This is a genomic window from Pseudomonas sp. FR229a (assembly GCF_030209115.1).
In the GTDB taxonomy this organism is placed as follows: Bacteria; Pseudomonadota; Gammaproteobacteria; order Pseudomonadales; family Pseudomonadaceae; genus Aquipseudomonas; species Aquipseudomonas moraviensis_A.
Genome location: NZ_JARVSP010000002.1, coordinates 112599 through 227233 on the forward strand (window position 1 = coordinate 112599; position 114635 = coordinate 227233).

General features: G+C 59.5%; 104 protein-coding genes and 5 tRNA genes (2 of these 109 cut by a window edge). 52 read left to right on the forward strand and 57 right to left on the reverse strand.

Annotation, left to right across the window (positions count from 1 at the left end):
• Both QRN33_RS01880 and QRN33_RS01885 read left to right on the forward strand, forming a co-directional pair.
• Positions 1-1098, forward strand: partial view of a TDT family transporter gene (locus tag QRN33_RS01880; protein WP_285406507.1) — the 3' portion only. 54 nt of this gene lie to the left of the window's left edge; the window shows 1098 of its 1152 coding nt (coding positions 55-1152); the start codon falls outside the window, past its left edge; its stop codon occupies positions 1096-1098.
• 96 nt (positions 1099-1194) lie between these two features.
• Positions 1195-3066, forward strand: a complete 1872-nt coding sequence (locus QRN33_RS01885; RefSeq protein ID WP_285406508.1) for an MFS transporter — start codon at positions 1195-1197, stop codon at positions 3064-3066.
• A 114-nt stretch (positions 3067-3180) separates the two neighbouring features.
• Here the strand turns inward: QRN33_RS01885 and sugE are convergent, their stop codons facing one another.
• From sugE to rdgC, 3 genes are all read right to left on the reverse strand, one after another.
• Entirely contained in the window at positions 3181-3495 is a 315-nt protein-coding gene (gene sugE, locus QRN33_RS01890) for a quaternary ammonium compound efflux SMR transporter SugE (RefSeq protein WP_041479526.1), read from the reverse strand.
• A gap of 116 nt (positions 3496-3611) precedes the next feature.
• Positions 3612-4577 carry a bile acid:sodium symporter family protein gene (locus QRN33_RS01895; protein ID WP_083353265.1) on the reverse strand — a complete coding sequence of 322 codons (966 nt, stop codon included), beginning with the start codon at positions 4575-4577 and terminating at the stop codon, positions 3612-3614.
• Positions 4578-4726: 149 nt separating this feature from the next.
• Positions 4727-5647, reverse strand: a complete 921-nt coding sequence (rdgC, locus tag QRN33_RS01900; protein ID WP_042607627.1) for a recombination-associated protein RdgC — start codon at positions 5645-5647, stop codon at positions 4727-4729.
• A gap of 159 nt (positions 5648-5806) precedes the next feature.
• On the opposite strand from rdgC, the gene QRN33_RS01905 reads away from it, so the two are divergent.
• From QRN33_RS01905 to QRN33_RS01920, 4 genes are all read left to right on the forward strand, one after another.
• Positions 5807-5882 (forward strand) — tRNA-Val (locus tag QRN33_RS01905).
• 19 nt (positions 5883-5901) lie between these two features.
• Positions 5902-5978, forward strand: a tRNA-Asp gene (locus QRN33_RS01910).
• Between the two features lie 190 nt (positions 5979-6168).
• Positions 6169-6244 (forward strand) — tRNA-Val (locus QRN33_RS01915).
• 19 nt (positions 6245-6263) lie between these two features.
• Positions 6264-6340: transfer RNA gene (locus QRN33_RS01920), tRNA-Asp, on the forward strand.
• An 89-nt stretch (positions 6341-6429) separates the two neighbouring features.
• Here QRN33_RS01920 and QRN33_RS01925 read toward each other — a convergent pair.
• Complete coding sequence (locus QRN33_RS01925; RefSeq protein WP_258640905.1) at positions 6430-7599, reverse strand: catalase family protein; 1170 nt, start codon at positions 7597-7599, stop codon at positions 6430-6432.
• Positions 7596-9407 (reverse strand): di-heme-cytochrome C peroxidase, encoded by a 1812-nt coding sequence (locus QRN33_RS01930; protein WP_285406513.1) that lies wholly within the window; start codon positions 9405-9407, stop codon positions 7596-7598. Before QRN33_RS01930 ends, QRN33_RS01925 begins: the two co-directional genes overlap by 4 nt.
• 269 nt (positions 9408-9676) lie before the next feature.
• Between QRN33_RS01930 and bamJ the strand changes: the two genes are divergently transcribed.
• The 7 genes from bamJ to QRN33_RS01965 all read left to right on the forward strand — a co-directional run bounded on the left by bamJ (position 9677) and on the right by QRN33_RS01965 (position 17766).
• Entirely contained in the window at positions 9677-10393 is a 717-nt protein-coding gene (gene bamJ, locus QRN33_RS01935; protein WP_016773732.1) for a BamJ family beta-barrel-assembly machinery protein, read from the forward strand.
• Between the two features lie 293 nt (positions 10394-10686).
• Positions 10687-11142, forward strand: a complete 456-nt coding sequence (locus QRN33_RS01940; RefSeq protein WP_064365408.1) for a YkvA family protein — start codon at positions 10687-10689, stop codon at positions 11140-11142.
• Between the two features lie 112 nt (positions 11143-11254).
• Positions 11255-11596, forward strand: a complete 342-nt coding sequence (locus QRN33_RS01945; RefSeq protein ID WP_285406516.1) for a helix-turn-helix domain-containing protein — start codon at positions 11255-11257, stop codon at positions 11594-11596.
• Positions 11593-11964, forward strand: coding sequence for a hypothetical protein (locus QRN33_RS01950; protein WP_003223109.1), 372 nt, complete (start codon positions 11593-11595; stop codon positions 11962-11964). The genes QRN33_RS01945 and QRN33_RS01950 overlap by 4 nt, the downstream gene beginning before the upstream one ends.
• The gene (locus QRN33_RS01955) at positions 11965-12372 is read left to right on the forward strand and encodes an SEL1-like repeat protein (RefSeq protein ID WP_285406518.1); all 408 of its coding nucleotides are present in this window, start codon (positions 11965-11967) and stop codon (positions 12370-12372) included.
• A 238-nt stretch (positions 12373-12610) separates the two neighbouring features.
• On the forward strand, positions 12611-17338 hold the full coding sequence (locus QRN33_RS01960) for an RHS repeat-associated core domain-containing protein (RefSeq protein ID WP_285406520.1): 4728 nt from the start codon (positions 12611-12613) through the stop codon (positions 17336-17338).
• A gap of 11 nt (positions 17339-17349) precedes the next feature.
• Positions 17350-17766 carry a hypothetical protein gene (locus QRN33_RS01965; protein ID WP_281923781.1) on the forward strand — a complete coding sequence of 139 codons (417 nt, stop codon included), beginning with the start codon at positions 17350-17352 and terminating at the stop codon, positions 17764-17766.
• Positions 17767-17852: 86 nt separating this feature from the next.
• Here the strand turns inward: QRN33_RS01965 and QRN33_RS01970 are convergent, their stop codons facing one another.
• The gene (locus tag QRN33_RS01970; protein ID WP_285406524.1) at positions 17853-19637 is read right to left on the reverse strand and encodes a bifunctional diguanylate cyclase/phosphodiesterase; all 1785 of its coding nucleotides are present in this window, start codon (positions 19635-19637) and stop codon (positions 17853-17855) included.
• A gap of 118 nt (positions 19638-19755) precedes the next feature.
• A complete protein-coding gene (locus tag QRN33_RS01975; protein ID WP_162276424.1) occupies positions 19756-21840 on the reverse strand; it encodes a carboxy terminal-processing peptidase in 2085 nt (694 codons plus the stop codon).
• A gap of 138 nt (positions 21841-21978) precedes the next feature.
• Between QRN33_RS01975 and QRN33_RS01980 the strand changes: the two genes are divergently transcribed.
• Positions 21979-22941, forward strand: coding sequence for a zinc-binding dehydrogenase (locus QRN33_RS01980; protein ID WP_285406527.1), 963 nt, complete (start codon positions 21979-21981; stop codon positions 22939-22941).
• Between the two features lie 169 nt (positions 22942-23110).
• Here the strand turns inward: QRN33_RS01980 and QRN33_RS01985 are convergent, their stop codons facing one another.
• From QRN33_RS01985 to QRN33_RS02010, 6 genes are all read right to left on the reverse strand, one after another.
• Entirely contained in the window at positions 23111-23764 is a 654-nt protein-coding gene (locus tag QRN33_RS01985; protein ID WP_064364638.1) for an HAD family hydrolase, read from the reverse strand.
• Positions 23765-23876: 112 nt separating this feature from the next.
• Positions 23877-24866, reverse strand: coding sequence for an ABC transporter ATP-binding protein (locus QRN33_RS01990; RefSeq protein WP_285406530.1), 990 nt, complete (start codon positions 24864-24866; stop codon positions 23877-23879).
• A complete protein-coding gene (locus tag QRN33_RS01995; RefSeq protein WP_042608520.1) occupies positions 24863-25663 on the reverse strand; it encodes an ABC transporter permease in 801 nt (266 codons plus the stop codon). The genes QRN33_RS01990 and QRN33_RS01995 overlap by 4 nt, the downstream gene beginning before the upstream one ends.
• Complete coding sequence (locus QRN33_RS02000; RefSeq protein ID WP_161806100.1) at positions 25650-26486, reverse strand: ABC transporter permease; 837 nt, start codon at positions 26484-26486, stop codon at positions 25650-25652. Before QRN33_RS02000 ends, QRN33_RS01995 begins: the two co-directional genes overlap by 14 nt.
• A 5-nt stretch (positions 26487-26491) precedes the next feature.
• Positions 26492-27298, reverse strand: a complete 807-nt coding sequence (locus tag QRN33_RS02005; protein ID WP_064364636.1) for an alkaline phosphatase family protein — start codon at positions 27296-27298, stop codon at positions 26492-26494.
• 178 nt (positions 27299-27476) lie between these two features.
• The gene (locus tag QRN33_RS02010) at positions 27477-28544 is read right to left on the reverse strand and encodes an ABC transporter substrate-binding protein (protein WP_285406537.1); all 1068 of its coding nucleotides are present in this window, start codon (positions 28542-28544) and stop codon (positions 27477-27479) included.
• Between the two features lie 349 nt (positions 28545-28893).
• On the opposite strand from QRN33_RS02010, the gene phnR reads away from it, so the two are divergent.
• Positions 28894-29607: a phosphonate utilization transcriptional regulator PhnR gene (gene phnR, locus QRN33_RS02015; RefSeq protein ID WP_042608516.1), complete on the forward strand. Its 714-nt coding sequence runs from the start codon at positions 28894-28896 to the stop codon at positions 29605-29607.
• A gap of 609 nt (positions 29608-30216) precedes the next feature.
• Here the strand turns inward: phnR and QRN33_RS02020 are convergent.
• Entirely contained in the window at positions 30217-31551 is a 1335-nt protein-coding gene (locus QRN33_RS02020; protein ID WP_285406540.1) for an amidohydrolase, read from the reverse strand.
• Positions 31552-31863: 312 nt separating this feature from the next.
• Here QRN33_RS02020 and QRN33_RS02025 point away from each other — a divergent pair, with 312 nt between their 5' ends.
• Both QRN33_RS02025 and QRN33_RS02030 read left to right on the forward strand, forming a co-directional pair.
• Positions 31864-33774, forward strand: a complete 1911-nt coding sequence (locus QRN33_RS02025) for a pyocin-S2/colicin E7-DNase domain-containing protein (RefSeq protein ID WP_285406542.1) — start codon at positions 31864-31866, stop codon at positions 33772-33774.
• A complete protein-coding gene (locus tag QRN33_RS02030) occupies positions 33774-34028 on the forward strand; it encodes a bacteriocin immunity protein (protein WP_083353254.1) in 255 nt (84 codons plus the stop codon). The genes QRN33_RS02025 and QRN33_RS02030 overlap by 1 nt, the downstream gene beginning before the upstream one ends.
• Positions 34029-34076: 48 nt before the next feature.
• Here the strand turns inward: QRN33_RS02030 and QRN33_RS02035 are convergent, their stop codons facing one another.
• The 7 genes from QRN33_RS02035 to minC form a co-directional block, all read right to left on the reverse strand.
• Positions 34077-36233 (reverse strand): mechanosensitive ion channel family protein, encoded by a 2157-nt coding sequence (locus tag QRN33_RS02035; RefSeq protein ID WP_285406545.1) that lies wholly within the window; start codon positions 36231-36233, stop codon positions 34077-34079.
• Between the two features lie 74 nt (positions 36234-36307).
• Complete coding sequence (locus tag QRN33_RS02040; protein ID WP_165839208.1) at positions 36308-36484, reverse strand: hypothetical protein; 177 nt, start codon at positions 36482-36484, stop codon at positions 36308-36310.
• A 193-nt stretch (positions 36485-36677) separates the two neighbouring features.
• Positions 36678-37967, reverse strand: coding sequence for a M18 family aminopeptidase (locus QRN33_RS02045; RefSeq protein ID WP_064364632.1), 1290 nt, complete (start codon positions 37965-37967; stop codon positions 36678-36680).
• A 177-nt stretch (positions 37968-38144) separates the two neighbouring features.
• A complete protein-coding gene (locus tag QRN33_RS02050) occupies positions 38145-38780 on the reverse strand; it encodes an RluA family pseudouridine synthase (RefSeq protein WP_285406551.1) in 636 nt (211 codons plus the stop codon).
• Between the two features lie 91 nt (positions 38781-38871).
• Positions 38872-39126, reverse strand: a complete 255-nt coding sequence (gene minE / locus QRN33_RS02055) for a cell division topological specificity factor MinE (RefSeq protein WP_003223146.1) — start codon at positions 39124-39126, stop codon at positions 38872-38874.
• Positions 39126-39938 (reverse strand): septum site-determining protein MinD, encoded by an 813-nt coding sequence (gene minD / locus QRN33_RS02060; RefSeq protein WP_007913953.1) that lies wholly within the window; start codon positions 39936-39938, stop codon positions 39126-39128. The genes minE and minD overlap by 1 nt, the downstream gene beginning before the upstream one ends.
• A gap of 169 nt (positions 39939-40107) precedes the next feature.
• Positions 40108-40845, reverse strand: coding sequence for a septum site-determining protein MinC (gene minC, locus QRN33_RS02065; protein WP_038861964.1), 738 nt, complete (start codon positions 40843-40845; stop codon positions 40108-40110).
• Positions 40846-40962: 117 nt separating this feature from the next.
• Between minC and QRN33_RS02070 the strand changes: the two genes are divergently transcribed.
• Both QRN33_RS02070 and QRN33_RS02075 read left to right on the forward strand, forming a co-directional pair.
• Positions 40963-41895, forward strand: coding sequence for a lipid A biosynthesis lauroyl acyltransferase (locus tag QRN33_RS02070; RefSeq protein WP_042608512.1), 933 nt, complete (start codon positions 40963-40965; stop codon positions 41893-41895).
• Positions 41896-41930: 35 nt separating this feature from the next.
• On the forward strand, positions 41931-43103 hold the full coding sequence (locus QRN33_RS02075) for a patatin-like phospholipase family protein (RefSeq protein ID WP_065615154.1): 1173 nt from the start codon (positions 41931-41933) through the stop codon (positions 43101-43103).
• Positions 43104-43193: 90 nt separating this feature from the next.
• On the opposite strand, the gene QRN33_RS02080 is transcribed toward QRN33_RS02075, so the two are convergent.
• The 8 genes from QRN33_RS02080 to puuE all read right to left on the reverse strand — a co-directional run bounded on the left by QRN33_RS02080 (position 43194) and on the right by puuE (position 51399).
• Complete coding sequence (locus QRN33_RS02080; RefSeq protein WP_042608510.1) at positions 43194-43979, reverse strand: outer membrane protein OmpK; 786 nt, start codon at positions 43977-43979, stop codon at positions 43194-43196.
• Between the two features lie 372 nt (positions 43980-44351).
• A complete protein-coding gene (locus tag QRN33_RS02085) occupies positions 44352-45137 on the reverse strand; it encodes an outer membrane protein OmpK (RefSeq protein WP_285406561.1) in 786 nt (261 codons plus the stop codon).
• A gap of 159 nt (positions 45138-45296) precedes the next feature.
• Complete coding sequence (locus QRN33_RS02090; protein WP_042608508.1) at positions 45297-46649, reverse strand: nucleobase:cation symporter-2 family protein; 1353 nt, start codon at positions 46647-46649, stop codon at positions 45297-45299.
• A gap of 211 nt (positions 46650-46860) precedes the next feature.
• Positions 46861-48174 (reverse strand): urate hydroxylase PuuD, encoded by a 1314-nt coding sequence (locus tag QRN33_RS02095; RefSeq protein WP_065615155.1) that lies wholly within the window; start codon positions 48172-48174, stop codon positions 46861-46863.
• Between the two features lie 51 nt (positions 48175-48225).
• Entirely contained in the window at positions 48226-48729 is a 504-nt protein-coding gene (locus tag QRN33_RS02100; protein ID WP_039763801.1) for an ureidoglycolate lyase, read from the reverse strand.
• A 149-nt stretch (positions 48730-48878) separates the two neighbouring features.
• Positions 48879-49874 carry an allantoicase gene (alc, locus tag QRN33_RS02105; protein ID WP_042608506.1) on the reverse strand — a complete coding sequence of 332 codons (996 nt, stop codon included), beginning with the start codon at positions 49872-49874 and terminating at the stop codon, positions 48879-48881.
• An 86-nt stretch (positions 49875-49960) separates the two neighbouring features.
• The gene (gene uraD, locus QRN33_RS02110) at positions 49961-50476 is read right to left on the reverse strand and encodes a 2-oxo-4-hydroxy-4-carboxy-5-ureidoimidazoline decarboxylase (protein ID WP_285406571.1); all 516 of its coding nucleotides are present in this window, start codon (positions 50474-50476) and stop codon (positions 49961-49963) included.
• Positions 50473-51399: an allantoinase PuuE gene (gene puuE / locus QRN33_RS02115; protein ID WP_285406572.1), complete on the reverse strand. Its 927-nt coding sequence runs from the start codon at positions 51397-51399 to the stop codon at positions 50473-50475. Before puuE ends, uraD begins: the two co-directional genes overlap by 4 nt.
• Positions 51400-51818: 419 nt before the next feature.
• Here puuE and uraH point away from each other — a divergent pair, with 419 nt between their 5' ends.
• Positions 51819-52172, forward strand: coding sequence for a hydroxyisourate hydrolase (gene uraH / locus QRN33_RS02120; protein ID WP_041479332.1), 354 nt, complete (start codon positions 51819-51821; stop codon positions 52170-52172).
• A 127-nt stretch (positions 52173-52299) separates the two neighbouring features.
• Here uraH and QRN33_RS02125 read toward each other — a convergent pair whose 3' ends face one another.
• The 5 genes from QRN33_RS02125 to QRN33_RS02145 all read right to left on the reverse strand — a co-directional run bounded on the left by QRN33_RS02125 (position 52300) and on the right by QRN33_RS02145 (position 60756).
• Positions 52300-54147 carry a hypothetical protein gene (locus tag QRN33_RS02125; protein WP_285406576.1) on the reverse strand — a complete coding sequence of 616 codons (1848 nt, stop codon included), beginning with the start codon at positions 54145-54147 and terminating at the stop codon, positions 52300-52302.
• 90 nt (positions 54148-54237) lie between these two features.
• The gene (locus QRN33_RS02130) at positions 54238-57762 is read right to left on the reverse strand and encodes a calcium-binding protein (RefSeq protein WP_285406578.1); all 3525 of its coding nucleotides are present in this window, start codon (positions 57760-57762) and stop codon (positions 54238-54240) included.
• Between the two features lie 194 nt (positions 57763-57956).
• The gene (locus tag QRN33_RS02135; protein ID WP_285406580.1) at positions 57957-58586 is read right to left on the reverse strand and encodes a LysE family translocator; all 630 of its coding nucleotides are present in this window, start codon (positions 58584-58586) and stop codon (positions 57957-57959) included.
• A gap of 85 nt (positions 58587-58671) precedes the next feature.
• The gene (locus QRN33_RS02140) at positions 58672-60021 is read right to left on the reverse strand and encodes an NCS2 family permease (protein WP_024012217.1); all 1350 of its coding nucleotides are present in this window, start codon (positions 60019-60021) and stop codon (positions 58672-58674) included.
• A 288-nt stretch (positions 60022-60309) separates the two neighbouring features.
• Complete coding sequence (locus QRN33_RS02145; protein ID WP_064364566.1) at positions 60310-60756, reverse strand: MarR family winged helix-turn-helix transcriptional regulator; 447 nt, start codon at positions 60754-60756, stop codon at positions 60310-60312.
• A gap of 81 nt (positions 60757-60837) precedes the next feature.
• Here QRN33_RS02145 and QRN33_RS02150 point away from each other — a divergent pair, with 81 nt between their 5' ends.
• Positions 60838-62004: an aminotransferase-like domain-containing protein gene (locus tag QRN33_RS02150; RefSeq protein WP_042608499.1), complete on the forward strand. Its 1167-nt coding sequence runs from the start codon at positions 60838-60840 to the stop codon at positions 62002-62004.
• Between the two features lie 155 nt (positions 62005-62159).
• On the opposite strand, the gene QRN33_RS02155 is transcribed toward QRN33_RS02150, so the two are convergent.
• The 5 genes from QRN33_RS02155 to QRN33_RS02175 all read right to left on the reverse strand — a co-directional run bounded on the left by QRN33_RS02155 (position 62160) and on the right by QRN33_RS02175 (position 64931).
• Positions 62160-62531, reverse strand: a complete 372-nt coding sequence (locus tag QRN33_RS02155; RefSeq protein WP_065615161.1) for a glutathione S-transferase N-terminal domain-containing protein — start codon at positions 62529-62531, stop codon at positions 62160-62162.
• A gap of 103 nt (positions 62532-62634) precedes the next feature.
• The gene (folE, locus tag QRN33_RS02160; protein ID WP_016773769.1) at positions 62635-63180 is read right to left on the reverse strand and encodes a GTP cyclohydrolase I FolE; all 546 of its coding nucleotides are present in this window, start codon (positions 63178-63180) and stop codon (positions 62635-62637) included.
• A gap of 77 nt (positions 63181-63257) precedes the next feature.
• Entirely contained in the window at positions 63258-63815 is a 558-nt protein-coding gene (locus QRN33_RS02165; protein WP_042608498.1) for a Smr/MutS family protein, read from the reverse strand.
• A gap of 73 nt (positions 63816-63888) precedes the next feature.
• A complete protein-coding gene (locus tag QRN33_RS02170) occupies positions 63889-64209 on the reverse strand; it encodes a hypothetical protein (RefSeq protein ID WP_016773771.1) in 321 nt (106 codons plus the stop codon).
• A gap of 131 nt (positions 64210-64340) precedes the next feature.
• Entirely contained in the window at positions 64341-64931 is a 591-nt protein-coding gene (locus tag QRN33_RS02175; protein WP_042608497.1) for a cysteine hydrolase family protein, read from the reverse strand.
• A gap of 239 nt (positions 64932-65170) precedes the next feature.
• Here QRN33_RS02175 and prmB point away from each other — a divergent pair, with 239 nt between their 5' ends.
• Positions 65171-66079 (forward strand): 50S ribosomal protein L3 N(5)-glutamine methyltransferase, encoded by a 909-nt coding sequence (gene prmB / locus QRN33_RS02180; protein WP_042608496.1) that lies wholly within the window; start codon positions 65171-65173, stop codon positions 66077-66079.
• A gap of 100 nt (positions 66080-66179) precedes the next feature.
• On the opposite strand, the gene QRN33_RS02185 is transcribed toward prmB, so the two are convergent.
• Complete coding sequence (locus QRN33_RS02185) at positions 66180-66971, reverse strand: hypothetical protein (protein WP_123418727.1); 792 nt, start codon at positions 66969-66971, stop codon at positions 66180-66182.
• Between the two features lie 99 nt (positions 66972-67070).
• Complete coding sequence (locus QRN33_RS02190; RefSeq protein WP_064364628.1) at positions 67071-68024, reverse strand: alpha/beta hydrolase; 954 nt, start codon at positions 68022-68024, stop codon at positions 67071-67073.
• A 130-nt stretch (positions 68025-68154) separates the two neighbouring features.
• On the opposite strand from QRN33_RS02190, the gene aroC reads away from it, so the two are divergent.
• From aroC to mtnC, 5 genes are all read left to right on the forward strand, one after another.
• Positions 68155-69246 carry a chorismate synthase gene (gene aroC, locus QRN33_RS02195; RefSeq protein WP_042608494.1) on the forward strand — a complete coding sequence of 364 codons (1092 nt, stop codon included), beginning with the start codon at positions 68155-68157 and terminating at the stop codon, positions 69244-69246.
• Between the two features lie 34 nt (positions 69247-69280).
• The gene (locus QRN33_RS02200; RefSeq protein ID WP_064364609.1) at positions 69281-70426 is read left to right on the forward strand and encodes an MFS transporter; all 1146 of its coding nucleotides are present in this window, start codon (positions 69281-69283) and stop codon (positions 70424-70426) included.
• Complete coding sequence (locus tag QRN33_RS02205) at positions 70423-71049, forward strand: methylthioribulose 1-phosphate dehydratase (RefSeq protein ID WP_064364610.1); 627 nt, start codon at positions 70423-70425, stop codon at positions 71047-71049. Before QRN33_RS02200 ends, QRN33_RS02205 begins: the two co-directional genes overlap by 4 nt.
• 92 nt (positions 71050-71141) lie before the next feature.
• Positions 71142-71687, forward strand: a complete 546-nt coding sequence (locus QRN33_RS02210; RefSeq protein ID WP_064364629.1) for a 1,2-dihydroxy-3-keto-5-methylthiopentene dioxygenase — start codon at positions 71142-71144, stop codon at positions 71685-71687.
• A 4-nt stretch (positions 71688-71691) separates the two neighbouring features.
• Positions 71692-72375 (forward strand): acireductone synthase, encoded by a 684-nt coding sequence (mtnC, locus tag QRN33_RS02215; RefSeq protein ID WP_285406598.1) that lies wholly within the window; start codon positions 71692-71694, stop codon positions 72373-72375.
• A gap of 178 nt (positions 72376-72553) precedes the next feature.
• Here mtnC and QRN33_RS02220 read toward each other — a convergent pair whose 3' ends face one another.
• Positions 72554-72832 (reverse strand): DUF3509 domain-containing protein, encoded by a 279-nt coding sequence (locus QRN33_RS02220; protein ID WP_016773780.1) that lies wholly within the window; start codon positions 72830-72832, stop codon positions 72554-72556.
• 385 nt (positions 72833-73217) lie between these two features.
• On the opposite strand from QRN33_RS02220, the gene QRN33_RS02225 reads away from it, so the two are divergent.
• From QRN33_RS02225 to QRN33_RS02270, 10 genes are all read left to right on the forward strand, one after another.
• The gene (locus QRN33_RS02225; RefSeq protein ID WP_285406600.1) at positions 73218-75056 is read left to right on the forward strand and encodes a long-chain-acyl-CoA synthetase; all 1839 of its coding nucleotides are present in this window, start codon (positions 73218-73220) and stop codon (positions 75054-75056) included.
• 95 nt (positions 75057-75151) lie between these two features.
• The gene (locus QRN33_RS02230; RefSeq protein WP_042608489.1) at positions 75152-75673 is read left to right on the forward strand and encodes an ankyrin repeat domain-containing protein; all 522 of its coding nucleotides are present in this window, start codon (positions 75152-75154) and stop codon (positions 75671-75673) included.
• A gap of 130 nt (positions 75674-75803) precedes the next feature.
• On the forward strand, positions 75804-76334 hold the full coding sequence (locus QRN33_RS02235) for a hypothetical protein (RefSeq protein ID WP_042608488.1): 531 nt from the start codon (positions 75804-75806) through the stop codon (positions 76332-76334).
• Between the two features lie 71 nt (positions 76335-76405).
• Positions 76406-76597, forward strand: a complete 192-nt coding sequence (locus tag QRN33_RS02240; protein WP_016773784.1) for a PLDc N-terminal domain-containing protein — start codon at positions 76406-76408, stop codon at positions 76595-76597.
• 241 nt (positions 76598-76838) lie between these two features.
• Positions 76839-77714, forward strand: a complete 876-nt coding sequence (gene speE / locus QRN33_RS02245) for a polyamine aminopropyltransferase (RefSeq protein ID WP_016773785.1) — start codon at positions 76839-76841, stop codon at positions 77712-77714.
• 207 nt (positions 77715-77921) lie between these two features.
• Positions 77922-78155, forward strand: a complete 234-nt coding sequence (locus QRN33_RS02250; RefSeq protein WP_042608487.1) for a hypothetical protein — start codon at positions 77922-77924, stop codon at positions 78153-78155.
• 209 nt (positions 78156-78364) lie between these two features.
• Complete coding sequence (locus QRN33_RS02255) at positions 78365-78712, forward strand: ribonuclease E inhibitor RraB (RefSeq protein WP_003223226.1); 348 nt, start codon at positions 78365-78367, stop codon at positions 78710-78712.
• A 533-nt stretch (positions 78713-79245) separates the two neighbouring features.
• Positions 79246-80655 (forward strand): circularly permuted type 2 ATP-grasp protein, encoded by a 1410-nt coding sequence (locus QRN33_RS02260; RefSeq protein ID WP_042608486.1) that lies wholly within the window; start codon positions 79246-79248, stop codon positions 80653-80655.
• A gap of 12 nt (positions 80656-80667) precedes the next feature.
• On the forward strand, positions 80668-81618 hold the full coding sequence (locus tag QRN33_RS02265; RefSeq protein WP_042608485.1) for an alpha-E domain-containing protein: 951 nt from the start codon (positions 80668-80670) through the stop codon (positions 81616-81618).
• Positions 81615-82418, forward strand: coding sequence for a transglutaminase family protein (locus tag QRN33_RS02270; RefSeq protein ID WP_042608484.1), 804 nt, complete (start codon positions 81615-81617; stop codon positions 82416-82418). Before QRN33_RS02265 ends, QRN33_RS02270 begins: the two co-directional genes overlap by 4 nt.
• 117 nt (positions 82419-82535) lie before the next feature.
• On the opposite strand, the gene QRN33_RS02275 is transcribed toward QRN33_RS02270, so the two are convergent.
• The gene (locus QRN33_RS02275) at positions 82536-83357 is read right to left on the reverse strand and encodes a c-type cytochrome (protein WP_258640934.1); all 822 of its coding nucleotides are present in this window, start codon (positions 83355-83357) and stop codon (positions 82536-82538) included.
• A 577-nt stretch (positions 83358-83934) separates the two neighbouring features.
• On the opposite strand from QRN33_RS02275, the gene QRN33_RS02280 reads away from it, so the two are divergent.
• From QRN33_RS02280 to QRN33_RS02290, 3 genes are all read left to right on the forward strand, one after another.
• Positions 83935-85140 (forward strand): acetyl-CoA C-acetyltransferase, encoded by a 1206-nt coding sequence (locus QRN33_RS02280; RefSeq protein ID WP_042608482.1) that lies wholly within the window; start codon positions 83935-83937, stop codon positions 85138-85140.
• Positions 85141-85164: 24 nt separating this feature from the next.
• A complete protein-coding gene (locus QRN33_RS02285) occupies positions 85165-87309 on the forward strand; it encodes a 3-hydroxyacyl-CoA dehydrogenase NAD-binding domain-containing protein (RefSeq protein ID WP_285406611.1) in 2145 nt (714 codons plus the stop codon).
• 92 nt (positions 87310-87401) lie between these two features.
• Positions 87402-88130 (forward strand): amidotransferase, encoded by a 729-nt coding sequence (locus QRN33_RS02290; RefSeq protein ID WP_042608480.1) that lies wholly within the window; start codon positions 87402-87404, stop codon positions 88128-88130.
• A 69-nt stretch (positions 88131-88199) separates the two neighbouring features.
• Here QRN33_RS02290 and QRN33_RS02295 read toward each other — a convergent pair whose 3' ends face one another.
• The 3 genes from QRN33_RS02295 to QRN33_RS02305 all read right to left on the reverse strand — a co-directional run bounded on the left by QRN33_RS02295 (position 88200) and on the right by QRN33_RS02305 (position 90936).
• Positions 88200-89171, reverse strand: coding sequence for a magnesium and cobalt transport protein CorA (locus QRN33_RS02295; protein ID WP_042608479.1), 972 nt, complete (start codon positions 89169-89171; stop codon positions 88200-88202).
• Between the two features lie 133 nt (positions 89172-89304).
• Positions 89305-90027: a 1-acylglycerol-3-phosphate O-acyltransferase gene (locus QRN33_RS02300; RefSeq protein ID WP_064364622.1), complete on the reverse strand. Its 723-nt coding sequence runs from the start codon at positions 90025-90027 to the stop codon at positions 89305-89307.
• A gap of 219 nt (positions 90028-90246) precedes the next feature.
• On the reverse strand, positions 90247-90936 hold the full coding sequence (locus tag QRN33_RS02305; RefSeq protein WP_065615173.1) for a crotonase/enoyl-CoA hydratase family protein: 690 nt from the start codon (positions 90934-90936) through the stop codon (positions 90247-90249).
• 295 nt (positions 90937-91231) lie between these two features.
• Here QRN33_RS02305 and QRN33_RS02310 point away from each other — a divergent pair.
• From QRN33_RS02310 to QRN33_RS02340, 7 genes are all read left to right on the forward strand, one after another.
• A tRNA-Ser gene (locus QRN33_RS02310) sits at positions 91232-91321 on the forward strand.
• Between the two features lie 265 nt (positions 91322-91586).
• Positions 91587-93062, forward strand: coding sequence for a YncE family protein (locus QRN33_RS02315; RefSeq protein ID WP_285406616.1), 1476 nt, complete (start codon positions 91587-91589; stop codon positions 93060-93062).
• A gap of 37 nt (positions 93063-93099) precedes the next feature.
• On the forward strand, positions 93100-93744 hold the full coding sequence (gene cysC, locus QRN33_RS02320; RefSeq protein ID WP_285406618.1) for an adenylyl-sulfate kinase: 645 nt from the start codon (positions 93100-93102) through the stop codon (positions 93742-93744).
• A gap of 145 nt (positions 93745-93889) precedes the next feature.
• Positions 93890-94078 carry a hypothetical protein gene (locus tag QRN33_RS02325; protein WP_285406619.1) on the forward strand — a complete coding sequence of 63 codons (189 nt, stop codon included), beginning with the start codon at positions 93890-93892 and terminating at the stop codon, positions 94076-94078.
• Between the two features lie 311 nt (positions 94079-94389).
• Positions 94390-94761: a hypothetical protein gene (locus tag QRN33_RS02330; RefSeq protein ID WP_016773803.1), complete on the forward strand. Its 372-nt coding sequence runs from the start codon at positions 94390-94392 to the stop codon at positions 94759-94761.
• A 135-nt stretch (positions 94762-94896) separates the two neighbouring features.
• On the forward strand, positions 94897-95316 hold the full coding sequence (locus QRN33_RS02335) for a glycine zipper domain-containing protein (protein ID WP_042608469.1): 420 nt from the start codon (positions 94897-94899) through the stop codon (positions 95314-95316).
• Positions 95317-95434: 118 nt separating this feature from the next.
• Complete coding sequence (locus QRN33_RS02340) at positions 95435-95602, forward strand: hypothetical protein (protein WP_185053985.1); 168 nt, start codon at positions 95435-95437, stop codon at positions 95600-95602.
• Between the two features lie 222 nt (positions 95603-95824).
• On the opposite strand, the gene QRN33_RS26670 is transcribed toward QRN33_RS02340, so the two are convergent.
• From QRN33_RS26670 to QRN33_RS26590, 3 genes are all read right to left on the reverse strand, one after another.
• Positions 95825-96085 carry a DUF6896 domain-containing protein gene (locus tag QRN33_RS26670; protein ID WP_502944970.1) on the reverse strand — a complete coding sequence of 87 codons (261 nt, stop codon included), beginning with the start codon at positions 96083-96085 and terminating at the stop codon, positions 95825-95827.
• 111 nt (positions 96086-96196) lie between these two features.
• Positions 96197-96592: an Imm50 family immunity protein gene (locus tag QRN33_RS02345; RefSeq protein ID WP_083353235.1), complete on the reverse strand. Its 396-nt coding sequence runs from the start codon at positions 96590-96592 to the stop codon at positions 96197-96199.
• Entirely contained in the window at positions 96589-101382 is a 4794-nt protein-coding gene (locus QRN33_RS26590) for an RHS repeat-associated core domain-containing protein (protein WP_350310274.1), read from the reverse strand. Before QRN33_RS26590 ends, QRN33_RS02345 begins: the two co-directional genes overlap by 4 nt.
• Before the next feature lie 240 nt (positions 101383-101622).
• Here QRN33_RS26590 and QRN33_RS02365 point away from each other — a divergent pair, with 240 nt between their 5' ends.
• Entirely contained in the window at positions 101623-102318 is a 696-nt protein-coding gene (locus QRN33_RS02365; RefSeq protein WP_285406623.1) for an HAD-IA family hydrolase, read from the forward strand.
• A 63-nt stretch (positions 102319-102381) separates the two neighbouring features.
• On the opposite strand, the gene QRN33_RS02370 is transcribed toward QRN33_RS02365, so the two are convergent.
• Entirely contained in the window at positions 102382-103128 is a 747-nt protein-coding gene (locus QRN33_RS02370; RefSeq protein ID WP_064362882.1) for a 3-oxoacyl-ACP reductase family protein, read from the reverse strand.
• Between the two features lie 125 nt (positions 103129-103253).
• On the opposite strand from QRN33_RS02370, the gene QRN33_RS02375 reads away from it, so the two are divergent.
• A complete protein-coding gene (locus QRN33_RS02375; protein WP_123418800.1) occupies positions 103254-104177 on the forward strand; it encodes a LysR family transcriptional regulator in 924 nt (307 codons plus the stop codon).
• Positions 104178-104283: 106 nt separating this feature from the next.
• On the opposite strand, the gene QRN33_RS02380 is transcribed toward QRN33_RS02375, so the two are convergent.
• The 3 genes from QRN33_RS02380 to QRN33_RS02390 all read right to left on the reverse strand — a co-directional run bounded on the left by QRN33_RS02380 (position 104284) and on the right by QRN33_RS02390 (position 107921).
• Positions 104284-105012, reverse strand: a complete 729-nt coding sequence (locus QRN33_RS02380) for an aspartate/glutamate racemase family protein (protein WP_285406628.1) — start codon at positions 105010-105012, stop codon at positions 104284-104286.
• A 54-nt stretch (positions 105013-105066) separates the two neighbouring features.
• On the reverse strand, positions 105067-106605 hold the full coding sequence (locus QRN33_RS02385) for an NCS1 family nucleobase:cation symporter-1 (RefSeq protein WP_285406630.1): 1539 nt from the start codon (positions 106603-106605) through the stop codon (positions 105067-105069).
• A 575-nt stretch (positions 106606-107180) separates the two neighbouring features.
• Positions 107181-107921 carry a phosphoadenylyl-sulfate reductase gene (locus QRN33_RS02390; protein WP_073473953.1) on the reverse strand — a complete coding sequence of 247 codons (741 nt, stop codon included), beginning with the start codon at positions 107919-107921 and terminating at the stop codon, positions 107181-107183.
• A gap of 164 nt (positions 107922-108085) precedes the next feature.
• Here QRN33_RS02390 and thrH point away from each other — a divergent pair, with 164 nt between their 5' ends.
• On the forward strand, positions 108086-108703 hold the full coding sequence (gene thrH / locus QRN33_RS02395; protein ID WP_285406632.1) for a bifunctional phosphoserine phosphatase/homoserine phosphotransferase ThrH: 618 nt from the start codon (positions 108086-108088) through the stop codon (positions 108701-108703).
• A gap of 94 nt (positions 108704-108797) precedes the next feature.
• Here thrH and pabB read toward each other — a convergent pair whose 3' ends face one another.
• The 4 genes from pabB to rloA form a co-directional block, all read right to left on the reverse strand.
• Positions 108798-110141 (reverse strand): aminodeoxychorismate synthase component I, encoded by a 1344-nt coding sequence (gene pabB / locus QRN33_RS02400; RefSeq protein WP_285406634.1) that lies wholly within the window; start codon positions 110139-110141, stop codon positions 108798-108800.
• A 313-nt stretch (positions 110142-110454) separates the two neighbouring features.
• Positions 110455-111441, reverse strand: a complete 987-nt coding sequence (locus tag QRN33_RS02405) for an alpha-L-glutamate ligase-like protein (RefSeq protein WP_285406636.1) — start codon at positions 111439-111441, stop codon at positions 110455-110457.
• Positions 111441-112976, reverse strand: a complete 1536-nt coding sequence (gene rloB, locus QRN33_RS02410; protein ID WP_064362871.1) for an osmotic stress tolerance membrane protein RloB — start codon at positions 112974-112976, stop codon at positions 111441-111443. The genes QRN33_RS02405 and rloB overlap by 1 nt, the downstream gene beginning before the upstream one ends.
• Before the next feature lie 5 nt (positions 112977-112981).
• Entirely contained in the window at positions 112982-113518 is a 537-nt protein-coding gene (rloA, locus tag QRN33_RS02415) for a retropepsin-like aspartic peptidase RloA (RefSeq protein ID WP_039762988.1), read from the reverse strand.
• A 357-nt stretch (positions 113519-113875) separates the two neighbouring features.
• Here rloA and QRN33_RS02420 point away from each other — a divergent pair, with 357 nt between their 5' ends.
• Both QRN33_RS02420 and prpB read left to right on the forward strand, forming a co-directional pair.
• A complete protein-coding gene (locus tag QRN33_RS02420; protein WP_172667900.1) occupies positions 113876-114598 on the forward strand; it encodes a GntR family transcriptional regulator in 723 nt (240 codons plus the stop codon).
• On the forward strand, positions 114595-114635 hold the 5' end (the start) of the coding sequence (prpB, locus tag QRN33_RS02425; RefSeq protein WP_042608455.1) for a methylisocitrate lyase. It continues 850 nt past the right edge of the window; 41 of the gene's 891 nt are visible here — the first part of the coding sequence; the start codon lies at positions 114595-114597; its stop codon lies beyond the right edge, outside the window. Before QRN33_RS02420 ends, prpB begins: the two co-directional genes overlap by 4 nt.

Genomic DNA, 114635 nt, shown 5'->3' on the forward strand with positions numbered 1-114635 from the left:
CATCCCCGCGAAGTGATTCGTCAATTCACGCCAAACTGGTTTGCCGCGACCATGGGCACCGGTGTGCTGGCATTGGCGCTGGCGCAATTGCCGCTGGCCATTCCCGGATTGCGCGCCGTGGCTGAAGGGCTGTGGCTGTTCAACATTGTCTTGTTCACGCTGTTTAGTGCTGCCTATGCCGCCCGGTGGATGTTGTTCTTCGATGAAGCACGACGGATTTTCGGCCATTCAACCGTGTCGATGTTCTTCGGCACCATTCCCATGGGCCTGGCGACGATCATCAACGGTTTTCTGCTGTTCGGCGTGCCGCGCTGGGGTGACGGAGTAATCCAACTGGTTGAAGCGTTGTGGTGGATCGATGTGGCGATGTCGCTGGCCTGCGGCGTGCTGATTCCCTACATGATGTTTACTCGTCAGGAGCACAGCATCGATCAGATGACCGCGGTGTGGTTGCTGCCGGTAGTGGCGGCGGAAGTGGCTGCGGCCAGCGGCGGCTTGCTCGCCCCGCATCTGACGGACGCCCATGCGCAACTCATCGTACTGACCAGCAGCTACGTGCTCTGGGCCTTTTCCCTGCCGGTAGCGTTCAGCATTCTGACCATCCTGTTGTTGCGCATGGCCTTGCACAAACTGCCCCATGAAAACATGGCCGCGTCGAGCTGGCTGGCCCTCGGGCCGATCGGCACCGGTGCGTTGGGCATGTTGCTGCTGGGCGGTGAGGCCCCAGCGATTTTTGCCGCGAATGGTCTGCCCGGTGTCGGCGAAATCGCCTCGGGTCTGGGCCTGGTGGCGGGAGTGACGTTGTGGGGTTTTGGTCTGTGGTGGAAGTTGATGGCGCTGCTGATCACCGTGCGTTATCTGCGTGACGGCATTCCGTTCAACCTCGGCTGGTGGGGCTTCACCTTCCCGCTGGGCGTGTATTCCCTGGCGACGCTGAAGCTGGCGAGCATCCTCAGCCTGACGTTTTTCAGCGTGTTCGGTACGGCGCTGGTGATTTTGTTGGCGGCGATGTGGCTGATCGTCGGCAAGCGCACCGTGCAGGGCGCGTGGCGTGGCGAGCTATTTGTCTCGCCGTGTATCGCAGGTTTGAAGAAATAAACTGAAAAGTTTAGGTAAGGTGTGGCCTGGATCGTGGTGCGGCATTCCAATAACAAGCACCCAGGCCTCTCTACCCAACATCAGGAAACACGGAAGATGAGTCACCCCTCACAGTTCAACCTGTTGCGTACCCGGCGCTTTTTGCCCTTCTTTATTACCCAGTCGCTCGGCGCGTTTAACGACAACGTATTTAAACAGTCGTTGATCCTCGCCATCCTCTATCGGCTGACCATCGAGGGTGACCGCTCGATCTGGGTCAACCTTTGCGCGCTGCTGTTTATCCTGCCGTTTTTCCTGTTCTCGGCACTGGCCGGGCAATTCGGGGAAAAATTCGCCAAGGACGCGCTGATCCGCCTGATCAAGCTCGCAGAAATCGCCATCATGGCCGTAGGATCGATCGGCTTTCTCTTCGATCATCTGTCACTGATGCTGGTCGCGCTGTTCGCCATGGGCACGCATTCGGCATTGTTCGGCCCGGTGAAGTATTCGATCCTGCCGCAGGCCTTGCGCGATGACGAACTGGTCGGCGGCAACGGTCTGGTGGAAATGGGCACGTTTCTGGCGATTCTCGCCGGCACCATCGGCGCCGGGATCATGATGTCGACCGAGCACTACGCGCCGGTGGTCTCCGCAGCGATCGTCGGCATTGCCGTGCTGGGTTACCTGGCCAGCCGCAGCATTCCGCGTGCGGCGGCATCGTCGCCGGAAATGCGCCTGAACTGGAACATCTTCAGCCAGTCCTGGGCGACGCTGAAACTCGGCCTGGGCCAGACGCCAGCGGTGTCGCGCTCGATTGTCGGCAACTCGTGGTTCTGGTTCGTCGGGGCGATCTACCTGACGCAGATCCCGGCCTACGCCAAGGAGTGGATGCACGGCGACGAAACAGTGGTGACGCTTATTCTGACGGTGTTCTCGGTGGGGATCGCGCTGGGTTCGATGCTCTGCGAAAAGCTCTCCGGGCGCAAAGTCGAGATCGGTCTGGTGCCGTTCGGCTCGTTCGGCCTGACCGTGTTTGGCCTGTTGCTGTGGTGGCATTCCGGGGGAATCCCGGACAGCGTCACCGGCCATAGCTGGATTGCCGTATTGGGCTTCGTTCACACCTGGGCGGTGTTGATCGATATTCTTGGTCTGGGCATTTTTGGCGGCTTCTATATTGTGCCGCTGTACGCGCTGATCCAGTCGCGCACGGCTGAAAACGAACGGGCGCGGGTGATTGCTGCCAACAATATTCTCAACGCGCTGTTTATGGTGGTGTCGGCGATTGTTTCGATCGTTTTGTTGAGCGTCGCCAAGCTGTCGATCCCGCAACTGTTCCTGGTGGTGTCGCTGCTGAACATCGGCGTCAACGCCTACATCTTCAAGATCGTCCCCGAATTCAGCATGCGCTTCATGATCTGGCTGCTCAGCCATTCCATGTACCGCGTCGAGCATCGCAACCTTGAAGCGATCCCGGACGAGGGGGCGGCGCTGCTGGTGTGCAATCACGTGTCATTCGTTGACGCCTTGCTGATCGGTGGCGCAGTGCGTAGGCCGATTCGCTTTGTCATGTACTACAAGATCTACAACCTGCCGGTGCTGAACTTTATCTTCCGCACGGCGGGCGCGATTCCTATCGCCGGACGCCAGGAAGACATCCAGATCTACGAAAAAGCCTTCACGCGCATTGCTCAGTATCTGAAGGAAGGCGAGCTGGTGTGCATTTTCCCGGAAGGAAAGTTGACCGCTGATGGCGAGATCAATGAATTCCGAGGTGGGGTGACGCGCATTCTCGAGGAGACGCCGGTGCCGGTGATTCCGCTGGCGTTGCAAGGATTGTGGGGGAGTTTCTTCAGTCGCGATCCGAACAAGGGCTTGTTCCACCGCTTGTGGTCGCGGGTGACGCTGGTGGCGGGGCCGGCGATTACCGAAGGGGCGGAACCGGCGAAGTTGCAAGGGTTGGTGGGGGAGTTGCGCGGATCCGTCAGATAGTCGGTGCATCAAAAGGCCCCTTCGCGAGCAGGCTCGCTCCCACAGGTGACCGTGTTCCAATGACGGAATGCGGTTGAATGTGGGAGCGAGCCTGCTCGCGAAGACGGTAGTGGCTTAAGCGCTCACTTTAAGGCCTATCAAACCCGTGACGATCAACGCCACACTGGCCAGCCTGATCAGCGCCATCGATTCACCAAACAGAATGATCCCGGCGATCACCGTACCCACGGCACCGACGCCGGTCCAGATCGCATAAGCCGTACCCAATGGCAATTCCTTCATCGCCAGGCCCAGTAGGCCGAGGCTGATAGCCATGGCGGCAACGGTCAGGGCGGTGGGGAGCGGGCGGGTGAAGCCGTCGGTGTATTTCAGCCCGACGGCCCAGCCGACTTCGAACAGGCCGGCGCAAAACAGAATGATCCAGGACATGCAGGACCTCCATCGATTGACGGGGTCGTCCCCAGGTTAATGACTCGATCGAGCCGCAGGGTCGTCCCCGCGTTGCGCAATAGTGACGAGCATTAACCCGAGGATCAAGTTTCAGGTCAGTCGGCGGCCCGTTGCGCAAGATTGTCGCGATCTTCCTTTTCACTCATGCGCCGGAAGTACGTCGACAGCAGCGCCCCGGAAATATTGTGCCAGACGCTGAACAACGCGCTCGGCACCGCCGCCAGCGGCGAGAAATGCGCACTGGCCAGCGCCGCACCGAGGCCCGAGTTCTGCATGCCGACTTCCAGTGCCAGCGATTTGCGCTGAGCCAGAGGCAAACCGAACAAGCGCCCGGTGAAGTAGCCGAGCAGATAACCGAAGCTGTTGTGCAGCATCACCACGGCCATGATCAACAGCCCGGACTCGGCGATTTTCGCCTGACTCGCCGCCACAACAGCGGTGACGATAATCACGATGCTGACCACCGACACCAGCGGCAACACATCCACCGCATGCCGCACCTTGTCACCAAGCAGACGTTGCGCAACTACGCCGAGAATGATCGGCAGCAGCACCACTTGCAGGATCGACCAGAACAGCTCCATGAACGACACCGGCAGCCATGCTGAGGCCAGCAGCCAGATCAGCGCCGGAGTCAGCAACGGGGCGAGGAGGGTGGTGACCGCGGCGATCGCCACGGAAAGCGCCAGATCACCGCGCGCCAGCCAGGTCATCACGTTCGACGAGGTGCCGCTCGGGCAGCAGCCGACCAGAATCACCCCGACGGCGATTTCCGGCGGCAGGTGGAACACCTGGCAAAGCAACCACGCCACACCGGGCATGATCACGAAATGCGCAACCACGCCCAGCGCCACTCGCCACGGATGGCGAGCGACGGCGGCGAAGTCGTCGAGTTTGAGGGTCAGGCCCATGCCGAACATCACCAGACCCAGCAGCGGTACGATCGCGCTTTTCAGGCCGATGAACCACGCCGGTTGCAGGAACGCCACGACGGCGAATATCAGAACCCAGTAAGCGAAGGTATTGCCGACAAAGCGGCTGAGTGCAGCCAGTGCGCGCATGGCTTGATCCTTATTATTAAAAGAACAGCACAAAACAAATGTAGGAGTGAGCCTGCTCGCGATAGCGGTCTATCAGTCAACATATTCGTTGAATGTCAGTCCCTCATCGCGAGCAGGCTCGCTCCCACAGTTTTGGACCTCGCAGGGCTTTAGATCCCCTGCGGCATCTCTTCCCCGCCCAACGCTTCAACCAGCGCCGGCAGGAAGTCGCCGAAGGTCAGCATCATCAAGGTGAAGCTGGCATCCAGTTGACCCAACGCTTCATCGCCACCGTCCTGTTCCGCCTGATCCTGCAGCAGATCCTCGAACTTCAGGCGCTTGACGGTCATCTTGTCGTCGAGCATGAACGACAGTTTGTCCTGCCAGGCCAGCGACAGCTGAGTGACGACTTTGCCGGTGCTCAGGTGCAGCTGGATTTCTTCGCTGGTCAGGTCCTGACGCTTGCAACGGACAATGCCACCGTCTTCATGGGTGTCGCGCAGTTCGCACTCGTCCAGCACATAGAAATCGTCGGCGGCTTTCTGTGTGGTGACCCAATCGGTCATCACCGCAGTCGGCGCCATTTTCACGGTCAGCGGACGGACGGGCAGGGTGCCGATCACTTCGCGCAGGGTCGACAGCAAGTCCTCGGCGCGTTTCGGGCTGGCCGAGTTGACCAGGATCAGGCCCTGTTTCGGCGCGATGGCAGCGAAGGTCGACGAACGACGAATGAACGCGCGCGGCAGGAAGGCCTGGATGATTTCATCCTTGATCTGATCGCGTTCCTTTTTATAGACCTTGCGCATCTGCTCGGCTTCGATCTCTTCGACCTTTTCCTTGACCGCGTCACGCACAACGCTGCCCGGAAGAATACGTTCTTCTTTACGAGCAGAGATCAGCAGGAAATCCCCGCTGACATGCACCAGCGGCGCATCTTCGCCCTTGCCGAACGGTGCGACGAAACCGTAAGTGGTCAGCTCCTGGCTTGCACACGGCCGCGCCAGTTTGGTCGCCAGTGCAGTCTCCAGCGCCTCGGCATCGACAGGCAGGTCTTGGGTCAGGCGATAGATCAGCAGGTTCTTGAACCACATGGGGTGAGTCACTCCTTTATACAAAGGGGGGCATTATTGTCTTCGCCGGGGCATAGGCCAACCCTTCTCTAAGCCTTTGGAAGGCCTCGGAAAATTATTTAAAAAAGTGCTTGCCAGAGGTTGGGGTGCTCCGTAGAATGCGCGCCACACCGAAGCGAAGGGTGATTAGCTCAGCTGGGAGAGCGTCTGCCTTACAAGCAGAATGTCGGCGGTTCGATCCCGTCATCACCCACCATTCGTTTCAAGTGTTTAGCGCAGCGGTAGTTCAGTCGGTTAGAATACCGGCCTGTCACGCCGGGGGTCGCGGGTTCGAGTCCCGTCCGCTGCGCCATATTCGGTAACCTGGACCACTGAACGCCAGGTCACCACGGAAAAACCCGCTGAGGCGGGTTTTTTTCTGTCTCAAGGTTGTACCCGCGGGACGTGTCGTTTCACCGGTTTTCAGATTTTTTTGAAAAATATTCAATTAAATCAACACTTTACGAAAACTTGTGGCATAATGCGCCCCGTAACGAAGCGAAGGGTGATTAGCTCAGCTGGGAGAGCGTCTGCCTTACAAGCAGAATGTCGGCGGTTCGATCCCGTCATCACCCACCATTCGTTTCAAGCGTTTAGCGCAGCGGTAGTTCAGTCGGTTAGAATACCGGCCTGTCACGCCGGGGGTCGCGGGTTCGAGTCCCGTCCGCTGCGCCATATTCGGTATCTGGAGCTGAACGCCAGACACCACGGAAAGCCCGCCTTGTGCGGGCTTTTTGCTGTCTGCGATTTATAAAATCGCCGCGCTACTGCGCCGCATTGCGGGCATGCCGATAATCGCTCACCGCCTCGTACACCGCCTTGCGCAGGCGATTGATCCCGCCGATCGGCCGATGCGCCTCGATGCCGAACCACGGATTGAATGACAGGTTGTCACATTGCAGATTCAGCGCCGGCGTGTCGAAGTCCTGCGCGGGCAAAGTGATCCGCGCCACCGTTTCGAACGGTGCATCCTGCTCACGCCACTCGATACTGGTGTCTTCGATCGGCATGTACTTGTGCGCGTCCTGGCGCTGGATCTGCAGGACGAAACACGCCGGCACCCGATCCGTCGACAACTGCTGATTAAGTGCGCTGCGCAGGAAATTCGGCAGGTCGTGATTCTGTTTGGGCAGGGTATACGCCGGGCAACTGTCCGGATCCGGCGCGACGCGGAATTTCGCATTGGCCTCACCAAATTTGTAAGGCGATACCGAGAAGTATGTCGTCGCGGTCGGGCTGTCCGGCGGCGCTGACAGCGTAGCCAGCGCGATGAATAGATGGCGGACCTGCCAGGTACGCGGATCCCATGTCGGAAAAAACGCCATGACCTTCTTGCCGTCAGCCTGCGCCGCCACATTCTGACGGTACTCGGCGACATCGCTGACAAAGAAGTTCGGGTGGCTGAACATCACGAAATCCTGTTCATGCCGGTCACCGCTATCGCTGAGCAATTGCTTGCCCGGTACGTCGAGAAGCTTGATCGCCATTCCTCGAGCGTCGCGGATGCTGTCGAATTGCGGATACGCATTGCCGTTGGACAGCCGGATCAGAGCCTGCCAGGTCTTGCCCGGCTCGCTGAACACACCTTGCCGAAGCGACTGCTCCAATTCGGGTAGCACCTGGAGTTGCGCCTTCACGCAGCCATGCGCCTTGGCGTGGGCATCACGCAAATAACGCGTGCTTTCGCGGTGTTGGTCGACGATGCGCACTGCGGTTTGAATGATGTCCTGCGTCATCGCCGCTTCGCCGGTAGGAATCTGTTCCTGGGCCGATACCGGCCCGCGGTGCTGCCAGGCGAACCACGCGGTGGCGATGGCCCAGCCGAGCAGGGCGATGACCAGCACGATCAGCAGCGTCTTGCCGAGCAAACGCCCCAGCCATAGCCAGAAGCGCGCCAGTGGCGGCAGTTGTTTTTTGAATGTCGGCATGATCATGGCAACTGCGCCTCCAGTGGTCCGCCCAGTACTTTCAGGTATTCGAGCAACGCCCAGCGCTCCTCGGGTTGCAGGAGGCGGCCGATCACCCCGTTGTCGCGTGCGCCGGCGCGGAATTCGTGGCCGCTGTTGTGATTGCCGCTGATGCGCGTGTCGAACAGGAACGCGTTGGTGAAGCCTTCGGTGCGATAGCCGAGGTGGCGCGGGTCATATTCGAGCGTGCCTTTATAGAAGGTCGTTGCGCGCTCATCCTGCGGCGACAGCAACTGATAGAGGCTCGGCACTGAACCGTTGTGCAGAAACGGCGCAGTCGCCCACACGCCAGCCAGCGGTCGGGCCTTGTATGCGACTTTCTCGCGCACGCCGATCGGCAGGCCGAAGCCATCCATTCGCGGCTTTTCCTCCGGCGTGATCTTCGCTTCGCGATAGGCGCGGTTTTCCACGAACGCGGTGACGTAAGCCAGGCCCTTGGCCACCGATAGTTGGCTCGGATCAAGCGACTCTTTGGGTTCGGGGTGCAGTTTGACGTCCATCTTTTCCAGCTCTTTGACATCCCATTGCAGTGCGCTCAGGTCGAAACGGTGGCTGGCAATGTTGTTGGCCGCGTTCGGATCCGTGCCGATGACATTCACCGGAATCATGTGCAAGTGCTGCACCCAGCGTTCGCCTTCCCGGGATTGACGCGGGACATGACAGCCGGCGCAGTTTTCGGCGAACAGCGCACGGCCCTTGGTGGCCAGCGGCTTGTCGATCGCACCGAACAGATCCTCGGGCCAGGTTGGCGGCTTCAGTTGTTGCAAGGTTTCTTCGATGGCGTGCAGATCGCGCACGCGTACGCTGGAGGGGTAGCGCTCAGCGCCTTGCAGCGGTTGGCCGTTGGCGTCAAAGAAATTCAGTGTGGCGCCGACACCGAGCGCTTCGCCGATATTGCGCGCCATCGGCTGCTGTGCCGAGCCGTTCCACTGCACCCAATCGAACGTCCACATGTCCCACAGTTGCGGGTAATCCACCGGCGCATCGGCCACGCGGTAGTTGGCAGGAGAAATCGCATCGCCAAACGTCGCGTTGGCAATCCGGCCGAACGCGTCGGTGCGCCCCGGGCCTTCCTCGGTCGGGTAGAGGCCACGATGGGTATCGTTCCAGGCCACTTTGAGGAAAGTGTTGAGCGAGGTTTTGAAGTCTTTGCGCAATTGCTCGTGGCGCGCGTCGTAATCGGCACCGAGGACCTGGCGGGCGAAGCGTTCGAATTTCCACGGGTTGTAGTAGGTCGAGGCCAGACTTGCGACCAGGGCCTGGCCGAAACTGCCGCCGCGCAATGTAGGAACGCTGGAAGGCAACACATGTTGCGCGGTGCCGCCGTCGATGCGCACGGCCTGACCTTTGAAGCGCAACTCGCCGGTGTGGCAAGCGGCGCAGGTGATGTCCAGATAGTGCTCGGAAGCGTTGCCGGGATTCTGGTGCCGGGCGAAACCGACTGGCAGGTTGCCCGGGTTGCTGGCGCTCGCTTTCTGCTGCGGATCGACCAGGAAACCGAAACGGGCGAGGTACTCGGGGGAGGCGAAGCGCTGTTCTGAGAAGGGCAGTTCCAGCGCCTGGAACCACTCGTAACGCAGGCCTTTGACTTGCGTACCTTGCGGCGTGAAGTAGTAGGTCTGCCGTTGCTCTGCGCTCCATTGATCCAGGTACCGCACCTGTTGGGGCGGGGTGTAGAAGGGCAATTTCGGATTGGCGACGTAATAGACAATCACCGCAACGGCGATTACCGCCAGTACGATCACCAGAGTGAGAACGCGGAATAGGAGGCGCAAGTTAAACATCCTTGTCGAATTGTTGCGCTGTTATGCCTGAGCCGTGACTGCTGGGCAAGTGGCCATTACGCCAGAGGCTGTGGCAAGTGCCGACGACCCTTGTCGTCCGCGGATGACAGAAGCTTCATCCACACGTTGCGCAAATGCGTTTTAATCCCTGAACTTATCAGAAGATTCCTGCTCTCATGCCGGTAGCCATTGGTCGTGGCGGCCTGATAAGCTCGCGGCTTTACTCGATTGCCCATTCGGCGCATGAACAAGGAAATAGCATGAAACAGCATCGGTTGGCGGCGGCGGTAGCCCTGGTTAGCCTGGTACTCGCGGGTTGTGACTCGCAGACCAGCGTAGAGCTGAAAACCCCGGCGCAAAAAGCTTCCTACGGCATCGGCCTGAACATGGGCAAAAGCCTTGCCCAGGAAGGCATGGATGATCTGGACTCCAAAGCGGTAGCCCAGGGCATCGAAGATGCCGTTGGCAAGAAAGAACAGAAGCTGAAAGATGAAGAACTGGTCGAAGCCTTCGCGTCGCTGCAAAAGCGTGCTGAAGAGCGTATGGCCAAGATGAGCGAAGAGTCGGCAGCCGCCGGCAAGAAATTCCTCGAAGAAAACGGCAAGAAAGCCGGTGTAACCACCACCGCTTCGGGCCTGCAGTACGAAGTGGTGAAGAAAGCCGATGGCCCACAGCCCAAGCCGACCGACGTCGTCACTGTGCACTACACCGGCAAGCTGACCAACGGCACCGTGTTCGACAGCTCCGTCGAGCGCGGCAGCCCGATCGATCTGCCAGTCAGTGGCGTGATCCCGGGTTGGGTAGAAGGTCTGCAACTGATGCACGTTGGCGAGAAGTACAAACTGTACATCCCTAGCGATCTGGCTTACGGCGCTCAGTCGCCAAGCCCGGCAATCCCGGCCAACTCGGTTCTGGTTTTCGACCTGGAACTGCTGGCCATCAAGGATCCAGCCAAAGAAGACGCCGCTGCCAAGTAACAGGCAACGGCATCAACAACAACGCCTCGCTTATGCGGGGCGTTGTTGCATCTGAAGGCTGGCAAAGGTAAACAGAGCGAACTGACGCCCGTCGACACAGTCATAGCTTTGAGGCTGCTCGCGCTAGCCGCCCTGAGCCGCCAAGTCAATGAAATATTGGGCTTTTTTATGTGAGTAAAAAACGCCCGATCTGAGCGCAGCCCTTATGAAACGGGGCTCTCAGCGCTGAAATGCAGCTCTGTTCACAAGGTTATCCACAATTTGTGTGGATAACATTTCAACGGGAAGAATAGATGAAAGCTCCATGGAATTTTGCTCGATTCCTGCCCTTGGCCGGTCGCCTGCTGGCCCGTGGACGTCTGCCAACCCTATTGTTCGCCGTGGCCAGCAAGGGTGCCGCGCAAGGCAATCGTCTCGGCAAACTCAAGGATGATCTGCGCTTGCTGCAGTCGCTGTGCCTGGCCTACTGGAGGGGTGAATACCGGGCGATCAGTGCCAAGTCGCTGATCTCGGTGGTCGCGGGCCTGATGTATTTTCTCAGCCCTGTCGATGCGATCCCGGATTTCATTCCCATGTTCGGCATGCTCGATGACATTGCCGTTCTCGCCTGGCTGATGAAAACCCTCGATGACGAGCTCAATGCCTTCCGCCTGTGGCGCAGGCGCCAGCAACCGGAGAAGCTGGCGGTGGTCGAACGCCTGCCCGACACCCCTGAGCAATTGCAACTGCAAGGCCCGAAAAAGCCCTGACTGACAAAGTCTGCCTGTAGATAGATACCCCCCGCGACCTTGGCCGCTGTTAGGATTACACTTCTAGGGAAAAGTGCCGACTCGCTAAGTGTTGTTGTCCTACGGGGTAGTCATGGATATTCAGATAATTGCACGCGATGGCGAACCCGAATACGCGGTTCTGCCGTGGGCTCAATATCAGGCTCTACTGAAAGCAGCAGGGATCAACGCAAAACCGGCGCAGCAGCCCGCAGTGCCGCTCGCCACTTCACCAGAGCCGATTCTTCCGGGTCTGGATCAACTACGCAGTTTGCGCGAAGGGAAGGGCATCGCCATCGAGGCGCTGGCCCGCACGGTAGGCATCAGCCCGTCTTATCTGGCCATGATCGAAAGTGGTGAGCGTCAACCCGACGCCGCGATTCGCCGCAGCCTGGCCTGGGAACTGACGGTGCCAGGTTGGAGGGATGAATCGTGAGCGTACGCATCAGCCGTCAACATTGGGACGGATTGCTGGGGGAACTGGATCAGGCGCGCCGCCAGCGCCATCTTCTGACTTATCGAGCCTTGCTTGAGCGTTTGCAGCTGCCGACTCCGGCGATGCAGACGCTGACGGCGGCGCTTGAGCATCTGGCCGCACTGGATGCCAAAGCCGAGCAGCCGTTGCGCAGTTCGCTGGTCATCAGTCAGGGTGCGAGTCGTTTGCCGCGTACCGGTTTTTTTGAATGCGTCGAGCGTCTGGGGCGTTTTTCCGGGCCGTCGGATGGCGTGGCGGCGGCGTCCTGGCATGCGTCAGAAGTGGTGCGCGTCTTCGAATACGAGTACCCGGAATCGGCGGAGGCCTGAGTGTTTCTGCGCCTCAAGGCGCGGGCCGGATACTGGCTGGCCCGCAGGCTGTTTCATTGGTCGTGGTTCGTTCGCCAGCCGCGCGGCTGGCGCTGGCTTGAAGGCCAGTTTGCGCGCATGGCCAACCTCGGCGATGTCGGCGCGCAAAGCTTTTACGGGCACATTCTGACCTTTCGTGGCGTCGGTCTGGGCGCGCGTGAAGAAGGCGTGCGCTTACTGCGTCTGGCGGCGTTGGCCGGCGACGCTAAAGCGGCCTATCAAGTCGGCGTGATCAGCCTCGCCGGTACCCCGAGCAAAGCACCGGATCACGCTGAAGCCGTTCGTTGGTGGAGCATGGCCGCCAAGGCCGGGCATCCGTTGGCCGAGCTGAAGCTGCAACAGCTGAAAGCTGGGGATTCAACGCTGTAATTCCAGGTATGTCTTTCAAATAAACGCGGCGTGAGGTTTTCCTCACGCCGCGTTTTGCGTTTTTGCCTGCGCGTTTTGCGAGATGCGGGATTGCAGATTAGTCCTACATCCTTTGCCTACTCGCCTGACTTCTTTCCTTTCTGATCCCCCGCACAGTTCCCGCGACTAATTTTTTGCGCGAGGGACCGCTCATGCTTCAGCCCGTTTTTCAGCCCACCTTGTCTGCCTGCGTGTGTTGATGGAAGCCATCGCTCGCATCGAGCAGGAACTCGACAGCTTCCCGCAAACGCTCAACCTCTATCGCAAACAGCTCGATCACTGGCTCAGTCGCAGCGCGGACCAGATCAGCGAGGCCGCGGACCTGCCGTCGCTGGTGGGCATGGAGCGGATCATTCGCTTCGGTGATCGCAGCACGGCGGTCAGCAGCAGCGACGAGGCGTTTTCCTCCAGCGTCGTCCAGTGCCCGCAGGGCGGGCTGATGCAGATCGAGAGCAAGTTCGAATCGGTTTACGACATCCCGCTGGGCAACATCACCGTCGATGTGATCGACGTGGGGGGCGGCAAGATCACCCCGATCACCCTTGATCAGCACGGCAAGGGTGAGTTCAGAGGCGGCGAGGGCAAGTTCTACCGCGTTCTCGTGCACAGCGCTGTCACCTCCAAGCAAGTCGCCGAGCTGTTCAAATCCTATGACGGTTTGACCGGCGAACTGGACAGTTGGCTGCGCAGCGAGTGGCAGGGCTTCAAGCCACAGTGGTCACAGTCGGCGGCCACAGCGGCCAGCAACGGCATGCTCGCCGGCAGTTGGGCGGCTATAGAAGGCGTGTGGGACAGCCTCGGTCTGCTCTCGGAAATTCTTCAGGATCCCGGCAAGTTTGCCGAGCGTTTGGGCAGCGGCGCAGCTGAACTGATCGAGCTGGCGCAGACCGCACCTGAGCTCATGGAAAAGCTGCAACTGCTGGTCAGTGACGAGGCGGCGATGTGCTTGTTGCTGCGGTCGTCGAGCCTGTGGCTGGACATGCTGCCGCCCAGCGAGATTGCCGGCAAGTCCGCTGAAATGGCGTCGATGATGATCGTGCAACTGATCATCGATGTCCTGATCAGCGTGGTGCTGACCTTTGTCGGAGCGGGGGCGGGGATCGCTTATCTGACGCTGCGTCTGGCCGACCGTGCAGCCCAGTTGTTCAACGTGGCCAAGCGTCTGGTCAAAGCGCTGTTCAGCATCATCAACGCCTTCATTGGATACGTCGACCGCTACAAAGCCGTCGCCGCACGCGGCATCGCAGCCGGGGTGAAAAAGGGTCGGATGCAATTGCGCTGGGACGCCAAGCGCAACGCCATGTTGCAGAAAGACGAGCCTCACGACGACGCCCCCGACCAGGCGAAAAACCCCAACGGTCATGCCGCCGACTGCGTGCCCAACACCTGCACCAACGGCTGTCCGGTGTCGATGGTCACCGGCGAAGAACTGCTGACCCTGACCGACGCGGTGCTCGATGGCGTACTGCCGTTCGAGTTCACCCGCTTGTACCGCAGCAGCGCCGTCGAGATCGACATCGGCCTGGGTTTCGGCTGGAGCCATACCCTGGCCCATCGCCTGGCCTTCGACGGCGATGACGTGATCTGGATCGACCACGAGAACCGCCGCACCCGCTTTCCCCTGCCCAATGTCGCGCGCCCGGCGATTCACAACAGCCTGTCACGGGCGGCGATTTTTTTGGGTGATGAACCGGAGGAACTGCTCCTCGCCATGGCCGGCGACAGCGCGCGGTTCTATCACTTTCGCGCCGGCCGGCTGACCGCGATCAGCGACGTCTACGGCAATCGTCTGACGCTGCAACGCGATCGCTCCGACCGCATTCAGCGTCTGGACAACGGCGCCGGCCACTCGCTGCTGTTGCGTTATGACCGGGCGCAACTGGTGGCGGTCGATTATCAGGTGTTCGTGCAGGGCGAGTGGAGCACCGAGCAAAACCTCGCCACCTACCGCTTCGATGCCCGGCAACGGCTGCTGACCGCGACCAACGCGGTTGGCGACAGCGAGCGCTACGACTACGACGACCACCACGTCATTCTCCAGCGCCAGCTGACCGGCGGCGCAAGCTTTTTCTGGGAGTGGCAACGCGAGGGCAAGGCGGCGCGTTGCGTGCGCCATTGGGCCTCGTTCTCGCAGATGAACACCCGCTACGTCTGGAACGATGACGACGCCAGCGTGACCGTGCATTACGTCGACGGCACCGAAGAAGTCTACGTCCACGACGAGCGCGCACGGCTGGTGCGTCAGGTCGCGGCCGATGGTGGCGAGCAGCTCAAGGCCTATGACGAGCAGGGCCGGTTGGTCGCCGAGCAGGATGCTCTGGGCGCGGTCACCGAATACCGCTACGACGAGGTCGGACGGCTGATCGCGCTGATTCCGCCGGACGAGGCGCCAACGTCCTACGAGTACCGCAACGGTTTTCTCTACAAGCGTTGCCGAGGCGACGCGGTGTGGATCTATCGGCGCAACGCCGAAGGTGCGGTCACCGAAGCGGTCGATCCTGACGGTCAGGTCACCCATTACTACTACAACCTGCGCGGCCAGTTGTTGTCGCTGCGCTACCCCGACAGCAGCCGTCATCGCTGGGTGTGGAACGAGCTCGGCCAGCTCATCGAGGAAACCCTGCCGGACGGCGGCGTGCGGCGTTTTTCCTACGATGCGCTGGGCCGGCGGATTACCACCCAGGACGAATTTGGTGTCGTCAGCCGTCAGCAGTGGGACGCCGCCGGCCGACTGATCCTGACGACTTCTCCGACGGGCAGCACCCGCGCCTACAGCTACGGCGCCTACGGCCAGATCACCGCCGAGCGCGATGAACTGGGGCGCATCACCCGCTACGAATATGACGACGACCTGCACCTGGTCTCGAGGCGCATCAACCCCGACGGCACCCGCGTGCAGTATCGCTATGACCATGCGCGGTTGCTGCTGACCGAGATCGAAAACGAGTCGGGGGAAAAATACCGCCTGGATTACACGCCGACCGGATTGATTCGACAGGAGACCGGTTTTGATGGACGGCGTACCGCATACGCCTACGACCTCAACGGTCATCTGCTGGAAAAGACCGAGTTTGGTGATTTCGGCCCCAATCTGGTCACCCACTATGAGCGCGACGAGGCCGGGCGCTTGCTGGTCAAAACCCTGCCCGATGGGCTCAAAGTTCGCTACGACTACGACCGCCTCGGCCGCTTGGTTGCCGTCGATGACGGGCAGAACCATCCGCTGGCCTTCGAGTATGACCGTCAGGATCGGCTGATCACCGAGCATCAGGGCTGGGGCACCTTGCGCTACGCCTATGACGCGTGCGGTCAGCTCAAACGCCTGCGCCTGCCGGACAACAGCAAGCTCGATTATCACTACGCCAAGGGCGGTGCGCTGAGTGCCATTGACCTCAACGGCACGCCGCTCACGCGCCACGTCTACCAGTCCGGTCGCGAGCAGCAACGTCAGCAAGGTCTGCTGCTCAGCGAATATGCCTACGACGATCAGGGCCGACTACTTGCTCACGCCGTAGGCCATCGCGGCGCCTCGCTGTACCGCCGCGATTATGCCTACAGCGCCAACGGCAATCTCGAGCACATTGCCGACAGTCGCCACGGCCAGCGCACCTACGGCTACGACGCCCTCGACCGATTGATTCGCGTACGCCATTCGCGCGACGAACTGCCCGAATCCTTCGCCCACGACCCGGCCGGCAACCTGCTGATGCAGGATCGCCCCGGCCCCGCGCAGATCAAGGGCAATCGCCTGCTGATGCAGGGCGATCGCCACTACGACTACGACGCCTTCGGCAACCTGATCCGCGAACGCCGAGGCCACGGCCAGACCCTCGTCACCGAATACCGCTACGACTGCCAGCACCGCCTCATCGGCCTGACCCGCCCCGACGGCCAGACCGCCACTTACCAATACGACGCCTTCGGCCGGCGCATCCGCAAAACCATCGACGGAGCCGTCACCGAGTTCTTCTGGCAAGGCGAGCACCTCGTCGCCGAAAGCAGCGCGACGCAATACCGCAGCTTCCTCTACGAACCCGGCACCTTTCGCCCACTGGCGCTGCTCGACGGCAAAGGCCCGAAAAAAGCCTGCCCGTTCTACTACCAACTCGACCACCTCGGCACCCCGCAGGAACTCACCGACTACAGCGGCGAAATCGTCTGGTCCGCGCAATACGACGCCTACGGCAAAGTCGCCGCCGTCACCCTCGCCGGCGAAGACTACCTCGACCAGCCGCTGCGTTTTCAGGGGCAGTACTTCGATGTTGAAAGCGGCCTGCATTACAACCGCCATCGGTATTACGACCCGAGGTTGGGGCGGTACCTGACGCCGGATCCGGTGAAGCTCGCGGGCGGGTTGAATCAGTACCAGTACGTGCCGAATCCGACGGGGTGGGTGGATCCGTTGGGGTTGACGTCCAATTGCCCGCCGCCTAACAAGAATAATAAGAATTGCCAGTTACCTACCGTCGATAAAGGCGCTCCGATTCTTCCTAGGCCGCTGCCTGAGGCAGATGCTAAGCGTGAAGTTCTGGCATGGGAAAGGCGATACCGTATGCACTCAGTAGAAAAGCATGGGCCAGAAATCCCCGATGCGGCGCTTAAGCAGCGTTCTATTGATGGATCTCATCCAACTAAAAAGGGTAGAAGAGAAGCGATAAATGCGAGCTCACAATTCACAAGCTGGACCTTACAACATCAAGCTATCGCTTATGCTCTCTCCAAGATGAACAAGGCTGTGCCGGAGCCTACCGGACATGATGCTGCAGGTAATCCCTACGTTCAAGTGCAAATTCCCGGCGTGGGGCGAGGTTATAAACCGAATAGCAAAGATCCTGCTAATCCGAAATATATTGAAGTGATGAATGAGGCGGAAATAAGATTTCGTAAAAACGATGTCAAACGCCCATTTACGGCCTTCACTAGATAGGGAGTATTTGCATGAAGTCACCGTTTGAAAATGTAGCTCTGCCTTGGGAGCCAAAAATTTCCTATTTTCTGGGAGCGCTCGAAATCTACGATAGAGAAGAAGAGGGTGAAGTATATTTGCGATACGATCCTAACGTGCCTAGCGAGCGTAAGGAGGTAATTGAAAAGTTTTTGATCCCTGATCTGGAATATCTTGGTTACAGGCATAAGTACGCCTTGCTCGAAGTGTTGAAAGATGCTCTTCAGGACCAAAGCCATGATTTTTCTGTGCAGTTTGAGAATGATTATGACGAATGCATAACTATGGTGTGGAGTAACGACGAAGTTGAAAATGCCCGTCTTTTTTTTCAGGATATCTACCGAGTGGCTAGTGAAGTGTGGAGGGAGGATTTACACCGCGCCAGTCTTGAGGACCGATTAAGTTGGTAATGCGAAATGTTGAGACGCTGATCCATTCTTAAAAATCGAATTGGCCAGACCGCCTGCTAGCAAACCTTCTCAGAAGATACCACCGTTTAGCTAGTCAACATTGAGATCTGAGGGGAAGGAGCGCTGCCAACCTCTAACAAATAAACACTAAACCCCACAACCCCCTTCGCATGATGCTTCGCCTGCGAAGCCATCTCCGCAAGCTGGCTGGCATCAAGCGTTGCGCAAGCTTCAGGTCGCAAATGCACCACCCCGATCGATAACGACAACAGCGCAAACTCCTGCCGCACGCCTTGGCGATTGGGTGCAACGAAGCAGCCGGCTTCCAGATGTTCGGGGCGGTAGAAGCGGCGGCATTGGCTTTGGAAGTCGTCGAGGAGTTGGTTGAGGCGTTTGCGCCAGTCTTCGGGGCCGAGGACGAGGAGGAAGTCGTCGCCGCCGATGTGGCCGACGAAGTCGCGGGTGGGGTCGATGCGTTCGTTGAGGCATTGGGCGAGGCAGAGCAGAACTTCGTCGCCGCGGCCGTAGCCGTAGATGTCGTTGAAGGGTTTGAAGCTGTCGATGTCCACGTAGCAGATGATCGACTCGCGGGCCTGTTGCAGCAGGCGGGTGAGGCATTGCTGGATCGGTACGTTGCCCGGCAGCAGGGTGAGTGGATTGGCGTAGCGCGCCTGTTGGATTTTCAGTTCGGTGATCAGTTTCAGCACGTCGATCACCCGGCCGAGGCCCAGGTAGCCGCCGTTGAGAGTGATGATGAAGTCTTCTTCGATGCGTTGGCGGGCGCGGCTGGTGATCAGGCGACTGACTTGTTGCAGTGACTGGCTCATTTCCACGGCGAGAAAATCATCGTTCATCAGGCGGCTGATCGGTTTGCGCGCAAACAGGTCGGTGGCAAACGGTTTGAGCAGGGCGTCGGAAAGCGAATGGCGATGGACGATGCCGCAGGGCTGGCCTTGTTCGTCGAGCACGGCGAGTGAATTGAGGTTGGCTTGGCGACGGAAGGCTTCCAGCACGGTGGCGGTCGGCGTATCACGCTGCACGGCGGGCTGGTCGTTGAGCAGGGCGCTCAGGTCGCTGCCTTCGTCGGTCAGCGCGACGGCGCTGCTGTCGTGTTTGGGCATCATGGCGCGGGCGTCGCGGGATGGATGTTCCTGCGGACGGCCGAGCAGGTAACCCTGCACCAGATCGACGCCCATTTCAGTCAGCACCGCGAGTTCTTCCGGTAGCTCGATACCCTCGGCAATGACTTGCGCGCGGGACGCCTTGGCTATCTGCAGAATTGAACCGACAAACTCTCTTTTCAACGCATCCTGATGAATGCCATCGATAAAGTGCCGGTCGATCTTCACATAATCCGGACGCAACTCCGACCACAGGCGCAGGCTTGAATACCCCGCACCCAAATCATCCAGCGCGATGGAGAATCCCATCGCCCGGTAGTGGTGCAGAGCGGTTTGCAGCAAATGGAAGTCATCGATTGGCGTCTGCTCGGTGAGCTCGATCACCACTTGGCTTGGCGCGATGCCCAAGTCCTGCAGCAGTTGCAGGGTGCGCCCCGGTTGGTGCGCGGCTTCGAGCAGGGACTCCGGGGAAACGTTGAGGAACAGTTTGCCCGGCAACTGCTGCTCGTTGAAGCGGCGGCAGGCGCTTTGTCGGCAGGCGATTTCCAGTTCGCTCAAGCGACCAGCCTGCCGGGCTACGGCGAACAGGGCAATTGGCGAGTGAAGAGGGCTGTTGGACGGGCCACGGGTGAGGGCTTCGTAGCCGAGAATGCGGCGTTCGGAGAGGCAGATGATCGGCTGGAACAGACTGTGTAAACCGCTTTGAGTCAGAATCGAGCTCAAGGCGCTCAGCTGTTCGGTCGTGGTCATGGCAGTCTCTGGCGATAAAAAAAGGACCGGGAGCGATTGCTCCCGGTCCTTTATTGCACGACAGAATGATGACTGTTTGATGACGATCCGAGGATCGTCAGCACTAAATTGCCATCACTTACTTCTTGGCCACCTGATTGCTCAGTTTCAGGTAATCCAGAAGTACGCGCCCGGTTTCGCTCAGGTAGGCATCGTCTTCCGGTTTGACCTTGTCCGGCTCGGCAGCGGCCAATGCGTCTTCGTCTTCTTTCTTCAACTCTTTGAGCGGCTCTTCGCCTTTGGCCTTGCGACGGATGTTCTCCATTGCCAGCTGCTTGGCGTCGATGTCGGCGTGCTGGGCACGACGATCGGCTTCGTTGAGGCTGACGGTTTTTTCTTCCATCAGTTTCTGCGCCAGGGCCAGCTTGTCGCGAATGAACACGAACTCGGCATCCTTGTTGGTGCGTGCGTCATGCTCGGACTTCAGCTGGGCGAGGAACGGCTTGAACGGATCGGCGGCCGGTTTGATCGCCGCGCGGATGGTGTCCCACGGCATCGCCTCTGGCAGGGCGCTTTCGCCGATTTCCTTGGTGTCGATCAGCGACGGATAGTCGATGTCCGGCAGCACGCCCTGATGCTGGGTGCTCTGCCCGGAGACGCGGTAGAACTTGGCCAGGGTCAGTTTCAGTTCGCCATGGTTCAGCGGCTGAATGGTCTGCACGGTGCCTTTGCCGAAGGTCTGGCCACCGATGATCAATGCACGATGGTAGTCCTGCATGGCGCCGGCGAAGATCTCCGAAGCCGAGGCGGACAGGCGGTTGACCAGCAGTGCCATCGGGCCTTTGTAGAACGCACCCGGGTTTTCGTCTTCAAGCACGTCGACGCGGCCATCGGCGTTACGCACGAGTACGGTCGGGCCTTTGTCGATGAACAGGCTGGTCAGCTCGGTGGCTTCCTGCAGGGAGCCGCCGCCGTTGTTGCGCAGGTCGATGACCACGCCGTCGACTTTGTCTTTCTGCAACTCGGTGAGCAGCTTCTTGACGTCGCGAGTGGTGCTCTTGTAATCCGGATCGCCGGCACGGAACGCCTTGAAGTCGAGGTAGAAAGCCGGGATCTCGATCACGCCGAGTTTGTAATCCTTGCCGTCCTGTTTCAGGCTGAGGATCGACTTTTTCACGGCCTGGTCTTCGAGCTTCACCGCTTCACGGGTGATCGGCACGATCTTGGTGGTCTGGTCATTCGGCGCATTGCTCGCCGGGATGACTTCCAGACGCACCACGGTGCCTTTCGGACCGCGAATCAATTTGACCACTTCGTCCAGACGCCAGCCGACCACGTCGACCATTTCCTTGTTGCCCTGGGCAACGCCGATGATCTTGTCTGCCGGAGCGACCTGCTTGGTCTTGTCCGCCGGGCCTGCCGGTACCAGACGTACGACTTTCACTTGATCGTTGTCGCTCTGCAACACGGCACCGATGCCCTCGAGGGACAGGCTCATGTTGATGTCGAAGTTTTCCGCGTTATCCGGCGATAGATAGTTGGTGTGCGGATCGTAGGACATGGCGAAGGTGTTGATGTACGCCTGGAAGATGTCCTCGGCACGGGTCTGGTCGAGGCGCGCCAACTGATTCTTGTAGCGCTTGGTCAGGGTTTCCTGGATCTGCTTCGGCTCTTTGCCGGCGATCTTCTGGCGCAGCACTTCATCCTTGACGCGTTTGCGCCACAGGTCGTCGAGTTCTGCGGTGGACTTGAGCCAAGGCGCGTCCTTGCGATCGATCAGCAAGGTCTCCTTGGTATTGAAGTCGATCTTGTCGACGCCCTTGTTCAGCTCGGCAAGGGCGAAGTCCAGACGCGCCTTGACGCGGTCCAGGTAGCGCTTGTAGATGGTGAACCCGGCATTGAGGTCGCCGCTTTTGAGGAAATCGTCGAACTGGGTTTTCCACTTGTCGAATTCGGCAATGTCGCTGGCCATGAAATAGCTGCGGGACGGGTCGAGCAGCTTGATGTAGCTGTCGTAGATGATCACCGAGCGCGCATCATCGAGCGGCGGCTTGCTGTAGTGGTGACGCTTGAGCAACTCGACGACGTTCAGGCTGGCGATGACTTCATCGCGATCAGGCTGCAACTTGTCCCAGCTGTTGGCTGCGAATGTGGTGCCCGACACCGGCAACAGACCGATACCGATGAAAAGAGCGAGGGCGGTGCTGGGGAGCAGATGCTTCATGCTGATTCGACGCGGGGACAATTGATAACGCATATTAGGCCGTCTTTGAAGTCGCCGGTTCTTTGAGAGCCGGTCGCATAATGCAAAAAGCCCGGCGCTACAGCTTCGGGCTCAGTCCAGACTCACTATGGAGGCACTGTGAAGGCATTGCAAGGCGTTGAAGGTCAAGTGGCATGGGTTGAAGAGCCGAGTCCTACATGCGATGTAGGACAAGTCCGCATCCGTGTGGCGGCAGCCGGCCTCAATCGCGCCGATTTATTACAGAAGGCAGGGCTTTATCCGCCGCCGCCCGGGGCCAGCCAAGTGCTCGGTCTTGAATGCTCGGGCGTGATCAGCGAGGTCGGCGCGGGCTCGGCCTGGCAGGTCGGCGATCGGGTCTGCGCCTTGCTGGCCGGGGGCGGCATGGCCGAAGAAGTGGTCGTCGACGGACGGCATGTGTTGCCGGTCCCTGAAGGTGTTTCGCTGATCGAGGCAGCGGCATTGCCCGAGGTTTACGCCACCGTCTGGCTGAATGTGTTTCAACTTGCAGCGCTGAAACCCGGTGAGAAAATTCTCCTGCACGCCGGCGCAAGTGGAATCGGTTCAGCGGCCATTCAGCTGTGCAAGGCGTTTGGTAACCCGTGCTGGGTCAGCGTCGGTACCGCCGAACGCCTGGCTTACTGCGAAGCACTGGGGGCTCAGGGCGGTGTGGTGCGCACCGATGATATCGAGAGCCTGCGCGACTTCGGGCCATTCGACGTGATTCTCGATCCGGTGGGCGGCAATTATTCGGCGTTGAACCTCAAACTGATAGCGCTGGACGGACGTTGGGTGTTGATCGGCTTGATGGGCGGCCGCGAGGCAAAACTGGATCTGGCCCAGGTGCTGGGCAAGCGCGTGCAACTGCTCGGCTCGACGTTGCGCAGCCGTGACGATCAGTTCAAGGCCGATCTGCTCAGTGATCTGGGCCAGCATGTATGGCCGCTGTTTGCCGAGGGTCGCTTGCGTGCGCAATTGGCCAAAGCGTTTGCGGTGAAGGATGCCGAAGCGGCGTTCGCCGAGCTGGCGAGCAATACGGTGGCGGGCAAGTTGGTGTTGGTGATTAACGACAGTCTCACCTGACATCACCAAGCCTTGTGGCGAGGGAGCTTGCTCCCGCTGGGTCGCGAAGCGGCCCCAATCATTCAATGCGCTGGGTCAGTTCATACCGGTTGCATCGATTTGCGACTGCTGCGCAGCCGAGCGGGAGCAAGCTCCCTCGCCACAGGTAGCGTGCACACTGGATCTTCGGTTATTTCCAGTGATGGATCGGCCAGCCGGCCTTTTCTGCGTGCTCCAGCAGCACCGGATCCGGGTTGACCACGTGCGGGAAATCCACCTTCAGCAGCAGCGGCAGATCATTGCGTGAGTCGGAATAGAAACTCGCGCCTTCGAGGTTTTCCTCTTCGGCATCGAGCCATTCCAGCAAGCGGGTGATCTTGCCTTCGCGGTACGTCAGGGTGCCGACGGTGTTGCCGCTGTACACGCCATGGGCGACTTCAAGTTCGATGGCCAGTATCTCGTCGATGCCCAGTCGATCAGCGATCGGACGAACCAGGTGCGTACCGGACGCCGAGATCACCAGAATCCGATCGCCGGCCTTGCGATGGGCGGCGATGGTTCTGGTCGCGTCGCTGAAAATGATCGGCTCGATGAAGTCTTCAACCCAAGGCCCCACGAGGTGCTCGACCTCTTCCGGGGTACGCCCGATCAGCGGTTCGAGGCTGAAGTCCATGTACTCTTCCATGCGCAATTTGCCATGGCTGTAGGCGTCCATCAGCTCATTGTTGCGACGCATGAACGACTCGGGATCGACCCAGCCCAGGCGCCCCATCTGCTCGCTCCAGAGGGTGGCGCAGTCGCCGTGGATCAGCGTTTCGTCCAGATCAAAAATTGCCAAAGCCATCGGGTTCTCTCCGAGAACAGCTGCAAGCTACAAGCCTCGAGCTGCAAGAATTAAAATCAGGTGGACCGAAGTCTACAGCTTGAAGCTTGTAGCTCGAAGCTTGCAGCTGTTTTTAAGCTACTTCGCACAAGGCCGTCGGATCGATGGAAAGTGCCAGGCGCTGTCCGTCGGGATGCAGATCGGCGGCCGAACGGTTGAGCACATCGACCACCAATTCCACACCGCGCGCTTCGACGCGATAACGAATGACGTTGCCGAGCAGGCTGTGGCTGCGGATCTGTGCGTCCAGTTCGCCGACGAGGCTCAGCTCGATGGCTTCCGGGCGGATGGCGATGCGGTGGTTGACCGGCCGTTGCAACAGCTTGGAGGCGGCATCGGCGTCGAGCAGGTTGTAGTTGCCGATGAAGCCGGCGGCGAATACATCCACCGGCGCGGTATAGAGGGTTTCGGCGTCGCCGCTCTGGACGATCTTCCCCTGGTTCATCAGGAAAATGCGATCGGACATGGTCAGCGCTTCTTCCTGATCGTGGGTGACAAAGATCGTGGTCAGGCCGAGCTCCCGCTGGATCTGGCGGATCTGCTCGCGCAGGTGCTTGCGAATCCGTGCGTCGAGTGCTGACAGCGGCTCATCCAGCAGCAACAAACGCGGGCGGGTCACTAGCGAACGGGCGAGGGCAACCCGTTGGCATTGGCCACCGGACAGTTGATGCGGATAGCGGCTGGCGAAGTCATGCAGCTCAACCAGTTTCAGCACTTCAGCGACGCGCTTGTGACTGTCATCGGCATTGACCTTTTGCATGCGCAAGCCGAAAGCGACGTTCTGCTCGACGGTCATGTTGGGGAACAGCGCGTAACTCTGAAAGACCATGCCGATGCCGCGTTTTTGCGGGCTCAACGGCACGATATCGACGCCGTCGAGGAGGATCTGGCCGCCATCCACCGGGGTCAGCCCGGCAATGCAACGCAACAGGGTGGATTTGCCGCACCCGGACGGGCCGAGCAGGGTGACGAACTCGCCCTTGTGGATTTCGCAATCGATATCGCTGAACACCGTGGTGCCGGCATAACTTTTCTGCAGGTGTTGGACGCTGACATAGCTCATTCGCTTTTGTCCTTGTTCAAGATGTTGGCGATCCAGGTCAGGACCAGCACGAAGAAGAAATACGAGATGACCAGCGCACTGGTGAAGTGACCGCTGCTGTTGCGCATGTTGTTCAGATACACCTGCAGGGTTTCGTAGCGCGTGCCGACGAGAATATTGGCGAACACGAACTCGCCGAAAAGGAATGAGAACGACAGCAGCAACGCCACCATCAGACCCTTGCGCAAATTCGGCAGCACCACCAGGAACGCCGCTTGAAAGGTGCTGGCGCCGAGCAGTTGCGCGGCGTCCATCAGGTCGCGCAGGTTGATCGCTTGCAGGTTGTTGGTGATCGCCCGGTACATGAAGGGCAGCGCCACGGTGAAGTAGCAGCCGATCAGAATCCACGGCGTGCCGACCATCGCCATCGGCCCGGAACCGTAGAGCTGCAACAACCCCACCGAGGACACCACTGGCGGCACCGCGAAGGGCAGCAGGATGAGGATGTTCATCAGCGCATCGAGCCTGGGAAAGTAGTAATGCACGACAAACAGCAGCGGCAGGATCAGCACCACCGAGAGCACCAGGGCACCGACGCAGACGATCAGTGACTGGCCGAAGGCGTGCAGAAAGCGCGGATCGCTCCACAGCTGGATGTACCACTTGAAGGTGAAGCCGCTGGGCAGGATGGTCGCCGACCAACTGCTGGCGATCGAGTAGACCAGTGTGCCAGCCAGCGGCAACAACAGGATGGCGAACAGCAGGTAGACCACGACGCGGTGGTAGAGGCCGGCCGGGCCGGATTCAGCGCGAGACATGGTAGCTCCTCTTCAGCAGCAGTTGATGCACGACGGTGACGATGGTCATCAGCGCCACGAGCACCACGGCCAGTGCACTGGCCAGGTTCGGATCGAGGGAAATGTCCCCGGACACCATCGCTGCGATACGGATCGGCAGAACGTTGAAGTTGCCGGTGGTCAGCGCATAAACCGTGGCGTACGCGCCAAGGGCGTTGGCCAGCAGGATGACGAAAGTGCCGAGCAGTGCCGGGGTCAGCACCGGCAGACCGATGTGCCGCCAGAACTGCCAGCCGTTGGCGCCGAGCAACGCAGCGGACTCGCGCCAGTCTTCACGCAAGGCGTCGAAGGCCGGGTAGAGCAGCAGCACGCCGAGGGGAATCTGGAAGTAGGTGTAGAGAATGATCAGGCCGGTTTTCGAATAAAGGTTGAAGTCCTGAATGATCCCCGACTGCTTGAGCATGATGGTGATGCTGCCGTTGAAACCGAGCAGGATGATGAACGCGAACGCCAGCGGCACGCCGGCGAAGTTGCTGGTCATGTTGGCGAAGGCATTCACGAAGTTGCGCAGCTTCGAATCGACTCGGCGCAATGAATATGCGCCGAGCACGGCGATGATGATGCCGAATAAGCTCGACCAGAAACTGATCTCGAGGCTGTACTGGATCGCCTGCCGATAGAATTTCGATCCGAAGACCTTGCTGAAATTGGCCAGGCCCCAACCGGACTCTTCCGATTGCAGGCTGTTGATCATCACCCAGACCAGCGGGGCGATTTCGAAAACGATGAAGAACAGCGCGAAGGGCACCAGACACAGCGCCGCGAGCCATTTGCCGCGAGTCATGGAGTTCACTTGAGCAGCTCCCGGCACACAGGTTTGTCGTGGGGCACGCCGAGCAGTTCGCAGACTGTGCCGCAGAGCTCGGTCTGTTTCGGTGTGGCGTCAGGGTTGAGGCTGAACGCATCGCCGAGGACGAACAGCGGCACCTGACGTTCTTCCACCAGCAGGCCGTTGTGCGAGCGATCGTTGTTCATGCCGTGGTCGGCGGTCACCAATACCTGATAACCAGCGTCGAGCCAGGTCTGCAGATAGTCGGCGAGGATGATGTCCGCGGAGCGGGCGCTGTTGCGGTATTGCGAGCTGTCGAGGCCGTGCTTGTGCCCGGCATCGTCGATGTTCATCGGATGGATCAGCAGAAAGTTCGGCGCGTGACGCAGGCGCAGGTTTTCCGCGTCGGCGAACAGGTGCGAATCCGGATAATGATCGTTCCAGTAGAAATGGCCGTGCTGGATCGGCAACGTCGGATCGTCGGTGTGGCGGTCGCGCGCCGCCACGAACGGTGAGCGGTTATACAACTCGCTGACCCAGTGGTACGCCGCAGCGGCGGTTTTCAGTCCGGCATCGCGGGCGTAGTGATAGATGCTGCGCTGGCTGGACAGGCGCGAGACGTTGTTGTGGACGATGCCGCTGTCGATCGGCGGCACGCCGGTGAGAATGCATTCATAGAGCGGCCGGGACAGGGCGGGCAGTTCGCACTCCAGTTGATAGAGCGCCGCGCGTCCTGCGCCGACATAAGCCTGCAGATGCCCCATAGCGTGACGCGCAACCTCGTAATTGAGGCCGTCGAGCACGACAAGGATGACGTTGTGCTTCATAGGGGCAAGAACTCCGCGAAACAGGAAAATTCAGATCCAACCGAGATCCCCTGTAGGAGTGAGCCTGCTCGCGATGGCAGTGGTTCAGCCAACATCGTCGTTGAATGTTCGACCGCTATCGCGAGCAGGCTCACTCCTACATGGGGATTTGTTTCAGGTCACATAGTGGTGATCAGGTTTATTTCATCTCTACGATGACTTCCTCGTTCCACTGCTGCGGCAGGGCTTTGGAGGTCTTTTCCCACGCGTCGGCATCCTTGACCGGCGTGACCTTCTTGTACTGCTCGTTCGGCAGCAGTTTGGCTTTCACGTCTTCCGGCAGTTGCAGGTGTTCGGCGCGGATCGGACGGGCGTTGCCGCGGGCGAGGTTGGTCTGGCCGGCGTCGCTGAAGATGTATTCGCGGGTCAGCTTGGCGGCGTTGGGGTTTTTCGCGTATTTGTTGATGATCGTGGTGTAGCCGGAAATCACCGAACCATCGGACGGGATCAGCACCACGTAATCATCCGGGTTGGCCATCTTGGCTTTGTAGCTGAGGCCGTTGAAATCCCAGACCACACCGACTTCGATCTCGCCTTTTTCCATGGTGGCGATGGTCGGGTTGGCCATCGACAGGCGACCCTGTTTGGCGAGGTCGGCGAACAGCAGCAGGGCTGGCTTGATGTTCTTCTCGTCACCACCGTTGGCCAAAGCCGCGGCGAGCACGCCGTTGGCGGCCTGGGCGGCGGTGCTGACGTCGCCGATGGAGACCTTGTACTTGCCGGTTTTCAGATCCGCCCATTTGGTCGGCACGTCGGAGCCATGCAGCAGCTTCTTGTTGACGATAAAGGCGATGGTGCCGGTGTAGGCCAGCGCCCAGTTGCCGTCCTTGTCCTTGGCCCAGTCCGGAACCTGGTCCCAGGTGCTCGGCTTGTACGGTTGCACCACACCTTGCTTGACCGCGATCGGGCCGAAGGCGGCACCGACGTCGCCAATGTCGGCAGTAGCATTGTCTTTTTCGGCGGCGAACTTGGCGATTTCCTGGGCCGAACTCATGTCGGTGTCGATGTGTTTCAGGCCGTATTTGTTGGCCAGGTCTTCCCAGGTGCCTTTCCAGTTGGCCCAGTCATCGGGCATCCCGACGCTGTTGACGGCGCCTTCCGCCTTCGCAGCGGCTTCGAGGGTTTTCAGATCGGTGTCGGCCGCCATCGCGGCGGTGCACATTGCAATGGTCGAGCCTAACAGTGTTGCCAGGAAAAGCTGTTTCATTCCGAAGCTCCTTGGTCGTGTTCAACGCTGCGATTGCGGTTGTGTTGGTCTAGGTCAGCAATACCTGAGCCAATTTAGGCAGGCTGGATGACACTTTGATGTCGATGGCCTTGTGGCAGGTCGTTTGCCTGCCCGGGATCGGTGGCTGCCAAATAAGCGTAGACCATGGCGCAGGCCCGGCGGGCAGGGGACTTGGCCGATGTATTGCAAGCCGTGAACGCGACCGTTCGGCAGTTTTGTCATCTGTCGGTCATCTGCACTGCCTAGGCTTGCAATCTACGCAAGCGCTTTGATCGGCGGTCAGTTACGCCCCGAAACAGTGCTGGTCTAGTCCAGATAGGTAACGTTGATGCGCGACGAGGCAACGAAAGCGGTGACAACCATTGGCCAAGTGCTGCAGGAGCAGATTGATCATGGTTTGCTGGCGGCCGGGAGCAAGTTGCCGGCCGAGCGCAAGCTGAGCGAGTTGTTCGGGACCACGCGGATCACCGTGCGTGAGGCGTTGCTGCAACTGGAGGCGCAGGGGCAGATTTATCGCGAGGAGCGGCGCGGCTGGTTCGTGTCGCCGCCGCGTCTGGCTTACAACCTGATGCAGCGCAGTCACTTTCACGCGATGGTCAGTGCGCAGGGGCGCGAGCCTTCGACCGAGGTGATTTCGGCGCGCTTGCAGCCGGCTTCGGCGGCGGTGTGTGCGTGGTTGCAGTTGCCGGCGTTGTCGAGCGTGATTCAGATTTGCCGCTCGCGGCGCATCGATGGGCGGTTGGTGTTGTATGTGGAACACTATTTGAATCCGCAGTTTTTTCCGGGGATTCTTGATTTTGATTTGAATCAGTCGATTACCGAGCTGTATGCCGGGCATTACGATTTGCACTATGGGCGGGTGCGCTTCGAGATTGTGCCTACGTCTTTATCTGTCGATGCGGCGGCGGCTTTGCGGGTGTCGGTGGGGAGTCCGGGGTTGCGCATTGCGCGGGTCAATTATGATCAGCATGGGCGGTTGATTGATTGTGATCTGGAGTTTTGGCGGCACGATGCGATTCACGTTGGGGTTGATGTGGTTTGACCTTTTTTGACCTTGGCGGCCTCTGGGCCGACCAGGTTTTGGGGTTTTTGGGTGTATATCCGTTGCTGCGGTAACGGCTTCTTATGGTTCCGCCCTTACGGCGGGTCACCTTTTTCAAACGCCAAAAAGGTAACCGAAAAGGCTGCGCCCTGACGTTCGGCCCCTCGCTGGGGCTCGGGGTTCCTTCGCTGCGGGATCGATCCTGGCGCAGCGGCTCCGGTTTGCTTCGCTGCACCTACACTCGCTGTGTCCGACTGCGTCGTACGGTCGCTGCGCTCCCACGCCCCGATCAATCCCTCCGCTCAGCCTGCCGACGGGCTCCAAGATCAAGATCAAGAGCTACTCGAGCTTGCGCTCATTGTTTTGAGTGGTGAAAAGCATGCGGTGTCTGGCTTTGGTTTTGTGCTGGATTCGCCCCTCATCGGAACGCCGCCCGCCCAGCCCTCTCCCGAGGGAGAGGGAGCCGATTTGTGAGTTGTTCAAAATCTGCATTCAACTCGGTATCTCAGGTTGGCATACCTCATTCGAACAACCCGGTCAGTCCCCTCTCCCTCTGGGAGAGGGCTAGGGTGAGGGGCTTTTGAGCTTCAGGATTCCAGCCATCTCGGTTTACTTGCCCAACCCCGCATTCCCATACAGATAATCCGTTGCCAACGAAGCCAATGTCCTGACCCCAACCACTAGCGCCGATTCATCCACGAAGAACCCCGGATTATGATTCGGCGCGGCTTTGCTCATGTCCTGATCCCGGGGCGTCACTCCGAGAAACACGAACAACCCTGGCGCCTCTTTGGCAAAGAACGAGAAATCCTCCGCACCACCCACCAGAGGACCCTGCACCACATCATCCTTGGCGGCCCACTTCAGGGTCGGCAGCATCTTTTCCGTCAGTGCCGGGTTGTTGATCGTCGGGTCGTACTTTTCGATGATGGTGACGTCGGCTTTGGCGCCGCCGCTTTCGGCGATTTTCTCGATCGTCTGGCGTACGTCGGCATGCAGTTTCTGGCGGATGCCGTAGTCGTAGGAGCGGATCGTGCCGGTCATGTCGAGTGATTCGGGGATGATGTTGTAGCGGGTGCCGCCGTTGATGGTGCCGATGCTGACTACCGAGGGGTAAGAGGAAATGTCGGTGCGACGGCTGACCACGGTTTGCAGGCCGACGATGGTTTGCGCGCCGACGGTGATCGGGTCGATGCCGTCCCACGGGCGGCCGGCGTGGGTTTGTTTGCCGTGGATCTTGATCCGCAGGTCGTCGGAACTGGCCAGGGTCGGCCCGGGGCGGTAGGCGATCTGGCCGGCGGGAACGCCGGCCCAGACGTGCAGGCCGAACACTGCGTCGGGTTTCGGCGATTTCATCACGCCTTCTTCGACCATCATTTTTGCGCCCCAAGTATTTTTGCCGTCGGGAATGAAATCGCTCGGGCCTTCTTCGGCGGGCTGGAAGTAGAACACCACGGTGCCGGGCAGGGTGTCGCGCATGCCCGTCAGAATTTTCGCGGCGCTGAGCAGGATCGCGGTGTGGGCGTCGTGGCCGCAGGCGTGCATGACGTCGACTTCCTTGTCGAGATACGTGCCTTTGGCTTTCGAAGCGAACGGCAAGTCGGAGACTTCCTTGACCGGCAGCGCGTCCATGTCGGCGCGCAGCGCCACGGTCGGGCCGGGCAGGGCGCCCTTCAGGATAGCAACCACACCGGTCCGGGCGACGCCGGTTTTCACTTCCAGGCCCATGGCTTGCAGCTGTTTGGCGACCAGCTCAGCGGTGCGTTTTTCGGTGTTGCCGAGCTCCGGATGAGCGTGAAGGTCGCGGCGGGTTTCCAGCAGCTCCGGTTCAAGCTTTTGCGCCTGCTCGGCGATCTGTGTGCGGGCGCTGTCCATCGTCGCGGCGCCGGCGTGGCTGGCGATCAGCGTGAGCAGGATGGTTTGGGCAATGCGCGTCAGATACATGGGGTTCTCCTTGATTATTGTTGTCGGGCTTCCTTGCCTGTGACAAAGGCTCTGCACGCAAGTGCGATCGGTTCAGGAACGCGCCACGCGGTCCGACAGATTTACCTCTGAGCCTGAAGTTTTTAACGAAAACTCCTACCGCTTTATCAGTTCCGTCCGGCGTGACAGATAAAACCCGGGCGATAACTATGTACCGCACCGCGCAACATTCATTTCCATAAATTTCTCCAAGTGCCGGTCACGTTATTGGCTATTCGACATTAACGGTGACCGGTCAGAGCGACGAACCCAATGTCCATGGAGGATTTATAAATGCAGCGTAATGGATTAACGCTTCCGCCGATTGTTGTGCGCCCGGATAAACAAGATGAGTACTTACATTATTTAGGTGCAGGAGACGGCTCGGGACCAGGTATCAACGTTGCACCCTTGGGTGAAATACTCGATATGGAAAGTATCTACAAAGATACTTCCAGAAACATTGCTCAGGTCATCGAACTTGAACTGGCAGAAGTACGGGCAGCGGGTGATCAAAGTGTCTTGCCTCCTTTGGATGCGCTGGCGCGGGAGATGCGTTTCAGGGAGTCGCTGATCGCCAGAAAATTTGGCGCGCTTCTGGTGGCCAAGGACGTGGCCATCCAGCGTTTCGGCCACGACCAGGTTGAAACCTTTTTCAACGGGGGGCGCTTACCGCAAGTCAATCGGCGAGGCGGCAACGTCAGCGTAAGGCAGGCATACAGCGCCTTGTTCAATGCCAAGTTGCTGGTCGAAGGCATTGGCGTATTGAACAGCCAGTCGGCCACGGTCAAGGGCATGATTGCTGTGGTGCAAGCGCAGGAAGCCGAGCGGATCGCTCAAGAGCAGGCGCGGTTGGCGGCGGAACACGCCCGGCAGGTTGCACAGGAACAGGCCCGCGTTGCTCAGGAGCAGGCGCGGCGGCTGGCGGAAGAACTGGCGCGGCAGGCCGCCGCCAATGAACTCAGGCGGCTTGAAGAAGAACAGGCACGCTTGGCGGCTGAAGCACTGGAGCGCAAGCGTGCCGAGGAACAGGCGGCGCTTGAGGCTGAAGCCGAAGCACGCAGGGTGGCTGAGGAAAAGCGCCGGCAGCAAACCCCCGGTGGGCACAATAGCCCATTGCGCTTTCAGGGCAATATCAGCCACGCCCAACTGGTATTTGCGACCTCGGGTGGGGCGGTTGCGATTGCCGACAGCCTGATGGCGGGTCTTGCCGCTTCGATTCGCTCGGCCGTTGCCGGTTTGTCGGGGCTTGCTGCTGGCACAGCGTCCGGACTGATGGTGGGGGTGAGTGCGTTCGTCTACTCGCCGGTGTTGGGCAATGGTGAGCTGCCTGAACGCTTTCTGCTCAGCCTTCCGTTGGCAGATCTGCTGCCCGGTCCGTTGCCTGATCTGAACACGCTGGCGAACGAAAGAGCACGACTGAATCTGCCGGTGCGTTTGAGCACCCGGCCACTGACGGGATCTCTCGCCGAACTGCTTGTCGTTCCGGTAGCGGGGACAAAACTGCCTTCCGGCGTTCGCGTGATTGCAGCTGGCTACAACGCAGGGGATAACACTTACAGCGCCACGCTCGCTGACATTCCGCCGACCACTGCGGTCTGGACGCCATCGGTAACGCCTACAGACAGTTCAACGCTGTTCCCCATCGAAAATCCGGCTCCGCCTCGATACATCGGCGGCAATCTGGTGCCGATCGAAGGTCGGATCGACGCTCATCCGGGTCGGGGCAACATTCGTTTCGACGACTTCATTCTGGTCTACCCCCCGGAAGTGGGTCTGCCGCCGCAGTACGTCATGTTCCGGGATCGACGCAATGATCCTGGGGTGGCGAGTGGTTATGGAGCGTCGGTTCAAGGTGGGTGGCTGGAGGCGGCTACGCAAGGTGAGGGCGCGGCGATTCCCTCAAAAATCGCAGATCAATTGCGAGGCAAGAATTTCAAGGATTTCAGGGCATTCAGGGAGACTTTCTGGAAAGCGGTGAGCGCTGACGCGGAACTGGCGATGTCGTTTGATCCAGGCAGTCTCAGCGCAATGAGCAAAGGCCGATCACCGTATGTGAAAGCGGGCGATCGAGTTGGTAAACGAGTGAAGTTTGAGTTGCACCACGTCTCATCGTTATCGGATGGTGGGCAGTTGTACGATATCGATAATCTGCGGTTGCTAACTCCGAAACAGCATTTGGCAGTTCACAAGGGAGCCGAGTAATGAAAAAATTAATGATCAATGAAATGTCCGAAGAGCAATTCTTGCATTTTGTACAAAAGATATATCAATCGGATTATGCGACTGAAAAGGGGCAAACCATAGCTGTAATGGAGTTTGAACGACTGAGCGAACATCCAGCGGGTTCCGATTTAATCTACTATCCAGAGTCGGGAAAAAGTGGTCCGGAAAATATTGTGGCGGAAGTAAAAAGGTGGCGCGCCGCTGAAGGAAAACCGGGTTTCAAAGCCAGATAAAACTAGCCCCCTATTGGTATCACCTGCCAATAGGGGGGCCATCTCTCTTCAGCCTTCCTTTTTCATTTCAACCCCAGGCGTAATCACCTGCACACTCATCCGCGGTGTCGCCAGGTCCAGCCCCGCCTCATCCAGTTGCCTTTTCAGCGACAAGTTGAACGCCCGGGAAACCTCCCACTGTTTGATCGGCGCAGTCTTGAAGCGTGCGCGCAGGATCGCGCTGCCGGATTCGAAACTTTCCACGCCCTGGATCTCCAGCGGCGACCAGATGTTGCGGCGTTGCAGCGGATCGCTGCGCATCTTCTGGCCGACGTCGCGCATCAGCTTGATCGCGTCGTCGATTTCCATGTTGTACGGCACGGCAACGCGGAAGATCGCGTAGCCGAATTCCCGCGAGTAGTTCTTGATGCTCTTGATTTCGCTGAACGGGATGGTGTGGACGATACCGTCGATGTCGCGCAGGCGGACGGTGCGGATGGTCAGCCCCTCTACAGTGCCGAGGTGGCCGCCGACGTCGACGTAGTCGTCGATTGCCAGCGAGTCCTCGATGATGATGAACAGGCCAGTGATCAAGTCAGCGACCAGCGACTGCGCGCCGAAACCGATCGCCAGACCGATCACGCCGGCACCGGCGAGCAGTGGCGTGACGTTCATGCCCATGTTCGCCAGAGCGACGATCAGCGCGATGATGAAAATCGCCACGAACAGCACGTTGCGGATCAGCGGCATCATCGTCTGCGCGCGGGCGTTGGCCAGGCCTTTGCGCGAGCGGGTGAGGGCGTGGTGCACGGCGGTGTCGGCGAGGATCCAGATCAGCCAGGAGAAAATCAGCGTGCCGATCAGGCTGAACAGTCTGACGCTGATGTCATGGCCATCACCTTCGGCGAACGCGATCAGCGAATGGCCCCAGACACGCAGGCCCAGCTCGATGAAGATCAGCCACACCAGCAAATGCGCGAGGGTATAGAAGAAGTTCTTCAGGCGCTCCGAGTACAGCGCATGGCGTTTCGGCCCGCGTTGCGGCTTCAACGAATGACGACGCACGAGGCCGTTGATGACCATGCACAACACCAGCAGAACCGTGCAGATCAGCGACTGCCGCAGCGCGGTGCTGGTGTCGCCGGCGGAGACGAACGTGGCGAACAGCGAGATGCCGACCAGCACCAGCGCCGGCACGTACCAGAAGGTACCGAGGATCTCGATGGTGTCGCTGAGGGCGCGGCGGGTCAGGCGGCGTGACAGTGGCTGGTTGCGGATCAGGTGCGCGATCGGCCGGCGGAATCGCAGAATGAACAGGCCGGTCGACAGCGCCGCGAGTACGTTGGCGGTGGTCGCGGCGGTGTGGGCCAGATGCACGCCCAGGCTTTCCACCAGACGCGGATCGCTCAGCGCTTCACCGAACGCAGCAAAGCTGCCGATCAGCCACAGTGGCCGGAACGCCTGATGACGAAGAATGTACAGCGCGCGATGGCGGTGCGGGCCGTCGAGCAGAGAGAAGGCAATCACGCAGATCGCCGAGAAACAGGTGCCCACCACCAAGGCATACGCCAGCACCATTGCCAGGCTTTTGCCCAGCGATGACGGCAGCACGTAGCTCATGTAGACCGTCATCACCAACGCGATCAGCCACGGCCCGAGCTTGCGCAGGGCGAAACGCAGCATGTCGAGGGCCTTGGGGTGTTGCGGCAGCTCTTCGGTGAGGCCGAAGCGCATACGGACGCGGTGGCCAAGCCAGATCAGCGCGGCGGCGAGCAGGCTCCAGACCATCAGGATCACGGCGAAGCCGAAGATGATCGGCAGCCATTCATTGGCCGGCAGCAGCTTGCTGGTCAGTTCGTCCTTGGCCAGGTCGAATTCGTTGGACCAGCGGGTGAGCGGGCTGTCGGCGCCGGAAAACTGTTTTTCGAAGTTGGCGAGGGTGCCACCGATCAGGCCCAGCACGCCTTCTTCCGGGGTGGCCTGGGCTTTCTTCGTGGCGTCGCGCAGTTTCTTCAGATCGCTGAGCAGCTGCGCGCGTTGCTTGTCGTTTTCCAGTGACTTGATCACTTCGTCCAGCGACTGGCCGAGGGGTTCCTGGGCTTCAGCTTGCGGCTTGGAAGTGTTGAGCAGGCCGGGCAGACCGACCGCTTGCGCGGGCGCCAGCGGCAGCAGCGTCATGATCAAGACAAGCAACAGACCGGGTACAGCAAAAAGACGAGCGAACACCAGAAGACAACCTCGCGATAGGCGGATGCGCTGGAGTGTACGAGGCCCTCCGGCGCAATGCGAGCCGGGCGCGGTCATTCGTTGAGTTTGGCGAGGATCTTGTAGACCACGGTGGCGAGGATCATCAGCATGCCGATCCACATGGCCAACACCCCGGCGTTCTTGTCACGGAAGTTGAAGCCGATGGCCAGCAGGATCATTCCGCTGAGGATGGGAATGAGCATGGCGTGGAAGGAGGACATCGAGATCATGGAGACTGCCTTGTCTGGTGGGATCCGTTGAGTCTAGGCAGGTTTTCGAGGCGGGGTGTGATGTGGCTCAGGAATGCATCAAGTCAGAGAGGATTCTGCTGCGTGCACAGGCGCTTTCGCGAGCAGGCTCGCTCCCACAGGTTGGAATGCTACTCAATGTGGGAGCGAGCCTGCTCGCGAAGTTTTTCAGCCTTTACGGCAACTCACGACTGGCATAAAACGCGCTGAGCACTTTGACCAGGTGCGCCAGGTCATGGCTGCCGCACAGCTCGCGGATCGAGTGCATGGCAAAGGTCGGCAGACCGATGTCGACGGTGCGAACCCCCAGGTGGCTGGCGGTGATCGGGCCGATGGTCGAGCCGCAGCCCATGTCGCTGCGCACCACGAAACTTTGCACCGGGACTTCTTCAGCCATGCACAGATGGCGGAAGAAACCGGCGGTTTCGCTGTTGGTGGCGTAGCGCTGGTTGCTGTTGACCTTGATCACCGGGCCGGCGTTGAGTTTCGGGCCGTGATTGGCGTCGTGTTTTTCCGCGTAGTTGGGATGCACGCCGTGGGCGTTGTCGGCCGAGACCAGCAGGGATTTCTGGATGGTGCGGACAAACTCGTCACCTTCCGGCAGCAGGCGGCGCAAAGTCTGCTCGAGCATCGGGCCATCGGCACCGCAGGCCGAGCAGGAGCCGACTTCTTCGTGGTCGTTGCACACCAGCACGCAGGTTTCGTCGGTCTCGGCGGTGAGCAAGGCTTGCAGGCCGGCGTAGCACGACAGCAGGTTGTCGAGACGCGCACCGGCAATGAAATCACCGTTCAGACCGATGACCGCTGCGCTTTGCGTGTCGTAGAAACTCAGCTCGTAATCGAGCACAACGTCGGCATTCAGGCCGTGTTCGCGGGCCAGTTGATCGGTGAGCACGGCGCGGAAATCGACGCGCTCGTCACCGGCAAATTGCGCGAGGATCGGCGGCAGTTCGGTCTGCGCGTTGATCGCCCAGCCCTGATTGGCTTCACGGTTGAGGTGAATGGCCAGGTTGGGAATGATCGCGATCGGTGCCTTGAAGTCGATCAACTGGCTCTCGACCTTGCCGTCACGGCGGAAGGTGACGCGGCCGGCCAACGACAGATCGCGATCAAACCACGGCGCCAGCAACGCGCCGCCGTAGACTTCAACGCCCAGTTGCCAGAAGCCCTGACGCTGCAGTTCCGGCTGTGGCTTGACCCGCAGGCACGGGCTGTCGGTGTGGGCGCCGACCAGGCGGATACCGTCGTGCAGTGGCGAGTTGCGGCCCATTTTGATCGCGACGATCGAGGAGTCGTTGCGGGTGACGTAATAGCGGCCGTTGGCCTCGGTGGACCATGGCTCGCGCTCGTCGAGGCGCACATAACCGGCGGCCTCCAGACGCTGCACGAGGCTGGCGGTAGCGTGGAACGGTGTAGGAGAGGCCTTGAGAAAGTCGATCAGGCCCTGGTTCAACTCTGCGCGCATAAGAAACTCCAGACAGCAATGGGCGGGAGTTTAACGTATTGGCCGGGGAATTGAATCCAATGCAGATCCCTGTAGGAGTGAGCCTGCTCGCGATAGCACTGTGTCAGTCAACTGATACTTATCTGACACACCCCTATCGCGAGCAGGCTCACTCCTACATTAAATCGTTGTGGCCGGTCAGAACGGGGCGGGGCACTCGAAGCGCAGGCGTTCGCCGGTTTGCGGGTGGGTGAAGCTGAGCATGCTGGCGTGCAGGCACAGCCGTGGCCAGGCCGCCAGTGCTTGCCCGTGGGCGTAGAGCCCGTCACCCAGCAGCGGATGGCCGATCGACAACATGTGTACGCGCAACTGATGGGAGCGACCGGTGATCGGTGTCAGTTCGACGCGGCACCAGTCGCCGCAGCGCTCCAGTACTTTCCAGAACGTCAATGCATGCTTGCCGAATTCGTGATCGACCACGTGACGCGGCTTGGTCGGTGGGTCATAACGCAGGGGCAGGTCGATGCTGCCGCTGTCGAGTTCCGGCTGACCCCAGGCCAGAGCGGTGTAGGCCTTTTCGGTTTCGCGGTCATGAAACTGCCGCGACAGCTCGCGATGGGTGTCGGCATCACGGGCCAGCAGGATGATGCCGGAGGTTTCCCAGTCCAGGCGATGGACGATGCGCGCTTCCGGGTAGCCGTTTTCCTGCAGGCGGGTAATCAGGCAGTCCTTGTTGTCGTCGGCACGGCCGGGAACCGAGAGCAGCAGGGTCGGTTTGTCGACCACCAGAACGGCGGCGTCCTCGTGGATGATGCGGATGTTGGACAGCGGCATTCAAACAGCCTCGTAACAAATGCCAACGGCGGTTCAGGGCCATTCCCGTATGGGGATGGCCCTGAACCGCCGTCGTTCCTGCCGGATCGACTCAGCGATCGGGCAGGGTGATGTTGAGTTCCAGAATCGAGCAACTGCCCTGGCTTTCCAGTGCAACGTGTACGTCGTCGTTGCCGATGTTGACGTACTTGCGGATCACGTCGACCAGTTCCTTTTGCAAGGCTGGCAGGTAATCCGGCGTGCTGCGCTGGCCGCGCTCATGCGCCACGATGATCTGTAGACGCTCTTTCGCTACCGAGGCGGTACTTGGCTTTTTGTTGGCACGAAAGAAGTCAAAAAGGTTCATTACCTACCTCCAAACAGGCGCTCGAAGAATCCCTTCTTCTCGACATCGAGGAATCGGTGGGCTTTTTCTTTGCCCAGCAGGCGGTCGACGGTATCGCTGTAAGCCTGACCGGCATCGCTCTGGTCGTCGAGAATCACCGGCACGCCCTGGTTGGAAGCCTTGAGCACCGCCTGGGATTCGGGGATGACGCCGAGCAGGGTTACCGAGAGGATTTCCTTGACGTCTTCAACGCCGAGCATCTCGCCCTTTTCAACGCGCTCCGGGTGGTAGCGGGTGATCAGCAGGTGTTCCTTGATCGGGTCTTCGCCACGTTCGGCGCGACGCGATTTGCTCGCCAGCAGGCCGAGCATGCGGTCCGAGTCACGAACCGAGGAGACTTCCGGGTTGGTCACGACGATCGCTTCATCGGCGAAGTACATGGCCAGGTGCGCACCTTTCTCGATGCCCGCCGGGGAGTCGCAGACGACGAACTCGAATTGTTCCTTGAGCTCCATCAGGACTTTTTCCACGCCTTCGACGGTCAGCGCGTCTTTGTCGCGGGTCTGGCTGGCCGCCAGTACGTAGAGGTTTTCCAGGCGCTTGTCTTTGATCAGAGCCTGTTGCAGGTTGGCTTCGCCGTTCACGACGTTGACGAAGTCATACACCACGCGGCGCTCGCAACCCATGATCAGGTCGAGGTTACGCAAGCCCACGTCGAAGTCGACGATCACTGTTTTGTGGCCGCGCAGAGCGAGACCGGTACCGATAGCGGCGCTGGTGGTGGTCTTACCCACACCACCCTTGCCGGATGTAACCACGAGAATCTTGGCCAAGGTGTTTCACCCCTAAGGAAGAAGGACTGTTCAGCCCCTGAAAAACATCTCTTGAAAACTACTGCAGTCGGACAGCCTTGGCTGGAATTTGGCTTTGGGCCTTTTTCCTACTTCGTTTGAGCCGTTTTCGCTACGTTTTAGAGATGCTTGGAAAATGCGGCAGTATCCGTTAAAGCCGAATGATGTTCAACACGTCGCCCGACAGGCTGACCTGGACGCCCGAGCCCCACATCGGATCGCGACGCAGATCCTCGGAGACCTTGTAATGACCGGCGATGGAGATCAGTTCAGCGCTCAATTGCTGACAGAAAATCCGTGCCTTGGTGTCACCTTTGACGCCGGCCAGTGCACGGCCGCGCATCGGGCCGTATACATGGATGTTGCCATCGGCGAGAAGTTCCGCCCCCGGACTGACCGAGGAGACCACGACCAGATCGCCACCCTGGGCGTATATCTGTTGGCCACCACGTACTGGCGTAGTGATCACGCGGGTCGGTTTGACGGTCGGCTCAGGCGGTTTTTCCGGCTTCTTTTTGACCTCGACTTCCGGCGTCTCCAATGGGCGCTCGCGGGCGCCGGAGGGTGGCAGCACGGGAATGTCGATGGCGATGGCGGCGGCGATGTCTTCGATGCGGCTGGCACGGATCGCCAGGGTGCGCAGGCCATGCTGGCGGCAGACACGCATCAGCCCCGGCAGGTCGACTGCGCCCTGGTTCGGCGGCAGTTTGTCCAGCGCCAGAACCAGCGGTGCATTGCTGAAGAAATTCGGCGCCTGGGCGACTTTGGCGGCCAATTGCCGATCGAGGCTTTCGAGGTCGTTACGGGCCAGTTCCAGCACAGTGATGGCCAGCATGCTGCCCTTGAGCTGGAATACGGGATCTTGGTCTAACGGGTCGGTTTGGCTCATGTCGGCATACAACGGCTTGTCACTAAAAGTGCCGAGACTTATAACGAGAACGCCCGCGAGCCGCAAGCCGGGTCGAACGATGTAGAATGCGCGGCCACTGTATTTACGGAAGCTTTAATGGATCGCCCGCGTTTTCGAAAAGCATATCTTGCTCCGCGCTTCTGGCCGCTCTGGTGCGGCCTGGGGCTTTTGTGGCTGATCGTGCAGTTGCCGTATCCGGCGCTGCTGACCATCGGTCGAGTTTTGGGTGCGTTGATGTATCGCGTCGCCAGTGACCGGCGGACCATCGCCCGGCGCAATCTGGAATTGTGCTTCCCGGAGAAATCCGCCGCCGAGCGCAAACGCCTGCTCAAGGAAAACTTCGCCTCCACCGGCATCGCCTTCTTCGAAATGGCGATGAGCTGGTGGTGGTCGCGGGAGCGACTGGCGAAACTGGCGCATGTCGAAGGCCTTGAACATCTGCAGAAGGCCCAGCGCGAAGGCAAGGGCGTCATCCTCATGGCCGCGCATTTCACCACCCTGGAAATCGGCGCGGCGCTGCTCGGCCAGCAGCACACCATCGATGGCATGTACCGCGAGCACAAAAATCCATTGTTCGACTTCGTTCAGCGCCGTGGCCGCGAGCGACACAATCTGGATTCGCTGGCCGTGGAGCGCGACGACGTGCGCGGGATGCTCAAGCTGCTGCGCTCGGGCCGGGCGATCTGGTACGCACCGGATCAGGACTACGGCGCCAAGCAGAGCATCTTCGTGCCGCTGTTCGGCATTCAGGCTGCCACGGTCACCGCAACGACCAAATTTGCCCGCCTGGGCAAGGCGCTGGTGGTGCCGTTCACCCAGGAACGGCTGGCCGATGGCAGTGGTTATCGGCTGGTGATCCATCCGCCACTGGAGGATTTTCCCGGCGAGAGCGAAGAGGCCGATTGCATCAGGATCAATCAGTGGGTCGAGAGCGCCATGCGTGCCTGCCCCGAGCAGTATCTGTGGGCGCATCGGCGCTTCAAGAGCCGCCCGCCGGGCGAGCCGAAGCTTTATCCCAAGCGCCGTTGATTCACCCGTCCTGAAAAGCATCCCGGAGTGTTGCGATGAGTCCTGCTGAACCGGTCACAGGTTTGATTCTTTCCGGCGGCGGGGCCCGGGCGGCTTATCAGGTCGGGGTGCTGGCGGCGATTGCCGAGCTGCTTCCGGCCGGCGCGGACAATCCGTTTCCGGTGATCGTCGGCACCTCGGCCGGGGCGATCAATGCGGTCAGCCTGGCCAGTGGCGCCACGGATTTTCGCGCCGCCATCGAACGCCTGACCCAGTTCTGGCAAGGCTTTCGCAGCCATCGCGTATTGCGCAGCGACTGGCCCGGAGTCATCCATCAAGCCAGCCGTTTCGTCAGCCACAGCCTGCTCGGCCTCGGTCGACAAATGCCGGTGGCGCTGCTCAACAGTTCGCCACTGCGCGAACTGCTCGAGGAAAAACTGCACCTGCCCGGCATCGCCGAATCCATCGCGCGCAAGCAACTGCATGCGGTAGCGGTGACTGCGTTCGGCTACGAGTCGGGACAAGCGGTGACGTTCTATCAGGGTGGCGGCACCATCGACGCCTGGCTGCGGCATCGACGCATTGGCATGCCGACCCAACTGTCGGTCGATCACTTGTTGGCCAGTTCGGCGATCCCGCTGTTGTTCGCGCCGGTGAAAATCGGTGAGGAATATTTTGGTGACGGCGCGGTGCGTCAGTCGGCGCCGATCAGTCCGGCGTTGCACCTGGGCGCCAGTCGCGTGCTGGTGGTGGGCGTCAGCGGCAACCCGCGCGGCCTCGATCCGCAGCAGCCGCTGGAGCGCGCCTACAGCGGCCAGCAACCGACGCTGGCGCAGATCGGCGGGCACATGCTCAACAGCACGTTCATCGACAGTCTGGAGAGCGACATCGAATTGCTGCAACGGCTCAACCAATTCAGTCATTTGCTCCCGGCCGGCACGCCAACCCGCGCGCTGGGTGTGGCGCCGGTGGAGGTGCTGGTGATTGCGCCGAGTCAGCCGATCGATGAGATCGCGGCACGCCATCGCCAGGAATTGCCAGCGGCGTTGCGTTTGTTTCTGCGTGGGCCGGGAGCGACCAAGACGAGTGGGGCAGGGGTGTTGAGTTATCTGCTGTTCGAGGCGGGGTATTGCAGCGAGTTGATCGAGTTGGGGCGGCGGGATGCGTTGGCCAAGCGCGAGGAGCTGTGCCGGTTTCTGCGGATATCCGAAGCAGTAGCTCCCGCCTGAAATCTGCGGTAAGGCCTTCGCAAGCAGGCTCGCTCCCACATTGGAACTCGGTCGAATGTGGGAGCGAGCCTGCTCGCGAAGCTTTTAGGGTCAGAAGTGGAACTTCACCAGGAAGCTCGTGGTGCTCTGATCGGTCTTGAAGTACTGGCTGTCCTTGATCCCGTACTTGTCCGACCAGTAGTCGTATTCGACACCGACATACAACTGCTTCTCGCCGAAATTCAGCGCCTTGCCCAGGTCGTATTTGACCTGCGGGTTGAAGTGCAGGTTGGCATGGTAGTCGCCTTTGGAGTTGGAGTCGTTGTCGACCACCCAGTCCATGAAACCGTCGATGAGGATGTTCGATTTGCCCACCGGAATGGTGTAGGACCAGACGGGGGTGATCTGCCAGACATTGTCACCGGCGCGGGCGCCCTGGGTGTGACGCTGGTAGAAGTTCAGCTGGAAGTAATCGAAGCCCGGGATCGCCAGGTCGAAGCCTGGACCGATCAGGTAGGCCTCGGTATCGCCTTCACCGAATTCGTAGGTCATGGCGACCAGGACGTCCTTGACCGGGCCGAACTCGATCTTCTGGTCGAGCACCTTGCCCAGCGAGATGCGTGGGCTGAACTCACCGTAATAGGTATTCGGACCGTTGCTGAAGTCTTTGCCACCGTTATAGAAGATCTTGTCGAAGAAGAAGAAATTATCCCCGTACGTCCACGCATCGGCGTGTTCGAAAGTCACGGTCTGCTGAATGCGCGGGTTGACCTGGAAGTCCTTGCCATACAGGTAGGTCAGGCTGTTGTTCTGCCACTGCAGCAGGCCTTCGGCCATCGCCTGGCCGCCAGCGAACATCGATCCGGCCAGCATCAGGCTGGTGCACATGCGTTTCATTCGGTTGCTCCCAAAAATAGGTGTTCCACGTTATTTTTTTAAGTTCGGCGCTCTGATGTGGCGCCTTTTTTCGTACCGCAAATTTCATCCGATCGGTCAGCTTTGGATGCTGGTAGCAAAAGCTGCGCCAAGGCTTTCGAAAAACCAAAAAACGCCCGTTCGGCTGCTGAAAAACAGTCGACGAGCGTGTTTTCGGGAGGCCTCAGGACTGACCGTGGCCGGGATAAGTTGGCTTTTCGGTCAGAAATTGAATCCGGGCTTTTTTTTACAGCGAATGCGGAAGGCCGCGGAGAATACTGACTCCTCGGCCAGCGCTCAAGTGCCCCGCAACAGAGCACCGACAACAGGCATGGCGCACGGTTGCGGGCCATCTCAGAAGTGCACCTTCAGCAGCAGGCTGGCGGTGTTCTGGTTGGTATCGAACGAGTGGCTGTTTTCGATGCCGTATTTGTTCTTCCAGTAGCTGTATTCGGTGCCGACGTACACCTGCTTCTGGCTCCAGCCCAGGGCTTTGCCGAGGTCGTATTTGATCTGCGGATTGATGTGCAGGTTGGCGTGGTAAGTGCCGCGCGAGTTCTCGTCGTTGTCGACGACCCAGTCGAGGTAGCCGTCGATCAGCACATCGGAATTGCCGAGCGGGAAGCTCCACGACCACGCGGGGGTGATCTGCCAAACGCCATCGCCGGGGCGCGGGCCTTCGGTGTGGCGGCGGAAAATGTTCAGCGTGAAGTAGTTGAAACCGGGCACTTTCAGGTCGAAGCCGGGGCCGATCAGGTAGGCCTCGCTTTCGCCTTCGCCGTACTCGTAGGTCATCGCCAGCAGCACGTCCTTGATCGGGCCGAACTCGAGCTTGCGGTCGAGGATCTTGCCGAAGGACAGGCGCGGGGTGAACTCGCCGTAGAAGGTGTGCGGGCCTTTGTTCGCATCTTCCTTCCCGTTGTAGAAGATCTTGTCGACGAACAGAAAGTTGTCGCCGTACTTCCACTTGTCGGCGTGTTCGAAGGTCACCGTCTGCTGATACGACGGGTTGATCGCGAAATTCTTGCCGTACAGGTAGCTGAGGCTATTGCTCTGCCACAGCAGCAGATCGCCGGCCATGGCCTGACTCGCGGCCAGCAGGCCGCCACTCAACAGAACGTTGCCTTGCGTGCGGATCATCTGTTGCTCCCTCTTGTTTTTATTTTCAAGGCACAGAGTTGCGATCCCTTTGTAGGAGTGAGCCTGCTCGCGATAGCGGGATTACATTCAACAAATCAGTTGACTGAAAAGACGCAATCGCGAGCAGGCTCACTCCTACAGGGGGAATTGGTGAGGCTGTCAATGAGCATGGCAATCGTTGATCGCCGCACGCTCCTTGCCGCCGAGGATGTTGAACAGCAGGTTCAGGGTCAGCGCGCTGAGGGTGGCCATGGCGATGCCGCTGTGGGTGATCGGGCTCATCCACATCGGCAGATGAGCGAAGAATTCCGGACGCACCACCGGGATCAGGCCCATGCCGATGCTCACCGCGACCAGCAACTGATTGCGCCGGTCACCGATGTCGGCTTCTTGCAAGATCTTGATGCCAGTGGCCGCGACCATGCCGAACATCGCAATCGCCGCGCCGCCCAACACCGCCGGTGGAATCGATGCCACCAGAAATGCCGCTTTCGGCAGCAGGCTGAGGACGATCAGCAGACCGCCGGCGACGATCGTCACCGAACGGCAGCGCACGCCGGTCATCTGCACCAAGCCGATGTTCTGCGCGAACGAGGAGTGGGTGAAGGTGTTGAAGAAACCGGCGAAGAACGACGCGCCGGCATCGCACAGCAAGCCGCGACGGAGCATGCGCGGGCAGACTTCCTGGCCGGTGATCTTGCCCAGCGCAAGGAACATCCCGGTGGACTCGACGAAGATGATCACCACCACCAGACACATCGACAGAATCGGCGCGAGCTCGAACTTCGGCATGCCGAAATGCAGCGGGGTGACAAACTGAATCCACGGTGCGCTGGCCATGCCACTGAGGTCGACCATGCCGATCACGCCGCACAATACGTAGCCCAGGCACATGCCGATCAGCACGGAAATGTTCACCCAGAATCCGCGCATGAAGCGGTGGACCAAAAGGATGGTGGCCAACACCAGCGCAGCGATGGCCAGATAAATCGGCGAACCGAATTGGGCGGCGTCGACACCGCCACCGGCCCAGTTCACGGCCACGGGGAACAGCGATAAACCGATCGAGGTGATGACCGTGCCGGTGACGAGCGGCGGGAAGAAACGCACGACCTTGGACATGAACGGTGCGATCAGCATGCCGAAGAAACCGGCGGCGATCGTCGCACCGAAGATGCCTTGCAGACCGATACCGGGCATGCCGGCCATGGCGACCATGCTGCCGACCGCGGCGAAACTGGCGCCCATCATCACCGGCATGCGAATGCCCATCGGGCCGATGCCGAGCGACTGCACGATTGTGGCAATCCCGGCGACCAGCAGATCGGCGTTGATCAGGAAGGCGATTTCTTCACGACTCAGGCCAGCGGCCTGTCCGATGATCAGCGGCACCGCGATGGCACCGCCGTACATCAGCAGAACATGTTGCAGACCGACCAGGATCAGTTGCAAAAGGGGCAAACGCTGAATGGCGGGTGCGTCGGGGATGCGCGCTTTGGACAGCTCGGACATGCAACACCTCGGATCTTTTTTATTCTTGTGATTAACAGCTGCCGGGTTGCTTGCAGCTGTTTCTTTGCATCAGGTCTTGTGGCGAGGGAGCTTGCTCCCGCTGGGGCGCGAAGCGGCCCCTCTCTTCAGAAGAGCAGGGCCTGCTGCGCAGTCCAGCGGGAGCAAGCTCCCTCGCCACAAAAGCCTGCTTTTACACAGGCTTTTGTGTGGCTTAGTTGGTCTGCGCTCCCTGGGCAATCCAGGCACCGATCAGGTCACGTTCCTGCTGGGTCATCTGGGTGATGTTGCCCAGTGGCATGATCTGCGTGGTGATGGCTTGCGCCTGAATGCGCGCGGCGTTCTGGCGGATCTGCTCGGGGGTGTCGAACATCACACCGGCCGGGGCTGCGCTGAACAACGGGCTGGTCGGTTTGGACGAATGGCACACCGTGCAACGCTCTTGAATCACGTTGTGCACTTTGTCGAAACCGGGGCCGGCATTCGAGGCTTGCGCTGGCGCTGTTGCAGGGGCTGCCGGTGCCGCAGGTGTCGCCGCTTCAGCCGGTTTTGCGCCACCGCCCAGTGCCGTTTCCGGCAGCGGTTGGTATTCGATTTTCGCCGGTGCCTTGGCCACTTCAGGTGCGTTCGACATCGGCGTCGGGCCGGTGACGTAGGCCAGGCTGATCATGCCCACCGCTGCGACCGGCAGGGTCCAGGCAAACTTGTGGCTGTCGTGACGGGTGTTGAAGTAGTGACGCACCAACACCGCCAACACCGCGATCCCGGCCAGGATCAACCAGTTGTACTGGCTGCCGTAAGTGCTCGGGAAGTGGTTGCTGATCATGATGAACAGCACCGGCAGGGTGAAGTAGTTGTTGTGCCGCGAACGCAGCAGACCCTTGGCCGGCAGGGCCGGATCCGGCGTGCGGTTCTCGGCGATCGCCGCGACCAGTGCCCGTTGTGCCGGCATGATGATGCGGAACACGTTACCGACCATGATGGTGCCGATGATCGCGCCGACGTGCAGGTACGCACCCCGACCGCTGAACACTTTGCTGAAGCCATAGGCCGCGGCAATGATCAGGACGAACAGGATGAAGCCGAGCAGGGCGGGCTTCTTGCCCAGGGCCGAATCGCAGAGGAAGTCGTAGACGAACCAGCCGACGATCAGCGAGCCGATACCGATGGCCACGCCTTCAGGACCGCTGAGGCCGCTGCCGGGTGCCACGAGGTAGAGCACCGGGTTGGAGTAGAACACCACGCAGAGCAGCGCGATCCCCGACATCCAGGTGAAGTAGGCTTCCCACTTGAACCAGTGCAGGTTGTCCGGCATGGACGGTGGGGCCAGTTTGTATTTTTCCAGGTGGTAGATGCCGCCGCCGTGGATCGCCCACAGATCACCGGCCAGGCCGGTTTTCGGGTTGACGCGGTTGAGGTTGTTCTCCAGCCAGACGAAGTAGAACGACGCGCCGATCCAGGCCACGCCAGTGATCATGTGAACCCAGCGCACGCTCAGGTTCAGCCATTCCAACAGATGTGCTTCCACAGTCTTTACCTCTCGCCTGTCACTCTTGTTGTCGAGTGATCAGACCTTCTCTTATTGGTGGGGGGCGAGGATCAGACGCTCATCCTCTTTGAAAAAATGCTCATCGCAGTTATTGCCTGTGCCACTGCGATCAACCACCAGGAAGTCATCCCGCTTTTCGATCGTCAGCACCGGGTGGTGCCAGACGCCGCGATGGTAATTGATGCCCTGCCTGCCGTTGGTGACGAAGGCGCGGACCAAGCCTGATACAGGTGCATCGCCAACTGGCGCGACCACGATCAGAAAGGGGTTGCCGAGCAGCGGAATGAAAGCCTGGCTGCCCAGCGGATGGCGTTCCAGCATGCAAACGGTCAGCGGCATGTCCTGCGCATCCGCGCGGAAAATGCTGATGATTGCGTTGTCCTCAGGCGTCGCGGTTTCGACCGTCGCCAGTTTGTGGAAGCGCATGGTCGAACCGTTGTTGATCATGAAGTGATCGCTGCCGTCGGTTTCGATCACGTCACCGAAAGGGGCGAAGGCTTCTTTGGTCAGCGGTTCAATCGTCAATGTGCGCATGCTGTTCTTCTTATCCAAAATTCTGTGTTGTTCGGTTCAGCCTTTGTGGCGAGGGAGCTTGCTCCCGCTGGAGTGCGTAGCGCTCCCGCCTTTCCTGGGGCCGCTTCGCAGCCCGGCGGGAGCAAGCTCCCTCGCCACAGGGTGCGGTGTTATTTCGCGACCTTGCCCAATACACGCAAGCGACTCACGCCACCATCCGGGAACACGTTCAGGCGGATGTGGGTGATCGGGCCCAGCGCTTTGATCTGCTCGACGAAGGTGTGCTCGGCGTGCATTTCCAGCTTCTGGCTTGGCAGCAGTTCGCGCCAGAACAGCGACTGGGTTTCGATCTGGCTGTCGGTGCCACCCTTGACGAACGCGCCCTGGATCGAGCAGGTGTCCGGGTAGTTGCCTTTGAAGTGCAGGGTATCGACGACGATCTTCTCGATCTCGCCCGGATGACCCAGGGCGACGATCACCCAGTCATTGCCCGGGGTGCGACGACGCGCGGTTTCCCAGCCATCGCCCATGTTGATGCCACGGCCCGGGTTGAGGATGTTGCTCATGCGGCCGAAGTGTTCGTCGGAGCAGGCGAGGGCGCGGCCACCGTTCAGGGCTGCGGCCAGATCGACTTGCTCGTTGTCACCCACTGCCGACCAGTCGCGGAACGGAATGCCGTACACACGCAGACGCGCGACGCCGCCGTCCGGGTAGATGTTGAAACGCAAGTGGCTGAAGGCCTGGTCGTTGCTGATTTCGTGGTAGTGGTGGCTGTTGCCCTGCAGCTCGACGGCCGACAGCACTTCAGTCCACTGGGTGTTCTCATCCGGCTCGCCCGAGGCCAGGAAGCAGGCTTCCAGCGAGGCCGATGGCGGGTAGTTGCCGGTGAAGAATGAAGTGTCGATGTCCACGCCTTTGATCGAGCCCGGTACGCCCAGACGGATCACCGCGCTGTCGTAACCTTCGAAGCGCTTGCGGCGCGACTCCCAGCCGTCCATCCACTTGCCGTTGTCATCGAACACGCCCTCCTTCCATACGGCCGGGGTCGGCTGAAACAGACGATTGGCGTCTGCGAACCAGTCATCGGTGACCGAAATGATCTTGGTGCCCAGACGGGCGTCGGCCAGGTTGACGTATTTTTCGAAAGGTACGGCGTAAGCTTTCATTCTTCTTGTCTGCCTTTGAATTAGTGGCTGGGGATGCTTGCAGGGCCCTGGGCGTTACGCGTTCATTCACGCTCGGGCCAAGCTTGCTAAAGAGTCAGTAAACGGAACAGGGCAATCTTGTTGATCTCCGCCAGCGCGCATTTGAACTCGGCTTCCACCGAATTGTTGATGCGCGTTTCGAACGCCGCGAGGATCTGATGCCGGTTGCTGCCTTTTACCGCCATGATGAAGGGAAACTTGAACTTGGCCTTGTAGGCGTCGTTCAGCTCGGTGAAGCGCTGGAACTCTTCGGCCGTGCATTGGTGAATACCGGCGCCAGCCTGTTCATTGGTGCTGGCTTCGGTCAGTTGGCCCTGGACGGCGGCTTTGCCGGCCAGGTCCGGGTGAGCGTTGATCAGGGCCATCTGGCTGGCATGATCGGCGCTCAACAGGATATCGCTCATGCGCTGGTGCAGGGTTTCGATCTCGTCGATCGAAGCATCCGCACCGAGGTCGTAGGCCTTTTCGGCCACCCATGGCGAGTGTTCATAGATGTCGGCGAAAGCGTTGACGAAAGCGTCGCGGCTCAGGGTCGACGGTTGCAGGGTTTGAAAGCGGCTCATTTTGCAGTCCCTTGGTACGGGTGGGTTTGCTGCCAGTGACGCGCGATGTCGACGCGACGGCTGAACCACACCTGTTCATGACTTTTGGCGTATTCGATAAAGCGCTTGAGCGAAGCGAGGCGACCGGGGCGGCCGATCAGACGGCAATGCAGACCGATCGAGAGCATTTTCGGCGCCTCGGCCCCTTCGGCGTACAGCACATCGAAGGCGTCTTTGAGGTATTCGAAGAAATCGTCACCCTTGTTGAAACCCTGCACTTGCGTGAAGCGCATGTCGTTGGTGTCGAGGGTGTACGGGATCACCAGATGCGGCTTGCCGGTCGGGTTTTTCGGTTCCCAGTAGGGCAGGTCGTCGTCGTAGGTGTCGCAATCGTAAAGGAAACCGCCTTCTTCCATGACCAGGCGACGGGTGTTCGGCCCGGTGCGACCGGTGTACCAGCCCAGCGGACGTTCACCGGTGAGTTCGGTGAGGATGCGGATCGCTTCGAGCATGTGCTCGCGCTCCTGCGCTTCGTCCATGTACTGGTAGTCGATCCAGCGGTAACCGTGGCTGCAGATCTCGTGGCCGGCTTCAACCATCGCACGGATCACGTCCGGGTGACGCTGGGCGGCCATGGCCACGGCGAAGATGGTCAGCGGAATGTCGAATTCCTTGAACAGTTTCAGAATGCGCCAGACGCCAGCACGGCTGCCATACTCGTAAAGCGATTCCATGCTCATGTTGCGCGCGCCTTGCAGCGGCTGAGCGGCGACCATCTCGGACAGGAAGGCTTCGGATTCCTTGTCGCCGTGCAGAATATTGCGCTCGCCGCCTTCTTCGTAATTGAGCACGAAGGACAGCGCGATCCGGGCATTGCCCGGCCAGTGTGGGTGAGGAGGGTTACTGCCGTAACCGATCAGGTCGCGTGGGTAGTCAGCGCTCACTGCAGTCTTCCTTCTTGTACGTTGACAGATTGGTGTGGCGGCCTGGCAGGCTGGCGTCACAGCGATGGGCTGATTGTATACAACTTTATTTACATTTTGTAAGCCTGAATTTTCGCATTTTTCACCGGCCGTCATCTTTTGCTGTTAACGGTTCAAGCCTGCAAGAAACCTGCCTGACCAGTCAGCTAATGAATAGAAGGTTCAATGACCAGGCGCTTCGCTGGTTGATTAGTGATAAACCCCCGGATGGCGGGGGTGAAGCGAAAAATGTCGTTTTTATTGTGTACAATTTTTTTGAAAAGTGTCTTAATCAGTCGCTCGCCGCAACTTTTCGTGCTCCGAATCGGTGCGGTCTCCTTTCACCTGACTTCGGGAGGCGCGAAGTCTGATCGCCCATGGCGGCCAGGCGCGCAGAATCAATGGGACGTTTGACAACACACGTTTTGGACGCTGCACACGGTTGCCCGGGCAGCTCGATCAAGGTTGAGCTGTACCGCGTTGAAGGATCGCACCTGGAATTGGTCGCCAGTGCGACAACCAACAGCGATGGCCGGGTCGATGCGCCGCTGCTGCAAGGCGACGATTATCGCACTGGCGTCTATCAGGTGCAGTTCCATGCCGGCGATTACTACCGCGCCCGCGGTGTGCAACTGCCCGAGCCAGCATTTCTCGACGTGGTGGTGCTGCGTTTCGGTATCTCTGCGGAGCAGGAGCACTACCACGTGCCCCTGCTGATTTCGCCTTACAGCTATTCCACGTATCGCGGCAGTTGACCCCCAAGCAACTGCCCCCACCGGGAAGCGACTGCGCATATAGCTTCTTTGGTCTTTCGCCCGCTCACACTGCGGGCTTTTTTTATTGCAGCAAGATGCCATCCTGACCGCCGTTCGAGGGCGATGCTCAGCGCTCGCGGATGATGAACACCGAGTCAGGCTTGCCGGCAACTTTCAATACACCTCCGATCAGCCACACCACTTTGTGTTGCGCAGCGGCCTCGGTGAGAACCTTGAAGGCGTCCTGCCCGATCCGCGCGGGCAAGCTCGGTTCAGTCAGTTCATTGCCGGGCACGTGAGTCAGGCCCGCCTGGTCGATCGCTCCCAGTTTCAGCAGGAAAACCTGATCGTGATGGGCTCGTCTGAACACCAGCGTCGGCATGCGATGTTCATGCGTCAGCGGGAATATGTCGTAGCCGCTGTTTACCAGCAAGGAGCCGAGCAGACGTCTCAGGTTAAGGTCGGAGGGATAGGTTTTGTAATGATTCCAAGCCAAGGGAAACCGCTGCGGATCGAAGGTCAGCCGTTGCAACTCACTGGCCTCCTCGGACGGCATCCGGATCAGCCTTTTGCTGCCGAGATCGATATCAGGCGCCACGGCCAGCATGCTGATCGGGTGGGCCAGTGTCGGCGTCGTCGAAAGTTGCGGGTGCAGCCACTGATGCAGCGCGGTGTGGATATTCATCAGCCCGGTGCCGGTAATGGTCGGCGAGTGATCTGCCAGCTCAAACAACCGTCTGGCAACCGCACGTGCAGTTACGGCGGAGAAGTCGGGGAATGCGCGAGCAACAGACTGGCTGATCGGCTCTTCGAACAAACGTTTTCCCGTAGGGATTTTGCGCGGATCGCTGTCGGTTCGAAACGTTGCCACGGGCTGCAGCGCGGGCGTGTGGGCCAGCATGTTTTCGAAAGCCTCAAAGTGTGCCGGCACAAACTCCGGGTGACGCAGGAAATACACATTGGGCGCGAGGTTCGAGCCGATTGGCACGATGGGATAATGCAGCCAGCCAAGCTGCACCGACTCGATGCCTGCAAGCTTGTTCATTTGGCCCCATGACAGCCAGAAGTACGTGGTCTGCTGATCAGGCTCGGCTGCCGCGTGCGTTGCCGCTGGTTCGGCTGCGGTTTCCAGCCGTGGCCGTTTGCTCGGCCCGGCCATCGGTTCGTCTGCGTCAGCGATCGGTTGGCGGCCAGAGGACGGCGTGTCGTCGAGCTGTGTGCGGCTGGTTTTCTGCCGCCAGAACACGGTGCCCGGGATCTGCTCAAAATAGATATCAGGCGCCTCGTGGCTTGACGCAAATGCCTGCTGATATTCCCCGGCCCTGTTTTGGCGGACCATCACCGTGCCGTCCGCCGTAGTGACAAAGGTCTGCTTGAGCTTGTTGTAGCGGATGCCATCGGTCGCGAGGTCTGCTTTGGTCAGCCCGCTGGCTTGCGAGGGTGTCAGATAGGTCGGGCGGAGTGGGTCAGTTGAGGCGGGCCGGATCGATTGCCTGTCAGGGCGCTGGATGCGCCAGCTTGGCTGTCCTTCGTTGCGCACCAGGGCAGGACCGTGGACGCCGGGTGCGAAGGTCAGCGGCAAATGGTAGTGACCGTGCTGATCCCGTTCGACCTCAAACCGTCCTTGGCCGGCGATTTGTGCATAGGTGCGCTGATCCGGACCGGTGAACAGTCCATTGTCGTCCGGCAGCGGAACCAGCTCGTGAATACGTTCCTGCGGCCAAGCGCTCGCGCTGCGTGCCGTGCCGGAATTGTCCACTGGCGGCGGTATCTCGTGAATCCTCACGGTAGGCATGCTGTCGGCTGCTGCAGGGCTGTTCGCGCCACGGCTGACGGGCGTCGGGTCAATGCCCAGCAACAGCGCGTCAGGCATGTCGAGCCCGACGCTGTTCCTGCGTGTTGGTGCACCTGCACTTGAAGTGTCGGGCGCGTCGGCTTTTGTCGTGACAGAGATTTTTTTCGGTGGTCTGGCCATTGTGAAAACTCATGAAGTGAGGCGCAGGCGCGCACAGGCGCCTGGCTGAAAGCACTATTCGCTAAGGGATCGATAGACGATATTTCGACGTCAAGCGGGTGGAACGTCGCTCTGTGGTGCGGGTATGAAGATGCCGGATTGGTGACTGCAGCGATTCGTCACCCGCACCTCACAGGCTTCAACGCGTGACTTGTCGGTACGCAGTACCCAGCCGTGGGCGGCGAAGTTGTAACTGAGCGCAGTTGTCCCATCGAAAATCCACTCGGCGTTCCTGACCTTGACCACATTGGCAGCCAATGAGGCGAGCGCTGCAGGTAGCGGTTTCGCAGCATCGGGTGCTTCGAAGAAACGTGCATCCAGGCCATCCGGGTAGACCCGATCGAACACCAGATCGACGGTATGCACTACGCCGTTCGCAGTGATGACGCGGATCTGATCGATCAGGTCGTCGCTTTCATACACTGGTAGATGAATGGTGCAGGTGCCGATGGATAACCGGTTGTCGGTGAGTCCGATATCGACCGTACCAAGCTTTGTGGCGTCGAGTTCCCACGTGGAGGAATTCGCTAGCCGCACGCTCGCTTCGGCGAGTGCACCGGGTGTCAAAAGTTTAAGGGTCGTGTCGGCAACGAGATGAATCAGGTACGTCGAGCCTTCACCGATGAGGCTTTCCATGGCGGTTTGCACGGTCAGGGCAGTGAGCGTGGCACAGGAGTGTCGATTGCCCATTTCGTGCGCCTGGTTTTCCGGCAATGCATAACTGTAACGCCGTGAGCGAAAAGCCAGGGGCAGGGTCATCGGAGTAATCCACTCCCTTGCCACCGCGTAATCGGAAAACGCCGGCAGGGCATCGGTTTCATCCGTGAGGCCGGCATTCAAGGCGACACCGTCCTTGAAGATCAGCACATAGCGAAAAAACGGCCGGCCCGCCATGGTGCGCAGAATTTTAGTCAGATTGTCATGGTCATCTTCATTACGAGCGGCGGCGAAATAATTCAACTTGATACGTTTATCGCCGAAGTGATAAACCAGATGGCAACCTGCAGTCAGCCGATAGGATTCATGTTTGACGGCAAAGAAATGCGCCTCGGCTTTTGTCAGCTCATCGCTGTTGTAGTCCAGATGGATTTTACTGACTATTCCAGGACGAAGTACCGAGTAGAAGGTGGTCATGTTATTAGCGCGCGGCAGGTAGTAACTCGCTTCCTGCTGATGTCTGATCCAGCATTCATCTGCGTAAACGATAATGGGTCTTTGTGGCTGGCCGAGCTTGATAAGGGTTTCGGAAAAATCGGCGGTCTTTTCCTCGGTGACTTTCTCTGGCAGATCAAGTGTGAACTGGTAACCGTCGCGGGTGATGAATGTCAGGTTTTTATTGATCAGTTTCCGTTCATCCGCGTCTTCTTCGTAAACGTCATGGATGGTCAGGATATTCTTCGGGATGTCATCGAATTCGAATCCGGAAGTGATGATCAAGTGGTTACCTGCAATTTGCCAGGAATCAATCAGCTCTTTCTTCCAGTTCAATACGATGTAACTCGGCTGTTTGCCATCTTCGAAGATCGAGAAGCGCCCCGCCACGTGAGCGATGAAGTACTGGTCGGCGCCGGCATCGCCGCAGGCCTGAGCGTCCTTGTGCGACAGGTAAATCTGGTCGTCCCCGGCGCCGGCGTTGATGACGTCGCTGCCGCGCGCCTTGATGATGTTGGGTTGTGCTGTGCCGGTCACGATGCTCGCCGCGCTGTCGACGGTTTCAACGTTTTCGATGCTGTCTATCAAGCTGTGCAGGACATATTGCTTGCCCTGTTCGGCAGATGGATCGGTTGAGATGATCTGCAGGGTACCGGCCAGCAAGTCGACGTCATAACCGGTTTTCGCTGTGCGGAAACTCGAATAATGGCCGCCGAGGACCAGTGTGTCGTTGCCATCCGCGCCTCGCAGTGTCGAATGGTGCGTGGCATCCGTGCCTTGTTTGAGAAAGTCCGCCGCATTGTCGAACACGAATTGATCGTCTTTCTCGCCGCCAGCCAGGTCCTTTTTTCCCGACTTGTAATGAAAGACATTCGGTTTTTTTTCGACCCCCTTGATCGAGTCGTCGCCTTCGGTCAGCAGCCAGAGAACGCTCTTGTTCTCCGCTGCAGTGCCCAGATGTGCACCGGGCGTGTCCTTCGTTACCCCTGCGCGCGCATCGATGGTGTCGTCAGTGCCTACTATTTCCGGGACATGTACCGATTCCCAGGCATCCTGTTTGGTCCACCAGTTCCGCTTCCAGACCTGGGTCGGCCTCAGGCGCACCTCGAACTGACCGTTGACGATGGCTTCGGTGGTGTCCTTGAGAGGGCCATCGAGCAGTTGCCTTGCCGTCGCCTTCAACTTGGCGGAGTGCTGCAGCAAGGTCTTGGCCTTGACGTAGCGATGTTGAATGTTCTGATCGATATCCAGCATGCAGAACGCAAACCATCCGGTGCGCCACCGCTCATCAAGGGTGAGCTCGATGTAGTCATCAATGTCGTCGACGATGCGCACCGCACCATAAACCTGCGAGCCGATAGCGAGAATCGCCCCGGCAGCCAGCCCGACCGGGCCGGCAAACGAGAATCCGGCCATCGCCGCAGTGCCGAGGATCACGGTCATGGCCGCGCTGGTAATGCTCAGACCGGCGCTGACATAGTGATCCATCGCCTCCTTGCCCGTCGCATTCTCGGCGGCATTCATGGATCGCACCGCGGTGTAGATATCGAATGGCAACGTCAAAGCGCCACCGATCAGGCCGCCCGAACGTCCCAGCCTGACCGCCATTCGCGTCCTGGCGAAGTCGCGGTAGGCGTGCTGCCCGGCGGTGAGCATCTGCGTGGCAATTTTACTGACGGTAACGTCGACAGCGATCGATCCCAGTTCGGATGCGATTCCCACGCTGTTTATCGCGATTTCCGTGGTGTTGTCGGCCTTGATCGCATCGACGACTCCGCGCAGGCCCATGAAAATCCCGAAGCCCTGAATGCCGACACTGGAGCCGAGTGCTGCGTAGCTTTTGGTCAATGTTTTCCAGCGCGGATGGTGCTTGGGCAGATGCACATGCTGCAGGTCGAGTGCCTGCGCGGCGTTGGCAAGTTTCAGGAGTTTGCGGCGGTAGTTACCCGGACCACCTTCGTCGGTGATGGCTTCGCTGAACAGTGCCGGCGCGGTCAGAGGACGGTGACTGGCCATTTCAAACAGCAGGTTCGGCAACAAGTAAGTATCACTGCCAGTGGCGGTCTTCATCGCGTGTTCGACTTTGTTCAGGTCGAATTGCAGGGCATTGATAAAAGAGCGTTTAAGTACTCGACTGAAAGTATTGCGACCATTTAAAGGTTTGCCATCGACCGTCGCGCCCAAGCGGTCCAGCGCTACTCGTGTTATTGATATGTCGCCAATCTGCAAAGGTCCGAATATGTTGTCTGCGAACTTCAACTGGTTCGGCTTGGATGAATCTTCAGGTGCGTCAATGGTTGCAGGCTTGCGCTCGTTGCTCTCGAAACGCATATCCGTGATAACAACCGTGTCGGTAACTTTGTGGTTGTTCGGGTCAATTGCCGGATCGGTTTGAATTGATGCTTCATGTATCAAAGTGGCCATGAGAACTTCCTTGTTCAGGCTGTTGTTATCGAATTGCAGCGGATATTAAGGTGCTCTTTTCAGCGCTGTACATAAGGCGGTTGTTGCCATGTATTGCCTGTCAATGATTACAGGCCTGGCGCGCGGTGATTAATTGAAAACAGCACCCTCCCGATTTGAATCCGTTCAGTCGGGAGGGTGGGCCATACGATGTCTTAATGGCTGCTGAGCAATGATGTCGCGCCTGCACCGCCAAACAATCCGGCACTGATTCGGTTGAACCAGCTCTGCCCCCTGCCACTGCGCAGATAACGCGCTGCGCCATGGGCGCCCAGGCCGTAGGCCAGTTTGCAGCACAGATCGAGTACTACCCAGGTCGCGATCATGATCAGCAATTGCGGCAGGAACGCTTGGTCCGCGCTGAGGAACTGCGGCAGAAACGCGGCGAAGAAGAGGATATCTTTCGGATTGCTCGCGCCCAGTACAAAAGCGCGCCCGAATAGCGTGCGAAAGCGTGGCACCGGTGCGGCTTGGGGCACCTCGGCTGCTACTGAAGGCTGACGCGATTGCTGCCAGCTCTGCCAGGCAAGATAGAACAAATACAATGCGCCGACGATTTTCAATGCGCTGAACAGTTGCTCCGAGGCCAGCAACAAAGCGCCAAGCCCCAGTGCCGAAGCGCTGAGCAGGCAGATAGAGGCAATCACCCCGCCGAGAAACGCCGGGTACGAGCGGCGCAGACCGTAATTCAGACTGTTGCTGATCATCAGCAGCGACAGCGGCCCCGGGATCAGGATTACCACCAGTGCAGCACCACTGAACAGCAGCCAGGTTTCCAGACTCATCGTTTTGCTCCTTTGTTGTTATCGATATGTGCAAAAGCCCCACCGGTAAGGGTGAGGCTGGTTTGAAGCGTGAACCGCGCAGCGCTTACAGGAAGATGAACTTGGCGATAAAGATCGCGCAGAGCACCCACAGGCTGACGGAGATTTCCTTGTACTTGCCGGTGCCGGCCTTCAACGCCACATAAGTGATGAAGCCCAGCGCGATGCCGTCGGCCACCGAAAAGGTCAGGGGCATCATGATCGCCGTGACGATCGCCGGAATGGCATCGGTCGCTTCGTCCCATTCGATGTGGGCCATGCCGCCCATCATCAGCATCGCCACGTAGATCAAGGCGCCCGCCGTGGCATAAGCGGGAATCATGCCAGCCAGCGGGGCGAAGAACATGGCCGCTATAAATAGCACACCGACTGTGACGGCGGTAAGACCAGTCCGACCACCAGCAGCCACGCCAGCGGCACTTTCCACGTAACTTGTCACGGGCGGCACGCCGACTACGGCGCCGAATACGCTGGATGCGCTGTCAGCCTTCATCGCTCGGGAAAGGTTCTCGATACGACCGTCAGCGGCGACGAGGTTGGCCCGCTGAGCCACGCCCATCAGCGTACCGGCGGTGTCGAACATGTGCACGAAGAGAAAGGCCAGCACGACGCTGATCATGCTGACGTTGAACACGCCGGCGACGTTCATTGCCATCCAGGTCGGCGCCAGGCTCGGCGGCGCGGACATGATGCCCTCGTAGTGCACCAGGCCCAGACCCCAACCGGCGAGGGTGACGGTGATGATGCTGATGAGGATTGCACCGAACACGCGGTGGTAACTGAGGATCGCGATCATCAGAAAGCAGATCGCGGCGAGCAGCGGGCCGGGTTCACGCAGCGAGCCGAGCTTGATCAGCGTTGCCGGGCTGTCGACGACGATACCGGCAGTCTTCAGACCGATCAGGCCGAGGAACAGACCGACACCGGCGCCCATCGCAAACCGCAAACTGACCGGAATACTGTTGAGCAGCCACTCGCGAATCCGCGAAAAGGTCAGGAACATGAACAGCACGCCCGAGACGAACACCGCGCCCAGCGCCGTTTCCCAGTTGTAGCCCATGGTGCCGACGACGGTGTAGGTGAAGAACGCGTTGAGGCCCATGCCCGGCGCCAGGCCGACCGGCCAGTTGGCATAAAGGCCCATCAACAGGCAGCCGAGTGCGGCAGCGATACAGGTGGCGACGAAGGCCGCACCATGATCGATGCCGGCATCGGCCATGATGTTCGGGTTGACGAAGATGATGTAAGCCATGGTGATGAAGGTTGTCAGACCGGCAATCAGCTCGGTCTTCACCGTGGTGCCATGCAAGCTGAGTTTGAACAGACGCTCCAGCAGGCCATTGCGTAATGGCGGCGTGAGCTCGAGCGGCGGTGCTTCGGATTTGCGGCTTTCCACAGCGAGTACTCCTCAAGAGTTTTATTGTTATTTCCAGGGCCGGACCCATGAGGGGTGGCAGCGGCCCTTTGAGGCATACGCGAATTTGTTGACCGTGTAGTCAGGAACTCGCACGCAGTGGATTATGCTTTTGTGTACAAATAAAGCAAATATTGTTTTGGGTTTTGTCGACGATTTTTTTGCCGATAGGGATATATGGCTATCAATCCATTCGCTAGCGGGCTCGCTCCCACCTTTGTATTGCGTTCACATGTGGGAGCGAGCCTGCTCGCGAAAGCGCCTGTTGATTCACTCAAGAGTTTCCAGACTGCCACCCAACGCCAGATTCACCGCCAACCAGCCATTCACCGCCGCTTCGCCAGCCTCGGCAAATACCCGTTCCAGCAATTTCACCTGTTCCCGGCGCAGTGCCTGCTCGAACTTCGCACCTTCCGCCGTCAGCTCCAATAGCCGCTTACGCTTGTCCGTCTGTGAAGCGACACTGTCGACCAGATGCATTTCCTGCAACTGGCGCAGCGGCATGTTCAATGCCTGTTTGCTTACGCCGAGTAAAGCCAACAACTCCTTCACGCTCAGGTTCGGATAGCGCGCGATGAAAAACACAATGCGCTGATGCACCCGTGAGAGGCCGCGGCGCTCGAGCATTTCATCAGCCTTGGCCGTGAACGCCTGGTAGCCGAAGAAAAACGCTTCCATGGCCTGTTGCTGACTGGTGGGATTTTTAAGGTCAAACATATTGACGTACTCGCTTACGCTGCCGTAATTTCAGTCAAGCAGTTTGACTCATTTTCCGCATGCCTTGCTACGGTGACCTCAATGGCTTTTTCCGAACGTGTCTCACGCCTCAAAAGTTCCTTGATCCGAGAAATCCTTGCGGCGGCCCAGCGTCCGGAGGTGATGTCGTTCGCTGGCGGTTTACCCGCTGAAGCGATGCTGCCGAAAGTGGACTGGGCCGAGATGCCCATAGCGCTGGGCCAGTACGGTATGAGCGAAGGCGAGCCGGCATTGCGCGAGGCGTTGGCGGCAGAGGCGAGGGCGCTGGGCCTTGAATGCCAGGCGAGTCAGGTGCTGGTGGTCAGCGGCTCCCAGCAAACCCTTGATCTGGCAGCCAAGCTTTATATCGACAAAGGCACGGAAATTCTGCTGGAGGCACCGACCTATCTGGCCGCGTTGCAGATCTTCCAGCTGTTCGGCGCCGATTGCCTGACCGTGCCGCAAGAACCCGACGGCCCGAACCTGGCGCAACTGCGCAGTCGTCTCGAGCGGCATCGTCCAGCGTTCATTTACCTGATCCCGACTTTCCAGAATCCATCCGCCGTGCGCTACAGCGAGGCCAAGCGCGCCGCGGTTGCCGCATTGCTTGATGAATTCGGCGTCACTCTCATCGAGGACGAGCCGTATCGCGACTTGACCTTCGACGGTGGCAGCGCAACACCAATTGCCGCCCGCCTGAAAAAAGCCAGTTGGATCTACACCGGTACCGTGTCGAAAACCTTGCTCCCAGGCTTGCGTGTCGGTTACCTGATTGCCAGTGCGGATCTTTTTCCGCACCTGCTCAAGCTCAAGCAATCGGCTGATCTGCACACCAATCGCATCGGTCAGTGGCAGGCGCTGCAATGGATCGGCTCAGAGAAGTATCAGCAGCATTTAAGCGAATTGCGTGATTTCTATCGGCAGCGGCGTGATGCGTTCCAGTTGGCGCTGGAACAACATTTTGCCGACCTGGCTGACTGGAACATGCCCCAGGGCGGGCTGTTTTTCTGGCTGACACTGAAGCAACCGCTGGATACGCGGACATTGCTCGAAGAGGCCTTGGCTAACGACGTGGCGTTCATGCCCGGTGAGCCGTTCTTTCCCGAGCCGGACAAACATCATGGGCATCTGCGCCTGAATTTCAGCCACATCGATCCGGCTCGGCTGGATGAAGGGTTGAAGCGATTGGCGGCGGTGGTGCGGCGGGCGCAGATGGAGAGGGCGGCGTGAATATAAATAAAACGGCACAAGGACCGGTTTTTTGTCTGAGATTATGGGGGCCTGTAATGGCCTCATCGCGAGCAAGCTCACTCCTACAGTTGGAATGCGTCCCCCTGTAGGAGTGAGCCTGCTCGCGATAGCGCTTACGGCATTCCCCGGAAATGTCAGACAGCAGCAAACCGCTTATCCAGATAATCAATGATCACCTTGGATTCATACATCCAGGTGGTCTGCCCATTCTCTTCGATACGCAGGCAAGGCACCTTGATCCGGCCGCCCTGTTCCAGCAGGGTCTGGCGATCGTGCTCGTTGTTCTTCGCGTCTTTCAGCGCCACCGGCACATTCAGGCGATGCAGGGCGCGGCGGGTTTTCACGCAGAACGGGCAGGCGTGGAATTGATAAAGTGTCAGATCTTTCGCGGCCGCGTCGACTTGCGCCTGAGCAGCGGCGGGGCGTTTCTTCTTGGCCGGCCGAGTGATGAAATCGATGAAGACAACCAGTTGGCCGAGGCCGACACGAAGCGCTTTGACGAACACGTTGAAAGCCTCACGGTGCAAATGAAGAAGGGCGCGCAGCTTACCCGATTTTTCACGGGCGAAAAAAAACCGGCGATCAACGCCGGCTCTTTTCTGTTGCGAATTACTTGATGAGGCTGAGGAATTCGCTACGGGTTGCTGCGTTTTCGCGGAATTCACCGAGCATCACCGAGGTGATCATCGAGGAATTCTGCTTTTCGACGCCGCGCATCATCATGCACATGTGCTTGGCTTCGATCACTACAGCGACGCCCAGCGCGCCGGTGACTTGCATCACCGCATCGGCGATCTGCCGGCTGAGGTTTTCCTGAATCTGCAGGCGACGGGCGTACATATCGACGATCCGCGCCACTTTCGACAGGCCCAGCACTTTGCCGCTCGGAATGTAGGCGACATGCGCCTTGCCGATGAACGGCAGCAGGTGATGTTCGCACAACGAATACAGCTCGATGTCCTTGACCAGCACCATTTCGCTGTTGTCGGAGCTGAACAGGGCACCGTTGGTGACCTCTTCGAGCGTCTGTGCATAACCGCGGCAGAGGTACTGCATGGCTTTGGCGGCACGCTTTGGCGTGTCGAGCAGGCCCTCGCGGGACACGTCCTCGCCCAATTGGCCGAGAATCGCGGTGTAATTCTGTTCCAGGGACATGAAACTACCTGTGGGGATTTTCGCAAAGGGCAAGGGTACGGTGGCGGACACAACCCTGCAAGTTCGGTGTGACGGCTTTATTCGTCGCGACCTTCCATCATCGTCCGTTTAAGCATCACATAAACGGCGCCGGCGCCGCCGTGGCGGGCCTGGCAGGAGCAGAAGCCGAGGACTTGGGCGTGCTGGCGCAGCCAGGTGTTGACGTGGCTTTTGATCATCGGCCGCTTGCCATCCAGGCGCACCGCCTTGCCGTGAGTCACGCGCACACAGCGAATTTCGAATCTGGTGGCTTCGGCGAGAAACGCCCAAAGTGTTTCCCGGGCCTTTTCCACGCTCATGCCGTGCAGATCGAGGCTGCCTTCGAACGGGATCTGCCCGACCTTGAGCTTGCGCATCTGGCTTTCCTGCACCCCATCGCGGGACCACATCAGCTCGTCTTCCGGGCCGACGTCGATCACGAACTGGTCGGACAAGCCGTCAATGATAGTGGTGTCGCTGCGCACGGTGGCGGACTGACGCAGCTTGGCGATCTGCGCGCGGTCAGCCTTGGGTTTGCCGGTGTCGGCGCGGTCGTGCTTGATCGGCTTGACGCCCTGGATCGCACTTTTGAACAGAGAAAAATCGTCGTCTTGCATGTCAGCCTCCGCGAAGGGCGGCCAGTTTACCCAAGTCGACACGAAACGGCCCGGCAAAAAGCCAGGCCGTCGGTCAGTCGTGTTTTTTCATCAGGTGCGGGGACATGTTCAGTTCCCGCGATTGCCGTGCGCGACGGCGGCAGCGGCGCCAAAGGGCAACGCCGAAGTACAGGAACAGCAAACCGACCGCGAGCATGATTGCCGAGCCCAGCGGTGATGCGTTCAGGTCACCCAGCGCCGGCGGGCGCCCGAGCAGGCTGGCTGCGCCGGCCATCGCCAGCAGCACGCCGAACGTCGCCAGAATCGCCGAGATCGCCGCGCCAAATCGAAAACGCCAGTTGCTTTGGCCCTTGGGCCGCAAACGGCGTGCGTCAAATCCATCGGATAACTTCATTCCGACCTTCCTCAATGGTATCGGCCCTTCGACCGGGAGTTGACCGGGTTGTTCCTGAGGCTATGGCATTTGCGGCAAATCAGCGGATATAGCGGATGAGCGGCGCCAACGCACCGCTCACAAGGGCAGGATCAGATCAGCTCCTGAGTCTTGGCCAGCGTGGCAAAGTTGTCGGCCATGATCGCCATTTCCGCTTCCTGGACGCGTTCAGCACTGAGCACGCCGCCCTTGAACGGCAGATCGCGGGTCGCGCAGGCATCTTCGACCAGGGTGCAGCGGAAACCGAGGTTCTTCGCCGCGCGCACCGTGGTGCTGACGCTGGAGTGACTCATGAAACCGCAAACGATCAGGTCGAGCGAACCGAGGTTCTGCAGACGCTCGAGCAATTCGGTGCCATGGAACGCGCTCGGCAGCAGTTTGCCGATAATGGTCTCATCGCCCTGCGGTTCCAGGCCGGGGATGAATTCGCCACGTTCGCCCTGCGGGTCGAACAGGCCACCAACGGTGCCGAGATGACGCACGTGCACGATCGGCCGACCGGCGGCACGGGCTGCGGCAACCACTTGTTTGATGTTCGCGACGGCCGCGTCCATGCCGCTCAGGGCCAGCGGGCCACTGAGGTATTCCTTCTGGGCATCGATGATGACCACGGTGGCATGGCTCAGTGTGGCCGCTGCGTAACCGCGACCGCTGAGTTGAAACATCGTTTTTGGAACGGACATTCTGGGGCTCCTCGGGGTGGGGCTTTTGCGACATTGTCCTCTGGCTGAGCGGTTCTGTGAATCGCTACCATCGTAGGCGCCGTCGTTCTTGGCCTGCAGCCTTGTCAAGTTACACGTTCCGTTCAATGCCTGATGCAAAAAAAAGAAATCTCCTACCGTCGCCGCACGGTTTTTCCTGCGTCGTCGTCGGGCGTTTTGGCTGCTAGAATCGCCAGTCGTTTTTTCTGGAGCTCTACGCCGTGATCACTTCCCGACTTCGTACCCTGCGCGACCACATCCGTTGGGCCGTCAGCCGCTTCCATGGGGAGGATCTGTTTTTCGGCCATGGCACCGACAACGCCTGGGACGAGGCGCGCCAATTGGTACTGGGCGCCTTGCACCTGCCGTGGGAAATCGCCGACAGCTACCTCGATTGCGCACTGGAAGATGACGAACTGGTCAGCCTGCAACGGCTGCTCAAGCGTCGCATCGAAGAACGCATCCCAACCGCCTATCTGCTCGGCGAAGCATGGTTCTGCGGCATGTCGTTCATCGTCGACCAGCGCGTGCTGATCCCGCGTTCGCCGATCGGTGAGCTGATCGAAAACCGCTTTGCGCCGTGGATCGGCGACGAGCCGGCGCGGATTCTCGATCTGTGCACCGGCTCCGGCTGCATCGGCATCGCCTGCGCCTACGAATTCCAGAACGCCGAAGTGGTGCTCGCGGATCTGTCATTCGAAGCGCTGGAAGTGGCCAATCAGAACATCGAGCGCCATGGCGTCGATGAGCGCGTCTACACAGTGCAGGGCGATGGTTTCGATGGCCTGCCGGGGCAGCGCTTCGATCTGATCGTGTCGAACCCGCCCTACGTCGACGCGGAAGATTTCGCCGACATGCCGGACGAATACCAGCACGAGCCGGAACTCGGTCTGGCCTGCGGCGATGATGGTCTGAATCTGGTCCGGCGCATGCTCGCCGAAGCGGCGGATCATCTGACCGAGAAGGGTTTGTTGATTGTCGAAGTGGGCAACAGCCAGGTGCACGTCGAAGCGTTGTACCCGGAAGTCGATTTTGCCTGGCTGGAATTCCAGCGCGGTGGGCATGGCGTGTTCATGCTGACAGCGGAGCAGTGCCGCGCGCATCAGGCACTTTTCGCAGCTCGCGTCTGACCGGTTAAAAGCTTCGCGAGCAGGCTCGCTCCCACAGGGAAATGCATTCCAGGGTGGGAGCGAGCCTGCTCGCGAATAGCCGCGACGCGGTTTCAAGCCATCAGCGGTGGGTAGCAATCCAGATCAACAATCCCGCCTGAAACACCGCAAACGCCACCAGACAGGTAATGGTGAAACGCAGTCCGGCGTCCTCACGCTTGAACTTGCTGACTTTCTCTTCCTGCTTCTTCAGCTTCACTTCCTGTTCGGCCAGATTCTGTTCGGCCTGCTGCAACATCTGCGCAGCCTCAAGAATCTCGACGATCTGCAGCTTTTCGCTGTTCCAGTCACCCAGCAGATCACCGACCTGCACAGCCTTGATGCTGCCTTTCAAATGCTGGGCATCGGCATAAGCTACGTCGAAGCCGTGCACGCGCAGAAAATGATCACGCCGCAAACGAGTGTCTTCGTTGAGCGCGTCCTTGTTGTTCAGGTCCATGCCGTCGACGGTGTAACCGGGCCAGCGCTTTTTCGCCCAGTTGATGCCTTGCGCGGCCAGGAAACGGCCGATGCCTCGGTTCAGCGGTTCGATCTGCAGGCCGCTGTCGGGACCGAAGCTCACCCGTTTGGTCGCGTGGTCGACCCACACATCAAGATGATTCTGCTCTTTGCGCACGCGCTGGTTTGGCAGCTTGATCGCCATGCGCATCAGGCTGCGCTCTTTGCTGTTGCGCTCGGCGTAACCGAATTCGACGAAGCGCAACGGCCGGCCACCGGTATTGCGGTCGGTCTGCAGCGGCGCGAGGCGGAGCATCTTGTGGTGCTCGGCCTGCACGTCCGCCCACGGCAGTTCGACCGCTGGCGGAGCGTCTTTTTCGGCGGTGGTGTCGGGTGAAGTCTGGGTGTCAGTCATAACGGCGAGATCCTGTCCAAGCCCTGCTTGCCGCCAGACGTTGCGCTGGCGACAAAGGCTTATCGGCCGTTTTCTGCCGGACTGGAGGGCAAACAGCAGTTAACTCGCGCGAATTCCGTCAATAAATTCGATGACGGCGGCGCCCAGTTCGGCGGCCAGTGGCAAATTCGGGTCCTTGTAGGAGGCCAATTGCCGCTTCATATCGTTGTGCACGATGCGCAGCACATGATTCATGCCTTCGATCACCGTCAATTGCGCGTCCGGTTTTGCCGCCTTGAGCAGCTTCGCGTCTTCGGTGCCGACCTGAATGTCGTTGCTGCCCTGGACGATCAGTGCCGGCATTTTCAGCTGTGCAAAGGCTTGCGCCGGATCCTGGCGGAACAGCGAAATCAAATATGGCTGCACGCTCGGGCGAAAAATCACCTGCAACGGTTGCGGCACGTTGTCATCGGTGTGCCCGGCCTTGAGGCTGTCGAGCAGTTCGTTGCTGCGCAGCATCAGCGGTGGCGGCAGGCTGCGGGCCAATTGCTCGCGGATCACCTGATCGACCGGCCGCGCGCTGCCGGACAGCGAGATCACCGCCGCTGCGTCCAGCTTCGGCGCGGCGAGGCTGGCAATCAGTGCGCCTTCGCTGTGGCCGAGCAGAATCAGTTTGCCGAAGCGCGGATCAGCCTTGAGCTTCTGCCCCCACGCCACCGCGTCCGCCGCATACCCTTCCACCGACAGATTACGTTCATCGGGAGCCGCCGCCAGGCTCGCCGCGACGCCGCGCTTGTCGTAGCGCACGCTGGCGATGTTGTGTTTGGCCAGCACCCAGGCCAGACGCTTGAGGCTGTCATTGCGCCCGCCGTCCGGGTTGTTTCCGTCGCGATCTGTAGGACCCGAGCCAGAAATGATCAGAACAATCGGCACCGGGCTGTCGGACTTGGGCAGCAACAGCGAACCGAAAAGTTCGCCGCTGCCGGTGTCCAGAGTGACCGGGCGTTGTAGGACTGTCGCTTGGGCAAAGCCGGTGAAGAGGGTAAGACTCAAGATCAGAACTCGCAGCATCATCACGCCATCATTGGTCAAGGTGCCGGTTGGACTCGCCAGCACCACTAAGGTTCGAGGATGAACTACTCGGTTAGCCTGCGTATACTGGCGCGCATCAAGAATTCGGGTTTGATTTCACGGAGCGTCCTGCATGTCCGGCAATACCTACGGCAAGTTGTTCACTGTCACCACCGCTGGCGAAAGCCATGGTCCGGCGTTGGTCGCCATTGTCGACGGCTGCCCGCCGGGCCTGGAGATTTCCCTGGAAGATCTGCAGCGCGACCTCGATCGCCGCAAACCGGGCACCAGCCGCCACACCACCCAGCGTCAGGAAGCCGATGAAGTCGAAATCCTCTCCGGCGTGTTCGAGGGCCGCACCACCGGTTGCGCGATCGGCCTGCTGATTCGCAACACCGATCAGAAGTCCAAGGACTACTCGGCGATCAAGGACCTGTTCCGCCCGGCCCACGCCGACTACACCTACCACCACAAGTATGGCGAGCGCGATTATCGCGGCGGCGGCCGCAGTTCGGCCCGGGAAACCGCGATGCGCGTGGCGGCCGGGGCGATCGCCAAGAAGTATCTGGCCAGTCAGGGCATCGTCATTCGCGGTTACATGAGCCAGCTCGGTCCGATCGAGATTCCGTTCAAGACCTGGGATTCGGTAGAGGAGAACGCCTTCTTCAGTCCCGATCCAGACAAGGTGCCGGAGCTGGAAGCCTATATGGACCAGTTGCGCCGCGATCAGGACTCGGTGGGGGCGAAGATCACCGTGGTCGCCGAAGGGGTGATGCCGGGTCTCGGCGAGCCGATTTTCGACCGCCTCGACGCCGAGCTTGCCCACGCGCTGATGAGCATCAACGCGGTCAAGGGCGTGGAGATCGGCGCCGGTTTCGCCTGTGTCGCCCAGCGCGGCACCGAACACCGCGATGAACTGACGCCGGAAGGTTTCCTCAGCAACAACGCTGGCGGCATCCTCGGCGGTATCTCGTCCGGTCAGCCGATCGTTGCGCATCTGGCGTTGAAACCGACCTCGAGCATTACCACGCCGGGGCGTTCGATCGACGTGAACGGCAACCCGGTCGACGTGATCACCAAGGGCCGTCACGACCCGTGCGTAGGCATCCGTGCGACGCCGATCGCCGAGGCGATGATGGCCATCGTGCTGATGGATCACCTGTTGCGCCACCGCGGGCAGAACGCCGATGTGCGCGTGAGCACGCCGGTGCTGGGCCAGCTCTGATGGCTGCGCTCGAAGCCGTCGCGGCATAACCGGCGTGGCGGCGCTCCCGTACTGGCGGCTGTCCAGTTTCTATCTGTTCTATTTCGCCTTGCTCGGTTCGACGGCGCCGTTTCTGGCGCTGTACTTCGATCACCTCGGCTTCAGCGCCGCGCGCATCGGCGAGCTGGTGGCGATTCCGATGCTGATGCGCTGCGTGGCGCCGAACATCTGGGGCTGGCTCGGCGATTACACCGGCAGACGCCTGGCCATCGTGCGCTTTGGCGCGGTCTGCACGTTGCTGACCTTTTCGCTGATCTTCGTCAGCCAGACCTATGCCTGGCTGGCGATGGTCATGGCCCTGCATGCGTTTTTCTGGCACGCAGTGCTGCCGCAGTTCGAAGTCATCACCCTCGCGCATCTGCAGGGTCAGACCTCGCGCTACAGTCAGATTCGCCTGTGGGGCTCGATCGGCTTCATCATCACCGTCGTGGTCTTGGGGCGGTTGTTCGAATGGCTGAGCCTGGACATCTACCCGGCGGCACTGGTGCTGATCATGGCCGGCATTGTTCTGAGCAGTCTGTGGGTGCCGAACGCGCAACCCGCACAGGGCAATCGGCCGGCGGGTGAGGGCTTTCTCAGGCAATTGCGCCATCCCGGCGTGTTGGCATTTTATGCTTGTGTGGCGCTGATGCAGGTCAGCCACGGGCCGTATTACACCTTTCTGACTTTGCACCTCGAGCGCCTCGGTTACAGTCGTGGCGTCATCGGCATGCTTTGGGCTGTTGGCGTCGTCGCGGAAGTACTGATGTTCATGGCCATGAGTCGCATTCTGGCGCGGTTTTCCCTGCGCCGGGTGCTGCTGGCGAGTTTCCTGCTGGCGGCGTTACGCTGGCTGCTACTCGGGTCGTTCGCTGAATTTCTCTGGGTGTTGCTGTTCGCCCAAGTGCTGCACGCAGCGACTTTCGGCAGTTTTCACGCGGCTGCCATCGCTTTCGTGCAACGTAGTTTCGGCGCCCGCCAGCAAGGGCAGGGCCAGGCGTTGTATGCGGCACTGGCCGGCACCGGCGGTGCGCTCGGCGCGCTGTATTCCGGTTACAGCTGGAATGCCCTCGGCCCGACATTGACCTTTAGTATTGCCAGTCTCGCAGCGCTCGCCGCTGCCGTTATCATTGCCACCCGTATGCAAGAGGACAGGCCATGAGCCTTAGCCGTGAACAGCTCGCCCAACAGATCGTCGACGCCGGGCGTTTTCTATATGGCCGCGGCTGGTCGCCAGCCACCAGCAGCAACTATTCGACACGCCTGTCGCCAAGCGAAGCGTTGCTGACCGTGTCGGGCAAACACAAAGGCCAGTTGAGCGTGGATGACGTGCTCGCCACCGATTTGTCCGGCAACAGCCTGGAGCCGGGCAAGAAACCCTCCGCCGAAACCTTGCTGCACACCCAGCTCTACAGTTGGCGTGCGGAGATCGGCGCGGTGCTGCACACCCATTCGGTGAATGCCACGGTGCTGTCGCGCCTGACCCCGGAAGCCTTCATCGAGTTTGAAGACTACGAACTGCAAAAAGCTTTCAGCGGTATTTCCACCCACGAATCACGGGTGCGTGTGCCGATTTTCGACAACGATCAGGACATTGCGCGCCTTGCCGCCAAGGTGCAGCCTTGGCTCGACGCCCATCCCGACTGCGTCGGTTATCTGATTCGCGGGCATGGCCTCTACACGTGGGGCGCGCAGATGAGCGACGCACTACGGCAGATCGAGGCTTTCGAATTCCTGTTTGAATGCGAGTTGAAAACCCGCAGCGTCATGAACCGCCAAGGCTGAGTTCACCAGAAACAGCCCGTTTGCCTGATGACACGCTGCGCCCGACCGGTCTTGAAGAGCCGGACGGCGCCGCCGCTACCGAGGAATTGCCCATGAGCAGCCTGTCCGTTTATCACGTTTCCAGCCCTGAGATTCCCAACAAGGTGCTGACCCATTTCGAAGACATTGCTTCGACGCTGGCCGAGCAGGGCGTGCGTTTCGACCGCTGGCAAGCCGCCGCGAAGATCCAGCCCGGCGCCAGTCAGGAAGAAGTCATCAGCGCTTATAAAGAGCAGATCGACAAGCTGATGACCGAGCGCGGTTACATCACCGTTGATGTGATCAGTCTCAACAGTGATCACCCGCAAAAAGCCGAACTGCGCGCCAAGTTCCTCGAAGAACACCGCCATGGCGAAGACGAAGTGCGATTTTTCGTCGCCGGTCGCGGCTTGTTTACCCTGCACATCGACGATTATGTCTATGCCGTGCTGTGCGAGAAGAACGACCTGATCTCGGTTCCGGCCGGCACCAGGCACTGGTTCGACATGGGCGAGCATCCACATTTCGTGGCGATCCGTCTGTTCAACAACCCGGAAGGCTGGGTTGCCAACTTCACCGGCGAAGACATCGCTGGCCGCTTCCCGCGTCTGGAGGACTGAAACCGTGTCGATCAAAGCCATCCTCACCGACATCGAAGGCACCACCAGCGCGGTGAGTTTCGTCTTCGATGTGCTGTTTCCCTACGCCGCCAGACACTTGCCGGATTTCGTGCGCCAGAACGCTTCCCGCACCGACGTCGCTGAGCAGCTCGACGCCGTACGCCGCGACAGCAATGAGGCGCACGCCGACGTTGAACGCGTCGTTGAAATCCTCTTGAGCTGGATCGCCGAAGACCGCAAGGCCACGCCGCTCAAGGCATTGCAAGGCATGGTCTGGGAGCAGGGCTATCAGGCCGGGCAACTGAAAGGTCACGTTTATCCGGACGCAGTCGAAGCGCTGCAACGTTGGCATGCGGCCGGGTATCAGCTGTTTGTTTACTCGTCCGGCTCGATCCAGGCGCAGAAGCTGATCTTCGGTTGTTCGGAGGCGGGCGATCTGACGCCGCTGTTCAGCGGCTATTTCGATACCACATCAGGGCCCAAGCGTGAGGCGCAGTCCTATCGCAATATTCAGCAGGCGGTCGGTGTTGAAGCAGATGAAATCCTGTTTCTGTCGGACATCGTCGAAGAGCTCGATGCTGCGCAGTCAGCGGGCCTGAAGACCTGCGGCCTGGCGCGTGAAGGCGCGGAGTTGCCGGGGCATGTCACGGTGGACAGCTTTACCGGAATCGAACCGGAAGCGTTCTGACCCTACAGTGGAAATTGTAGGAGCGAGCCTGCTCGCGAAAGCGATGTGTCAGTGAAGTAATTTGTATCTGACAACACCGCATTCGCGAGCAGGCTCGCTCCCACAGTAGATATGTCGCAGACATAAACAAACAGGCCGTGAAGCGCATGCTCCACGGCCTGTTTTTGTTTAAAGCAACTTACAGCGAGTGATACGTCGGCAGGGCAAAACGCTGCTGGCTCTGCAGCATCGCAATTTGCGGCAACTCGCTGGCTTGTTCGGCCAGGTCACGGCGGATCGCGCTGATCGCCCAGGACAGTTGGTCACCGGCGTGCAGTTGCTGATACGAGAGTGCGCGTTTGAAGACTTTGCCGTCGCTGCTACGCAGAGTGAGCAGGATGCCACCGTCAGGACGTGGGGCAGTGCTGACTTCGTAGTTGGAGAACAGCGATGTAAATTTTTCTTGAATCAGGCTCATGTCATCAGCTCCGTATGTACTTGAATGGCAAGCATGCGGAGGTAGTTGCAGCGTTTGTGCCAGTATTGGTGCGAATAAAATCCCTTTAAAATCAACACGTTAAAAGCATTGCATTTTGCAGGTGTCGTGCAATCTGCATGAATGGCCATCGTGCATCCTGCATTTTGCGTGATTTTTCTCTGCGCTACGGAACCAAACGTCCGTACCAGAATCGACGCCCACCTCGTCGGTGCGGCGGGATACAAATCATTGCAAAAACCGCGTGTACAGCCCCGCGAGCGCTGACGTACTTTCCTTCTCGACCCTCGACATAAACGCGTCGGTTGCAGCCATACCCGATAACAAGAACAGCGATCCGCACGCCCGGGTCGAACGGGGAGCTTTCATGCGTCACGCACCGAGCGACACGATTACCTGGAGCATGATGCTCCGCAAACTGCCGATGATCGCCAAAGCCATCCCCCGAGTGGTGAAAGGTATGAAGGTGGCCAACGTCACGGATCCGACCCAAACGTGTGGCCTCGGCTGGACCTTCGAGCAAGCGGCGCTGCGCAATCCAGACGGCGTGGCGTTGATGCAGGATGACGTTGCGCTGACCTACACGCAGGTCAACCAGTGGGCCAATCGCATCGCGCATTATCTGAGCGAGCAGGGCATCGGCAAGGGTGATGTGGTCGCGGTGTTCATCGAGAACCGTGCGGAATTGCTGGTGACCATTCTCGCGCTGGCCAAGCTCGGTGCGGTCAGTGCGCTGCTCAATACCTCGCTGATACGCGACACGCTTATCCACAGCATCAACCTGGTCGCACCCGTGGCCATCGTGGTCGGCGAAGAGTTGACGGCGGCCTATGCCGGCGTGCGTGATCAAGTTTCTATCGCTGCACCGCGCACATGGTTTGTCGCCGATCACGACACTTACAGCCATCCGGGCATCGCGCCCGACGGTTACGTCAATCTGATCAGCGCCAGTGCCGACGCCAGCAGCGATAACCCGCCGAGCAGCGCGCAGATTTTCTTCGACGATCCTTGTTTCTATATCTACACCTCCGGCACCACCGGCCTGCCCAAGGCCGGAGTATTCAAGCACGGCCGCTGGATGCGCAGCTCGGCGAGCTTCGGCATGATCGCCCTCGATATGCGCCCCAACGACGTCGTCTACTGCACCCTGCCGCTGTATCACGCCACCGGCCTGTGCGTGTGCTGGGGATCGGCGATCAACGGCGCTTCGGGTTTTGCCATCCGGCGCAGATTCAGCGCCAGTCAGTTCTGGAATGATGTGCGTCGCTATCGCGCGACCACTATCGGTTATGTCGGCGAGTTGTGCCGCTATCTGGTCGAGCAACCGGCCAGCGCCGATGACAGCCGCCACGACGTCCGCAAGATGATCGGCAATGGCTTGCGCCCAGGTGCCTGGGCCGAGTTCAAGACGCGTTTTGCCGTCGAGCACATCTGTGAGCTGTACGCGGCGAGCGACGGCAATATCGGTTTCAGCAACATCCTCAATTTCGACAACACCGTCGGCTTCTCGCTGATGGCCTGGGAGTTGGTTGCCTACGATCACGACAGCGGCGAGCCGCTCCGTGGCGAGGATGGTTTCATGCGCAAGGTCGGTAAGGGCGAGCAGGGCCTGCTGCTGGCGCGAATCGATGACAAGGCACCGCTGGACGGTTACACCGAACCGCAGAAAACCGCCCGCGTCGTACTGCGCGATGTGTTCAACAAGGGCGATCGTTTTTTCAACACCGGCGACCTGCTGCGCAACATCGGTTTCGGTCACGCGCAGTTCGTTGATCGCCTCGGCGATACCTATCGCTGGAAGGGTGAAAACGTGTCGACCACCGAAGTCGAGAACCTGTTGCTGCAGCATCCGTTGATTTCTGAAGCGGTGGCGTATGGCGTAGAAATTCCCAATACCAACGGACGTGCGGGGATGGCTGCAATCACGCCCGCCGAATCCTTGGCCACGCTGGATTTCGCCGAATTGCTGAGTTTCGCCCGGCAGCGTATGCCGGCCTACGCCGTGCCGTTGTTCCTGCGGGTGAAGGTGAAAATGGAGACCACGGGAACCTTCAAATACCAGAAGACCCGCCTGAAAAAGGAGGGCTTCGACCCCGGTCTTACGGGCGATGACCCGATCTTCGCCTGGCTGCCGGGCAGCGCAACCTATGTGCATGTCAGTGAGGAAATCCTCGCTGACATTCAACAGGGCAAACATCGGTATTGAGTGTGGCTATCGCGCCGCTCGGAAAAAACCGAGTGACAGCCACCGTCGCGCTCGGGAAACTGTCGGCTTTCCGATAGACCGAAATGGAGTGCCACATGTCTGACCAAAGCCGCCAGATGACCCCTGAGGAAGCTGCCGAATTCACCGAGCAGGTTTTCAACAAGGCGCGCGACGGTGATGCCGAGATGCTCGATCGCCTGGTGACTGCCGGGCTGCCGGTGAACCTGAAAAACAGCAAGGGCGACACGCTGCTGATGCTCGCCAGCTACTACGGCCATGTCGATGCGGTGAAGGTCCTGCTTAAACACAAAGCCGATCCGGAAATGCGCAATGGCAACGGCCAGAGCCCGATTGCCGGCGCTGCGTTCAAAGGCGATCTGGCGGTGGTCAGAGCGCTGGTCGAGGCGGGCGCCGAAATCGAAGGCTCGTCGTTCGACGGCCGCACGGCATTGATGATGGCGGCGATGTTCAACCGCGTTGAAATCGTCGATTACCTGATCGGCAAGGGTGCCGACCCGAAAGCCAAGGACGCCAATGGCGTCACCGCGCTGGATGCGGCCCGGACCATGGGCGCAGTCGATACCACCGCGCAGCTGGAAAAGTTGTTGGCTTCATAAACGTCAAAAGATCGCAGCCGGTCCGCAGTCACGCGCAGAATCTGTGGGAGCTGCCGAAGGCTGCGATCTTTTGCTGTTCTGCGCTATTCTTCGCGCCCGCAAAATCTACCTCCATCACAGGATCCGCCTCATGAAAGCCGCACTCGTCGAACTCATCAGCAAAATCAGCTCCGGCTGCATGGGCGAGGACGAGATCCTGAAAGTGGCCGACGAAGCCGCGCAGGCCTACGCCGATGCCGATGCTTTTCTGACAGCCAACCCGGACATCAACTACGACGACACTTTCCCGATTCCGCTGGGTGAGTGGGTGGTGGTTGGTAGCCTGCCGGAAACGGTATTGTTCCAGGCCGACACCTACGTCGATCTGTTCGCACAAATCGTTGCCTCGTTCGGTCCGGGTGTGGATTTCAACCTCAAGCCCAAGCAACTGGCGAAGACCGAAGCGCTGACCGCACTCAACCGCATTCAGGTGCAGATGAGCAGCCTGAACAAGGAAAACGGCGGCTACACGCTGATGAACTTCAGCCAGTTGCTCGACGATGAACTGCAAATGGTCCTGGTCTACGGCAACGATGTGCCACGCGTGCTCGAGTTGTGCGCCGGGATTGGCATCGTCGCTGCGCCGGCACTGGAGGCCTTGAAGGTCGCCGTTCACGTCTGAACGCAATAAAAGGGAACCCTGCGCGCGACCGTCTATCCTAAAAGTGCATGCCACTATTCTGGAGCGACACCATGGGTTCCACGTTCAATGGTCTGATTGGCCTGATCATCCTTGCCCTCGACATCTGGGCCATCATCAACGTGCTGAAAAGCGGCGCCTCCACCGGGATGAAAATCGTCTGGGTGTTGCTGATCATCCTCCTGCCGGTGCTGGGCCTGATCATCTGGGCGATTGCCGGGCCACGGGGCAACGTCCGGATCTGAGCTGATTTTCGATCACACTGTCATCCCTGTGGGAGCGAGCCTGCTCGCGAAGACGTTGTGTCAGTCGCCATCACCGGCAACTGATGCTCCGCTTTCGCGAGCAGGCTCGCTCCCACAGTGGTTTGCGGTGGTAAAAAACGAGCTGAGGTTCGACCTGTCATCTTCGGCAACGTAGAATGCGCGCCTTTCCCGGGCAATCGTCCCCACGATGGCGCCCGCGCATTTATCGGAGCACTTGACCATGACCGTCACCAAGACCAGCGAGTACCTGGAAACCCTCTACGAAGGCTACGGCCAGCGTTTTCGCATGGAAAAACTGCTGCACGAAGTGCGCACCGAGCACCAGCATCTGGTGATCTTCCAGAACCCGCGCATGGGCCGGGTGATGGCGCTGGACGGCGTGATCCAGACCACCGAAGCCGACGAATTCATCTACCACGAAATGCTCACCCACGTGCCGATCCTTGCCCACGGCACTGCCAAGCGTGTGCTGATCATTGGCGGCGGTGACGGCGGCATGTTGCGCGAAGTGACCAAGCACGCCGGCGTCGAGCACATCACCATGGTCGAAATCGACGGCACCGTGGTCGACATGTGCAAGGAATTCCTGCCGAACCATTCCGCCGGTGCCTACGACGATCCCCGCCTGAACCTGGTGATCGATGACGGTATGCGTTTCGTCGCTACCACTACTGAAAAATTCGACGTGATCATTTCCGACTCCACCGATCCGATCGGCCCGGGCGAAGTGCTGTTCTCGGAGAACTTCTACCAGGCGTGCCACCGTTGCCTGAACGAAGGCGGCATCCTCGTCACCCAGAACGGCACGCCGTTCATGCAGATCGACGAAGTCAAAACCACCGCTGGCCGCCTGCGCAGCCTGTTCCCGGACTGGCACTTCTACCAGGCCGCCGTGCCGACCTACATCGGCGGCTCGATGACCTTCGCCTGGGGCTCGACCAACCCGGCCTACCGCAAGCTCAGCCGTGAAACCCTGCAACAGCGCTTCATCGGCAGCGGCATCGTTACCCGCTACTACAACCCGGAAATCCACATCGGCGCATTCGCTCTGCCGCAATACGTGCTGCAAGCGGTGAACAAGCCGAGCAACGACTAATACTTCCCCGCAAAACCTCTTTGTGGGAGCGAGCCTGCTCGCGATAGCTTTTTCCCAGTCGATGTATCTGTGACTGGCAGACCGCAATCGCGAGCAGGCTCACTCCTACAATTCACGATCATCGGCTGTAATCCTTTTGAACCAACTCTCGCGGAAAAAAGTCGAGATAAAGGTAAGCCCATTTACGGGTTGATCGAGGAGGCACTGATGCAAAAGTGGAAAGTCACTTTCGTGGATGATCATGGTGAAATCGTTGATGAGATCTTCGAACGTGAGGAATGCCCGTCCGATGATGAAGCCGCGCGGCTGATCAAGGAGCGGCTTCTTCCGGTCGCCGCCCAGCTGGATCTCAATGATCTGGAAGGGCGCACCGCCGATGCCGGGGTGAAAAACCTCAAGACCCAGAACGGCATCGAAATCCGCAGCATCACACCTGTCTGAACACATCCTGTCATCTCGTAAACCAGGCCTTGGCAGCGGCGCTCTCTTGGGGCTACTCTGCAAGCGAGATCAGCGAATGGATCGCTAAGGTCTGGTCTTGTCAGCTACATGCTTGTTTCCCGCGCGCAACCACGTTGCCGTAGTACTTAGGCCAAAAGGCCCGGGGCGGGAATACGGAAAGTCTATCCATCAATCGAGGGGGACGATTCATGAGCACAGCCTATCAAGAAGACATCAGCAGCAACGTTCTGCGCCGCATGAAAGAAGGCGGTTTCGATTTTTCCCGGTTCCATCCCATCGAGTTCTACGCGATTTTCCCGGACGAGGAGCGGGCGCGCAGGGCAGCAGGCAAATTTCGCGGTGAGTCCATCAATGCCCAGGTCAGTGCGCGCGACGACGGCGCCTGGTCGCTGGAATTGAGCAAAGTGATGTACGCAACCTACGACGACATTGGCGATTTCGAGCAGGGCTTTTCCGCCGTGGTCGAGCCGCTGGGCGGCATTATCGAGGGGTGGGGCGTGAAGCAGGAGGTGCGCAATCGTTACCGCCTGAATTGAGCTTGAGCATTTTGTATCGGGCAACGGCTGACCTTCGGGTCGGCCGTTGTCGTTTTAAAGATCAAAAGATCGCAGCCTTCGGCAGCTCCTACAGGTGATCGTGTAGGAGCTGCCGAAGGCTGCGATCTTTTGCTTTTGCATTCAAAATATTTCAAAAAACCAAAAAAAAGCCACCGGAGAGGGTGGCTAAAAGGGAAGACGGGTATGCAGTGAAGTCTTTGCGGGGCGGGGCTGGCAAGGCAGTCCAGGTCAATCTGGCGGTCAGCTTTGCAGCGCGATGCCGATGAAGTTTTGCAGCGAATGCGCGGATTATCCGCAGTCGCTGCCGGGCAGTGAAATCAACTCTGACTATGCTGGTGATAGGCGACGCAGTGCGTCGCAATGAAGCGGGGGCAATCGGGTCGGGGCATTTGCCGCACAGGAATGGTGCGCAGCCTTTGGCGTGGATCCACAACCGATTGAATTCAAAGCGTTTATGCCGATGGCACGGGCCTTGCGAAGGCCTGTATGTCCGGAGTGACAAGGAGTACGGCATGATCCGCACCTGTTTTGACGAGATGTACGATGCTGGCGGACTGGTTCGCCCGCATTACCGGGAATTTGCCCGCTGGCTGGCCGAGACGCCCGACGAGTTGCTTGCGCAACGCCGACGCGAGGCTGATCTGCTGTTCCATCGTGCCGGGATCACTTTCACGCTTTATGGCGACGAGCAGGGCACCGAGCGCCTGATTCCGTTCGACACCATTCCGCGCAGCATACCCGCCAGTGAGTGGCGAATCGTCGAGCGCGGTTGTATCCAGCGGGTCAAGGCGCTGAACATGTTCCTCGCCGACCTCTACCACGAGCAGCGCATCATCAAGGCCGGGATCATTCCCGCCGAACAGGTGCTGGCCAACGAGCAATACCAGCTGGCAATGCAGGGCCTGGATCTGCACCGCGACATCTATTCGCACATCTCCGGCGTCGATCTGGTGCGCGATGGCGATGGCACTTATTACGTCCTCGAAGACAACCTGCGCACACCCAGCGGCGTCAGTTACATGCTCGAAGACCGCAAGATGATGATGCGGCTGTTCCCTGAGCTGTTCGCCGCTCAGCGCATCGCCCCGATCGATCACTATCCCAATCTGCTGCTCGACACCCTGAAAAGCTCAAGTCCGATCGACAACCCCAGCGTGGTGGTGCTGACGCCGGGGCGCTTCAACAGCGCGTTCTTCGAGCATGCGTTTCTCGCGCGGGAAATGGGCGTTGAACTGGTGGAAGGCGCGGACCTGTTCGTGCGCGACGACAAGGTGTTCATGCGCACCACCGACGGCCCGAAAGCCGTCGATGTGATTTATCGCCGCCTCGACGATGCCTTCCTCGACCCGCTGGCATTCAACCCGGATTCGATGCTCGGCGTGCCGGGGCTGCTGTCGTCCTATCGCTCCGGCAATGTGGTGCTGGCCAATGCCATCGGCACCGGAGTGGCGGACGATAAATCGGTTTACCCGTTTGTCACCGACATGATCCGTTTCTACCTCGACGAAGAGCCGATTCTGAAGAACGTGCCGACCTGGCAATGCCGCAACCCGTCCGAGCTGTCCCACGTGCTGGCCAATCTTCCGGATCTGGTGGTCAAGGAAACCCAGGGCTCCGGCGGTTACGGGATGCTGGTCGGGCCGGCCGCGACGAGCGCGGAAATCGATGCCTTTCGCGAGCGCATCAAAGCCAAGCCCCATGCCTACATCGCGCAGCCGACGCTGTCGCTGTCGACGTGCCCGACCTTTGTCGAAAACGGCATCGCGCCGCGCCATATCGACCTGCGCCCGTTCGTACTGTCCGGCCGCGAGACCCGGGTCGTGCCCGGAGGTTTGACCCGTGTCGCGTTGCGTGAAGGCTCCCTGGTGGTGAATTCCTCCCAGGGCGGCGGCACCAAGGACACCTGGGTAGTCGAGGATTGAAGGAAGCTTGCCATGTTAAGTAGAACTGCCTCGGATCTGTACTGGATGTCGCGTTACCTGGAGCGTGCGGAGAACCTCGCACGCATGCTCGACATCAGTTATTCACTGTCGCTGATGCCGCAGGACGGGCGCGGCGATGGTCTGCACGAACTCGCCATGCCGTTGCTGATTACCGGCACTCTCGATGATTACCATGACCGCCACGGCGATCTGCACGCCGAACGCCTGCTGCATTTCTTTGCGCTGGACGCGGCCAACCCGGCGAGCATCTACAGCTGCCTCGGCGCGGCGCGGGCCAGTGCCCATGCGGTGCGCGGGCGAATCACCGCCGACATGTGGGAAAACATCAACGCAACCTGGCTGGAAATTCGCGGCATCGCCGAACAGGGTCTGAGCCGCTACGGCATGAGCCGTTTCTGCGAATGGATCAAGGAGCGCTCGCATCTGTTTCGTGGCGCGTCCTACGGCACGATCATGCGCAACGACGCGTTTCGCTTCATCCGTCTGGGCACGTTCATCGAGCGCGCGGACAACACGCTGCGCCTGCTCGATGCCCGCTACGAAATGGCCGGCGATCAGGCCGAAGCGGTCAGCGATGGCACGGCGCACGCTTATTACCAATGGAGTGCGCTGCTGCGGGCGTTGTCGTCGTTCGAGGCCTACACCGAAATCTACCGCGATGCGCCCGGCGCCCGGCACGTCGCCGAATTGCTTTTGTTGCGCGCCGATGTACCTCGATCGCTGCGTGCCTGTACCGAAGAAATCGACCAGATCCTCGCGCAACTGCCCGGCGCCAACGGCCGCCCGGCACAACGCCTGGCGGCGGAAATGGACGCGCGCCTGCGCTACACCGGCATCAACGAAATCCTCGAAGAAGGCCTGCACGCCTGGCTGACCGAATTCATCCCGTTGGTGCGCCAGTTGGGCAACGCCATTCACAGTTCCTACCTGGAGGCTGCATGAGACTTTCCATAAGCCACGAGACCACCTATCACTACGAAGATCAGGTGCGCGCGAGCATCCAGTACCTGCGCCTGACGCCTCACGACAGCGAGCGTCAGCACGTGCTCAGTTGGCAGCTGGATTTACCGCGCCCGGTGCGTGCGCAACTCGATCCGTTCGGCAACATCCTGCATGTATTGACCATGGACGAGCCCCACGAAGCGATCATCATTGGTGCCCGTGGTCAGGTCGATATCGATGAATTGCGCGAGGCCGAACATGAAAGCCAGTCAGCGCTGCCGTTCCTGCGCTTCACGCGCATGACAGAAGCCGATGAAGCCTTGCGCGAGTTTGCCGGGAAAAATTGCAAGCAACGGCGTGATCGCACCGCGCTGATCGATTTGATGTGCGCATTGAATCAGCACATGACCTACACGCCGGGCTCGACCGTGGTCGACACCAGCGCCGCCGAAGCTTTCGCCGGTCGCGCCGGGGTCTGTCAGGATCATGCGCACGCCTTTCTCGCCTGCGCGCGCAGCCTCGGCATACCGTCGCGTTATGTCTCGGGTTATCTGTACAGCGAGGATTGCGAGCATCTGGCCAGCCATGCCTGGGCGGAAGCGTGGCTGGATGACGCGTGGTACAGCTTCGACGTGACCAACCAACTGGCGCGCCCGGAGCGCCACCTGAAACTGGCGGTGGGCCTGGATTATCTCGATGCCTGCCCGGTACGCGGCATGCGCCGGGGCGGCGGCTGCGAGCAGATGCACGCGAAAGTGTTCGTCTCGCCGACGCCGATCATCTCCGTCCAGCAGCAATAAGGATCTGCACAATCCCCTGTAGGAGTGAGCCTGCTCGCGATGGCGGCGTGACAGTCACATCTGTATCGCCTGACACGCCGCCATCGCGAGCAGGCTCACTCCTACAAGGAATTGGTGTCAGGGCTTAATCTTGCGACCGGCCATGTGCTTGAGATAGGCCACCAGCATTTGCAGATCCCCGTCCGGCAACACCTGCGCCGAAAACCCCGGCATCTTCGCCTGCGGCCACTGGCGCAAACTCTGCGGATCGCGGATGTAGCGCTTCAGGAAGTCCGCACCAAAATACTCGGTCGGGCTGTACGGAATATTCAGATCCGGCCCGAACTGCGCATCACCGGCACCATTCAACCGGTGACACGCCAGGCAGTTTTTCTGAAACAAGGCAAAGCCCTGGTTCACCGGATCATCGGCCTTCAATGCCGGATCGGGCAGCAGGGCAGGGAAACGCTGGGCCACCGGCGCCATCAACTTGAGGCTGGCGACTTCGAACGGCCACTGCTCGGGACTGATCTTGCCGGCTTGCGGATCGGTCCAGACCAGATAGAAAGGCCCGGCGCTGTGCTTGCCGGCGGACAACGGTGGCCATGGCCGTGCCGGATCCTCGATTGCCAGCCATGCGCGTGCGCCGTTCTCGTTCAGCAAAGGCGCAGCGGCCAACTCTGCGGCAAAGCCGTCCAGCGCCACCGCTTGCAAGTGGTCCTCAGGTCTGACGCCCGTCAGCAACGCGGCCAAGGGCACGGCCTGATAGGTCATGTCCTTCTTGTAGGAAACATCATTGTTGATCGTGAGGGTTTGCAGCTGAGGATGCTTGAGCAGTTCCTCGGTCTGCCAGGTGCGGCTGTTTGCGCCCAACTGCAGATCCAGTTGTGCGGCAGACAAGGGCAAGCTCAGCAGCAAGGCACTGAGCGCAATGAGCGTTTTCAAATGACCGCCGTCCATGTCGTGTAAGTGCGCAAAGGTTGGCACAACCACGCTGGCCCGGGTAGCGGGCCAGTCACATTTTCAGCGGCGATATACAGCACGCGGCGCTTGAATCAGCCGATGACCTTGGTCAGATTCGGCAAGATCAACAACAGCGTCGTGGCGAAAAGAATGAGTCCTGCTTGACGTACTTTCGGTTGTTTGAACATGGCTTGACCGCCTTTATTGTTATTTCCTGATGCGTGCCTGACTGCAGATCCATGACGGCACGCGTTGCACTTCCTGTTGGAGGACGCCCGTCTCGGCAAAACCCGACGACGATGGCGTACATGTTCACCTTAGGGCCCACGTCCGCGTTGGCTTAGATCCATTTCATATGGAGCGCTTGAAAAAAGCTTTAAAAAAGGCATGAGGCGTATTGCCAGCTTCTTTGCCGCCCGCTGGCTAGACAACTCGGCGACCTGAACCGGTTCACCTGAGGTCCGATGACCGTCCGTCTGAGCGCGTGCGTCAAGCGCGTTGAGCAATGTGGTCATTGCTTGCCGGACTGCGCAGGGCGAAAGTGCAACGACACTGAATCAGGTTCGAGGACGTCATGACTGAAGCTTTGATTTTCGATGCGTTACGCACCCCGCGTGGCAGAGGCAAGGCCGACGGCGCGCTGCACAGCGTCAAGCCGGTCAATCTGGTAGCAGGTTTGCTCAGCGCCTTGCAGGCACGCACGGCGCTGGACACCAGTCAGGTCGATGATGTGGTCCTCGGCTGCGTCACGCCGATCGGCGATCAAGGTTCCGATATCGCCAAAACGGCGGTGCAAGTAGCCGATTGGGACGTCAGCGTCGCCGGTGTGCAGATCAACCGTTTCTGCGCTTCAGGTCTGGAAGCGGTGAATCTCGGCGCGATGAAAGTGCGTTCGGGTTTTGAAGATCTGGTGGTGGTCGGCGGCGTCGAGTCGATGTCGCGGGTGCCGATGGGTAGCGATGGTGGCGCCTGGGCATTGGACCCGCAGACCAACCTGCACAGCCACTTCACCCCGCAAGGCGTCGGCGCCGACCTGATCGCCACCCTCGAAGGCTTCAGCCGACAGGACGTCGATGCCTACGCGCTGCACTCGCAGCACAAAGCTGCACGGGCGCGAGCTGATGGCTCGTTCAACAAGTCGCTGGTGCCGGTGCAGGATCAGAACGGCATCATCCTGCTCGATCATGATGAGTTCATCCGCGCCGAATCGACCCTTGAAGGCCTGGGCAAGCTCAAGCCGAGTTTCGAAATGATCGGGCAGATGGGCTTCGACGCCACGGCGTTGCGGGTCTACAGCCATGTCGAGCGAATCAACCACGTGCACACGCCGGGCAACAGTTCCGGGATTGTCGACGGTGCGGCGCTGATGCTCATCGGCTCCGAAGCCAAGGGCCGTGCGCTAGGGCTGCAGCCACGGGCGCGCATCGTCGCCACTGCCGTCACCAGTACCGACCCGACGATCATGCTCACCGGCCCGGCGCCGGCAACCCGCAAAGCGCTGGCCAAGGCCGGACTGCGCGTGGAAGACATCGATCTGTTCGAGGTCAACGAAGCGTTTGCCTCGGTGGTGTTGAAGTTCATCAAGGACATGGCCGTCGACCCGGACAAGGTCAACGTCAACGGCGGCTCGATCGCCATGGGCCACCCGCTGGGCGCCACTGGATGCGCGATCCTCGGCACCCTGCTCGATGAACTGGAAGCGCGTCACCTGCGCTACGGCCTGGCGACACTCTGCGTCGGCGGCGGCATGGGCATTGCCACCATCATCGAACGCCTCTGAGCCCCGACTTCAAGGAACCCTGTTATGAGCGAAGCGATTCGTTACGAAAAAGGTCAGGACGGTATCGTCGTGCTGACCATGGACATGCCGGGCCAGAGTGCCAATACCATGAACGCAGTGTATCGCGAGGCCATGGCCGCTTGCGTTGCGCGTTTGTCAGCGGAAAAAGACAGCATTGCCGGGGTGATCATCACTTCAGCGAAGAAAACCTTCTTTGCTGGCGGCGACCTCAATGAATTGATCAAGGTCGGCAAGCCCGAAGCCAAAGCCTTCCATGACATGGTGCTGACCCTCAAGGCGCAGTTGCGCAGCCTTGAGACCCTCGGCAAACCGGTGGTTGCGGCGATCAACGGCGCTGCGCTGGGTGGCGGCTGGGAAATCTGCCTGGCCTGCCACCACCGCATCGCTGTGGATGATGCGTCGGTGCAACTCGGTCTGCCGGAAGTGACGCTGGGCCTGTTGCCGGGCGGCGGCGGGGTGGTGCGCATGGTGCGCATGCTCGGCATCGAAAAAGCCCTGCCGTATTTGCTCGAGGGCAAGAAGGTGCGCCCGCAACAGGCGTTGCAGGCCGGGCTGATTGATGAACTGGCGGCGGATCGCGATGAGCTGCTGGCCAAGGCGCGCGCCTGGATTGTCGCTAATCCGACCGCGGTACAACGCTGGGACGTCAAGGGTTACCCGATTCCGGGCGGCACGCCGTCCAGTCCAAAAGTGGCGCAGATGCTGGCGATTGCGCCGTCGATTCTGCGCGCGAAGACTCAAGGCACGCTGCCAGCGCCGGAGAAGATTCTCTGCGCGGCGGTGGAGGGTGCTCAGGTCGATTTCGACACGGCGCACCTGATCGAAACCCGCTACTTCACAGAACTGACGACCGGGCAGATCTCGAAAAACCTGATCGGCACGTTCTGGTTCCAGTTGAACGAAATCAACGCCGGCGGTTCAAGACCGCAAGGTTTTGCGCCTTATAAAACCAAGAAAGTGGGTGTACTCGGCGCTGGCATGATGGGCGCGGGCATCGCGTTTGTCAGCGCCTCGGCCGGTATCGACGTCGTGCTCAAGGACATCAACCTCGCCGCTGCGGAAAAAGGCAAGGCGCATTCCGCGGCGCTGCTGGATAAAAAAGTTACCCGTGGCCAGATGACTGTCGAACAGCGCGAGGCAGTACTGACGCGGATCGTTGCGAGCGAAAGCGATGCCGATCTGGCCGGTTGCGATCTGATCATCGAAGCGGTATTCGAAGATCGCAAACTCAAAGCCAAGGTGTCTGCCGCCGCGCAACAGGTGGTGGGTGGCGAAGCAGTGATCGCTTCCAATACGTCCACCCTGCCGATCACCGGCCTGGCGACGGCCGTGCCCGATCAAAGCAAATTCATCGGCCTGCATTTCTTCAGTCCGGTGGAAAAAATGCCGCTGGTGGAAATCATCAAGGGCGCGCAGACCAGCGACGAAACCCTCGCCCGCGGTTTCGATTTCGTCCTGCAAATCAAGAAAACTCCGATCGTGGTCAACGACAGCCGTGGCTTCTTTACCTCGCGGGTATTCGGCACGTTCACCAACGAAGGCATTGCCATGCTCGGCGAAGGCGTCAGTGCGCCGATGATCGAGACTGAAGCGCGCAAGGCCGGGATGCCGGTCGGGCCTCTGGCGATCTCCGACGAAGTTTCCCTCAGCCTGATGAGCCATATCCGGCAGCAGACGGCCAAGGACTTACAGGCTGAAGGGAAACCGCTGATTGAGCACCCGGCCTTCGCCGTGATTGACTTGGTGCTCAATGAATTCAAGCGACCAGGCAAAGCCGCCGGAGGCGGGTTTTATGAATATCCAGCGGCTGCCCAGAAGCATCTTTGGCCGGAGCTGAAAACGCGTTTCGAGAAAGTCGACGGACAGATTCCGGCAAAGGATGTGCGCGATCGTCTGTTGTTTGTGCAGGCCATCGAAACCGTGCGCTGTGTGGAGGAGGGCGTGCTGACCTCAACGGCGGATGCCAACGTCGGGTCGATCTTCGGCATCGGTTTCGCTGCGTGGACCGGCGGTGCGCTGCAGTTCATCAACCAGTATGGCCTGAAGGATTTTGTCGCGCGTGCGCAGTATCTGACCGAGCAATATGGCGAGCGTTTTACGCCGCCAGCGCTGCTACTGGACAAAGCCACGAAAGGTGAAATGTTCTAGGGCTGGCGAACATGTCGGGGCTTGCCTTGGCCGGGTGTTTCAAGGCAGGCTCTGGGGTGTTCATTATTCCCATCACGTGTCAGGTATTTTTTATGTCGCTGCGCATCTGCATTCTCGAGACCGACATCTTGCGGCCTGAGCTGATCGATCAGTATCAGGGCTATGGGCAAATGTTTCAGCGCCTGTTTTCGCAACAACCGATCGCCGCTGATTTCACTGTCTATAACGTGGTGAATGGCGAATACCCAAGCGAAGACGAGACCTTCGATGCGTATCTGGTCACCGGCAGCAAGGCCGATTCGTTCGGCACTGATCCGTGGATTCAGACCCTCAAGACTTATCTTCTGAATCGCTACGAACGCGGCGACAAACTGCTCGGCGTGTGCTTCGGCCATCAATTGCTGGCGCTGCTGCTTGGCGGAAAGAGCGAGCGCGCATCCCAGGGTTGGGGCGTCGGTACCCACAACTACAAGCTGGCGGCCAAGGCGCCGTGGATGAGCCCGGTGCGCGAAGAGCTGACACTGTTGATCAGCCATCAGGATCAGGTGACCGAGCTACCGGAAAATGCAACGGTGATCGCCTCCAGCGATTTCTGCCCGTTCGCGGCTTATCACATCAACGATCAAGTGCTGTGCTTCCAGGGCCATCCGGAATTCATTCACGATTACTCGCGCGCGCTGCTCGATCTGCGCCAGGAAGCGCTGGGCTCGCAGATTTACAGCAAAGGCGTGGCCAGCCTCGAGCAGGAGCATCATGGCGCTACGGTTGCGGAGTGGATGATGCGCTTCGTCGCGCACAAGCCGGAAGCGGCTCAACGCTGAAAGGGCCTGCTCCCACAATCCCTGTGGGAGCGAGCCTGCTCGCGAATCGCCGGGGCGACGCGGTCCCGGCTACAACCACCCCGACCGCTTGAAACTCGCCCACAAACTCACACACCCCACCGCAATAAACCCCAGCACCGCAAAATAACCGTAATGCCAAGTCAACTCCGGCATGTTCTGGAAGTTCATCCCGTAAATTCCCGCCACTGCGGTGGGGAACGCCAGAATCGCTGCCCACGCTGCGAACTTGCGCTGCACCACGCTTTGCCGCGATGCCTCAAGCAACACACCAATCTCGATGGTCTGGCTGGCAATGTCCGCCAGCGTGCTCAGGTCTTCCATCTGCCGCGTCACGTGGATCTGCACATCGCGAAAGTACGGGCGCATGTTCTTGTCGATGAATGGAAAGCTTAGCTTTTGCAGCTCCTCGCCGATTTCTACCATCGGCGCCGCATACCGACGCAAGCGCACCACGTCACGGCGCAAACCGTGGAGCTTCTGGATGTCACGCTCGTTGAGGGCACTGCACAGCACGTTGCGCTCCAGCTCATCGATCTCCGCGTGGATCGCTTCGCCCACCGGCTGATAGTTCTCGATGACGAAATCGAGCAGCGCATAAAGGACGAAATCCTCGCCATGCTCCAGCAACAGTGGACGCGCCTCACAGCGTTGACGCACCTGGGCGTAGGACGCCGAGTGGCCGTTGCGCGCGGTGATGATGTAGCCCTTGCCGGCGAAGATATGCGTTTCGATGAACTGCAAAACGCCGTGTTCACGAACGGGGGAGTAGGTGACGATAAACAGAGCGTCACCAAAGGTTTCCAGTTTTGGCCGGCTGTGTTTTTCCAGCGCATCTTCGATGGCCAGCTCGTGCAGATTGAACTGGCGTTGCAGGTTGGATAATTCCTGTGCGTCCGGTTCTTCCAGGCCGATCCAGACGAAGTGGCCCGGCTTGGCCGCCCAGGCCGCGCCTTCATCAAGCGTGATATTGGTGACTTTCTTGCCTTCGCTGTACACCGCAGCAGCAACAACTCGACCCATGGTGGTGATTCACTTCTTCTTGGCAGATGGCAGGGGAACAAGGCTTCAGCTTAGCCGTGTCGCTGTTTGAGAGTCAGTGAAACTTCTACAGTTCAGCCGGCAAAAGAAAACCCGCACAGGGCGGGTTTGTTTTTCACGCGGCTCGCAGTTGCCGATCCATGGATTCGATGCATTCGCGCATCTGTTCGCGGCATCGCTCGATGAGCATGGGCATGTCATCCATGGTCAATCCGACTGTAGGAATCGCCGGCAGCGAACGTATGAGAACATTGCCGCTGCGCCAGCGATTCAGACGCATGTGCTTGACGTAACTGCTCACGCACACCGGAACGATCGGCACGCCGGCGGCAATCGCCATTTGGAACGCGCCTTTCTTGAACGGCAACAAATCTTCGCCGAGGTTGCGGGTGCCTTCCGGGAATACCCAAATCGAGGTGTCTTCATTCTGCAGGGTGTGAGTGGTCGTCAGCATCGACTGCCGCGCCTTGTGCGCATTGCCACGGTCGATCAACACATTGCCGGCCAGCCAGAACAACTGGCCGAACAACGGCACCCACTTCAGGCTTTTCTTGCCGATACACACGGTGCGGCGCGGGACGACGTTGCCGAACACGAACAGATCGTAGTTGGACTGGTGGTTAGCGATGATCACGCAGCTGTCAGGCTTGTTGATCAACCCGTTGACCTCAGACTTGACCCGCAAACGCAGGATACACATCGCTGGCAACGCGTAGAGGCGGGCGCAGAGTCGGCTGTTGTCCGGATTGAAGGGGCGGCACAGGCCAAGGATCACGCCCAGCACGCCGGCGAGAATAAAGTGCAGGCCCATCAACAACATACGAAACACGAACAGCATTTTTGCAGGCCCACCGGGACAAAAGGTGGCGCAGTGTACGGATGTGCACTGTTTTCGGCAATTGCCCCTATAGAGTCCGGAGATGGCCGATGTTTAAGCGCATGTTTCAGCGATGCCTGTCAGGTGCATCCTAGAGCTGTCAGGGAATCTTCAACACCGGACGTAAGAAAAAGCCCGACACGAGGGTCGGGCTGTTTTCAACGGCAAATCCTTCAGGAATCAGCCCAGATGTTGTTGATCCTGGAGGATGGCATCGTCGAGGGTTTCCAGCAGTTGTTTGCGCACTTTCAGCTTGGTGTTCTTGTGCGCGAGCATATTGATTTTCTTCAACTGACGCGCGGCAGCCAGGGCGGCGCCCTGCAATTCTTCTGCAGTGACGACCTTGTCGAGGAAACCTGCATCAACGGCACTTTTCGGATCGAACATCTCGCCATTGATTACTGAGCGATGGAAAGCCGAACGCCGCAAGCGATCACGCGCCAGCTCGATACCGGCATGGTGCATGGTCATACCGATCTGCACTTCGTTCAGACCGATGCTGAACGGGCCATCGACACCGATGCGGTAATCGGCGGATAACAGCAGGAAAGCGCCCTTTGCCACGGCGTGTCCCGGACAGGCAACGATCACCGGAAACGGGTGAGAGAGCAGGCGACGGGCCAGCGTCGAACCGGCGGTCACCAGCGCAACGGCCTCTTTCGGGCCGGCCGTCATCACCTTCAGGTCATAACCTCCCGAGAGAATCCCCGGCTGGCCGGTAATGATCACCACAGCCCGATCCGCGACCGCTTGATCCAGTGCCGCGTTAAACGCCGCAATCACATCGGGGGAAATGGCGTTGACCTTGCCATTGTTCAGGGTCAGGGTCGCGATACCGTCTTCGAGGTGGTAGGCAATCAACTCGCTCATGACGCTATTCCTTATTAGAAAGATGGGCAGACGTTACCCACCGCCGCAGGCCAGGTAAAGCGCCGTGACTGACCTGCCAGTCACCGTTTTGCGCTTCAGCCAGCGCTGCGCGCCTCTTGCCTTCCATAAAGGAAGCACGTCGGTTACCCGAGATTGGCGGGTTTGCCATCCTCCGCCTGGCCCAGTGCAGTCCGCTCTCTTAAGCGCATGAAAATTCTGAAAAAAAGTTTGCCATCGGAAAAGCTTTCGACTACATTAGCGCGCCTCGACAGACAGAACATGTCTGCAGAGATACGGTGAAGTGTCCGAGTGGCTTAAGGAGCACGCCTGGAAAGTGTGTATACAGGAAACTGTATCGAGAGTTCGAATCTCTCCTTCACCGCCACATTCAGTAAACACAAACCCCTGATTTTCCTAGAGAAAGTCAGGGGTTTGTGGTTTTTGGCGTCTGGAATAGGTGATGCAGGCGTATGGGGCGCCCGAAATGCAACGACTTCGCCAGACATGCAAAAAGTCTTTGAAATTCGCTTTCCGCAACTGTCCATTTCTTCGTGCGCGGTGTTCATTTACGCAGTAATTAAAATCGCCACACGATGGGCCTATGCTTTCGAAAATGCCAGGATTTGGCGAGTCGGTCTGGGGTATAAGCGTTGGATACATTACTGGCAGTTGTTGCCACCACGGGATACTTGCTCCTGGTTGATGTGTTTTCCAGGAAAGTCGTCACCATCGAGAACGGACGCCCGGAGTACTACGGTATTTCATGGCTCCCGGAAGGCACGGAACTCGTTCTGTCCCATTCCGGTCTGGACAATCTGAACCTGACCGATATTCAGACTTATGCAAACTCGGAAGTCGGCTATGTCTCCCACGGTTCATTTCATACGGAGCGATTCCTTTCCCAGCCTCATCAGATACTGTGCGGCTCTGACGGGCGCATCATTTGCACCAATACTGGCAGGAATGCGATCTCGGTCATCGATCTGGAAAAGCCGGGTCATTTCCAGGAAAAGCGTCTGACCGATGCCCGTTGGGATCGCTTGTCACTGCACGAGATCACTGGCGATCACCTCAATTCCGTGTTCGAAAAAGACGGGCACCTGTACGTCATTGCTCACGGTCATCAGAATGGCTCGTCGCTTGCAATCCTGACCTATCCTGATTTGCAATTGGTCAGTCTTGAGCCTATTGATCAACGTACCGGGCTGCATAATGTGTGGGTCTCGGATGAAGGGCAGACCATTGCCTGCCACAGTTCCATCGGGTCGCTGATCGATCTGCGTACCAACGAGGTAATTTGGCGCGCCGGCAGCTCGATATATGCCCGCGGCCTGGCCGTATCTTCCGACGTATTGCTGGTCGGGGAAAGTCAAATGACCGGGCGTGAATCGCGTCGAAGCTCAATGAGCGGACTTTGGGTATTGGATCGTAATACTTATATGCCTTTGGACTATCTCTGTCTCGGTCCTTACGGCGCGGTGAATGAAGTCAGGCTCTTGAATGTCAAGGATTTTGCGCACCACGGACACGTGTTCGCCGGGATCCCGGAGTTGTTTGCACGAGATCTGTTCCGGCAAAAAGCCGAAGAGCGCCTGGCAAGCTTTCATCATGTCTCAAAAAATCAGCAGATCTGGTCCGCCTGGGAAGTTGTGTTTGGTTCAAGCCAGCAGTTGGAAACAGGCGAAAAAGTCGCGGCATTTGATAGCTTGTGCATGTTGAAACTGCGCGAGACTGCACCGGCGTCCGAGCGCACGATGTCGTTCAGATATGCGCTCGATCCAACTCTGCCGGAATCGCATGTCGCTGCAGTCGTTTATCAGGGATTGGGTGACGATACTGACATGAATGCCTTGCTGATTCAGCCCTGCAACCCCGATGAAGCCCAGTTGGCTTTGTGGACTCATGACGGCACGCAATGGCTGCCGGATACGGATAGTACGGTGAGAGGACTGCCGCTTAGTGGCGATGTAAGTGTCGTGGCCAGCGAGCGCGGTCTCGAACTCTATCTGGACAAAGAGCTGCTTGTCCGCATGGATGCTGGCAAATTGGCCTACTTGGACGGTGCACTGGGTGTACGCTGGATCGGTTCGACCATTAGCCGTACTGCGGAACAATCACTGTCCTGAAGATCGACTCAGACTCTACTCGAGATGAGGTAAACATATGATCAGATCCACTGACGAGGCTTTCCAGGATCTGCGGTTGCACCCATCCCGGGTCACCGCAGAGGACCGTCAACGGCTTTTCTCCCAGAAACCACTAACCCTTTGGTTTACCGGGCTGAGCGGTGCTGGCAAGTCAACATTGGCTTTTTCCGTGGAAAAAGCCTTGATTGACAGTGGCAAACCCGCATTTGTGTTGGACGGAGATAACGTTCGACATGGACTTTGCAAAGACTTGGGTTTTCTACCGGAAGATCGCTCGGAAAATATTCGTCGCATCGCTGAAGTTGCACGTCTGATGAATGAGGCCGGCATTTGCGTGCTCGTCGCTTGTATTTCGCCCTGCCGTTCACAGAGAGAACAGGCGAAAGAAATCATTGGTGACGAAAATTTTGTCGAAGTCTATTTAAGTACCCCACTGAGCGTTTGCGAACGTCTTGACCCAAAGGGTTTGTACCGTAAGGCTCGCGCCGGTCTGATACAAGAATTTACCGGCGTCAGCGCAGTTTATGAGGTCCCCGAGGTGCCCTCGCTGATTCTTGATGCGAGCCAGAAATCGATCTCCGAATGTTTACTGGAAATCACGAAGAAGATCGATGATTGGCAAACAAAGTCTCCGCATGAACCAGCACAGGCGTCTCTCTGAACGCAGCGATCCGTTCGTCGGCGCCTGGTCAGGTTGAACGGCAAGTCAGAGGGTGACCGACTAGTCTCATAAGCCTTGGAGGTCGATATTTTTCAGGCAAAAACCGTTTCGCCGGTGTCGGCCCCGGTTGCGAAGGGGAGAGGCTATGACAGGTCCGTATATCGAAGACGATGGCGCTGAGTTTTCATTCAACAACTGTGTGCGCTGCGGTCAGACGGAGTATCAATCGGGTTTTGGCGAAGATCCAGTGAGCATCGGGAGAATCAAGTCCACAGCCCCTAAAGGGCCAAAAGCGAAATTCTTGCCCAAGGTCTTGGCAAGAACCAGAAAGTGAGTGCATCCCATACCCCGTCACTGAACGGGGTTTTTTATGTGCGCAGCTTTGCCTGCTGGAAACGCCTGGCGGGCGTTGACATTAATGTCGGTTTTTTTTCACAAACTTTTCACGTTGATCAACGTAGGGTGAAGCCATCCGTTAGAAAGCAAGTCTCCAGCCCGTCTCCCCAGCGGGCTTTTTTTTGCCCGGCATAAAACCTTTTCCTTGATCGCGGTCCAATCGACGCTGTTGCCCGCGTCTGGACTTTCCTGCGCCGAGCGCATTAAATCCCGCTCCTTCTCGTCATCCCGTTTATTTGAGGTTTCGTCATGCGTTTAACACTGCCTGCTCTGGTTCTTGGCCTTCTGGTTGCTCAAGGTGCGATGGCTGCCGGTGATGGCACCGCTGCGCTGGGCGGCGGCCTGGGTGGCGCGCTGGGCAACGTGGTCGGTCAGAAAATGGGCGGCAGCACTGGTGCCGCCATTGGTGCTGGCGTCGCGGGCGCAGCGGGCAGCGCAGTAGCAGCGCGAAAAGGTAGCCGCACCAAGGCAGCGATCGGCGGCGGAGTCGGTGCAGCCGGTGGTTCGGTGATCGGCAACAGCCTGGGCGGCCGGAACGGCGCCACCATCGGCGCGGGCCTAGGCGGTGCAGCCGGCGGTGCCGTCGGCAGCAACCTGGGCAAAGGTCACAAGCGCCACTGAAACTGATCGCGTGTCACAAGAAGCCCGACTCGATGTCGGGCTTTTTCATGGCTGAACGTTTCGTCCGAAATCATCTCCAATCTGCATACGCCCCGCTTGGGCGGACTGTCCCGATTCGGGAACTGCGAGGTTCATATGCGATTGTCATTATCTGCACTGTTTTTCGGCTTGGTCGTGGCGCAGGGCGCCATGGCGGCCGGAGATGGCACCGCTGCCGTAGGCGGTGGTCTCGGCGGTGCGCTGGGTAATGTGGTTGGTGGACAACTCGGCGGCAGCACGGGCGCCGCGGTCGGCGCGGGTGTCGGCGGCGCGGCCGGCAGTGCCGTCGGCGCGAACAAACGCAACCGCACCGAAGCCGCAATTGGTGGCGGTCTTGGCGCAGCAGGCGGTTCGGTCGTCGGCAATAGCCTCGGCGGCTCCACCGGTTCCGCTATCGGCGCGGGCCTGGGCGGCGCAGCGGGCGGGGCGGTGGGTAACAATCTGGGTGGCGATGACGATGGACATCATTCCGGCGGTCACAAGCACAAGAACAAACACAAAAATAAACATCGCTGATTGATCAACGAAAACCCGGCCTGGTGCCGGGTTTTTCGTGTCTGGCCGTCAGGAAGAGGAACGATTGGCGATAGGGCGTCTCGAACGTCATACATTCCATGCGATCAAGAGGTTCGCCATGACTCCTGAAACCGAAGGCAAAGAAGAGAAGGGTCCGAGTGGGCTGCCGTTTATCAATGATCCAGGCAGCGAAGATCCTGGATCGGTTACGGATGATGCGACGGTACCGTTGAATGATTCGGATGAGGCGGATATGGAGTATGAGGAGGATGGGGATGAGCAGTGAGAGGGGTTGAGTGTTTGAATGATGGTTTAAGGGTCTGACTCAGCAGGCCCTACAGAAAATCAGTTCCCCAGAACGAGACGTCGCTTCTTCGTGCTCTGATTTTACAAAGTGACCATTGAGGTGCGGAAAATCGAAGTGGATATCTTGATCCGCAAATTCTTTCAGAGGTTCGAGAAGATCAGTGAGGTTTTTAAGAGTTGAACTTCGGCATAAAGGCCTGAGTCAGCAGGTGCTTAAGTCTCGTCTTAAGAGATTTTCCGGCGGGCCGATTAATACATAGAGGTCATCGGATGGCGACATTTTTTTGATTCTGCCTGAGCCTATATAACACTTGAACTCGCTCTCAAGAAAATTTATGTCAGTGTATTTTTTGTACTCTTCAGGTCTGTCGGCGGCGTACATATAAAGACGGCACACGTCAAAGCCGTCAATCCTGTTGTTTGGACCGTAATCGAAATCTACTAACTCCGTGGGAAAATGGATAGCACTGTTGTAGCAGCATTGTTCCTTCTTCGACTTTGCTGAGGAAGCCTTTGATCAAGTCCTCAAGAGACAAAATGTCACCTGCAAAAAAGCTTTTGATTATTGAAGGCTCTAGAAAGGTGATTCTGTCAAGTACACACTTGGCTCTCTCAACCTTAATGATGATGTAGTGAATTTTAACTCTGACGACTTGGATGTGGCGGAAACAGAGTACCTATCCCCAATGAGTTGGATGGATAGGTTTAATGTTTCTTGCGTCGGGATGTTGGATGTTGTCAAACCTCTGACTTCACTGCACGTTATTCCGATCCGGCAAGCGTTGTATCCTATTAGATCCCATTTCTTCGGAGGGGTATCTGGGGTTTCCCTGATGTCAAATGCCAAGGTCAGCGTTGAAAGGTTATTGTCTATGTTCAGAGCGAATAACTTAATCTCTGAGATAGGTATAGGTCTGCTGAATACCATGTTAAACAGTTTGCTGCCCTCTATGTCGTTCCAGTTTTTCATGGTGATCTCCTGAATGGGTAATGATCGCTTGTGTTTTTTACCTTGCCGTTCCGCCTGTCATCTGCAGGTCGCACATTTATGTGAGGTCCTTGATCTCCCCGGTTATTTATGTCCCCGTATTTATGGCCCGCGGAATGATTTTGGAGGATCAATATAAACCCATCCTCTCTGGTGTATTTATATTCTCTAGTTATGATTGGCATTCCACTACTGTCCAGGATGTTATTGCCTTTCCTATCCGTCATGTTGGCATAAGTAAATTGCTTCTGCTTGCCGCTGACCTCATCGATTTGAATGTCGGGCTGCTGCACTTTTGGTACTCCCGAATCAAGTTTTGCCTGCCTAAACGCGCCTCGCCGAGAAACCAGCGGGGGCTCGACTTCATTAGGTTTTGGACAGCCGATTGTTTTTCGGCCTTTTGGAGGGCAATTCGAGGTCAACCCCAACGGATCCACCCATCCCGTCGGATTCGGCACGTACTGGTACTGGTTCAATCCACCCGCCAGCTTCACCGGGTCCGGCGTCAGATACCGTCCCAACCTCGGGTCGTAATACCGATGGCGGTTGTAGTGCAGGCCGCTTTCAACATCGAAGTACTGCCCCTGAAAACGCAGCGGCTGGTCGAGGTAGTCTTCGCCGGCGAGGGTGACGGCGGCGACTTTGCCGTAGGCGTCGTATTGCGCGGACCAGACGATTTCGCCGCTGTAGTCGGTGAGTTCCTGCGGGGTGCCGAGGTGGTCGAGTTGGTAGTAGAACGGGCAGGCTTTTTTCGGGCCTTTGCCGTCGAGCAGTGCCAGCGGGCGGAAGGTGCCGGGTTCGTAGAGGAAGCTGCGGTATTGCGTCGCGCTGCTTTCGGCGACGAGGTGCTCGCCTTGCCAGAAGAACTCGGTGACGGCTCCGTCGATGGTTTTGCGGATGCGCCGGCCGAAGGCGTCGTATTGGTAAGTGGCGGTCTGGCCGTCGGGGCGGGTCAGGCCGATGAGGCGGTGCTGGCAGTCGTAGCGGTATTCGGTGACGAGGGTCTGGCCGTGGCCTCGGCGTTCGCGGATCAGGTTGCCGAAGGCGTCGTAGTCGTAATGACGGTCGCCCTGCATCAGCAGGCGATTGCCCTTGATCTGCACAGGACCGGGGCGGTCCTGCATCAGCAGGTTGCCGGCCGGGTCGTGGGCGAAGGATTCGGGCAGTTCGTCGCGCGAATGGCGTACGCGAATCAATCGGTCGAGGGCGTCGTAGCCGTAGGTGCGCTGGCCGTGGCGACTGTCGGCAATGTGCTCGAGATTGCCGTTGGCGCTGTAGGCATAATCGCGGCGGTACAGCGAGGCGCCGCGATGGCCTACGGCGTGGGCAAGTAGTCGGCCCTGATCGTCGTAGGAGTATTCGCTGAGCAGCAGGCCCTGCTGACGTTGCTGCTCGCGACCGGACTGGTAGACGTGGCGCGTGAGCGGCGTGCCGTTGAGGTCAATGGCCGACAGCGCCCCGCCCTTGGCGTAGTGATAATCGAGCTTGCTGTTGTCCGGCAGGCGCAGACGTTTGAGCTGACCGCAGGCGTCATAGGCGTAGCGCAAGGTGCCCCAGCCCTGGTGCTCGGTGATCAAGCGGTCCTGACGGTCGTACTCGAAGGCCAGCGGATGGTTCTGCCCGTCATCGACGGCAACCAAGCGGCCGAGGCGGTCGTAGTCATAACGCACCTTGATCCCGTCGGGCAGGGTTTTGACGAGCAAACGTCCGGCCTTGTCGCGCTGGTAGTGGGTGATCAGCGATAAACCCTGCTCGCCGAACTCGGTCTTCTCCAGCAGATGGCCATTGAGGTCGTAGGCGTACGCGGTACGCCGCCCATCAAAACCGGCCTCCTGTCGGATCAATCCGGTCGGCGTGTAATCCAGGCGGTATTTTTCCCCCGACTCGTTTTCGATCTCGGTCAGCAGCAACCGCGCATGGTCATAGCGGTACTGCACGCGGGTGCCGTCGGGGTTGATGCGCCGCGAGACCAGGTGCAGGTCGTCGTCATATTCGTAGCGGGTGATGCGCCCCAGTTCATCGCGCTCGGCGGTGATCTGGCCGTAGGCGCCGTAGCTGTAGGCGCGGGTGCTGCCCGTCGGAGAAGTCGTCAGGATCAGTCGGCCGGCGGCGTCCCACTGCTGACGGCTGACGACACCAAATTCGTCCTGGGTGGTAATCCGCCGGCCCAGCGCATCGTAGGAAAAACGCCGCACGCCACCGTCCGGCAGGGTTTCTTCGATGAGCTGGCCGAGCTCGTTCCACACCCAGCGATGGCGGCTGCTGTCCGGATAGCGCAGCGACAACAACTGGCCGCGCAGGTTGTAGTAGTAATGGGTGACCTGACCGTCAGGATCGACCGCTTCGGTGACCGCACCTTCGGCGTTGCGCCGATAGATCCACACCGCGTCGCCTCGGCAACGCTTGTAGAGAAAACCGTTGCGGTACTCGTAGGACGTTGGCGCCTCGTCCGGTGGAATCAGCGCGATCAGCCGTCCGACCTCGTCGTAGCGGTACTCGGTGACGGCCCCCAAAGCATCCTGCTCGGCGACCAAGCGGCCCTGCTCGTCATAGGCCTTGAGCTGCTCGCCGCCATCGGCCGCGACCTGACGCACCAGCCGCGCGCGCTCGTCGTGGACGTAGACTTCTTCGGTGCCGTCGACGTAATGCACGGTCACGCTGGCGTCGTCATCGTTCCAGACGTAGCGGGTGTTCATCTGCGAGAACGAGGCCCAATGCCGCACGCAACGCGCCGCCTTGCCCTCGCGTTGCCACTCCCAGAAAAAGCTCGCCCCACCGGTCAGCTGGCGCTGAAGGATGACGTGGTGGTCGTCGTAGTCGTAGCGCTCGCTGTCGCCCACCGCGTTGGTCGCGGTCAGCAGCCGTTGCCGGGCATCGAAGCGGTAGGTGGCAAGGTTCTGCTGGGTGCTCCACTCACCCTGCACGAACACCTGATAATCGACCGCCACCAGTTGCGCCCGGTCATAACGCAACAGCAGCGAGCGGCCGGCGCCGTTGTCCAGACGCTGAATGCGGTCGGAGCGATCGCGTTGCAGGGTCAGACGATTGCCGTAGACGTCGCTGATCGCGGTCAGCCGGCCGGCGCGAAAGTGATAGAACCGCGCGCTGTCGCCGGCCATGGCGAGGATCAGTTCTTCAGGTTCATCACCGAGAAAGATCGCCGCCCGCGACAGGCTGTTATGAATTGTTGGCCGTGCGACATTGGGCAGAGGAAAGCGGGTGCGGCGGTTCTCGTGGTCGATCCAGATCACGCCGTCGCCGTCGAAGGCCAGCCGATGGGCCAGGGTATGGCTCCAGCCGAAACCCAGGCCGATGTCGATCTCGACGGCGCTGCTGCGGTACAAGCGGGTGAACTCGAAGGGCAGTACGCCATCGAGCACCGCGTCGGTCAGAGTCAGCAGTTCTTCGCCGGTGACCATCGACACCGGACAGCCGTTGGTGCAGGTGTTGGGCACGCAGTCGGCGGCATCACCGTTGGGGTTTTTCGCCTGGTCGGGGACGTCGTCGTGGGGCTCGTGGCGTTCAAGACGCGCCATGCTTTGGGTTTTTCCCCGCGCGAGGGTTGCCGGATTCGGCACGCTCAACACCGCCGTGTCGGTCTGGCGAATGTTCAGCGGAATCGACGGGGTCGGCTTCAGCTCAACCTCGCGGGCATGAAACATCAGCGGTTTCAGCGTGCTCGCGTGCTGCTTGAGTTCCGGCGTCGAGGTCAGTTCAGCCAAGCGTAAAGCAGAAGCTGCCAGCCATTCCCGCGCCCGTGGCGACTTTATCCTGGCCAATACCTTGCTGCTCAGACCCAGCGATACGCCGGCACCGCCCGCCAGGCGCATCAACAGGAAACTGATCAGCAACTCTGTGCGGACTTCGGCAACCACTTCGGCGAGGTATTGCGGCGGCAGCATCTTCAGCCAACTGGTGAACGCGGCCAGATGAATGAACAGCAACGGCTCGTCGCTGAGCATCAACAAGGCGTTGGCAATCGCCTCGCTGGAAGCGGCCAGCAGCGCCTCAAGCTCGACTTCGCTCAGGTATTCCAGGAGTTTTTCGCTGTGCGCCTGCAGATCGGCGAGGAGGGCAAACAGCTGTTGGATGTCATCCCAGACCCCGTTCAGGGCTTTTTCCAGACCGCGCCAGTCGGCCCGTTGCAATTGCCCGTAACGATCAAGAAAACCGGCGCTGGAAAACTCCATCCATGGCGGCTGGAAGCCTGTCCATTCGCCGCGCAGCCAGTTTTCCAGACCGGCGATGACACCTTCATAAGAGGCATACAGCGCGCGGACATGGGCGGTGGAAACATCGGGGAAGAAGGTGATGCGGTAGCGCTGGCCGCGCGTGCAATCGGTCACCTCGAGAATCCCGCTCGGGCCGATCGTATGGCGCGGTGGTTCGCCGAAGGTCTGCACGCCGTCGACTTCGCTGAGCAGCGGTTCGAGGGTTACCGGGGTGTCGCCGATCGGCACAAAGCGCGCCGCTTCAAACATGTGTACCAAGGTCAACGGACCGCTGGCCGGACACATGACCACCGATGAACTGATGGGTGCGCGCGAGGTAATCGGCGCGCTCAGTTGCACGTCATTGCCAACCTTGAACACCTGCTCGATGTCCAGCGCCGTCCCGCTCCAGAACTGCTCGGCCCAGGTCTCGTAGGTGTTCAGGCACAGGCGGAACTCATCGATCAGCGCTTCGAAATCTGGCTGCTGGGGATTCAGGGCGGCCACCACCAGCAGTCCGATGCTGTTGTTCAGGGCCAGTAGCCGATCGGGTTGAAACATTCGCAGTCGCTCGCGCATAGGAAGAAACGGGAGCGCGGACTTTGCGGGGGATCAAAAAGGAAAGAAGTCGGGGAAGTAGGCAGTGTCTGTAGGATGTTTCGCTAAATGCGAAGAGCGCGTCGACGGGATTGCCCGTTGCTCAATGTCCATCGGCCTCGCTATGCTGCTGAACCCATTAATCAGATCCGCGTTGCGGCACGTTGCCTGTCGCCCGGGATGTCTTTGTTAACGGATCCGATGATGAATGCACCGCTGAAGACGTTCGGCCCGATCAAGGCCGTGATATTCGATATGGACGGTTTGCTGCTCGACACCGAGGGCATTTACACCGAGGTCACCTCGATGATTGTCGGGCGCTACGGGAAAATCTTTGACTGGAGCATCAAGCAGAACATCATTGGTCGCGGTGCCAATGACCTGGCCAATTACGTTGTGCAGGCGCTGGAGCTACCGATTACCCCGGAAGAATTCCTGCAGATCCGCGAGCCGCTGATGCGCGAGCGTTTCCCCAAGGCGCAGGCGATGCCGGGGGCCGAAGCGCTGGTGCGTCATCTCAAGGCGCATAACATCCCGATCGCGGTCGGCACCAGTTCGTCACGGCAGTCGTTCGGGCAGAAAACCACTTTGCATCGCGACTGGTTCGCGCTGTTCGATTTCATCGTCACGGCGGACGATCCGGAAGTCGGCGCGGCCAAACCGGCGCCGGACATCTTCCTTACCGCCGCCCGGCGACTGGGCGTTGCGCCCAGGGATTGTCTGGTGTTCGAGGATTCACCGTTTGGCGTCACTGCGGCGAAAGCGGCAGGCATGACCGCAATCGCCATCCCCGACGCCGCGATGGCCGATGAGAAATATGCTCACGCTGACGGCATTCTTCGCTCGCTGAAAGACTTCAGGCCAAGCGCTTTTGGCCTGCCGACGCTGGAACTGGCCTGATCGCCCAGATAAAAACGCCGCCCTTCCCAAGAAAGAAGGGCGGCGTTTTTTCTTGCGGGGCTGTCAGGCGCCGAAACCGCCGTCGATGGTCAGGCTGGCACCGGTGATGTAGCCGGCTTCCGGCCCGGCGAGGTAGGCGACGAAGCTGGCGATTTCATCGGCAGTGCCGTAACGACCCACGGCCATCAGCGGGATCAGGCTCTCGGCGAAGTCGCCATGGGCCGGGTTCATGTCGGTGTCGACCGGGCCAGGTTGCACGTTATTGATGGTGATGCCCCGTGGACCGAGGTCGCGGGCCAGACCTTTGGTCAGGCCGACCAGTGCCGATTTGCTCATCGCGTACACGCCGCCACCGCCGAAGGGCATGCGGTCGGCGTTGGTGCTGCCGATGTTGATGATCCGCGAGCCTTCGCCCATGTGCTTCGCCGCTTCCTGCGAAGCGATGAACACGCTGCGCACGTTGATGGCCAGGGTCTGATCGAAGTCTTCCAGTTTAAAATCTTCCAGCGGCGCGATGGCCAGCACGCCGGCGTTGTTGACGAGAATGTCCAGACGCCCAAACGCTTCGACCGTGGCGCTGACTGCCTGGCGGATCGCGCCGGCATCGGCGCTGTCGGCCTTGATCGCCAAGGCCTTGCCGCCGTTGCCAGTGATGCTGTTCTGCAGTTCTTCGGCTTTTGCGGCGGAGCTGACATAAGTGAAAGCGACGGCGGCGCCTTCAGCGGCCAAACGTTTGACGATGGCCGCGCCGATGCCGCGCGAACCGCCTTGAATCAGAGCGACTTTGCCGCTGAGGTGTTGAGTGGTCATGTTCGATCTCCAAGTGTTCAAGGCGGAATGCCTTGGTGTTGGTGCCGAGTATCGGCGTGGCATCGACAACCGGGTAGACCATGATTGCTATAGTCTGTGTAAACCAGAAGTTTATAGTGGTGATCATGGAAACGTTCAGCAGTATCGAATGCTTTGTGCGCAGCGCCGAGGTCGGCAGCTTTGCCGAAGCCGCGCGGCGCTTGAGCCTCACCCCGGCGGCGGTAGGCAAAAGTGTGGCGAAACTGGAAGCGCGGCTTGGCGTGCGGCTGTTCCAGCGTAGTACACGCAGCCTGACGTTGACCGAAGCGGGGCAGCTGTTTTTGAGTGAGGTCAGCGCCAGCCTGACCACCATCCAGAATGCCGTTGCCAATCTGGCCAGCGCTGGAGGGCAGCCGGCCGGGACGCTGAAAGTGAGCATGGGCACGGTGTTCGGCCGTCTGTATATCGTGCCGCTGCTCGGCGAATTCTTGCGGCGTTATCCGGCGATCAACCCGGACTGGCATTTCGATAACCGTCAGGTCGACCTCATTGCGCAGGGCTTCGACGCGGCGATTGGCGGCGGCTTCGAACTGCCACAAGGCGTGGTTGCGCGCAGACTGACGCCGGCGCATCGGGTGCTGGTGGCGTCGCAGGATTACCTGCAAAAATATGCGCCGATCAGCCATCCCGATGATCTCAAGCAACACGACGGCATCCTGATCCGCTCACCGCAGACCGGGCGCGTGCGCTCCTGGCAACTCACCCACCGCGATCAGCAACACAGCCCGCTGACGTTGCGGGCGCGGATGACCATGAGCGATTCCGAGGCCGCGTGCGCGACGGCGATGCAAGGTTTGGGCATTGCGCTGGTGAGCATGCCGTTTGCGGTCCCGTACCTTCAGGCGGGGACATTGCAGCGGGTGCTGCCGGACTGGTTTGTCGATGACGGCAACATTTCGATCTATTACGCCGAGCACAAATTGTTGCCGGGCAAGACCCGGGCGTTTGTTGATTTTGTGATCGAGCAGTTTGTTGAGCAGGGACTGGCGCGGCGGTTTAGTGCTGTCTGAGCCAGGCGTCAAACCGAGTTGCGGCTATCGCGAGCAGGCTCACTCCTACAATTGGAATGCGTTCCTCTGTAGGAGTGAGCCTGCTCGCGATGAACGATAACGCGGTCTATCGAGCAAACCGCTGCGCCCAGCCAATAATGTTCTTCGGCCGTGGCGTCGCATAAGTGCGCACCTTCGACGTCGACAACTTCAAGCGCACCAGCGATTCGGCAATCGTCACCGCCGCCGTAACCCCGTCCACCACCGGCACGCCGGTGCGTCGGCGAATCTGCTCGTCCAGTCCGGCCATGCCGCCGCAGCCCAGGCAAATCACCTCGGCCTTGTCCTGTGTAACCGCCAATTCCGCCTGCTGCACGATCGCTTCCAGTGCGCGCTGCGGTTCATGTTCCAGCTCGAGAACCGCCAGACCACTGGCGCGCACCGAGGCACAGCGATCCCACAGGCCGGACAATTTCAGCCTGTCCTCGATCAACGGCACGGTGCGATCCAGCGTGGTCACCACTGAATAGGCATGGCCGAGAAACATCGCTGTACTGGCCGCCGCATCGGTGATGTCCACCACCGGGACGTTGAGCAATTCCTGTAAGCCTTCGCGGCCATGCTCGCCGTAGCCGGCCTGGATCACGGCATCGAACGGTTGATCGTAAGCCATCACCCGGTCCATCACGGCGATGGCGGCCAGGTAGCTTTCGAAATTGCCTTCGATCGATTCGGCGCCGAAGTACGGCGTGAGGCCGACGATTTCGGTACCGGGGGAGGCGACGGCCTGCGCCGAGCGGGCGATGGCCTCGGTGATGGATTCGGTGGTGTTGACGTTGACCACGAGAATACGCATGGAAAATCCTTATTGCGGGCAGTGGTGCGGCCCGAAAACCGGGCCGCGAAGGGATCAGTGGCTGACGTTATCCACAGCGATGCATTCGCCGCTGACGTCGGCGTAATGCGTCTGGCGTTTGGCGATGATCAGGTAAAGCATGCCGGCGATGCCGGCACCGATCAGCCAGGAGAACGGCGAAACGCTGTGGAAACCGGGCACCAGCGCCAGGACGATGGCGATCAGCGCTGCAGGAATAAACGCCGCCACCGCGCGGAAATTGATGCCTCGGCTGTAGTAATAAGCGCCATCGGGGTCTTCGCTGTAGAGCTGCGGCACATTGATCCGGCCTTTGCGAATCAGCCAGTAGTCGACCATGATCACCCCGTACAGCGGACCGAGCAGGGCGCCGAGGCCCGACAGGAAATAAACGATCACCAGCGGGCTGTTGTAGAGATTCCACGGCAGGATCAGCACGGCGATGGTCGCGCTGATCAGCCCGGCGCGGCGGAACGTCAGGTATTTCGGCGCGAGGTTGCTGAGGACGAATGCCGGAGCGACGAAGTTGGCCATGATGTTCACCGCGACGGTGACGATCAGAAAGGCCAGACAGCCGAGCACCAGAAAGAAGGTGTTGGGGATCGAGGCGATGATCTCGGTCGGGCTTTCGATGATTCGCCCGTTGATCTGGAACTGCGCGCCACAGAGCAGCACGGTAATCGCCGCGAAGACCAGAATGTTCACCGGCAAGCCCCAGAAATTTCCCACTTTGATGGTCTTGCGGCACGGCGAAGAACGGGCGAAGTCACAGAAGTTGAGGATCAGCGTGCCGTAGATCGCCAGCCACAACGCGCCGCCGGCAAAAATGTTGCGCCACATCTCGGCACCCGTCAGCGGCTCGCGGATCGACCAGGCGATGGTCGCGTTGGCCTGGAAATACATCCACGCGGCGAGCGCGGCGACCGTCAGCAGAATCACCGGCCCGGCAAACGCCTCGTAACGGCGCACCATCTCCATGCCGTAGGCGAGGATCGCCAGTTGCACCAGCCAGATCGCCACGAAGCACACCCAGCCCAGGCTCGACAGGCCGAGAATCGAGTTGTGATCGTATTCGGCGAAGCCCGGATGCACGGCGGTCAGCAGGACGCGGAAGACCACCGAGGCGAGGTACGTCTGAATGCCGAACCAGGCGATGGCGATAACCGCCCTGATCAATGCAGGAATTTGCGCACCATGGATGCCGAAACTGATCCGGCTGATCACCGGAAATGGCACCCCGGTTTTCTGCCCCATGTAGCCGGACAGGTTCATGAAGAAGTACACCAGCGCCGCGCCGATCCCCAGCGACAGCAGGATTTGCCAGCCGCCCAGGCCCAAGGCGTACAGGCCGATGGCGAACGAGTAGTTGGCAATGTTGTGCACGTCATTCGTCCACAGGGCGAAGATGCTGTACTGGCCCCAGCGCCGGCCCTCGGCTTTGGTCGGCGCCAGATCGCTGTTGTGCAGACGCGGGCTCAGTTGCAGAGGCTCGCTCAGTCCGTCGTGGGGCAACGGTCGGTCGAGCGTGGAGGAGGGCAGATTCAGCGCGATGTTATTCGAAAGACTTGTACGCATTCCGGCAGGCTCCTGACGTTCACCGCCGCGATGACTGTGCATGAGCACTCAGGCTCGACAAATCTTCGGCGCGGCGGTGAAACCATCACTAATTACGGGGCATCTGCAGCCTGTACGGGATAGGGCGCTTCAGGCTTGCGGATCGAAAGTGTGCATGTTCTGCAGTTTTGTATACAAAACATGCATGCGATAAAGCCAGATTTGTGCCAGATGCAGATCTAGCGGTAGCGCGGCTCATTTCGAATAGTTATCGATGGGTCATAAGTCGCTGAAAAAACGGCGATATAAATTGATCGACTGGACAGGTATTTTTTTCAGAGGAGGGATTTTGCAGAAAGGCAGGCAGAGGGGATTCTGTTGGGGAATGTAACTTTTCAGGGCGTGAAAACTGAAAGTGCACACATAAATGGCACCGATGGTGACATTTCTGTGTACACCTTTTTTCGAGTTGCATCAGATAACTGTAGGAGTGAGCCTGCTCGCGATAGCGGTGTGTCAGCCAATAAATTCTTCGACTGATATACCGCTATCGCGAGCAGGCTCACTCCTACAAGGGGACTTCATTCAGCAGGGGATCAAACCTTGCTCTTGCTGATGATATTCCCCGCATGCAGCCCGCATTCTTTCTGCGTGGCTTCTTCCCACCACCAGCGACCTTCGCGCTCGTGCTGGTTCGGCAGCACCGGGCGGGTGCAGGGTTCGCAGCCGATACTGATGAATCCGCGCTCGTGCAAGCTGTTGTACGGCAGTTCGAGCATGCGGATGTAACCCCAGATCTCTTCGCTGGTCATCTGCGCCAGCGGGTTGAATTTGTACAGGGTGCGTTCCGGTGTCGAGAATGCCGTGTCGATTTCCAGTACTGCCACAGCGCTGCGAGTGCCCGGGCTCTGATCGCGGCGCTGGCCGGTCGCCCAGGCCTTGACGTCGGACAGCTTGCGCCGCAGCGGCTCGATCTTGCGGATGCCGCAGCATTCGCCATGGCCGTCCTTGTAGAAACTGAACAGGCCTTTTTCCTTCACGAACGGTTCGAGTTTCGTGTAGTCCGGCGAGACGATTTCGATGTCGATCTGGTAATGCTCGCGCACCTGCTCAATGAAGCGGTAGGTCTCCGGATGCAGGCGACCGGTGTCGAGGCTGAACACTTTGACGTTCTTGTTCAGCTTCCACGCCATGTCCACCAACACCACGTCCTCGGCGCCGCTGAAAGATATCCACAAGTCATCGCCGAACTCGGCAAAGGCGAGTTTGAGGATGTCCTGCGCGGATTTGTTGGCATAGGTCGTGGCGAGTTCCACGACGTCGAACGTTGGGCTCATCAGGGCGGCTTCCTACAGGTCAGTGGCGCTCGGGCGCTCTATAGGGGGCCGATGGTAACAAAAAGCTGCCGCGCCCGGGGCGTCCTCTGCGTTGCGCGCCTGATGTTCAAAGGCTAGAGTTCGGCCTCGCTCGGCCCAATAATCACTACAAACGGGAGTGTCCTGTGGAAATTGCTTGCCTGGATCTTGAAGGGGTACTGGTACCGGAAATCTGGATCGCCTTCGCCGAAAAAACCGGGATCGACTCCCTCAAGGCCACCACCCGGGACATCCCCGATTACGACGTATTGATGAAGCAACGCCTGCGCATCCTCGATGAGCACGGCTTGAAGCTCTCGGACATTCAGGAAGTGATCGCCACGCTGAAACCGCTGGACGGCGCGGTGGAGTTCGTCAATTGGTTGCGCGAGCGTTTCCAGGTGGTGATTCTCTCGGACACTTTTTATGAGTTCTCGCAGCCGCTGATGCGCCAGCTGGGCTTCCCGACTCTGCTTTGCCATCGCTTGATCACTGACGAAACCGGGCGGGTGACCAGCTATCAGTTGCGTCAGAAAGATCCCAAGCGTCAGTCGGTGCTGGCGTTCAAGAGCCTGTATTACCGGGTGATTGCGGCGGGCGATTCGTACAACGACACGACGATGTTGGGCGAGGCGGATGCAGGGATTCTGTTTCACGCGCCGGACAACGTGATTCGCGAGTTCCCGCAGTTCCCGCCGGTGCATACATTTGAAGAGTTGAAGCAGGAATTTCTCAAGGCTTCAAACCGCGACCTGAACTTGTAAACCAATCCCTGTAGGAGCTGCCGAAGGCTGCGATCTCTGCTTTTAAAGACCAAAAGATCGCAGCCTTCCGCAGCTCCTACAGGGGGTGTGTCATTCAGAGGTTTTGCAGGGTATCGAGCAGGATCCGCACTTTGGTCATCGACTCTTGATACTCCGCCTGCCAGTCCGAGTCGGCGACAATCCCGCCGCCGCCCCAGCAGCACACCTGTCCATCCTTGACCAACAGACTGCGAATGGCGATGGAGCTGTCCATCTCACCGCGCACGTCCAGGTACAGCAACGATCCGCAATACAAACCGCGCCGGGTCGGCTCCAGCTCGTCGATGATCTGCATCGCCCGAATCTTCGGGGCGCCGGTGATCGACCCGCCGGGGAAGCTGCCGGCGATAAGATCCAGCGCATCACGCTCTGCCGCCAGTTCACCGGTCACACTGCTGACCAGGTGATGCACATTCGGATAGCTCTCCAGACTGAACAGCTCCGGCACGCGCACCGAGCCGATGCGGCAGGTGCGCCCGAGGTCGTTGCGCAGCAGGTCGACGATCATCAGGTTTTCCGCGCGATCCTTGGGGCTGGCCAACAGTTCGGCGGCGTTGGCGGCGTCTTCGGCTGGGGTCAGGCCGCGGGGGCGGGTGCCTTTGATCGGACGGGTTTCGACCTGGCGCTGACTGACTCTGACGAAGCGCTCTGGTGACAGGCTAAGCACCGCGCCAGCGTCGGGCAGGCTCTGGAAACCGGAGAACGGCGTCGGGCAGGCCTGGCGTAATGCGCAATAAGCCAGCCAGGGATCGCCCTGGCATTCCGCGCGGAAGCGTTGCGCGAAATTGACCTGATAGCAGTCGCCAGCCTGGATGTAATTCTGAATACGCTCGAATGCCTGGCGGTAATCGTCAGCCGAGAGATCGGCCGTCATTGGCTGGTTGAGTTTGAACGGGGTCAGCGCCTCAGCTGTGGGCCGGGTGAACAGGATGACCAGTCGCTGCCGTTCACTGTCAGCAAGCGATGGATGAAAGACCAATTGGCTGGTTTGCGCGTGGTGATCGCTGATCAGCGCCCATTCATACAAGCCGAAGCGCGCATCGGGTAACTGCAGGTCATCCAGCGCCTCGCTTGGCAGGTTTTCCAGATGCCGGCCGAAGTCGTAGCTCAAATAACCGATCAGTCCGCCGGCGAACGGCAATTCGTACCCGGCAGGCAATTGTGCCTCACCCAAACGGCTGAGGTTGTCGCGCAGGCGCTGCAGGAAGTGCGCACCGCTTTCGTCCGGCAATACCGCCAGTTGTTCCAGCGGCCAGGCGCTGAGCAAGTCATAACGGCCGCGTTCGGCGCTCGGCCGGCCGCTGTCGAGCAGCACGGCGCCGGGGGCGTTGCGGATGGCCGCGAAATAGTCGGCGGGATTGGCGCGGTAGGGCAGCGGATGTACGGAACAGGTCAACATGGGCGGGGCAGATCGGCCGTTGAGGCGGGGTGGGGATTGTAGTCCTCTCGCTGGCCAGATCAAAGTCAAAAGCCTACCCCCTCACCCCAGCCCTCTCCCCCAAGGGGGCGAGGGGTAAAGGGAGCCGATCTTCTTGCTTTTCAAGATCCGAGTTCCGCTCGTTATTCCGCAAAAGGGAGCCGATCTTCACGCTTTTCAAAGCCTGAGTTCGACTCAAGACGTTCAGGTCGGCGTGTCTCGCCTAGACACCCCGGTCAGTCCCCTCTCCCTCTGGGAGAGGGTTAGGGTGAGGGGCTTTTGACTTTTAGCTTTGTCAGCCCTCGACCGCAGGAATATGCCCAAACATTTCCTGAGTAAACGCCACCCGCTCCTCAGCCGATTCCGTCACGCCACTCGCCTTCAGCTCTTCCAGTCGCGCCTCCACCGCATGGGTGCGCAAAGTCAGTCCGCAATCGTTGGCAATCTGGATATTCAGCCCCGGCCGCGCATTCAGCTCCAGAATCAGCGGGCCTTTTTCCTGATCGAGCACCATGTCCACGCCGATGTAACCCAGCCCGCACAGCTCATAGCAGCCGGCGGCGAGTTTCATGAAACCATCCCAGTAGGGCAGTTGCACGCCGTCCACCGCGTTGGTGGTGTCGGGGTGTTTGGTGATGATGTTGTTCAGCCAGGTGCCGCGCAGCGTAAGGCCGGTCGCCAGATCCACACCAACGCCGATGGCGCCCTGGTGCAGGTTGGCCTTGCCGCCAGACTGGCGGGTCGGCAGACGCAACATCGCCATCACCGGGTAACCCATCAGCACGATGATGCGGATGTCCGGCACGCCTTCGTAGCTGATGCTTTTGAAGATCTGGTCCGGGGTCACGCGGTATTCGATCAGCGCGCGGTCGCGGTGGCCGCCCAGCGAGTACAGGCCGGTGAGGATGCTCGAGATGTGGTGCTCCAGCTCTTCGTGGGCGAGGATCTTGCCCGACACCGTGCGATAACGGCCTTCGAACCGGTCGGCGATGACGATGATGCCGTCGCCGCCTGCACCCTGGGCCGGTTTGATCACGAAGTCGCTGCGCCCGCCAATGATCTCGTCGAGCTTGTCGATTTCCTTCTCGGTGGAGATCACCCCGTACAGCTCCGGCACATGGATGCCGGCGGCGATGGCGCGTTCCTTGGTGAGGATCTTGTCATCGACGATGGGGTACAGGCTGCGCTTGTTGTACTTGAGCACGTAGTCCGCATTTCTGCGATTGATGCCCATGATGCCGCGCGCCTCGAGGGCCTTCCAGGTCTTCCAGAAACCGAACATCAGGCGTCAGCCTTCTTCAGGAAGGCCTTGAAACGCACCAGTTCGGTCAGGCGGTAGCCGCGATAGCGACCCATCGCCAGCATGAAGCCGACCAGAATCAGCAGGATCGCCGGGAACGTGAAGACGAAGTACACCAGCTCCGGGACGGTCATGATCAGGTGCGCCAGGGAGGCGGCGAACAGCGTACCGATCGCGACTTTCAGCGCATGGTTGGCGCCGCGTTCTTCCCAGGTGATCGACAGGCGTTCGATGGTCATGGTCAGAATCACCATCGGGAACAGCGCCACCGACAAGCCGCGTTCAAGCCCCAGCTTGTGGCTGAACAGACTGATCGCCGCGATCAACACCACGACAAAGGTCAGCACCACCGACAGGCGCGGCAGCATTTGCAACTTCAGATGTTCGAGATACGAGCGCAGCGACAGGCCCAGCGCGGTGATCACCGTGAACAGCAGAATACCGAAGCCCAGCTGCGTTTCGCGGAAGGCGAGGGCGATCAGCACCGGGGTGAACGTGCCCAGGGTCTGCAGGCCGATCAGGTTGCGCAGGATCAGGATCACCAGCACGCCGATCGGGATCATCACCATGATCATGAAGGTTTGCTGGGTCTGCAGGGGCAAGCCGTACAGCGAGTAATCGAGGAAGCTGGCGTCAGTGTTTTCGTCGGTCAGCTTGGCCAGACGGATCGCATTCATCTCGCTGTTGTTGAGGCTGAAGGTCACGTTGGCTTTCTTGCCGCCGTCGACGGTGATCAGGTTTTCGTCACCGGTCCACCACAGCAAGCGATCGGTCGGCAGGCCTTGCTCGCCGGTTTCCGGGTTGAAGTACAGCCAGTCGTTGCCGTTGAAGCTGCGCAGCCACAGTTCGGGTGTTTGTGGCTGATCGGCAACGAGGCGGATGGTGTGGACTTTCTCTACCGGGACGTGGGCAATGGACAACAGCAATTCAACAATTTTGGCTTTGTGCGAGGTCGACGGATCGCCGGCCAGCAGCAACTTCACATTATCGTCGTTGACGTTGTTGACCCGCTTGATCGCCTCGCCAATAAAGGTTTCGACGTCGGCCGAGTGTTGGCGGATCGGCGCGAGCAGGGCTTCGGCGGCGATTTTTTCCGGGCCTTCGATGACCATGCTGTCGCGGAAGGTCGGGCCTTTGACCTTGGATTTTTCTGCGGTATAGCGCTTGGTCAACACCAGGCGGTAATACAAGGTCTGGTTGCCCTTGGCACGCCGGGCCGACCAGGTCACCTTGCGGTTGCCGTCGACGCGGTTCACCGCGACCCCGTAGTTATTGGAGATGAAGCTTTCGTTGAGGCTGACGTAATCGCGGCTCAACGGCGGCACGAACATCTGGATTTTCACCGGATCCTTGGTACTGGCAACGAACTCGACCTTGGCGTCGATGTTCCACAGGTCGTCGGTGGCGTCTTCGGTCACCGGGATGCCGAGCACGAAAATCTGATAGGCCGTAACCGAAACGCCCAGCAGCACCAGCACGGCGATCAGGATTTTCAGGTGGAAGGTTAGAGAACGCATGGAAATTACTCGGCGGTATGAGCGGCGATGGTGCAGGCAGGTTTGCCGGCAGCGTATTTAAGACTGGGGTCGACCAGCGCGTCGAAGCGTTTCAACGCCTCGGAGCCGATCAAGAGCGGGTATTGGAACGCACTTCGGTCGGTGAGGTTCACTTCGATGCTGCGCAATGCCGAGCCCATGCAGATATCCAGCTCGATCACCGGACGGGCGGTGTACTGCTTGCCTTCTTCCGGGTCGTAGTCGCCGGCGCGGCGCTTGATCTTGCTGACCCGCGCGAGCGGCCGTTCGATGGGGTGCGAATGCGCGGCATCGATCGCCAGGTAGAAACGTACCCAGGATTCACCGTTGCGTTTGAAGCGTTTGATGTCACGGGCGCTCAGCGAGGCGGTTTTCGCCCCGGTGTCGAGCTTGGCCGCGACTTCGAGATTGATGCCGTCAAGCGAAGCGTATTCGTTGAGGCCGTACACGGTTTTTTCCCCCGCGGCGGCGAGGCCGGGCAGGCAAAACAGAGCAAAAAAGGTGGGGAAAGGCTTGAGTCTCATAAATCCTGGTGCGCAGCGTTCCGTTATCGGTTCAGGTGCCCGCACAACCGTGCGCAAGCCCCCGCGTGTGCCTGGCAGCTTTTTATGGCAAGCCGTAGAAAGACCCGCAAATGCGGGCGGCATTCTAGCACGGTGGTTTTATGGCGCCAGCGCTTGGGGCAGTGTGGAGCAAGATCAAAGGATCGCAGCCTTCGGCAGCTCCTACAAAGGGGTGGCCTGCATTCTGTAGGAGCTGCCGAAGGCTGCGATCTTTTTAGGTTATTAGACGATTGTCGACAATACCTATTTATCCTTTGACTGATCACGCGATATTGGCTAGTTTTTGCCGCATTGGATTTAAAGGTGTCGACAATCATGCTGGATCAACTCGATCCCCCGGTCATCAGCGGCGACGATTCCGAGACGCTCTCGGAAAACGTTTTCCGGCGCATCCAGGCCGCTATCGTCAAAGGCGAAATCGCCCCGGGCAGCAAGATTTCCGAGCCGGAGCTGGCGCGCACCTATGGCATCAGCCGGGGGCCGTTGCGTGAAGCGATCCACCGTCTGGAAGGCCAGCGCCTGCTGGTGCGTGTGCCGCACGTGGGGGCGCGGGTGGTCTCGCTCAGCCACGCCGAATTGATCGAACTCTACGAGATCCGCGAATCCCTCGAAGGCATGGCCTGCCGCCTCGCTGCCGAGCGCATGAGCGTCGCGGAAATCGACGAGTTGCGCCGGGTTCTGGAAACCCACGAGCGCGATGCGGCGTTCCAGGCCGGCGTCGGTTATTACCAGCAGGAAGGCGATTTCGACTTTCATTACCGGATCATCCAGGGCAGCGGCAATCGCACGCTGACGCAGATGCTCTGCGGCGAGCTGTATCAACTGGTGCGCATGTACCGCATCCAGTTTTCCACCACGCCGAACCGCCCGCACCAGGCCTTCGCCGAACACCACCGCATTCTCGATGCCATCGCCGACCGTGACGGCGAGCTCGCGGAACTGTTGATGCGCCGCCACATCGGCGCCTCGAAACGCAACATCGCCCGTCACTACGAAGACGGCGCCCACAACCAGACAGCCACTGAACGAGGTGACTCATGAGTTCCAACCTGAACACGCCGGGCCAGCGCTTCCGCGA

Bases quoted from the DNA above. Each gene is read 5' to 3' on its own strand.
- QRN33_RS01885 (WP_285406508.1), top strand. From the start codon at position 1,195: ATGAGTCACCCCTCACAGTTCAACCTGTTGCGTACCCGGCGCTTTTTG.
- sugE (WP_041479526.1), bottom strand. From the start codon at position 3,495: ATGTCCTGGATCATTCTGTTTTGCGCCGGCCTGTTCGAAGTCGGCTGG.
- QRN33_RS01895 (WP_083353265.1), bottom strand. From the start codon at position 4,577: ATGCGCGCACTGGCTGCACTCAGCCGCTTTGTCGGCAATACCTTCGCT.
- rdgC (WP_042607627.1), bottom strand. From the start codon at position 5,647: ATGTGGTTCAAGAACCTGCTGATCTATCGCCTGACCCAAGACCTGCCT.
- QRN33_RS01925 (WP_258640905.1), bottom strand. From the start codon at position 7,599: ATGATCATGCCGACATTCAAAAAACAACTGCCGCCACTGGCGCGCTTC.
- bamJ (WP_016773732.1), top strand. From the start codon at position 9,677: ATGAAACAGCATCGGTTGGCGGCGGCGGTAGCCCTGGTTAGCCTGGTA.
- QRN33_RS01940 (WP_064365408.1), top strand. From the start codon at position 10,687: ATGAAAGCTCCATGGAATTTTGCTCGATTCCTGCCCTTGGCCGGTCGC.
- QRN33_RS01945 (WP_285406516.1), top strand. From the start codon at position 11,255: ATGGATATTCAGATAATTGCACGCGATGGCGAACCCGAATACGCGGTT.
- QRN33_RS01960 (WP_285406520.1), top strand. From the start codon at position 12,611: ATGGAAGCCATCGCTCGCATCGAGCAGGAACTCGACAGCTTCCCGCAA.
- QRN33_RS01965 (WP_281923781.1), top strand. From the start codon at position 17,350: ATGAAGTCACCGTTTGAAAATGTAGCTCTGCCTTGGGAGCCAAAAATT.
- QRN33_RS01970 (WP_285406524.1), bottom strand. From the start codon at position 19,637: ATGACCACGACCGAACAGCTGAGCGCCTTGAGCTCGATTCTGACTCAA.
- QRN33_RS01975 (WP_162276424.1), bottom strand. From the start codon at position 21,840: ATGAAGCATCTGCTCCCCAGCACCGCCCTCGCTCTTTTCATCGGTATC.
- QRN33_RS01985 (WP_064364638.1), bottom strand. From the start codon at position 23,764: ATGGCTTTGGCAATTTTTGATCTGGACGAAACGCTGATCCACGGCGAC.
- QRN33_RS01990 (WP_285406530.1), bottom strand. From the start codon at position 24,866: ATGAGCTATGTCAGCGTCCAACACCTGCAGAAAAGTTATGCCGGCACC.
- QRN33_RS01995 (WP_042608520.1), bottom strand. From the start codon at position 25,663: ATGTCTCGCGCTGAATCCGGCCCGGCCGGCCTCTACCACCGCGTCGTG.
- QRN33_RS02000 (WP_161806100.1), bottom strand. From the start codon at position 26,486: ATGACTCGCGGCAAATGGCTCGCGGCGCTGTGTCTGGTGCCCTTCGCG.
- QRN33_RS02005 (WP_064364636.1), bottom strand. From the start codon at position 27,298: ATGAAGCACAACGTCATCCTTGTCGTGCTCGACGGCCTCAATTACGAG.
- QRN33_RS02010 (WP_285406537.1), bottom strand. From the start codon at position 28,544: ATGAAACAGCTTTTCCTGGCAACACTGTTAGGCTCGACCATTGCAATG.
- phnR (WP_042608516.1), top strand. From the start codon at position 28,894: ATGCGCGACGAGGCAACGAAAGCGGTGACAACCATTGGCCAAGTGCTG.
- QRN33_RS02020 (WP_285406540.1), bottom strand. From the start codon at position 31,551: ATGTATCTGACGCGCATTGCCCAAACCATCCTGCTCACGCTGATCGCC.
- QRN33_RS02025 (WP_285406542.1), top strand. From the start codon at position 31,864: ATGCAGCGTAATGGATTAACGCTTCCGCCGATTGTTGTGCGCCCGGAT.
- QRN33_RS02030 (WP_083353254.1), top strand. From the start codon at position 33,774: ATGAAAAAATTAATGATCAATGAAATGTCCGAAGAGCAATTCTTGCAT.
- QRN33_RS02040 (WP_165839208.1), bottom strand. From the start codon at position 36,484: ATGATCTCGATGTCCTCCTTCCACGCCATGCTCATTCCCATCCTCAGC.
- QRN33_RS02045 (WP_064364632.1), bottom strand. From the start codon at position 37,967: ATGCGCGCAGAGTTGAACCAGGGCCTGATCGACTTTCTCAAGGCCTCT.
- QRN33_RS02050 (WP_285406551.1), bottom strand. From the start codon at position 38,780: ATGCCGCTGTCCAACATCCGCATCATCCACGAGGACGCCGCCGTTCTG.
- minE (WP_003223146.1), bottom strand. From the start codon at position 39,126: ATGAACCTTTTTGACTTCTTTCGTGCCAACAAAAAGCCAAGTACCGCC.
- minC (WP_038861964.1), bottom strand. From the start codon at position 40,845: ATGAGCCAAACCGACCCGTTAGACCAAGATCCCGTATTCCAGCTCAAG.
- QRN33_RS02070 (WP_042608512.1), top strand. From the start codon at position 40,963: ATGGATCGCCCGCGTTTTCGAAAAGCATATCTTGCTCCGCGCTTCTGG.
- QRN33_RS02075 (WP_065615154.1), top strand. From the start codon at position 41,931: ATGAGTCCTGCTGAACCGGTCACAGGTTTGATTCTTTCCGGCGGCGGG.
- QRN33_RS02080 (WP_042608510.1), bottom strand. From the start codon at position 43,979: ATGAAACGCATGTGCACCAGCCTGATGCTGGCCGGATCGATGTTCGCT.
- QRN33_RS02085 (WP_285406561.1), bottom strand. From the start codon at position 45,137: ATGATCCGCACGCAAGGCAACGTTCTGTTGAGTGGCGGCCTGCTGGCC.
- QRN33_RS02090 (WP_042608508.1), bottom strand. From the start codon at position 46,649: ATGTCCGAGCTGTCCAAAGCGCGCATCCCCGACGCACCCGCCATTCAG.
- QRN33_RS02100 (WP_039763801.1), bottom strand. From the start codon at position 48,729: ATGCGCACATTGACGATTGAACCGCTGACCAAAGAAGCCTTCGCCCCT.
- alc (WP_042608506.1), bottom strand. From the start codon at position 49,874: ATGAAAGCTTACGCCGTACCTTTCGAAAAATACGTCAACCTGGCCGAC.
- uraD (WP_285406571.1), bottom strand. From the start codon at position 50,476: ATGAGCCGCTTTCAAACCCTGCAACCGTCGACCCTGAGCCGCGACGCT.
- uraH (WP_041479332.1), top strand. From the start codon at position 51,819: ATGGGACGTTTGACAACACACGTTTTGGACGCTGCACACGGTTGCCCG.
- QRN33_RS02125 (WP_285406576.1), bottom strand. From the start codon at position 54,147: ATGGCCAGACCACCGAAAAAAATCTCTGTCACGACAAAAGCCGACGCG.
- QRN33_RS02130 (WP_285406578.1), bottom strand. From the start codon at position 57,762: ATGGCCACTTTGATACATGAAGCATCAATTCAAACCGATCCGGCAATT.
- QRN33_RS02135 (WP_285406580.1), bottom strand. From the start codon at position 58,586: ATGAGTCTGGAAACCTGGCTGCTGTTCAGTGGTGCTGCACTGGTGGTA.
- QRN33_RS02145 (WP_064364566.1), bottom strand. From the start codon at position 60,756: ATGTTTGACCTTAAAAATCCCACCAGTCAGCAACAGGCCATGGAAGCG.
- QRN33_RS02150 (WP_042608499.1), top strand. From the start codon at position 60,838: ATGGCTTTTTCCGAACGTGTCTCACGCCTCAAAAGTTCCTTGATCCGA.
- folE (WP_016773769.1), bottom strand. From the start codon at position 63,180: ATGTCCCTGGAACAGAATTACACCGCGATTCTCGGCCAATTGGGCGAG.
- QRN33_RS02165 (WP_042608498.1), bottom strand. From the start codon at position 63,815: ATGCAAGACGACGATTTTTCTCTGTTCAAAAGTGCGATCCAGGGCGTC.
- QRN33_RS02170 (WP_016773771.1), bottom strand. From the start codon at position 64,209: ATGAAGTTATCCGATGGATTTGACGCACGCCGTTTGCGGCCCAAGGGC.
- QRN33_RS02175 (WP_042608497.1), bottom strand. From the start codon at position 64,931: ATGTCCGTTCCAAAAACGATGTTTCAACTCAGCGGTCGCGGTTACGCA.
- QRN33_RS02185 (WP_123418727.1), bottom strand. From the start codon at position 66,971: ATGACTGACACCCAGACTTCACCCGACACCACCGCCGAAAAAGACGCT.
- QRN33_RS02190 (WP_064364628.1), bottom strand. From the start codon at position 68,024: ATGATGCTGCGAGTTCTGATCTTGAGTCTTACCCTCTTCACCGGCTTT.
- aroC (WP_042608494.1), top strand. From the start codon at position 68,155: ATGTCCGGCAATACCTACGGCAAGTTGTTCACTGTCACCACCGCTGGC.
- QRN33_RS02205 (WP_064364610.1), top strand. From the start codon at position 70,423: ATGAGCCTTAGCCGTGAACAGCTCGCCCAACAGATCGTCGACGCCGGG.
- QRN33_RS02210 (WP_064364629.1), top strand. From the start codon at position 71,142: ATGAGCAGCCTGTCCGTTTATCACGTTTCCAGCCCTGAGATTCCCAAC.
- QRN33_RS02220 (WP_016773780.1), bottom strand. From the start codon at position 72,832: ATGAGCCTGATTCAAGAAAAATTTACATCGCTGTTCTCCAACTACGAA.
- QRN33_RS02225 (WP_285406600.1), top strand. From the start codon at position 73,218: ATGCGTCACGCACCGAGCGACACGATTACCTGGAGCATGATGCTCCGC.
- QRN33_RS02230 (WP_042608489.1), top strand. From the start codon at position 75,152: ATGTCTGACCAAAGCCGCCAGATGACCCCTGAGGAAGCTGCCGAATTC.
- QRN33_RS02235 (WP_042608488.1), top strand. From the start codon at position 75,804: ATGAAAGCCGCACTCGTCGAACTCATCAGCAAAATCAGCTCCGGCTGC.
- QRN33_RS02240 (WP_016773784.1), top strand. From the start codon at position 76,406: ATGGGTTCCACGTTCAATGGTCTGATTGGCCTGATCATCCTTGCCCTC.
- speE (WP_016773785.1), top strand. From the start codon at position 76,839: ATGACCGTCACCAAGACCAGCGAGTACCTGGAAACCCTCTACGAAGGC.
- QRN33_RS02250 (WP_042608487.1), top strand. From the start codon at position 77,922: ATGCAAAAGTGGAAAGTCACTTTCGTGGATGATCATGGTGAAATCGTT.
- QRN33_RS02255 (WP_003223226.1), top strand. From the start codon at position 78,365: ATGAGCACAGCCTATCAAGAAGACATCAGCAGCAACGTTCTGCGCCGC.
- QRN33_RS02260 (WP_042608486.1), top strand. From the start codon at position 79,246: ATGATCCGCACCTGTTTTGACGAGATGTACGATGCTGGCGGACTGGTT.
- QRN33_RS02265 (WP_042608485.1), top strand. From the start codon at position 80,668: ATGTTAAGTAGAACTGCCTCGGATCTGTACTGGATGTCGCGTTACCTG.
- QRN33_RS02270 (WP_042608484.1), top strand. From the start codon at position 81,615: ATGAGACTTTCCATAAGCCACGAGACCACCTATCACTACGAAGATCAG.
- QRN33_RS02275 (WP_258640934.1), bottom strand. From the start codon at position 83,357: ATGGACGGCGGTCATTTGAAAACGCTCATTGCGCTCAGTGCCTTGCTG.
- QRN33_RS02280 (WP_042608482.1), top strand. From the start codon at position 83,935: ATGACTGAAGCTTTGATTTTCGATGCGTTACGCACCCCGCGTGGCAGA.
- QRN33_RS02285 (WP_285406611.1), top strand. From the start codon at position 85,165: ATGAGCGAAGCGATTCGTTACGAAAAAGGTCAGGACGGTATCGTCGTG.
- QRN33_RS02290 (WP_042608480.1), top strand. From the start codon at position 87,402: ATGTCGCTGCGCATCTGCATTCTCGAGACCGACATCTTGCGGCCTGAG.
- QRN33_RS02295 (WP_042608479.1), bottom strand. From the start codon at position 89,171: ATGGGTCGAGTTGTTGCTGCTGCGGTGTACAGCGAAGGCAAGAAAGTC.
- QRN33_RS02300 (WP_064364622.1), bottom strand. From the start codon at position 90,027: ATGCTGTTCGTGTTTCGTATGTTGTTGATGGGCCTGCACTTTATTCTC.
- QRN33_RS02305 (WP_065615173.1), bottom strand. From the start codon at position 90,936: ATGAGCGAGTTGATTGCCTACCACCTCGAAGACGGTATCGCGACCCTG.
- cysC (WP_285406618.1), top strand. From the start codon at position 93,100: ATGATCAGATCCACTGACGAGGCTTTCCAGGATCTGCGGTTGCACCCA.
- QRN33_RS02325 (WP_285406619.1), top strand. From the start codon at position 93,890: ATGACAGGTCCGTATATCGAAGACGATGGCGCTGAGTTTTCATTCAAC.
- QRN33_RS02330 (WP_016773803.1), top strand. From the start codon at position 94,390: ATGCGTTTAACACTGCCTGCTCTGGTTCTTGGCCTTCTGGTTGCTCAA.
- QRN33_RS02335 (WP_042608469.1), top strand. From the start codon at position 94,897: ATGCGATTGTCATTATCTGCACTGTTTTTCGGCTTGGTCGTGGCGCAG.
- QRN33_RS02340 (WP_185053985.1), top strand. From the start codon at position 95,435: ATGACTCCTGAAACCGAAGGCAAAGAAGAGAAGGGTCCGAGTGGGCTG.
- QRN33_RS02345 (WP_083353235.1), bottom strand. From the start codon at position 96,592: ATGAAAAACTGGAACGACATAGAGGGCAGCAAACTGTTTAACATGGTA.
- QRN33_RS26590 (WP_350310274.1), bottom strand. From the start codon at position 101,382: ATGTTTCAACCCGATCGGCTACTGGCCCTGAACAACAGCATCGGACTG.
- QRN33_RS02365 (WP_285406623.1), top strand. From the start codon at position 101,623: ATGAATGCACCGCTGAAGACGTTCGGCCCGATCAAGGCCGTGATATTC.
- QRN33_RS02370 (WP_064362882.1), bottom strand. From the start codon at position 103,128: ATGACCACTCAACACCTCAGCGGCAAAGTCGCTCTGATTCAAGGCGGT.
- QRN33_RS02375 (WP_123418800.1), top strand. From the start codon at position 103,254: ATGGAAACGTTCAGCAGTATCGAATGCTTTGTGCGCAGCGCCGAGGTC.
- QRN33_RS02380 (WP_285406628.1), bottom strand. From the start codon at position 105,012: ATGCGTATTCTCGTGGTCAACGTCAACACCACCGAATCCATCACCGAG.
- QRN33_RS02385 (WP_285406630.1), bottom strand. From the start codon at position 106,605: ATGCGTACAAGTCTTTCGAATAACATCGCGCTGAATCTGCCCTCCTCC.
- QRN33_RS02390 (WP_073473953.1), bottom strand. From the start codon at position 107,921: ATGAGCCCAACGTTCGACGTCGTGGAACTCGCCACGACCTATGCCAAC.
- pabB (WP_285406634.1), bottom strand. From the start codon at position 110,141: ATGTTGACCTGTTCCGTACATCCGCTGCCCTACCGCGCCAATCCCGCC.
- QRN33_RS02405 (WP_285406636.1), bottom strand. From the start codon at position 111,441: ATGTTCGGTTTCTGGAAGACCTGGAAGGCCCTCGAGGCGCGCGGCATC.
- rloB (WP_064362871.1), bottom strand. From the start codon at position 112,976: ATGCGTTCTCTAACCTTCCACCTGAAAATCCTGATCGCCGTGCTGGTG.
- rloA (WP_039762988.1), bottom strand. From the start codon at position 113,518: ATGAGACTCAAGCCTTTCCCCACCTTTTTTGCTCTGTTTTGCCTGCCC.